Here is a 115343-nt window from a genome sequence, read left to right on the forward strand (position 1 = left end):
TTTTTTCTCGTTGATTTCTCGGGCAGGCAGTGGTAATACGCTGTCTGCCTGTAGAGAGGAAGCGTGCAGACTGTTAAGAGAGATTGACGAGAAGGTTATCAGGATGTATATAATAAAAGGTGAGCAACGAAGCCACATAATAGAGAGTAGATAACAACTATTTTTAATCAAATCAAAAAAGCAATGAGAAAGAAACAAGAAAAGAAGGATTATTCTGCACCAAGTTGCACGATAATCCAAGTGAGCGAAACCACTTATTTGATGGACACTTCTTTCCCCAGTCAGCACAACCCAGCTCAATCAGGCGGAAGTTTTGGTGATGCCAAGCAGGCTCCAAGCTGGATGACTGAAAGTGAAGAAGCAACAGAGCATTCTTCATGGGAAAACTAACAAAGAGAGTTATTAACCAAGTAAAGAAAACAAAATCACAAAAAGAAGAAACAGACAATGAAAAAGAAATTATTCAAGACCCGCCTGCTTTCATTCGCAGCTTTCTGCGGGCTCACATTAGCGTTTGCATCCTGTGCCAATGAAGATGTAGCGCAGAACCCAAACAACACAGATAACGACAAGAACCTGACAACCTTTTCAGCAGGTGACCCCACCACCCGCACCTCAATGGAGAGCGATGGTAAGTTCTTTTGGGAAGCAGGTGATAAGATTTATGTAAAGGACGATAACAACACCTGGCATGCAAGTAGCAATTCGCCAACAGGCAAGACAGATAACTTTAAGTTTAAAGTGCCTGGCACTTATACCGCCCACACGTCATACGAGGTTTACTATCCAGGGCAAGGCGGTAGCAACGACCAGGCAAAGATTTCTGCTAGCCAGAGTCAAGCAGAGCCAAACACAACCACTCACTTCGGTGCAGCAGGCGATTGCGGTATGGCAACGGCAACTAAAGTGCCAGGTAAACAGCAGTTTGCTTTCACCTTAGACCACAAGGCTGCTTACCTTCTCTTCTTGCCACGCACCAGTAACACTATCTTACATGACTGCTACTTGACAAAGGTAGAGGTAAATTCTGATGATGATATTACCAGTACATATACCCTCAATCCAACAACAGGCGAACTCACAGGTACAGGTTCAGGCAAGCAGATTGTGCTTGAAACAAAAGGTAGTGGTACTTATGCTAATGGTTTCCCTTTGACTAATAGCACAGCAAGCGCAGCTACCAATGGTGCTTATATGGTGATAAAGCCAGGAACTCACACACTTAAGATACGTTATTGGGTGAAGGACGTTGCAACAGGGGTTGAGGGTACAATAACTAAGATATTGGCATCAGCAACCTACGACCAAAATAAATATTACAACATCACCGCTAACCTTAACGTGCGTGATTACGACGGCAATCATTATTATCAGTGGGACGCACAAGAGCAATACTGGAAGGGGTACGAATGGTACAATGGTGGCAGCCAGCCAACACTTGACGCAGGCTATTCACCGAATTACGCTCAAAACAGCACGGATTTACGTTACTACAACGAAATTTTTCCTGGTAATGGCATAAGCAATCCAGCTACCCACACTTCATTTAACAACATTCCTAACGCCAACGAAATGTCTTGGTATGTAGTGTACGGTAATCCCCGTTGGGACGGTGACGAGCTATGGACTACTATGGGGCATTTATATAAAGGAGGAATGTGGTTTAAGAAGAAGTCTGTATTACAAGCAGAGAATCATTACGATACTGAGAAATTCGCCCATGGTTCACTCGACTTACGTACAAAGCCTAGTCAAGCCATCAACTACAATCTTAGCATCAAGATTTTAGGTGCCCCTTCTGCAGCCGATGCAAATAATTATTTCTACCTGCCAGCTCTCGGTTTCTACAGATTAGGTTCTCAGTCTTACGTTGGCAACGAAGGCTACTATTGGACATCTAGTGCTAATCCTAGTTGGTGGCAAAGAGAGAATGCGTATTACCTGTACTTCACAAATGATGGTGTCAGCGTTGGCTCCAACAGGCGTGACTATGGGTACAGGGCGCAACCTTTCTCGGATTTCGGAGATAATTAATGCGAAAAAACATGACAAAAGAGGGCAAAAACAACTCCTTTGTAAGTGGTTGATAATCAAGTGATTATAAATAGGGTACCAAAGTATGATACTTAGGGGGGCTAAGTATGATACTCAGGTACCCTAAGTATGATACTTAGGTACCCTCAGTCCCACACCGAGGGGGACTCGAATAAGAAAATAATTTACATATTATATTTACCAACTTTAAAGCATTAATATTATGGCATTTTTTAAGAAAGTAAAGAAAAAGCTAACAGGACTATGGTATCCAGAAGCAATAACCGTAGGGAAACCCGTAACAACCGATCAGGTGGCGGACCGCTTGGCATTGATTTCGACGGTGAGTCGTGGTGACACGTACGCTGTGCTGAAAGATTTAGGCGGCGTAATGGCATCTTTTATGGCAGAAGGTCGCACAGTGAAACTGGAGGGTGTGGGTACGTTCTACTACACGATCAACGCCGACAAAGGTATCGCGAAGCCTGAAGAGGTGACAGCAAAGCAAATTAAGAATGTCCGTGTCCGTTTCATTCCCGAGACTTCGCGCACACAGAACAACAAGGTTGCTACTCGCTCGCTGGTTTCTGATTCTATTCACTGGGAGGAGTGGAAAGAGGAGAAAAAGAGCCCTGCCCCCAAGCCGAAAGAAAAGGAGAATAAAGAAGAGGGTGGACCAGTGGCAGGATAACAACAACAACTGGCCTCTCCCCCGACCCCTCCCCCATAGGGAGGGGAGTGAAATGCGCAGTTTGCTAGAGGAGGATGGAAGCTAGATGGTGTTAGTTGGTGATGAAAGAGAGGGGAGCTGGTAGCGGGAGCTATATGCAAGTAGAGGGTGTATCAAAATGCAAATTAATAACTTGACAACTTTCAATCTATAAGTAGGATTCTTTTAAAGGCAAAGAAAAGACCATTTCTTTACTCAAAATCGAGTATAGAAATGGTCATTTTTTATTGGATTGTTTCAAACTGTAAGATCATCAAAATGATATTTGCATTTTGAAACACCCTCTGTTTGTATGGTGGGTTAAATCTTTACTTCGTAATCGAGAGTAGCTGTCCTTCTGATACTCGTGTCAATCTGCCTATGCGGTTCTGACGGCACAACTGTTCGATACTGATGCCATGTTGTTTGGCTATCGTTTCTAAGGTTTCACCATTAGCAACCTTGTGATAGAAAATCTTTCCATTATCAGCACTTGCCTCATTACGTGGAGTATGACTTGAAAAATCAGTGTTGTAGTTTCTTTCCTGACGTGAACTATGACTTTGGTTGCCTTTGCCCTGAATGTTCTCACGAGAGTAACCAAGGCTTGAAGAAGTACCACGAGCAGCTGTTGCACGCTCAGACTCTTGCGCGACAGTGTTGCGATGGAATACATAGTAGTCGCCAGTAACATCTTGGTTAGCAAAGTCGAAGAAGAGTGCTGGATTCAAAGCTACACCTGCCAAACGAGTTTCGAAGTGAAGGTGAGAACCTGTAGAACGACCAGTATTACCACCTAATCCGATAGGCTGACCAGCACGAACAGTCTGGTTTGGACTTACTATTTGCTTTGAAAGGTGACCATAAATGGTCTCAAGACCGTTATTATGACGGATAACAATATACTTACCATATCCGTTTCCATCGTATTTTACTACACGAACCTTACCAGAGAAGGCTGCACGAATAGTATCGCCAATATACACTTTGATGTCCAATCCTTGGTGACGACGACCCCAACGGCGTCCGAAGTTACTTGTAATCACACGGCTTGGTGTTGGCATATGGAAGCCACGAAGATCAATCTTGTATACATCCGGAAGGTTACCTCCACGGTGTGCATAATTGTTATTCCAATCATTATAGAGTTCAGATGAAGGCTCTTCGATATCCTCAGCTTCGCGAAGACGATTAATAACCATTGTGTCTAATGCTTTAGCACGACGGTCGATTGGTGCTTGACGGGCAAGCAGGTCCTGAGCATTTGCTGAATGGGCTGTCAAGGTTAAGAGAGATGTTAGTGCAAAAGTTCTAACTATTTTCTTAAAAGTCATAATCAAGTTATTTTATTTCTAAACTCGGATGCCTTACGGCACGGGACAGATTTTCATATCCCTTTCTAACGGTTAAATCGTTGATGAACTTCTGAAAGTACGTAAATTTTTACCGAAAGACTTCGCAAAGATAACGAAAAAATCTCGAATAAATTACACCTTCGTTATTTTTTTAGCCTGTTTAACAAAGGAATAATACGTATTTTCGCCTCCACATGATTTATGTCAAGTCGCTAAAACAGGGCGTTTGAGGCTAATTTTGTGGTGTTGTTTTCTATGAAATAGCAGCCCAGTTTATATTAGTCTTTCTTAACGCTTTAAGTCTCTCCCAGAGCATGTTATATTCTATTTTTTGACATGTTGGATCGTCGTCGATAATCTTTTGTGCCTCTTCTCGTGCCATTTGAACAATCTGTCCATCACGTGCTATATCGGCAATTTTAAGATCGAAGGCTATACCACTTTGCTGTGTACCTTCCAGATCACCAGGTCCACGCAACTTAAGGTCGGCTTCTGCAATTTCAAAACCATCATTTGTATCGCACATAATATCAATACGTTTTCTGGTTTCCTTGGTTAGTTTGTGGTTAGTAACAAGGATACAATAACTCTGTTCAGCACCACGACCAACACGACCACGCAGCTGATGGAGTTGAGAAAGCCCAAAACGCTGGGCATCGAGAATAACCATTACGCTGGCATTTGGTACGTTGACCCCTACCTCTATCACTGTTGTGGCAACGAATATCTGTGTTTGTCCACTGACAAACTTCTGCATCTCGGCTTCTTTCTCCTTATCCTTCATCTTTCCATGAATCTTACTTAGCTGGAATTCAGGAAAGATATCTTGCATAGCCTCAAAGCCATCCTCAAGGTTTTTGAGGTCCATACGCTCGCTTTCCTTGATGAGTGGATAGACGATATACACTTGGCGCCCTAAGTTGATCTGCTGTCTTATACCACTATAAAGGCTCGCCATCTGGTCATCATACTTATGAATCGTCTGTATTGGCTTACGTCCTGGTGGCAACTCGTCGATGATAGAGACATCAAGGTCGCCATAGATGGTCATCGCAAGCGTACGTGGTATAGGCGTAGCTGTCATCACCAATACGTGTGGGGGATTCTCACTCTTACTCCATAGCTTAGCGCGTTGCTCCACACCGAAGCGGTGTTGCTCGTCGACAACAGCCATACCGAGGTGCTGGAACTGCACTTTATCCTCTATAATGGCGTGCGTTCCTACAACAATATTAATAGAACCGTCGATGAGTCCATCTAATACTTCTTGTCGTTTCTTGCCCTTCACGATACCCGTCAACAGTTCTACACGCAAGTTCATTCCCTTGAGAAATTCCTTAATCGTCTGGAGATGTTGTTCTGCAAGTATCTCCGTAGGTGCCATCATACAAGCCTGATAGCCGTTGTCGATAGCAATAAGCATAGACATCAGCGCTACAAGGGTCTTTCCTGAGCCTACATCGCCCTGTAACAAACGGTTCATCTGTCGTCCGCTTGCCATGTCTGCACGTATCTCATGCATCACTCTTTTCTGCGCTCCAGTAAGTTCAAAAGGCAGGTTATGGGAGTAGAACCAATTAAACTGTGCTCCAATCCTATTGAATATATAGCCTCGGTATTTGCGACGATGGTCGCTGGCATAGCGAAGAATGTTAAGTTGTACGTAGAAGAGTTCTTCAAACTTCAGACGTACACGGGCGCGCTGAGTGTCATCAACCGACTTTGGATAATGAATCTTGCGCATAGCAGCATCCCGTGAGATGAGATGCAAATGGGTTGTAATGAAGGGTGGGAGTGTCTCTTCTAAAGGTTCAGTAAGCTTACTAATCAACATCTTTGTCAGTTTCTCCACAGCACGTGAAGTGATACCAGCCTTCTTCATCTTCTCTGTTGTGACATAGAAGGGTTGCATACCCATGTCATTGAGCTGCAACTGAGAAGCATCATCAATGTCAGGATGCGTAAACTGAAACCTACCATTAAAGAAGGTAGGCTTGCCAAAGATAATATATTCCTTGTTTACTTGATAGTTCTGATAGATATACTTCGTACCATTAAACCATACGATATCACAGATACCATGTCCATCGGTGAAGTGTGCAACGATACGTTTCTTACGTTTTCCCATCTCAGTTTCCTCAAAACTGAGGATTCTTCCTTTGATTTGCACAAACGGCATATCTTGTGAAAGCTCTGAAATAAGATATAACTTTGTACGGTCAACATATTTGTAAGGGAAGTATTCCAGTAGGTCACGATAAGTATGGATTCCAAGTTCTTTGCCCAGAATCTCCTTACGATGTGGCCCCACACCTGGTAAATACATTATGTCTTGCGATAGTATATCCATTAGTTTAACTCATAATACATAACTCCATACTCGTAATTGGGTTTACTTCCTTAACCCACCATTATTCGAAAGGCGTTCTCATCTCTACGTTAGAATTATGATTATTGATTGTTATTGACCTTTACTACTCTATAAACACTTAACTGATAAGCCCTTAATTCGGCTATTCATCAACTCTCACAACCCTCTTTAAGGATACTATCATGTGTAAATAAAGCCATTATTTAGTATTCTTTCTCACGTTGAAGTCCACTTACTCTGAATTATTTTCATGAAAATAATTATTTATTATCATGAAGAAAAATATTTATTTTCGTGAAGAAAAATATTTATTATCATGAAAATAATTCGGTAAAAGTACGCTTCTTTTAGAAAGAACGAGGATAAACAGCAGGGTAGACATACCTTATAACCTACTTGAACACCATATTTTGACGCTCTGTATTAATAAACGTAGGGACGCACAGCACATGCGTCCGAAACGAAATGTTCATGGTTGACGCACGAGCTATGCGCCCCTACAGATTGTCAATGATAATTCTATGATATAACTACAGCTACCCTACTCTTCTAAGAGAATTTTAGTTTACTCCAAATAGGTATAACCGTAGAGTCCGCTGCGGTAGTTACTGAGGAACTCTTTACCCTCCTCAAGTGAAATCTTACCCTGCTTTACGCTCTTTGTCACCCATATTTCGAGTTGACGAACAAGCTTCTTTGGATTGTACTGAACATACTCCAATACCTCTTCTACCGTCTCACCATCAAAGATCTGATTGATATGATAGCTGCCATCCTTTACTGAAACATGTACGGCATTGGTATCACCAAAGAGGTTGTGCATATCACCTAAAATCTCTTGATAAGCTCCAACGAGGAAGACTCCGAGGTAATAAGGCTCATTCTTCTTCAATGCGTGGATAGGAAGAACGTGACTACTGCGCCCCATTGCAACGAAGTTTGAAATCTTACCGTCGCTATCACAGGTGATATCCTGCAATGTAGCGTTACGTGATGGACGCTCATTGAGTCGTTGGATTGGCATTACAGGGAAGAGTTGATCAATCGCCCAACTGTCTGGAAGAGACTGGAAGAGAGAGAAGTTACAGAAATATTTATCTGCAAGAAGCTTATCCATATTGCGCAACTCATCAGGCACATGCTTCATATTCTTTGCCAAATTGTTGATTTCATGACATACACTCCAATACATTGCCTCAATTTCAGCACGTGTCTTTAGGTCTACTAAGCCATGAGAGAACAACTCTAACGCCTCCTCACGAATCTGTTCAGCATCGTGCCAGTCCTCTAACATGTTACGAGAATCAAGGTTGTCCCAGATATCGTAGAGGTCTTTTACCAACTGATGGTCGGTATCCTTTGCCTCAAAATCCTCTGACATCTCAGGCAGAGAGGCAGTTTCAAGCACATCAATCACGAGGACAGAGTGATGAGCTGAAAGACTTCTACCGCTCTCAGTAATGATGTTTGGATGTGGAATATCGTTCTTATTGGCTGCATCAACAAAGGTATAGACGCAGTCGTTGACGTACTCTTGGATGCTATAGTTGACAGAACTCTCGCTACTTGCAGAGCGAGTGCCATCGTAGTCGACACCTAAACCACCGCCACAGTCAACGAAATCAACGTTATAACCCATCTTTCTGAGGTTCACATAATACTGTGCAGCCTCGTTGAGAGCTGTCTGAATACGACGAATCTTCGTAATCTGTGAACCGATATGGAAGTGGATAAGATGCAAACAATCGTGCAATCCCTTGTTATCAAGCGTCTCTAAAGCCTGCAAGAGTTCAGAAGAAGTAAGACCAAACTTAGAAGCGTCGCCACCACTATCAGCCCACTTACCAGAACCACTTGAAGCAAGTTTGATGCGAATACCAAGGTTTGGCTTTACATTCAACTTCTTCGCAGCACGTGCAATAAGGTCGATTTCATTGAGTTTCTCCACTACAATGAAGATACGCTTACCCATCTTCTGTGCTAACAGAGCCAGTTCAATATAGCTCTGATCCTTATATCCGTTACAAATAATGAGCGAATCGCTCTGACACTGTACGGCAATCACAGCGTGCAACTCAGGCTTTGAGCCTGCTTCCAAGCCCAAGTTGAACTTACGTCCATGGGAGATAATCTCCTCAACTACCGGCTGCATCTGGTTTACCTTAATAGGATAGATGATGAAGTTCTCTGCTTTGAAGTCATATTCCTTCCTTGCTTTCTCAAAGCAAGAGGATGTTTTCTCGATACGGTTATCGAGAATATCCGGGAAACGGAGCAACACTGGAGGTGTCACATCACGCAGGGCGAGTTCGTCCATAACGTCACGTAAGTCAACTTGTGTATTGTCCTTACAAGGTGTTACATACACATCACCCGATTCGTTAATACCAAAGTAAGATGTACCCCACCCTGAGATGTTGTACAACTCTTGAGAATCTTCAATCGTCCACTTTTTCATTTCTATTCTTCTGTCCCTATATATAATCTTGAATTAATCAATTATTTGCTTTGAGCATTTGGTTTCTAACTATCTATTAATAGCTATTTTATTTCTGTATGTTAGTCTTATTCAACTTTAACAGCTCGCAAAGTTGATTAACCGAAATCTGTATCTTGTCGTAACTATCCATAAGACTCACGTCAAGAACGTGCTTTGCCTTTGTGTAAAAAGATTCGCGATGCTTCAATTGTTCGCGAATAAACAGGTTTACTTCATCAGCTGTCTTATTGAGTAAGAGGGGTCGTACCGACTTCCCCATCAGCAGATGCTTGTACAGAACATCAGTCTCTGCTTTCAAATAAACCGTCTCAGCCTGTCCATTCATATACTCCATATTATCAAAGAAACATGGAGTTCCACCCCCACAAGAGATAATGACATTCTCAAATTCAGCCACTTCGTGAAGCATTGACTGCTCTATCATACGGAAGCCTTCCTCTCCCCTTTCATCGAAGATTTGCTTCACCGTCTTACGCATTCGGCTCTCTATGTACCAATCTAAGTCGTAGAACGGAATGTTCAACTCCTTTGACAAGGCTCTGCCTACGGTTGTCTTGCCCGCACCCATATAACCAATGAGAATAATGCGAAGCGGTTTATATTCTTCTGTATGCTCTGTCATACTCACGATATATTTATCATCCACCCAATAGTCTGTTATCATCAGACTACGTGGTGGATGTCTTCCTTTCCCTTATAGGTGAGTCTATATTCACTTACTTCTTACGCTTTGGTTCCGGAGCATTCTTTACAATGTCCATACACTGCTCATAAGTAAGCTCAGCAGCCTTATCATGAAGGTTTTTTGGCATACGGTAATTCTTACCATCATAAGCGATATAAGGACCATAACGACCATTCATCACCTCCATCTTAGCATCTTCCTCGAAGGTCTTTAAGTGACGCTGTGCATCCTGCAGACGCTTCTTTTGAATAAGATTGATAGCCGCATCAAGACTGATCGTGAGTGGATCTTCCTCCTTTGGCAGTGATGTGTACTTCTTATCATGAAGCACATAAGGACCAAATCGACCTGCGCCAATTACGACATCTGTACCCTCAAACTGTCCAAGGTTACGTGGTAACTTAAACAATTCCAAAGCCTCATCAAGGGTAATGGCTTCCATACTCTTATCAGATGGGAGCTGTGAGAAGCGTGGTTTGTCCTCATCGTCAGCACTACCAATCTGTACCACAGGACCGAAACGACCAATCTTTACGAACACAGGTTTGCCTGTTGCAGGGTCAAGACCAAGTTCGCGTTCACCAGCCTTATGCTCAGAACGGGCATTCATCACCTTCTCCACCTCTGGTTCAAAGCCTTGATAGAAGGTCTTCATCTCCTTATTCCACTCTGCTTTTCCCTCTGCAATCTTATCAAACTCCTGTTCAACCTTAGCGGTGAAGTTGTAGTCCATGATGTCAGGGAAGTTATTCATAAGGAAGTCATTTACTACGATACCGATGTCGGTTGGGATAAGTTTACCCTTATCAGCACCTGCCATCTCCTTCTTTGTCTTAGAGCTAATCTTCAAACCAAGCAATGAGTCAACTGCATACTTACGTTCTTCACCCTTGCGATCTCCCTTCTGCACGTATTCACGCTGCTGAATCGTTGAGATTGTTGGGGCGTAAGTTGAAGGGCGACCAATACCGAGTTCTTCGAGTTTACGCACAAGACTTGCTTCCGTATAGCGGTTTGGCCCCTGTGAATAACGCTCTGTTGACACGATTTCACGACGTTCCAACTCTTCGCCTTCATGCATTACTGGGAGTGCATGTGAGAACTCCTCACTGTTTTCGTCATCGTCAGTTGACTCGTGATATACCTTCAAGAAACCTTCGAAAGCCACTACCTCACCATTCGCAATAAACTGTAAATCGCTGGTATTCTTGGCTTCTTCTGACTCAAGTGATATATTCACTGTGGTCTTTTCTATCTTAGCATCCGCCATCTGTGATGCAATCGTACGTTTCCAAATAAGGTCATACAGACGCTTTTCCTGGCTTGTTCCTTCGATAGAAACATTATCGATATAAGTTGGACGGATAGCCTCGTGCGCTTCTTGAGCACCCTTACTATGCGTCTGATACTTTCTTACTTTACCATAATCTTCGCCATAGAGTCGCTCTATCTCTGTCTTACAACCCTCAACCGCCAATGCTGAAAGATTCACACTATCAGTACGCATGTAAGTAATACGACCTGCCTCGTATAATCTTTGGGCAACCATCATCGTCTGACTTACCGTAAATCCGAGTTTTCTTGCAGCTTCCTGCTGGAGGGTTGAGGTGGTAAATGGAGGAGCTGGCGTACGCTTCAAAGGCTTCTTAGCAATCGATGAAACCTTGAATTTTGAAGTCTTACACAGTTCAAGGAACGCTAATGCTTCCTCATGTGTCTTAAAACGCTTGCTCAACTCTGCCTTCACTTCATTCTTTGAACCGTCCTCACTGGTCACAGCAAAGACTGCATTCAAGCGGTAGTAAGGCTCTGAATTGAAGTTTTGTATCTCACGTTCACGCTCAACAATCAATCTAACGGCTACGCTCTGCACACGTCCTGCACTCAAAGCAGGCTTTACTTTGCGCCACAACACTGGTGAAAGACGGAAGCCAACCAAGCGGTCGAGTACACGACGAGCCTGCTGTGCGTTCACAAGATTCATATCCAAACGACGTGGTGACTCGATAGCTTTCAATATAGCTGGCTTGGTAATCTCATGGAAAACAATACGATTCGTTTTATCCTCATCCAATCCCAAAACCTCGCAAAGGTGCCAGCTGATAGCCTCTCCCTCACGGTCCTCATCGGAAGCTAACCAAACCTTATCGGCAGCTTTTGCACTCTTCTTCAGTTCACTGACTACTTTCTTCTTCTCATCAGGGATTTCGTAGTCAGGATTTAACGTGTCAAGGTCAATGCTAAGTTCCTTTTTCTTCAAGTCACGGATATGTCCATAAGATGACATCACCTTATAATCCTTACCGAGAAACTTCTCTATGGTCTTAGCCTTTGCCGGGCTCTCTACTATTACCAAGTTTTCTTGCATAATCAATCTTGTACATTTTTTCAAGGACGCAAAAGTACTTAAACTTTTTGCTTACACCTTATATAATAGGCAAAATTTCTACTTTTTTAAGTTTTTCGACTCCATTTGCAGGAAATCATATAGTGCCTGACGGATAGAACGGAGCCCAAACTGCTCTGTGTGAACCTCTGACAAAGGGAGCCACATTGCCTCTTCTACATCGTCAGCAGCCTTTAATACAGTCTCATCCTCCACCTTACAAACAAAAAAGGCGTCAAGTGTAGGAACATCAAAATCGCTGTAACGATACTTATTCGGAAGTGAACAGAAGTAACGTTTTTCCTTGACAGTCAGGTTGGTTTCCTCTTTCACCTCACGTATCAGTGCCTCGCCTATCGTCTCTCCAATATCACAAAAACCTCCAGGAAGGTCCAATGTTCCACGTCCGGGCTCAAATTTCCTACGTGTAACAAGCAGTTCTCCTTGCTCATTCAGAATAAATGCTGCTACTGCAGAACTTGGATTTAAGAAATACTCAAAGCCACAGCTCTCGCAGCGTTTGCTTTTTTCATTCTGTTCAACAAAGTGTTTACTTCCACATACGGGGCAATACCGAAATTTATCTAATACGTGCATCTTGAGATTGTATATTGTTCTTGAACATTGATGTAACCATTTAAAAAGCTAACTAAAAGGCAGTTGTTAACGGTCATACGAAATTATTAAAATTCGTTTATACTCTATACCTTTTATTATTTCTGCTTGCAAATATACTAAAAACTCTAAACATCTACTATTGAAATCGTATCTTTTTGTTAACTTTGCAACTACATGTTCAAAATCACACGATTTATTCCTCTTCTTATTACAGTAACGTGTTGTTTTCTGTAAATCAATTATCTACCCAAATATCGTAGAAAAAGAGAGGGGATAAACGAACAAAACAAATAAACTGAGAATAGAATGAATTTAAAAAAACTTTTCCTCGTAATGGGGTTGGCCACTGCCACTATGACAATGTCGGCTCAAAGTGTCTTCGACGTTAAACTTTATAATGGACGTCCACCTTACGATAACGGTGATCCAAACGACTCTGCCAAGGTTCGCGTATTCCTTCCTATGGAGAAACAAGCTACTGGCCGTGCCGTAGTTATCTGTCCAGGTGGTGCATACGAGACGCTTTCTATGGAGAAAGAGGGCTACGACTGGGGCGAATTCTTCCAGAATCAAGGTATTGCAGCAATCGTTTTGAAGTATCGCATGCCACATGGTCAGCCAGAAGTTCCTGTGTCTGACGCTGAACAGGCTATGAAACTTGTACGCTTGAATGCAACAAGTTGGAAGATTAACCGTAATGATGTTGGTATCATGGGATTCTCTGCTGGTGGCCACCTCGCTGCAACTATCGCAACAAGAAGTCAGGGTGAGGCAAAGCCTAACTTCCAAATTCTCTTCTATCCAGTTATCTCAATGATGGAAGGTTACGGACACGACAGAAGTCGTCAGAACTTCCTTGGTAAAAATCCAAGCAAGCGTGACGAGAAGAAATACAGTGCTGACATGAACGTAAGCCGTGTTACTCCACGCACTTTCATAGCACTCAGCGACGACGACGATACTGTTCCACCAGCTAATGGTGTAAACTTCTACACCGAGTTGTACCGCAATGACGTTCGTGGTTCTCTCCACGTTTATCCTGGTGGCGGCCATGGTTGGGGCAGCAAGATTGGCTTCCGCTACCATGAGGAAATGATGATGGACTTGAAGGCATGGTTGAAGAGCTTCTAAAGCTGCTCTAACCTTATCCTTCACAAAGGTAAAATCTATTTAACTCATTGGTCTCTGAACTATTTACCTACTATATAACAAAGGGATGCACAGGCTGTGCATCCTTTTTCTTTGCCATTAATTTCTCCTCTGAAGGTGATAGATACTCAATGTGCTAACGCTCCGCACATATGGTGCTAAGCCTCCGCACCATTGGTGCTAATGCTCCGCACATCAGGTGCTAAGCATTCGCACTATTGGTCTTAGCCCTCCGCACCATTGGTGCGGAGCATTCCTCCCCCCCTAATTCACGGCTAAAAAGAAGGCTTCCACAGGCTACATACACCTTAATTCCTATGACACAGCAATAAAGGCGTTTGCATTTTCTCCTCCAATAGCTACAAATCAAAAAGAGAGTCAAGTCAATCTTTCCCTAAAATCATACTAAGGAAAGAATTGACTTGACCCTCTTAACGTCTTTATATGCTAAGACTCTAAAACGGCAAGAGTCTACAGCGCATTAATACTCATCTATTTTCAGTTCTTTACGATAATCATTCAAACGCTTCATCAGCTGCTTTGTTACCTTCTCCGTACCCTTCTTTCCGTAGATATTATTCAACTCGTCAGGGTCATTCTGCAGGTCGTAAAGCTCGTAATAGCTTACATCAGCATCGTCGTTGAAGTAGTGTGTTGCATTCAAATACTTCAGACAGTTATACTCACTCGTACCCGGTATCTTCTGATACTTATTCTCCTCCACGGCACGCATACCACCTTTACCATAGAAATAGATAAGTTTGTAGCGATCATTACGTACACCATCGTGCTTACGAACAAGGTGATAAGTAGGATAATCGTAGTAGTGATAATATAAATCCTTACGCCAGTTCTTTGGCTTATTACCAGCAAGCAGCGGCTGCAGTGGCTTACCTGTCATCTCCTTTGGCTGTTGTACACCGGCATAAGCAAGGAAAGTTGGTGCAAAGTCGATGTTCTGTACCATATCAGTGTTCTCTACTCCTTCTTTGATATGACCTGGGTAGCTGATGATAAGTGGGGTGTGTAAAGACTCCTCATACATAAATCGCTTGTCAAACCATCCATGTTCGCCCATATAGAAACCTTGATCTGAGGTATAGATAACCACAGTATTCTTATCCAAATCATGTGCCTTAAGATAATCTAACAGCTGACCGACACTCTCGTCTACCGAAGCAATAACAGACATATAATCACGAATATAATTCTGATACTTCCACACTGCGAGGTCTTTTCCTGAGAGTTTCGCCTCGATGAAACGGCGGTTTCTTGGCATATAATACTTATCCCATGCCATTCTTTGTGCTGCTGTCATACGACCAAGTTCGCCCATCAAACCTGCATAAGAAGCCATACTCTCCACGTCTGATGTATCGAGAAGCTCTGGAATCTTGAAGTCTAAGATTAACTCCATATCTTTCTCAATATTCATCTTCTGTGTTTTAGCTGCCGAACCACGGTTTTCATAGTTATCCCAGAAGGTTTTTGGCAATGGGAAGTCTATCCCATCATACATTCCGATATGCTTTGGTTCAGCAAACCAGCTGCGATGTGGTGCCTTATGATGCACATACAAGCAGAAAGGCTTGTCCTTCTGTCGATGGTCAAGGAATTCTATCGCATGCTTAGTAGTCAGTGTTGTAGCATAACCCATCTCCTGTTTATACTTGCCATAGTTGCCTGTTGTGCAGAAATTTGGATTATAGTACTTTCCCTGACCATCAAGGATATAATAGTAATCGAAGCCCTTTGGGCGACACATCATGTGCCATTTACCTACGATACCTGTCTCGTAACCTGCCTTCTGCATCAGCTCTGGGACAAAAGTCTTTGTTGTATCGATACCCTCAGCCAACTGTCTTTGACCATTCTGGTGGCTGTAGAGTCCTGTCATCAAGCAAGCACGACTTGGCGTTGACAATGAGTTCTCCACGAAACAGTTGCGAAAGAGCATTCCTCGTTGTGCCAAACGATCGATGTTTGGTGTAGGAGCTAACTTCGAGATAGGACTACCATATGCACTAATTGCCTGCATAGCGTGGTCGTCACACATAATGTAAAGGATGTTAGGACGTGCCGCATCCTGCGCAAGCATCTTACCGTGGACACACGACAGTGCCGCCAACGGCAAGATTGCCTTTGTAATGTTTTGATTCATATAGAATAGTTTTTAGTTGTTTAAGCCTTATTTTCCCCTTTCCATCGGCATTGTAATCGGGAATAACGGATTGTCAACATGCTCTTGATAGATAATCTTTACCATCTGATCAACAAGCTCTGGATGTTCCTGTGCTACGTCCTTATCTTCGTGAAGGTCTGTTGCAAGGTTGTAAAGATGTGGTACACCACGGATAACAATGAGTTTCCAATCTCCCATACGAACACCTATCTGATTGGTCTCAGCAAACTCCCAATAAAGGTGTGGGTGGCGTTTTTGTGCCTTTTCATCGCTCATCAAGGTTGGGAAAATAGAGATTCCATCGAAATAATCGATAGTTTTTTTCTTATTAATATAGCGTTTGGGGAAGTTGCGTACACCTGCCACATCACAGAAAGTTGGCATCAAGTCGTAGAAAGCAAACGGCAAGTCGTTGGTCACTCCTTCCTTAACACGTCCCTTCCAGCGGGCAATAAACGGAATACGAATTCCTCCCTCGTAACACTGGCGTTTAAGTCCTCGCAACTTACCATCACGATTGAAGAAGGTTGGGTCGGCTCCACCCTCCTCATGAGGGCCGTTGTCACTGGTAAAGATGACGAGTGTGTTTTCAGCAAGTCCTTGCTCATCTAAGGTACGAAGGATCTCTCCTACATACGCATCAAGGCGAGTTATCATCGCAGCAAACTGTGCATGGGTATGCTCTACGGCATTATAACGTGAACCTTCCTGCCCTCCCCAAGTCTTATCTTCAAAGAACTTCTTTTTATAGAAAGCCACGAGTGAGTCGTTGGGTTGTGTTAGCTCTGCATGAGGAAGCGTATAAGTGAAGATACCAAAGAATGGTTTTTCCTTGTTCTGATGCTTCAACCAATTCAAAGCGTGCTGATGTATGAGGTCGGCTGAGTAGTCTTTACGTTGTGCATACTGCTCACCAAACATCGGATAATCGATATTATTCTGCATCACAACACGCTTTACCGCACTGTCTCCACGCTCTCTGCTATATTCATTGAGGAAGTTTGGGTAATAAAGATGTGCTTGGAACTGACAGATATAACCATAAAACTCATCCACCCCACGCTTATCTGGAGTTGACTTAGAGCCTTCATAACCACCAGCCCACTTACCGAACATACCCGTGCGGTAGCCATTGTCTTTCATAATTTCAGGTAGGATGACATGCTCTGGGTCGTAAGGATGCTGACCAACAACACTGAAATCGCGGTTTTTTCCATAATAGATAGGCTTACTTGGTGCCCAATATTCCTTGTTTCCTCTTACTTCCGTATGTCCAGAATGTTGTCCTGTCATAAAGCAGGCACGCGATGGAGCACTCACTGGTGCACCCGCATAGGCTTGTGTAAAACGCATACCTTCCTTTGCCATACGGTCAATATTCGGTGTAAGAATATACTGCTGACCATAGCAACCAAGGTCGCCATAGCCCATATCATCACACATAATATAAATGATGTTTGGGCGTTGCTGGTGTTTCTGCGCCATTACGTTAACTTGTCCACAAGCCAATGCAGCTATGGGCAGAAGTGTCTTTGTTAGGTTCGGATTCATAATGATGTTATACTTAGGTATTTTTATTTCTTAAAATTGGTCTTAGGTCTTATGAAACTCCATTGAGCATACAAACTTACATAAAAAAAACGAAATGACAAACACTAAGTTAGTAAATCAACTAAGACTGCTACAAACACACCCTTTAATAGCTCTTACTTTCTCTTTATTTTACTTTTAACGACAGATTAAGCCCTCAATTAAACGATTCTATAAGCCTTTGTGAACCTTGGTTAATGATGAATTATAGTAAAATTCATGCCCCTTTGCGAATTACTTTCAAAAAGAAAAATAATTATTTACTTGAAAAGAAAGAGTTATCTTCATGAAAAAAGGGTTCTTCCGTTAAACATGTAGATTGGTAATAGAATAAAATTAATCCACAGGCATGGTATGATTTGCTCTAATTAAATGATTTTATGGAGAGGGATAAACTACATGATAAATGTAATTAGGTGCAACGTCTATCTGACTTCTACAAGCAACTTATTCCCTTATTAGTTGATGTTTGTAAACTATTTTCACACAACTCAATACTAACACATGCTCTTTTGGCTTCCAAAAGACGCCCAATTGACTTGCAAAAGGTGCCCTTCAAGACCCTTACTAACGCCCTTTTGAAGTCCAATTAAGCACCTTTTGCGTTACCGTTTTATAACTAACTGATATCCTGTTGATTACGAACCTACCTTTTTCATATGCTTTCAACCTTATTTATGGGTGTTTTATCGCAAATTATGTAATGATTTTTCAAAACACTATCATTGAGTTTTCGAGTATTAAAAAGAACAAGGTTTTTAGGGCGGAGGATTATAAAAACAAAGCAATGGAAGTAACAGAGGCACCGTCGGTGCATAGAGCCACGGAACTTGTTTGCCAATTCTATTAGCAATTTATATACAAAGCGTTTACCCCAAAATAGTTATCAAGAATCACTACGCTATACCTCCGTCGCTCTTTGTGCCGTCAGCACCTCCGTGACATTGCATTACCTCCGTCCCCTCCGTGACTCAGTGTGCCCATTATATAAGACTTTTAGTTTATCAATCCATATTCGGAAGAACCTTAAGAACTCCAAGACAAGCACACAAAAAAGCCCGAATTAATCGAGAAAAGTTATCCTTCACTCAATCAATCCGGACCATGTAGTTTATCTAAATACCAATTATCCTTCACCTATTAAGATACGTACGATAAACAACTATTATCCCACACAGAAGCAATCTGACGTATTAGGGAAAGGAATAAATTACTTAATTCTATCCAATAGTTCCTTAGGGAGTTTTGGCATAGCACCATTCTGCGTGCAGACATACGCACTAACATCCACTGCTAACTTATGAGCATCTGGAAGAGGCATACCTGCAAGGATGGCTGAAGTGAAAGCACCCGTAAAGGAATCACCTGCACCTACGGTATCAGCAACCTCAACCGATGGTGTTTCTTGGAACGACTTGAGGTTTGGTGCAAAGACATACGAACCGTTGACACCACAAGTCAGCACAAGCATATCAAGATTGTACTTTCCTAAAAGCAACCAACACTTATTCTCTATATCAAGACCTGGATAACCGAAAAGACGACCGATAGTAACAAGTTCCTCATCATTAATCTTGAGGATATTGGCATGCTGGAGCGAAGTGGTGATAACCTCCTTTGTATAGAAGTTCTGACGAAGATTGATATCAAATATCTTGAGACAATCCTTTGGCGTTGTTTCGAGGAATTTCTGTATTGTCTGGCGGCTTACACTACTACGCTGTGCGAGTGAACCAAAGCATACTGCACGACAGTTCTTGGCTGCTTCTTCAATCTCAGGAGTAAACGGTATGTTATCCCATGCTACTCCCTCTTTGATGTCATAGGTAGGTATACCTTCACTGTCGAGTTCAACCTGCACCGTTCCTGTCTGATAATCCACCTCCGGCATCAAGTATTTTACGCCTTTTTTTTCGAATTCATCGAGTGTTTCCTTACCCAAGGCATCATTTCCGACAGCACTAATAGCCAACGAATCATGCCCAAACTGTCCTGTATGATAAGCAAAGTTTGCAGGTGCGCCACCGAGTTTTCTTCCCTCAGGAAGACAATCCCACAATGCCTCTCCGAGGCCAACGATTAACTGTTTCATATCTGTATTATTTATTATTCATCTTTGGAATATAAGAAAAGAGGTAGAGTACGCCCACTGCCATTACGACAACAGCACCCACCTGACCGAATCCATCGCTGGCAAATCCCATCAACAGTGGGAAGATTGTACCACCGAAAAGTCCCATAATCATCAGTCCGCTCACCTCGTTCTGCTTGTCAGGAACACTCTGTAAAGCACGTGCAAAGACCATTGAGAAAACGTTGCTGTTACCATAACCTACAAGAGCAATCGCTACAAAAAGTACGGTCTTTGACGTTCCTACAGCCATTCCACACATTGAAAGCGCCATCATCGTAACCGAAATAATAAAGAATAGCTTGTTATTCATTACACGAAGGAAGAAAGAGCCAGTCAGACATCCGATGGTACGGAAGATAAAGTAGAGAGAAGTTGCAAAGGCTGCATCGTTCAATGACATACCTAAACGCTCCATCAGAATCTTTGGCGCCGTGGTATTTGTACCAACATCAATACCAACGTGACACATAATACCCAGGAAACTAAGCAACACAATAGGTTTACCCAATAGGCTGAAACATTCTGCAAAAGAGCTCGCTTTACCTTCGATAGGTTCTTCTTCGATAGGCGTTGAGAAGAGTAACAGCGTGGCAATTGTACCAACTATCAGATAAATTGGGAAGAGAACGCGCCATCCAAGACCAAAGGCTGGAATGCTTGCCTGCGCTCCCCATATAGCAAGATAAGGTGCCATAAAGGATGCTATAGCCTTAACAAACTGTCCGAAAGTAAGTGTTGAGGCTAAATTTCCACCTTTCATCACCGTTGAAACCAGTGGATTCAACGATGTTTGCATCAATGCATTGCCTATTCCAAGCAATGAAAACGATACGAGCATTAAGCCGTATGACTCGCCGAAAACCGGCAAGAGAAGAGAGAATAAGGTAACGACAAGACTGATAAGCACTGTCTTTTTGCGTCCAATCTTATTCATCAACATACCAGTCGGTACGGAAAAGATAAGGAACCAAAAGAAAACAAGGGATGGAAAAACATTGGCTGTAGAATCCGACAGCTGCAAGTCGTTCTTTACGTAGTTGGAGGCAATACCTACCAAGTCAACGAAACCCATCGCAAAAAAACAAAGCATTACGGGCAAGAGAGCGAGTTTATTGGTTTTCGACATAATCTTTAAATTTTTAGTTTTGTATAGTTCTATTGTTCTTAATTATACTTGCAAAGTTACTTTTTTACGAAGAAAGAAGCTTTAAAATTTCGTTCATTGATATCAACAAAAATATCTATAATAAGATTATTTGTAGATAATGGACAGAAATATCATTCTTTCTTTTCTTTATTTATTAGTCCTTCAACGCATAAACCTTCACTTTGCAACCTTTAGTAAGTATTTTATCGTAAGGCTTTGATGGAAAAACGAGGTTGGTCATTGCCACTTTACCTTCAGTATCAAAAGCCTCAACGCAGCAGCGATCAATGAATATTTGCATTGATTTTATAATCCCATTGGTTGGTGCGACCGTCTTAGCCTTAAAATCACTATGGAACTCTGTAACACCACTCTCAGTACGATCCATACTAAAGGTACCATTCTTTCCATCATAAATCATAGTAACTCGTTCACCCTTGTCATTACTTAACACAATAGAAGCATTACTCTTAATATTGGTTACTTCTATGTAAGCAGCTGATTGGAGACGACCAGATGGCTTCTTCTCGAAAGCAGCAAATACTTCAGGTGATGGTTTTACACTGACATAATCTTCCCCATTGTAACGATAAAACCCTAAGTCGCGTGGTAAGCCATTGGCAGAACGGAACTGCTGGGTGGGTACTTGATTAGCATACTGCCAGTTACTCATCCATGGAAGAACGACGATTCTACCATCAGGAGCATTGCTAAACGATACGGTTGCATAGTGATCTTTTCCATAATCCATCCACTTTGTCATCTCAGGTTTTGACTCACAAGTAAATTTATGACCATCAAATGAACCAACAAAGTATTGAGTTGCGCTACCTCCAAAGGGACCTCCAGGATTAATGTTACAGATAAGTACCCACTTATCACCCATCTTTAACAAGTCAGGACACTCCCAAACACCTCCATGATTACCATATCCCTCTCCAAAAGAACTTTCATACTTCCAGTCTTTCAAGTTCTTTGAGCTATATATATTCATCTGCTGTCCTGCTGCAAGAATAAGATTCCATTGCTTCACTTCTTCATTCCAAAAGACATTAGGATCACGGAAGTCAGGTACATCACTTGTAAGAATTGGGTTGTTTACATACTTCTTAAAAGTCTCACCATTATCCGTACTATATGCAATACTTTGTGTTTGCGCAGCTCCTGCAGAAGTGTAAAAAGCAACAACAGCATCCTTTCCAAACCCTGCGGTATTTTCTTTATCAACGACACTACTACCACTGAAAATAGTTCCAAGTGCATCTGGTTGTATCACTTCTCCATGATTTTTCCAGTGTATGAGGTCTGTAGAGGTACTATGCGCCCACGTCATATTCTCCCACTGCGAACCATAAGGGTTATACTGATAGTATAAATGCCATACACCATCTTTGTAGAACATACCATTAGGATCGTTCATCCAGCCATAAATTGGAGTATGGTGATAGATAGAACGGAACTTTTCACGATTCTTGGAATCAAACACATTTGTTGCTTTTATATCTTTCCAACAAACGAAATTATTAATTAAACCGATACTACGCTTATCTCCTGAGAACTGGATATCAAGTAATACATCACCACCATATTCACTGACATCAAGTGGCACATTATAATCAGTCTTGTTAATAGCAAGTTTACAATTGAATTCTTTTACAACTTGATTATCTTTGATAACGCGAATATGTGCATAACCTTCTTCCTCCTCTACAGGAAGAAGAATATACTTATCTGCAGTTTTCACACGCTTCATAGCATGATTTGAACTTAAGAATGTTTGCGCATGCATAAATGTTGTAGTTATAAAAAGGCAAATAGCCAATAATTTAATCTTTCTATTCATTATAGGTTGATTCATTATATTTTTAGTTTCAGATAGACAAAGATAGACATTTTATTGATAAGTTAGAAAGAGTAGTCGCCCATTCAATGATATTATTTGCGATAATAGGCAATTTCTCACAGAATGAACGACTATATCTTTTATTCTATCTTTAGTGAAGAAAGGGTTTAAATTCTTAATACTGACTTACAGTGAGATTACTGATGGTGATATTACCTCCATAATTATTGATACTCCAACAGTTCTTCTGTACTTCGTAAATACGGTTAGTATAGCAACATACATCATTAATATACATTACGGCTATACTATTGTCCGTATAGATAGTGACATGATAGACATTGTCGGTTGGTCGAGCGAAGTTGTAGCCATCAATACCATTTATGAAACCACGACCCGCAGAACCTTCTTCTTCAAAGTTTATCTTACGTGTCTGTTCATTTTCAGGATTTACCACCAAAGAATAATACTTCTCAGAATCTGTGCCACGTACGAATGAAACACCAAACTTATCCCAGTTATTAGAAGTTGTTATCGTGAAGGAAATTTTATTGTGATAGCCAAGACGATTGAAAAGTAGGTAAGAATCACCAGAAAGCTTATAGCCATCAGTTACATTCTCAACACCATTATCACTCTTTGCCATAACCTTTACTTCTTGTTTTTTGCCGTATTTATCGCTAATCCCTTTTACTTCTCCTAAGGTAAGACTACCATCAGCGTGTTGTATGAGACGGTGAACAACAAGGTTGCCAGCCCACTCAGGTTCATTAGGAGCAGCACCAACAGCAGTGTTATCCTTACCTGGACGTGTTGGACACCAGCCCCAGATATAGCGATTCTGACCATCACTTGCTGTTTTACCCGCATAGAAACCACGACTATCTAAGAATCCTTCATGTGCATCAGGCCATAAACCAGCATCATTCTGTGTACAAGCCTTCAATTCACTAAGAGTCTTACCTTTGAAATACTGCACACGACGGATAGCAGCATGCTTTTCACTATAAACAAGATACCACCAGTCTCCCATTTTAAACACATCTGGACACTCATAGAATCGATCCCACATCATGGTCATGAACGTTCCAGCATGACTCCATGTCTTGAGATCATCGGATGTAAACTCTGCCAGATAACCTTTACTTCCCTTCAAAGTTGAAACAAGCATGTGCCATTTATTATCATCACCTTTGAAGACAAAGGGATCACGGAAATCATCTTTACTATATCCGTAATCATCACCTTTCAAGCGGAAAACACGATTCTTAGTCCATGTTTTGAAATCGGATGATGTTGCCATCATCACCATCTCACCATTATTAGTAGAATTTGTTTGATATCTATGACCTGTATAGAAGGTATAATATAATCCATCAGCATCATTATAAACCGTTGAACCAGTACCCAGTGCCGCATCCTGCTCATTGATACCACCACAATGAATCAGTTCTCCAAGTGATTGATAATTGGCTCCATCAGTTGTTTCAACAGCCCAAATAGGATGGTAAGTACCAGCTTGATTAGGACGAAAATCCTGTAGATACATCACCTTAAAGTTCTTTGTTTTAGGATCAAAGAAAGGCATTAAGTCTCCAACGTAACCAACAGCTGGCTTATAGAAAGTGGTTTGTGCCATTTCATCGGTGGACTTGAAATAGGTTGTTGTATTCCAATCTTTTTCCTCAATCATGGTCTTTTCGTCGCTACAGCCCACTAATGAGGCTGATAATGTTGCGACGAGAGCGAGAGAAAATATCATAGTTCTCATATCAGTTATACTTTATTTAATGATTCATTAGATAGTTGAATGCGTTCTGTGTCATTTTAGCAATGTTATTGTGGTAGTAAGCAGGAACGTCATCAATACTGTACCAATCATAACATCCTGAGCCGATACACAGAATCTTACCTTTCGTTCCTGTTGCAGGGAACTCCCATGCAACGACAGCACCATCACCACCATAAGCCAGATCATGTGCACCTGTTTCTGTACGCCACTTATTTAAGTTATCATATCCACCCCAATCAGTGCCTATATGCCATTGAGCAGTTGAATTGGTAATACGATAATTTGCATCACAAGTATAAACAGAATTAGGTTCACCACTCTTCATTATGAGATTCTGGAAAAGAGGATGACTTGTATGTCCCTGAATAAAGAAGTTCCAAGGGTTACTTACCTTCTCGGCATCAGCCTCATTCTGTCCCCAACAGTTATTTGGAACTGCATTGTTTGCTACAGCACCAATCTCAGCTGGCATGTTTGTAGCATATCGTGTGAAGAGGAAAGAACCACCATTATTATAATAGTCTCTTAGCGCAACAGCTGCATTGACAGCTTCTGGTGCATTTCTTTCAAATGCTTCTTTTCCATCAACACCTCCATCCTTATGATAATGCCACCAAATAACTTTACACTCACTAAGATCGACTGTACCATTCTTAATATCAGTAAATGAAACATATAATGAGTTCGGGATATTCTGAAGCATCCACTTACAAGCAGCTAATTCCTCTGAATTAAGCTCGTTCATCGTAGCTGGTAGACTAACAAAGACTGCAGTAGGCTTACCGATAGCTGTTACTTTTACAGTGTAGCTCGCAGAAGCTGTATTATTGGTAACTGTAAATATAACAGGATTAGAAAAATCCGTTGCAACACCATTAGATGGACAAACTGTCGCATTTGTACTCAACCCAATTGTAGGAGTTAAAGAATGGAGGTCCAGCGTATTAGGGACATAGACAGAGATTGTCTTATTTCCCTCATCAATAACGCCATTATATATTCCATTAATCTTGAAAGAAGTGATTTTTGCCTCATCTCTCAATACATTCATAGTCCAGTCAAGGAAGACATCACCATTCTTAATACTGAGCACCTGAGCTGTAAGCATATTAAGTTTATCTCCCTCTTTGATATTACTGATGGCACCAGCACTTAGCTTAAGTGTGCTAACAGTCATGTTTGTGACATCGTAAGTTTCAGGGACACGCACAGTGATTGTACGTGAAGCCTGATCTACGACACCTTTATAATTATCCAATACGATAGAATCGACTGAACATAATCCGTTTAATTGCAGATCAGAAATATTATTCTCGTCGCTGCAGCTACCTAATGCAAAGAAAGCAATAAGTGCAATGAATATTGTTGTTATATTTGTTTTCATACTTTACCACTGACCAATATTTTGTTTATAATGTCCGTTTGAAGCAGCTATTTGTGCATATGGAATAGGCAAGTACTCATTCTTATTTTTAGTGAAGTGAGCACTACTATAGATAGAACAGTCATTAGCTTCTTCTGCATAATACTTGTTGAGTATGCGTTCTGCCTCTCCCCATCTTACAAGGTCAAAGAATCTTTCAGATTCCATACCCATCTCTATACGACGCTCCATTTTAACAATATCAAGCGCCTCTACCTGACTGTAGGTTCCAGTATATGGCATAACATTCATTCTCACACCATAATCACTCTGATAATTGCTGATAGCACCTGTGCTTTGTTTAGCACGATTACGGATTTGATTGATGATATTGATTGCCTGGTTAATACGTCCATCATTTAACTGTACCAAAGCCTCAGCACGTTCAAGTAGGACATCTGCATAACGGAAGACAATACGATTCTCTGATGTACCCCACCATGCACCTTTCTTCAGATAAGGACTTTCTGGGTCTACATTCTGCTTTAAAGTTACATAATAGCCATACAATCCATTACTTCTACTCCATGTAGCAGTCTTATCCATCATGAACTTAGAGTTAAATTCATAAGGCAAACCAGGAATACCAATGGTAAGGAATAGACGTGGGTCTGCATAATCTGTTGCTTTATTATAGTCTTGATTGTTAAATGTACCTATATATGGATGGCCATTAGCATCTGTACGATACACATTAACAAGATTTTGACTTGGCTTATAAAAATCACATCCTCCATCAGTTACACCAGGAATATTCGGAACAATTAGTCCATAACTCCAGTTAAGATTACCATTCTTAGTTCCATCATTAATAGAATATTGCATTGCCCAAAGACTTTCCTTTCCATTCTCGAACTGTGGTTCTGGTCTAAAGTTATTATGGAAATCACTCTCTAACCCATAGCCGCCAGCTGTATAAATTGCAGGATCACTAAACTGAATAGCTTTCAAAAGATCGTCTTTTGATATACTTGTAACTTCATTCGTGTTCTCATTATCTTGATGATAAGCCTTATACATATATACCTTCGTAAGGAAAGCTGCAGCTGATGCTTTTGTTGGACGTCCCTTGTCTGCTTGATGAACAGGAAGTTTATTGTAGGATTCCATCAAGTCATCAATAATAACTTGCCAACCTTGATCATTCGTATATTCACGATTAGAAAGCATGTTATATTGCTCAGTCTTAAGGTTAGGGTCTACAACAAAAGGTATATTCTTATACAAACGCTTTAACAAAAAGTGTCCATATGCACGCAAGAACTTCATCTCAGCCAAACGTTCATCCTTTCGAGGGTAGACAGTACTATTGACTTGTTCAAGAAGAGCTATTGCCGTGTTGGCACGTGATATACAATTGTATAATCTTTGCCACATATCGCTAATATTCCAGTTTGTGGTCAAGACTCCTTGTTCTATTTCAAGTTGATGGAACACATCTCCATCACTTGTTCCGTTACCGCCTTTATAGGCATCATCACTGCGGACATCATAATTCCACATTGAAAACGAAGAATTGATATCTTCTGCTGAAATAAATATGGCATAAGCTGATGTTACGAGTTCATCAACATGATTAGCCTCCTTTACTTGCTCATCACTTAGTGTTGCCTGTGGAGTATGTCCATCCAAGAAGTCTGAACAACTTGTCATACTAAGGGTAGCGAGCACAAGTGCTGAATATATTACTTTTTTCATATTATATTGTCAGATGATAATTGTTAGAATGTAACGTTTATACCGAATGTGATATTGAGTGGAATTGGGTAACCATAGTTTGGATTCTCTGGATCAACACCCGTAAAACTCTTACTATGTATACTTAATAAGTTCTGCGCACTGAGGTAGAAACGTAAACGCTGCATTGCAAGACGATTAGTCATACTCTTTGGCAGATTATATCCTAACTGAATAGTACGTAGCTTTAAGTATGAACCATTCTCCACCCAATAAGTAGAAACACGCTTCTCATTATTATTATCGGAGAGTGAGAGAGCAGGAATATTACTATCAGGATTGGTAGTACTCCACGCATTTAACAAACGTTGTCCCTTGTTTAGGAAACCAATATTCAAACCAGCCCAAATATCTGTCTGCTTCTTTAAGTCAGAGATAATATCTACACCTTGTACGCCTTGCCAGAACATTGTGAAATCAAAGTTTTTGTATTCAAGATACACATTAAGTCCATATGAGAAGTCTGGTGTTGGGTCATAAATCCAGTCTTGGTCTGCTTCTGTAATAATGTTATTGCCATCCAAGTCCTTCCAACGCATACGTCCAAGGGTTGCACCATCCTGTTTTGCATGATTATCAATTTCCTCTTGACTCTTGAAGATTCCATCTGCAACATATCCAACTTGTGCACCCATAGGATGACCAATAACACTCTTCACACCATTACCACCAAAGGTTCCATTGGCAGCAACTGTTGCTGGCAAAGCTGTAATCTTATTACGATAAGTACTAAAGTTACCTGCTATGTCATAATGAAAACCACCATTGGTTGTCTTGCGATAACCCAAGTTGACTTCAACACCACGATTCTCCATAGCACCAGCATTAATCCACTGTGTGCTACCTTCTCCCATAGCTGCGATACCAGCCATCTGCACAAGGATATCCTTTGTCTTTTTATAATACCAATCAAAACTTCCATAGAGTGAAGAATTGAGCATAGAGAAGTCCAAACCAAGGTTAGTTTGATAGGTTGTCTCCCATTTGATGTCATTGTTACCGAGTTGGTCACGTTTAAATCCACTTGGCAATTGACGACCACCATTAGTTCCAGCTATATCATATGATGTACCATAACTCTGACCACCATTTTCATTTACGCCATAGTTACTAACATATATAGTGTAACGCGCAATATTAGAAATCTCTTGGTTACCTGTTGCTCCCCACGATGCTCGAAGCTTTAAATCATTCAACCATTGTGAACTCTTTAAGAACTTCTCCTGATTAACACGCCAACCCAAAGAAACTGAAGGAAATGTTGCATAACGATTGTTCTTACCAAATCGAGATGAACCATCATAACGAAGGGTAAATGAGGCTAAATACTTGTCTGCATAATTATAATTCAGTTTACCAAAATAAGATACTAACGAGTATCCACCGCCACCACCATAGGCTTGTGCAGTGCCTGTACCTGCATTAGGCCACATGTATGTAGGGTTAAGAATCAGGAAATCTTCTTTATATCCAGAGAAATAGTTGTCATCTTCACGGTTCAACTCAATACCAGCCATAGCGTCTACACGGTGTAAACCAACTTGTAGATTGTAAGTTGCAACAGCATTCCACATCCACTTTGTCCAGTGCTCCTGTTTTGCCTCAACAGCATTCTTAGAATTGGCAACATTTCCTTCTGTGATTGGATAAGTAAAAAATCTCTGCTGTTTCTGAGCATAATCCAAACCAAAAGTTGAACGGAGATTGAATCCTTTAAAAAGGTGAAGGTTAATGTAAGCGTCACCAAAAGTACGCCAATAAATATAACGATTATCGCTGTTACGATACAAACGAGCAACAGGATTCTCACGGTCAGGATAACCACCAACAGGACCTGCATAAGTTCCGTTCTCTGTGTAAACAGGAAGTGAAGGATTAAACTGAAGCACATTCTCAAGGAATCCACCAGGTGCTTGAACCTCTGACGTACGGCTTAACGTAAAGTGTTCTCCAACGGTTAAAACATCTTTTATCAACTTATATTCAGTATTCATACGAGCTGAATAGCGATCAAAATCTGATGTTTTAATGATACCTAAGTTCTTATAATAACCTAAAGAAAAATAAGAAGAATGACGATCAGAACCACTACTAACTGCTACATTATAGTTCTGAACAACACCTGTACGTGTCGTCTTATCAAACCAGTCTGTATCAGCAGCTGGTGTAGTACCTGCGCCATCAAGATATTTACGCATACTAATGTTATTCAACACTGGATTACCCTGTGCGTTGTACCCCCAGTCATAACGATAACCTAAACCGTTAGTATTGGGATCCATACCATCGTTAACATAAGCTTGCCACATTACTTGTCCGTATTGCTTCGCATTAAGTACATTCATCTTGTGAGCATACATTGATGCCGCAATAGAAGCATCAATATCTACATTTACTCTTCCTTCTTTACCCTTCTTTGTGGTAATGATGATGACACCATTAGCAGCACGGCTACCATAGATAGAAGCAGAGGAAGCATCTTTCAAAACTTGGATACTCTCAATATCACTACCGTTTAACTCATGCATACCAGCCTTTGTCGGTACACCATCAATGATATAAAGAGGGTCATTGTTGTTCAGAGTTCCAATACCACGAATACGTACTGTGGCTGATCCAGAGGGTGAACCATCTGCAGAGATATTCATACCAGGAACCCTACCTTGTAGCGCCTTCATTGGATTGTTCTCATTCTGCTTGGCTAATTCATCTACGCTTACAACCGAAACAGCTCCTGTAAGATCTGCTTTGCGTTGGGTTGTATAACCTGTAACAACGACTTCGTTTAGTTCACTCGCATTTGTTTGTAGCTGTACCTTTATTCCGACACCAGCCTTTACTTCTACACTTTTATAGCCTACATAGGAGACTACAAGTGTAGCACTTTGTGGAGCCTTAAAGGTGAAATTACCATCAATATCGGTGACAGTACCATTTGATGTACCTTTCTGTACCACCGATGCACCGATAACAGGTTCTCCCTGTTCGTCAATCACTTTACCGCTAACATCTAATGTTTGCGCCATAGCTCCAGCACAACACATCAGAAGTAACAGACTCGTGATTACTCGCAATAATTGTTTCATGACTTTTAATAGTTAGTAATACTAAATAATATTATTGGTTTTGTGGTGCAAAGATAAATAATGATGGTTTCCTTTCTTAATAATAATCGTTCTCTGAATGTAATAAATGTTACATGAAAAAGATATTAATAAAAAATGAACGATTTTTCTATTATCATAAATTAGACAAATCGTTCACTTTCTTAAGTGTTCAACACTTTACGTTACAGGAGGATTAGACACCCACCGGCATCGACATTACTTATTTTGAAAAAATTAGATAATCCCATTATCACTTCTTAGGATTCTCCCCAAACTCGTCTTTATAGCACTTTGAGAAATAACTGGGCGTAGAGAAGCCTACAGCATAAGCTACTTCTGACACCGTGCGCTCAGTAGTTTGAAGGAGATGGCGAGCACGAGTGAGACGAGCTTTACGTAATATTTCTACAGGAGAATATCCCGTAAGAGCTTTTACTTTCCGATAGAGCTGTACACGAGAAAGCCCGATTTCATCGCCAATCTGCTCTACACTTAAGTCACTATTTGCAAGGTTTCCTTGTATAATCTTTCGTAATTGCTTGAGAAAAGACTTATCGATTTCGTTCGACAAATTACCGATTTCATCGTCCTCAACACCTCTTGACCATGTTTGATTCAACTTTTTCCTACTTTCTATAAGATTATCAATACGCGAAAGAAGTAAACGAAGCGAGAATGGTTTCGAAATATAGGCATCCGCACCATGCTCATAACCCTCCACACGCTGCTCATCTAAGCTACGTGCTGTTAGTAAAATGACAGGTATATGACTGATGGCTTTGTCTGTTTTCAGCTGTTGACAAAACTCTAATCCATCCATCAAAGGCATCATAATATCCGACAACACTATATCTGGGACTATTTTCCTTGCAAGCTCCAAACCAACTTTTCCATCAGAAGCTTCACTCACATTATACTTTTCAGATAGTACTGACCTTAAATAAGTGCGAATATCAATATTATCATCAATGATTAAAACCTCTGGTTTGTCAATTTGATGAGGCTGTATAAGTTCATCTATATGACGAGCTTGATTCGGAACTTCTTGTGCGGATGATGGCTCAACCAATTGTTCTATTTTCTCTGTAGACTGATTAGTTACCTCTCCTTTCTGTCTAACAGGAATATTAATAGTAAAGGTACTTCCTTTTCCCTCTACACTTGTAGCACTTATTTCTCCGTGATGCAATTCTGTGAAAGCTTTCACAATAGCCAACCCAATACCCGTACCACGTCCTGCATTCTTTGCTTGATAGAAACGATCAAAAATATAAGGAAGCGCATCACTTGAAATACCACAACCATTATCTGCCACACTAATTATAACACGTCCACCCTCCTCTTTAGCCGTCAGAGAGATTTCTCCACTTTCAGACGTATATTTTAGGGCATTACTAAGAAGATTATAACAGATTCGCTCTATCTTATCTTGATCCGCTCTAACCATGATTGTATCAGGGGCATCCATACTAATGCCAATATGCTTCTTTTGTGCAGAGACACTGAAAAGCTTAATCCATTGTTTCATACTTTCCGCAAGATTAAAGTCGGAGAGGCGTAGTTCCATCTTACCATTCTGCACCTTACGGAAATCAAGAATCTCACTGACTAATTGTGTCAGGACAAGCACATTACGTTGTACTATCTGTAGCATACTTCGTTGTTGTGAATTAAGGTTATCATCATGGATGATATAGTTCACAGGATCAGCTATCAACGTAAGTGGTGTACGCAATTCATGACTTATATTTGTAAAAAACTGAAGTTTTGCTTTGTTGGCTTCTTCTTCTATTCTTCGCTTCATAAGGATGGTTCGATAGATATAAACCATAATACCAATCAGCAAGAGAAGGATTATACTAAAAAGCACAATATACATCTTTTGATGATTATATTGCACCAAATAAGTATCCACTTTCCCATGAAGTGCATTGAGACGAGCTGTTTGCTTATTCACCTCTTCATTTTGCATAAGTAGAACATTAGCGTTTGCCTTTGTTACCAATGCACCTTTTAGATAGTTGTCACGCTTATAAGGCTTCTTCTCAAGGATATTCAACGCAAGTTGCATAACTAAATCACCTCGAGTTGGATAGATATAAGAAGCTTCCAAATTTCCATCACGAACGTTCTCCATACCACCTCCGGGTACAGGAAGAGCATCTATTCCAACAATTTTTACTCCCTTTACATGGTGCTCCCTTATAGATTGCAAAGCACCTAAGGCCATGCGGTCATTCTGTGCAAAAACGTACTGAAAAGACTCTTTCGATTGTGCAAGCATACTATCCATTGCAGCAACACCACTTTCTTTTATCCAGTCTCCATACCCTCGAGCCACTACCTTTATATCAGGATAATTCTTCAGTGCATCCCTAAAGCCACGGTTTCGTTCGATAGCAGGAGACGATGCTTGCAATCCACAAATCTCTGCTATATTCCCTTTACCCGCTAACTGCTGCCCGATGAAATGACCTATCTCGTACCCAGCTTCATAGTTATCGGCTCCTATAAAAGCTGTATACTTCTTCGAATCAGTCTTACGATCAAAAAGGATTACGGGGATACCAGCATCATATGCCTTGTCAATGACCGATGAAATGGTATGAATCTGATTGGGTGATACAATAAGAAGATTGACTCTTTCCTTTATAAACTGGTCAATCTGTTGTTTCTGTAACCTATCATTATCATTAGCTGAAGCAAATTTCAGTATTACATTATCATGCTGATAGGTACTCATCACAAGTTCGTTGTTGAGCTTATCACGCCAAATATCTTCAGAACACTGAGATACTCCTATAACATATTTTTTTACATTGTTATCCGAACAGGCTGAAAATACCCATATAAGAAAAACGACATATAGCCATTGTTTCATCTGCATAATTATCAAGTAGATTATATATAATACAGGTTTACCGCAACAAAGTTACATTCTTTCGTCTGTATTTGCAAGTTTCGAAGTAAGTAATTCTGTATCTACTAAGCAAGCATAGACTATATTTTCAACCTTTCCTTCTTATCCGTTCTTAATAAAAACATATATCTACTGCCCTTACCTAAACCCCAAATCGATCATTAGACCAAAATATGTTTTGATTCTGACTACCGATTAGAGTTAAAATGCTATTTGTTAACGCTTCAATATTCCTAACTCGCACACCTTTATGTTTTTAAAGGAGGCTCTATTGCCGTCAGAATAGAACTTTATAGAGGTGTATGGTTCGGTTGGGAAGACAAGGTTGGTCATTGAGATACGACCGCCATCGACGAAGATTTCGATAGAACACTTGTCAACAAAGATGTTCAAGTGGTAGGTGTTGGAGTCGCAAAGGCTCAATGGTGCCCATGTACCGAGTGCAAAGTCGTTCTGATAATTAATGGAGTTCTGCTTCCGCTTCGCACCTAAAGCCTTCTGTTCCTCACGGTCGTCATAGTCGGTTTCAATCTTATGAGGTTCTGACTTCTCACCAAACTTAACCTTTCCGCTCTCCGTACGATCCATAACCAGTCGCCCTGCCTTGATATCAAAGTAGATATCTACCTTCTCACCCTTATCATTATAAAGTACTATTCCCGTCTTAGAAGCCTTGTTTGGCGTTACATCCATCTCTACCTCAAAGGCATTCTCCTTACTTGCAGAGACGTTCTTTGCCTCCCGCTCGTTAGCAACCAATAGGTCGGGCAGACGCTTATAGGTTCTTCTTAGGTAGGCTACCTCTGGTGCAATATTAGAAGACATATAGACTTGTCCATCTTTACCTGTGAAGAGTTTTAACTCACGTGGAAGCGTATTGGCACCACGATATTGACGGATAGGCGTAACGTTAGCATACTGCCAGTTGCTCATCCATGCTATTCCCAACACACGGTCTTTAACGCCTGATAAGGTAACTGTGGCATAATGGTCCTTACCATAGTCGAGGAACTTAGCTACAGAAGGGTCGCTATCGCAGGTAAAGTTCGTCCCATCGAAGTCACCTACAAAGTACTCCGTAGCACTACCACCAAAGAGACAGCCCGGATTAATGTTCACTATCATCACCCATTTCTTCTTATTTGGATTGCCATCAACAGGGAGTTCGAAGAAGTCGGGACATTCAAACTGATTGGGTTGTGAACCATAACCCTTACCGAAAGCACTGACGTAGGTCCAATCTTTGAAGTTAGGCGATGAATAGAAACGCATTTCTTTGTCGGCAGAAACGATCATATACCACTTCTGCAATGGCTCATACCAGAAGACCTTTGGGTCGCGGAAGTCTTTCACACCATCGAAAGGCTTCAAAACAGGGTTCTTCTCATACTTATGAAAGGTATAACCGCCATCGGTGCTATAAGCCATACATTGTGTCTGCGCATTCTCCTTGCTATCGGAGGTATAAAGGGAGATAATCGCATTCTTCCCATAACCAGCCGTACCGTCCTTATCTATTACCGTACTACCCGAGAAGATATGTCCCATAGGGTCGCGCTGAAGCGTCGGTTCAACCTCTTTCCAATGGATAAGGTCACGACTGACAGCATGTCCCCAGTGCATATTTCCCCACATGGAGCCGTAAGGGTTATATTGATAACAGAGGTGGTAGACCCCATCTTTATAGAACATTCCAACAGGGTCGTTCATCCATCCGTAAGAAGGGGTATGATGATAAGAAGGGCGATAGTAGTCGGTATTGGTCACATCCCACACGTTTGAAAGCTTCAGTTGTCCTTTTTGAAGTGCCAGTGCATCTGCCTTTAGGTTTACGATCTTGACAATAGAAGTCTTACCCTTATTGAGTTTAAATGGTACATAATAGTCGGTCTTCCCTTGTGCTAATCTTACATCCATCCACGTATCAGTCTTCTTACCATTGTCGAGTATCACCTGCGCTTCGTCTTTCCCCTCTTCAATCGGAAGGAGAAGATACTTTGGCGACTTTGCTATCTTCACAATCGTTGTGTCACCCTCACGTGTGATGTTCATTGTCTGTGCCGTAGCCGATACGGAAAGAGCTATTAAGGCTGCATAAAGGAAAAGATTTCTTTTGTACATAGTTATTTTTAGTTATGGTGTTCCCATTAGGATGCTGCGTAATGGTTGCGCCTAAGTTACAGCAACAAAGATACATCCTTTCTTTTGTATTTGCAAGTAATCAAGGCGTTATTATACGAATGAAAAGTAACGATAGATAGTCTTGAAACGTCTTTACCTCTGTCCAATCCTTAGACTAACGATTTACCTTGCCTCCTTACAAAACTGTCTGACATTACTTGTGGTAGAACAACTCACTTCTAACTTCAATTTGATTCCTCCTTGGTCTATATATAACAATGTGTTTAACCCTCCGCACCATCCGTGCTAAGCGTCCGCACCACTCGTGCGGAGCATCAACACGATATGTGCGGAGTATCAACACACCGACTAAAAACTCACATAAAAAATATGAGAGTGTATCAAAATAGACACATCCTCTCTTTTAAATTCCTAAAACTTAATCTGTCTACAAAAGTGTCAACAGTTTTTATCAAAATTGTCGACTGTTTTTCAAAAATGGTTGACCCTTTCATCAAAAAGGGTTGACCTTTCCGTCAAAAAAGGTTGACCTTTCCGTCAAAAAGAGTTAACCTTCTTGTCAACAAAGAGGATATGTCTATTTTGACACACGCCCATACTTGATTATATAAATGACTCTAATCTTTTTCTTATTAAGTTAGCGCATGAAACACACTTTCTCCACAAGCAAACAGGTACTTTCATAATAAGACCTTTAGAATATCGAGGAGCAGTAACACCAATTATACTTGTATCCTCTGTGTGCTTTACAGATGCATTACGAAGAATTTAATAAAAGAATCTTCTCATACCTGCAGAAAGATCAGGCATACCAAAACCTACTATAACCTCATGATTGTTCACCTTAGCAACATGCCCTTCTGAGAAAGGTTTGATTTTTTCTTGATTTTGACTCTTGAAGTATTCACCACCAAGGATACCACATACATAAATAGTGAAAGGAGGTGTATAGGAATTAAGACTGTAGCAATATAAAGGAGTAAAGGAACGAAAGGAAAAAGACTAATGTCTTTACTCCATTTCACTCCTTTAACTCCACAAAAACTTTACTCTGGATAGAACTTCACGCAAACTGGGTGACTAAGGACAATATCCTGATGAGTATTCTTAAGCAAGCCCGTATCCTTATCACGTGAGTAAACCTGTATTGAGTTATCATCACGACAAGCAACGAGGAGGAAGTTGCCATTTGGTGTGATAGCAAAGTTACGTGGATGTTTACCAGTAAGCTGCGCACCCACACGAGTCAAGGTACCCTTATTGCCTACACGGAAGATAGTGATACCATCACCCTTCAGACGTGTGCTTGCATAAACAAACATTCCATCAGGACTGACATGGATATCAGCACCACCACGTGCGTTAGCATTATCAGCAGCGATAGACTGAAGTTCCTTTAACTTACCGTCACTATAACTATAAACAATCACCTTACCAGACAACTCATTCATAAGATAAGCATATCTACCATTAGGAGAGAAAACAAGATGACGTGGACCAGAGCCTGGTTTTACATGAGCAGCAATATCATGATCCTCTAACTTCTTATCACGCTTGTTATAAGAGAAACAAAGAATACGGTCGCCACTGAAGTCGGTTGTAAGGATATAACCATCGGGTGCAAAGATAGCACAATGTGCATGAGGTGTGTTCTGACGTGAACGGTTAGGACCACCCTTCACACTACCTAACTGCAACAAAGACTTATCGAGTGTTCCATTCTTAAGAATTGGGAAGACAGAGATAGTACCCCCAGAGTAATTAGCAGTAAGTGCAATCTTGCCATCTGTAGACACATAACAAGGATCGCCACCATGCGTTAGCTGTGAGTTTTTAAAAGCGAAAGTACCGTTTACAGGGTCGTAACCAATACTATTAAGAACAGCTGTCGCATTATTCTTCTCGCTAACAGCATAGATATTACGACCATCCTTGCTGAAAGTAAAATAAGAAGGATTGTCAACCTTTAACGAAGTGATACCCGATGCCTTACCAGTAGACTGGTCGAAAGAGAAAGAATATAACCCCTGACTACCAGCATCAGTATAGGTTCCGACAACCATCTTGATATTACTGTCGGCAAAACCGAACAGAGGACTAACTGCCAAAGCCATACCGAATAAAATAGATTTAAAATTCATCTTTGTTTAATCTGTTATATTTGTCTATGTTTTATGTTTCACCTATTTATAATATAATAAGCCACGGACTTATTCCCTTCTTTTCAGACATAAGAAGTAGCTTTATAGCGCTGCAAAAATAAATAAAACTATGATAAACCTCTATCTTTTTTACCATTTTTGACTTCCCCGCTTTGTTTTTAAGTTTTTAAAAACATTCGCAGAGAGATAAGACCAATATTTTGACTGTTTAGTACAGGCAGAAGTTCAAACATTTAGAACGACAAATATTATAAGGTAAGATGCAAGAACAACATTAAACAAAACCTTGGAGAAACACAATAACAGGCTCAAGCGAGCAAGTTTTTTAGTTAAATAATCATAAACTACATATAATCCTACTATCCAAAACAATTATATAAGATTGAAAATAAGTACCTTTGCAGTCCGATTATTAAGGGGGATTTTCTTAGAACCCCATACGATACGTGTTAATAGTGTTGTCTTTGGCCGGGCAGCATGGTTAGGAAAAGCACAGTCGTAGAAATAGAAAACGTTTTTTAGTAGTAAAATTATTAATTTTTTAGAATGGACACTTTAAGTTACAAGACTATTTCCGTAAATAAGGAAACAGCTAAAAAAGAGTGGGTCGTTATTGACGCGAGCGATCAGGTTGTAGGTCGTCTTTGCTCTAAAGTAGCTAAGCTTCTTCGCGGAAAGTACAAGCCAACTTTCACCCCACACGTAGATTGTGGTGACAACGTAATCATTATCAATGCAGCTAAGGTTGTATTCTCTGGTAAGAAGGAGACTGATAAGGTTTACACACGTTATACTGGTTACCCTGGTGGTCAGCGTTTCAACACACCTGCACAGCTTCGTACTCGTAAGAACGGTATTGACAAGATGATTCGTCATGCTGTTAAGGGTATGTTACCAAAGGGTCCTTTAGGTCGTCATCTGTTGGATAACCTCTATGTTATCGAAGGTACAGAGCTCAACGGTCTCGAGGCACAGAAGCCAAAGGCAATTGATATTAACCAGTATAAATAATAAGGAGAAAGATGGAAGTAATTAATGCAATTGGTCGCCGTAAGAGCGCTGTAGCGCGTGTTTACCTCTCAGAGGGCACCGGTAAGATCACAATCAACAAGAAAGATTTAACTGAATTCTTCCCATCAGCTATCCTGCAGTACGTGGTTAAGCAGCCACTGCAGTTGCTCGGTGTAGAAGGTCAGTATGACATTAAGGCCAACCTCGATGGTGGTGGCTTTACTGGTCAGAGCCAGGCACTGCGTCTTGCTATCGCTCGTGCATTGGTTAAGGTTAACGCTGAAGATAAGAAAGCACTTAAGGACCAGGGATTCCTGACACGCGACAGCCGTACTGTTGAGCGTAAGAAGCCAGGTCAGCCAAAGGCTCGTGCTCACTTCCAGTTCAGTAAGCGTTAATATTTTCCTTTGGAACATTGAACATTGAACTTGGAACATTGAACTTTATGATATGTTTTGTTCGGTAAAAGAATAAAACAAAGCAAAAAGGTAAAAGTTCAAACCTCAAAGTTCAAAGATAAAAGTTCAAAGTTCAAAGGAGATGGTTTAGTATCTAAACTGACGCGATTCCTTATCGGGGGACTACCCGTCAGTTGATTCTAACAAAGCGTGGTGAAGCTCATTCGCCAAGAAAGAATTTAAAAGAAAGTAAACAAGTAAAAACAAACAAAATGTCAAGAACAAATTTTGACCAGTTATTGGAGGCAGGATGTCACTTTGGCCACCTCCGTCGCAAGTGGAACCCAGCTATGGCTCCTTACATCTTCATGGAGCGCAATGGTATCCACATCATCGATCTTCACAAGACTGTAGCTAAGATTGACGAGGCTGCAGAAGCACTCAAGGGTATTGCCAAGAGTGGTAAGAAGATTCTGTTCGTCGCTACTAAAAAACAAGCTAAGGAAGTTGTAGCTGAGAAGGCTGCAGCTGTTAACATGCCATACGTAAACGAGCGTTGGGCTGGCGGTATGCTGACCAACTTCCCAACTATCCGTAAGGCTGTGAAGAAAATGACGAACATCGACAAGTTGATGAACGACGGAACATTCTCTAACCTCTCTAAGCGTGAGCTTTTGCAGATTTCACGTCAGCGCGCTAAGCTCGAGAAGAACCTCGGTTCTATCTCTGACTTGACTCGTTTGCCATCTGCACTCTTCGTTGTAGACGTAATGAAGGAGCACATCGCTGTTAAGGAGGCTAACCGTCTCGGTATTCCTGTATTCGGTATCGTTGATACCAACTCTGATCCAAAGAACATCGACTATATCATTCCTGCTAATGATGATGCTAAGGATTCAGTAGAGGCAATCCTCGCTGCTTGCTGCGGTGCTATCGCAGAGGGTCTTGAGGAGCGTAAGGCTGAGAAGGCTGACGAGAAGGCTGCTGCAGAGCAGGCTGAAGAGGCTGCTGAGGCAAAGCCAAAGCGTGCTGCTCGTAAGACAGAAGAGGCTCCAAAGGCAGAGAACGAGGCACCAGTTGCTGAGTAATTAAAAGAAACATAGTGGGCGCTGGTGAGTGCTAATGAGCTTCTATATTATTTATAATACTTGAAGTTTATTATCCCTCATCAACGCCCACAATATTTAATAATATTAGAAAGGAAAACAAAAAAATGGCTGTATCTATTGAAGATATCAAGAAGCTCCGCGCTATGACTGGCGCAGGTCTGGCTGACGTAAAGAAGGCACTCACAGAGGCTGAAGGCGATTATGAAAAGGCAAAGGAATTGATTCGTGAGCGTGGTTTGGCTATCGCTGCTAAGCGTTCTGACCGTGAGACATCAAACGGTTGTGTACTCGTTAAGCAGGTAGACGGCTTTGCTGCTATGGTTGCTATCAAGTGTGAGACAGACTTCGTTGCTAACGGTCAGGACTTCATCGCCCTCGTTCAGGAGATTCTGGACGCTGCTGTTGCTAACAAGTGTAAGAGTCTTGATGAAATTAAGGCACTTAAGCTCGCTAATGGCGAGGATGCTGCTACTGCTGTTCAGCACCGTTCAGGTGTTACTGGTGAGAAGATGGAGCTCGACGGCTACAACTTCCTTGAGGGTGAGAACATCTCTGTTTATGACCACATGAACAAGCACACTCTCGCAACTATCGTTCAGCTCAATGAGAACAATGAGGATGCTGGTCACAAGGTAGCTATGCAGGTTGCAGCTATGAAGCCTGTAGCTCTTGACGAGGCATCTATTCCACAGTCTGTTAAGGACGAGGAGTCCAAGGTTGCTGTTGAGAAGACTAAGGAAGAGCAGATTGAGAAGGCTGTTGTTGCTGCTATCAAGAAGGCAGGTATCAACGCTAACCTCGTTGACAGTGAAGACCATATCGAGTCTAACATCAAGAAGGGTTGGTTGACACGTGAGGAGGCTGACAAGGCTATCGAGATTCGCAACACTGTTGCTGCTGAGAAGGCTGCAAACCTCAACGAGGATATGATTCAGAACATCGCTAAGGGTCGTCTGAACAAGTTCTTCAAGGAGAACTGTCTCGTTGATCAAGAGTTCCAGTTTGGTGATGGTGACAAGCAGAGCGTTAACGAGTGGCTTAAGGCTCAGAGCAAGGATCTTAAGATTGTTGCTTACAAGCGCTTCACTCTCTCTGCAGAGTAATCACAGAGCTTCATTAGAAGAAAGATATGGGAGTTGCAGGATAGCCATTAGGCTCCTGCAACTCTCTTTTATTAGAAGTTTGGGCTTATTAGGCTAATGGGACTAATAAGGCTAATAATTTCCTAAAACTACCAACAATGAAAATCTTTGCAGTCGGCATGAATTATGCCGAACATAATAAATCGCTAAACGAAACGTTATCTAAAAAGGAAGGACCAATAATCTTCACTAAGGCAGATTCTGCCCTACTGAAAGATAAAAAGCCTTTCTTCATTCCCGATGATTTGGGAACGATTGAATATGAAACGGAACTCGTGGTACGCATCTGCCGATTGGGAAAGACGATCTCTGAGCGTTTCGCCCATAGATACTACGATGCTGTGACAGTTGGTATTGACTTCACAGCGCGCGAATTACAACAAAAGCTAAGAGCACAAGGACTACCATGGGACCTCTGTAAAGGATTTGATGGTTCGGCAGCTTTAGGCGAATGGGTATCAAAGGATAAATTCCTTGATATACAACGACTCCGCTTCCACCTTGATATCAACGGACAGACGGTTCAGGAAGGATGTACAACTGATATGCTATACAAAGTAGATGAAATCATCAGTTACATTAGTCGCTACTTCACCCTCAAGACTGGCGACATCATCTATACAGGCTGTCCATCAGGTTGTGGACCTGTACATATCAATGACCATCTGGAAGGATTCATTGAAGAGAGAAAGGTTCTCGACTTTAATTGCAAATAAGCTAAGGAGAGTAAACGAAAGATTTCTAAACGTTTATGACATAGATATCTATACTCTCCAATTAAGGAACTCAAATAATCAACCATACAGAGGGAATAACTGACAAAAAGACTAAAGGAGGAATACATCAATAAAATGACGAAAGGAATCAATAAGCTGTTAATGAAACGTTCAGCAATACTCTGCTTCATACTTCTGTTGGGTTGTATAAAACTATCAGCTCAACAGCAAAGATTTTTCAATCTAACTGTTCAAGATGTGACAATAGACTCGCTATTGCCACATTTCCACTATGCTATTCCTGTTGGGGAACAGTATGCTGATTCTACCTACGATTTGGAGATACGCTACCCAGAGTTCATTGATATGAGCAAGGCTGACATTGAACGTTATAATACACTGACAAGTATTGTCCCACCAACATTACCAGAGATACATCAGCAGATGACAGTGGAACGCAAGTGTGGTGTATTAGAGATATCTCTAACACCAATCGTTCAGCGCAATGGAAAGAAGCAGTTCCTCGTCAGTTTCATGATAGCCCTTACGTCTCGTCCTAAGAAGACAACGACAAAAAAGAATAAAGGTATTGAAACCCGTGCAGGAGCTGTATCAGCATCTGCTGCTGCAAATCGATATGCAGAACATTCCGTTCTTGCCAGCGGAAAGTGGGCAAAAATACGTGTTCCTGCTAATGGTGTCTATCAGTTAACCAATGATCTAATCCGTCGTGCGGGCTTCTCTAACATTGACAAAGTCAAAATCTATGGCTATGGTGGAAACTTGCAGAAGGAGGTTCTTACAGCCGATGACATCACTTCATTTGATGATTTAAAAGAGGTGCCAACCTATAATAGTAATGGTAGACGACTCTTCTATGCTCGCGGTCCTGTTAGTTGGGAAAGCAACACATCGATAAAGAGAATCCGCAACCCTTATTCTAACTATGGTTATTACTTCCTGACAGAAGACAACAACAGTGCTCCTGAAACTGTTTCAGATAGCACAACCTTCCTCAATAGCTTCTATCCATCAACTGATGACTATCACAGTCTGCATGAAGTGGATAATTTCAGTTGGTATCATGGAGGACGAAACCTCTTTGAAGAAACTCCATTAAAACTGAACGAAGGTAAAGTATTCACCTTGACAAACAAAGCACGTGCTACAAGTGCAAAACTAACGGTAGCCGTAACAACAGGTACCTATGCTTCGATTGTTAAGGTAGAAGCAAATGGTCAGCGTCTTGGCGACATTAGAATCACACCTCAAGAATCTTTCGATAAAGGCTATGAAGAGGTTAGAACTTATACGCTCAACACCCTCCATGCTGTTGACAGCATCAAACTGACGACTATATCAGGTGGTCCAGCACGCCTTGACTACCTCATTATGACCTACCCAACCTCTGCTCCAGCACCTTCTTTGAAGGCATCTTTCCCTGCTCCTGAATATGTTTACAACATAACCAACCAAGACCATCATGCTGACGAACCAGTCAACATGGTGATTATCATCCCTACAAGTCAGAAGTTATTAGCCCAGGCAGAACGCTTAGCCGACTTCCATCGTACACACGATAATATTTCTGTACGTATTGTTCCAGCAGACGAACTCTATAATGAATTCTCCAGTGGGACACCTGATGCAATGGCTTACCGCCGTTATATGAAGATGCTTTACGACCGTGCTACCAGTAACAATCTTCCACAGTCGCTCCTACTCTTTGGCGACTGCGTATGGGATAACCGTATGGTGACCAGTGCTTGTCGTAACCTTAATCCTGATGACTATCTTCTTGCCTACGAGAGTGAAAACTCATTCAGCGAGACCGACTGCTATGTCAATGATGGTTGGTTTACGTTGATGGATGATGGAGAAGGTGGAGACTTGTTAAGACGTGACAAAGAAGACCTTGGAGTTGGGCGCTTTCCTGTGACAGAGATATCAGATGCAAAGGTATTAGTTGATAAGACAATCGGCTATGCTGAGAACAAGAATGGCGGAAGTTGGGAGAATGTTATCATGTTCATGGGTGATGATGGAAACAATAATCTCCACATGCACGATGTCAATGAGACCGTAGAAACCATTATGTCGACCTATCCTGACTATCAAGTAAAGAAGGTGATGTGGGATGCTTACACTCGTGTATCGTCAGCAACCGGTAACACCTACCCTGAGGTAAGTGCTCTTATCAAGCAGCAACAGGCACAAGGTGCACTTATCATGGACTATGCTGGTCACGGAAAGGAAGACCAAATCTCTCATGAAGCAGTACTCCGCCTCAACGACTTTGCCAACTTTACCAACACTAATCTACCGCTTTGGATTACTGCCAGTTGTGATATCATGCCATATGACGGTACTATTCCAACTATCGGTGAAGCAGCCATGTTAAACAAGAAGGGTGGCTCTGTTGCTTTCTGGGGTACCACTCGTACGGTATATGCTTACTATAACAAGGCAATCAATACCGCCTTCCTTAAGCATGTGCTTAGCTTTACAAATGGTAAACCAACCACCTTGGGCGAAGCACAGCGTTTGGCTAAATGTGAGTTGATTAATTCTAACAGCGACCTCACACCAAATAAACTGCAATATGCTTTATTAGGCGACCCAGCACTCGCATTGAACCTCCCTACATTAGAGGTAAAAGTGGAGGCTATCAATGGACAAACGCCAAGTACAACAGGTTCTGTTGTACTCAAAGGTGGCTCCGTTGTAACCGTCAAAGGTTACATAGCAAAGAATGGTAGTAAGCAAGGTGACTTCAAGGGACTACTCACTGCTACCGTACGTGACACAAAAGAACTTATTACATGTAAGAAGCAAGAAGACACGTCCGCAAGTGCGTTCCAATATTACGATCGACAGAAAGTGCTCTACAATGGTACAGACAGTATCAAGAATGGTGAGTTTACATTCACCTTCGCCGTACCACGTGACATCAACTATGCAGCAGGAACAGGCTTGATGAATCTATCTGCCATTAACGACAGCCACACCCTCATGGCACAAGGACATGAAGAGGGCTTCACGATTGATGGTTCAGAGATTGTATACAACGACTCTATTGGTCCATCAATCTATGCTTATCTCAATTCTTCTTCATTTGTCAATGGTGGTGAGGTCAATAGTACTCCTTACTTCTTTGCACAGATAACGGATAAAGATGGTATCAACGCTTCTGGTAATGGTATCGGACATAACATGCAGCTGACCATCGACGGCAAGTTGACGCAGACCTATATTCTGAATGATAACTTCCGATATGACTTCGGTAGCTATACATCAGGAACAACAGGCTTTAGTCTGCCAGAGCTTTCTGAGGGACCACACACTCTGCAGTTCCGTGCGTGGGACATACAGAACAACCCTTCAACCGTTACATTACAGTTCAAGGTTGTAAAAGGACTGGCACCAGAAATCTATAGTGTCAATGCCTCTAAGAATCCTGCCACGACAGAGACGACATTCATTGTTACGCACAACTATATTGGTTCAGATGTCGATGTTGACATAGAAGTATTCGATATGAGCGGCCGCCTCCTATGGCACCGCAGTGAGACTGGTGTTGCATCGGGCAATGCCATTACAGCCAACTGGGACCTTACCGTTGAGAATGGGGCAAAACTCCAAACAGGTGTTTACCTCTATCGAGTACGCCTCAGTAGCAATGGTGCTACAAAGGTGTCGAAAGCTAAGAAACTAATTATATTAGACAATAAATAACAGAAGAAGAACGTTTCAATCCATATAGAAACAATTAACAAGCAATCCAATTCAAATAGAATGATTAATAAGCTTCGTATAGCCATCCTCTCACTGACGGTATTTGCCTCATCTACCGTTTTCGCTCAGGATAAGAAAGACATTTTTAATCCAGTCAACACATCTGTTACCTCACAGACTATTGCTCCTGATGCACGTGCTGCAGGTATGGGTGATGTTGGTGCTGCTACCGACCCAGATGTGAATTCACAGTATTGGAACCCAGCAAAATATCCTTTTAATATTTCTCGTGCTGGTGTTTCCCTAAACTACACTCCTTGGCTTCGCCAGTTGGTGAGTGATATCGACTTGGCTTATCTTGCTGGTTACTATCGTATCGGTGATTACAGTGCAGTCTCAGCTTCTATGCGCTACTTCTCTTTGGGTGAAGTACAGATGACTGACGGATCTAACATGACCATTAACCCTTATGAGATGTCAATGGACGTAGCCTACTCTCTGATGTTGAGTGAGCATTTCTCATTAGGTGCAGCTGTACGTTGGATATACTCAGACCTTACCTATAATTATACAGATGATACCGCACCAGGTTCTGCCTTTGCAGCCGACTTGTCTTGCTATTATCAGAACTATATCAATATCGGTGAGCGTGAGTGCCAGTTGGGTTTAGGTATGAATATCTCTAACATTGGTTCAAAGATTACCTTCGGTGGTGATAATCGCTCTGAATTCATCCCAACCAACCTTCGTTTAGGTGCTTCTTTGATGATTCCTATCGATGAATTCAACCGTTTTACAATTGCTGCTGACGCGAATAAGTTGTTAGTTCCTACCTATCCAAAGCGCAAAGCTGATGAAACACAAGTAGACTATGATAACCGTCTTCAGAAGGAATACTATGACGTATCTTCTATCTCTGGTATCTTCAAGAGTTTCGGTGATGCACCTAATGGTGCTTCTGAAGAGTTACAGGAGATTCAGTGGAGCTTAGGTGCAGAATATACTTATAATGATAAGTTCTCACTCCGTGCTGGTTACCACCACGAAAGCGAGAACAAAGGTAACCGCAAGTACTTCACTGTCGGTGCAGGCTTCAAGATGAATGTCTTCTCACTGGATGCCGGATATGTTATTGCAACAGCTAAGAACAACCCACTTGATCAGACCCTCCGTTTCTCTTTATCATTTGACATGGATGGTATAAAAGATTTGTTTAAGAGGAGGTAAAGACCTCCCCCAGCCCCTCCAAAGGAGGGGAGAACCTTATGGGAAACTATTAGAACAGACTTAGTTATCCGCTTCTTATCTTATTCATTAATTATTTAGCATTAACTCTCAACTAACCTTCTGCTTATCTTTTAGTAAAGATATTCCCCTCATTTGCAGGGTATTAAGAAGGTTCTCCTTATATAAGAATATGACCAATTCTACCCTATCCATCCCATCTTTCCGTGTCGGAATGGGATACGACGTACACAAACTCGTTGAAGGACGCGACCTATATTTAGGTGGTATCAAAATTGAGCATACCCTCGGACTCCTTGGACATAGTGATGCTGACGTACTCATTCATGCTATCTGCGATGCCCTACTCGGTGCTGCTAATATGCGTGATATCGGTTATCATTTCCCCGACACCTCTGCTGATACGCTCGATATGGACTCAAAGGTCATTCTTCGCAAGACCATTGACCTCTTAGCAACAAAGGGTTATCGAGTAGGAAACATCGATGCTACGGTATGTGCCGAGCGTCCAAAGATAAACCCACATATCCCTGCTATGTGCAAATGTCTGTCTAATATCATCGGTTGTGACATCGATGCCATATCTATCAAGGCTACCACTTCCGAACGCATGGGCTTCGTTGGCCGTGAAGATGGTATGGCTGCATACGCAGTTTGTATGATCGTGAAGGCATGAGATAATTGAAGCATAGTATTTTAGCATTATCCTCATCCTATAGGAAAAGACATAAACACCTAATCATACTATCATCTCTCATTGATAATAAAGACTAAAGGCTGAAATCCTTCATTGGGTTTCAGCCTTTTTTTTAAAAAACCCAAATCAATCAAGATAGAGCTTTTTACTTCTAATTATAACGGCTTTTTTTTATTATAACACCCTTTTCTATTATGATGCGGGTGCCCAGCACATATGGTGCGGATGGTAAACACCAATGGTGCGAACGCCTCGCACCAGACGAAACGTTAATATGATAGAGGCAATTCATACTTAGATCTAAGAGCATTATATACACAAGTTCGGAATAAGAAAAAGCTTGTAAAAGTGTAGAGACAACCATTGACCAAGCGTACTGGGGATACTAACAGCTTTAGAGGTTTGTGTATGACGTGTAAAAACATGAAATAAAAGTTGCTGTCACTCCTGTCACTCCAATAACTCTTGCATATGATTACTTAACAAGAGGTTACGAGAAGTGTTAAAAGTGACAGCAAACTAAATAAAAAAGAAATTAGGTTATTGAGATAGAGATTCTATATCAATAACCTAATTTCTTTATGCCAAAGTATTCTCAGCTTAGCTCATAGAAGATTCATGTCTGATTCTTATAACAAACGCTCAATCTCCTGCTCAAGATTCTTAATCTGTGATGGGTTCTTCACAATATTGTTACCACGATCAATGAGATAAATGATAGGAAAGGCTTGTGCAGGAGCTGTATAAGCTTGACTGATACCAGTGTCATCATAGACATTAATCCATGGCAGATTAGCCACCTGCTCTTTCCAGAAATGAGCATTATCGTCTAATGAAACCATATAGATTTCTAAGCCACGGTCATGGTACTTATTGTAAAGTTCGCGCAGTTGCATAATGTATTCTGTAGAACCCTTTGCTGCAAAGACATGGAAGTCGAGCAGAACAACCTTACCTTTCAAATCAGTAAGATGGCGTTCTACACCACGGTTGTCACGTAATGGAAGGTCGACAACACCTAATTCCTTAGCTTCTATCTCCACTGGCTTATTCTGTGCCTTCACAATGCGTTCATCCTTCATACCCTTAATCGTGATGTTATGGAGATTTTGCGTACGCTCTGAACCGGGGTAATAAGTATCCCAACTGGTTGCAACAGCACCAAACACCTTATTGTCAGCTACGTCTCTTGATGGGTCAAATATCAAATGTGCTTGATTACCTATTACAATATACTGGAACAAAGCAAAATAGCTATAGGCACGCATTGGCTCCTTGAAAATATAGTTGCGTGATACATCCTGTTTATAGTCGTTCATCAATACTGTGATAATTGAATCAGCAAGGTCAGGACGTTCTGCAAGAATAGACTGGCAACGTGCTTGTAAGTCAATTTGCTTCAGTGCCAATTCCTTGATTTTCTCATTCTCATAGGAACCCTTCACACTATAATCGGTAGCCATCTGCGGATAAGTAGCCTTAACATTGACTGTCTCTGTAGAATCAATACCAATATTGATAATCTGTCCAGCAATGCGAAGTCGATAGAACTCTGGATTATCCACCTTATCACCAGAGAACGAAAAATCGCCCTTTTCATCGAGTTTAACAGAGTCAACAGTAGAAAATCCATTGAGTCCGTTATGCTCAAAATAGAGCAAAGAGTCCTTGGCATTTGCAATAGAACCTGTCACATGGAACTTTTCTCCCGTACAACTCGCCAGTGCAGCGAGTCCAACAATCGCAAAGCCTGCCGCCAAAATGTTTCCGATTTTATGCTTCATTGTTTAATAGATATTACGTTTTTATCTTATCTTCCTTGCAAAGGTAACGTAAAATGATAAAACTGCAAAGCAAATATCGTCAAATATTATCAAATTCACTATACTTAAACAAAACTCCCTCCAGCCACTAAAAAGAGATAACATTGATTACTTATAGCCATATCTTAAACCCAAATCTACTTTTTAAAGAAACACTGAGATATATGTGCATAGAGGGCTTAACATACTATTATTTCTTCTCTTTTGATAAAAATTTGTCGATTTCATCGAGATTAATCAAATAAGAGTAACACTTATGAACCAAGTCCTTTATAAATAATTGGATACAAAAAGGACTTGTATCAACTAATAACATTGATACAAGCCCATTATATTTTTGTATTCATCTACCCTCTTTCACGATATTATCAACATTTGGAAATTACAATGTAACAGCCTATTTGATGTATAATATCAGGGTTTCAGAATACTTTTCTAACGTAGCAAGATAATCCATAGCTCCATGTTATAGATACCTTGCTCGTAGTTTTGTTATCTACTAATTTATTTTACCAGAACCTTCTTACCATTAATAATGTAGATTCCTGGATTTAATTTCCCTTTATCGTTCGCATCTCTTATCTTCATTCCATTGATAGAATAGACAGTACCATCATTTTGATTCGCGGAGTCTATCTTGTCTATAGCAATACTTGTAACAGTGTTATTTGAAGTATGACTCGTACCTATAATGTTAACACTACGCAAGTAGTATCCCTGTCCAGTTACCACCAAGCCATTCTGTTTTAACTCTTCGATAACCTTAGGCTCGAGGTCAAGACTATAGGTCTTTTCATCTTTTCCACTATCCAAGTTGATAATACTACCATACTGTACGCTAAATGAGAACTTAGGTCTTTTTGAATCAGTAGAATTCTTTTTATTCTGGCGTAAGAAAATATTTCCTCCAGGATTAACATCTCTCACCACGAACTCAGGTTTCTGACCTTCCGCTAAATTTGCAAACAACTCTGCAGGGATAATTGTTTCGCCCCACTGGATTTCTTTGAAGCCATTCCAAATAGCATCCTTCTTGTCTGAATGACAAACGGTGTATAAACGGATGTTCTCACCTTGCAGTACACAGCCTTCACTCTTTAGTAACTTACTAAGTGCTTCTGTCACAACGAAAGTTACCTGTGCGTCATTCTTAGCAAGCTCTGGCTTAAGCGTTGTGATAGCTTTTCCACTTTTATTAAAGATATCAAGACTTGCTTTTTGATTAGGGTCGCAGACCTCAAGGTCCATTACTAACTGATCACCAGGCTTTATGTTAGTAAACTTCTCTTTTGCAAGGTTAAGACTTATCTTCTGATTCTGTCTATATTCTGGTAAGTTTCCAATCCATAGTAATTCATTTGCTCGTTTAAAAACGCGCAACCAGTCAATTTCTGTAACGAACTCCTTAGGGACCTTATTAATATCACCTCCATACTTCGGGTTTAATTCTGGGTAGAGAGTACCACCAAATCCTGTATATGGATACATACTTGGTAGTATTTCTGTATTAGCTTCCCACGCCTTACCACCTACTTGTCCTGTGATAGCAACGTCCCAAACACGGTCCTCTCCATACTTTGAAAGGTTTTGTGCTAAGAGTGCATTATAACGATATGGATACTTCGAATTGTTTGATTTATATCGATTATCCTTTGTACGGAAAACGGATTTAACTCTTCCATCTAAGAGGAAAGTTACAGCTAAGTGCATTGGATCACCTGGCTCTGGGTCAATCTGTGCACCATAGACATGGAAGTCTTTTCCTGGATCGAAGTCAATTTCCCTTACACGATCTCCATAGTCATTATGGTTATAAGTATTATTGGGGTATCCGTTTTTCCAACCGGCATTGTAGTCCATGCCATGGGTAGTTTGATGCAGATAAAAGCCTTTCTCTTTCATTGCATCTTTTCTGTCTTCATTAACAAAGAACTCTTGTAAATCTATCTCAAATGTACTTGCTCCATTACAGTGACGAAGCCATAGTGCCATGCAAGTTCCGAACTCATATGGAATCTTAGCCTTCACCTCTATACGTGAGTAAAGAGGGTAGTAAGTTCCATGTTCTAAACCTTTACCACTCTCCAAGTCCGCTCCGTTAGCATTACGACTGGAGAGTGCACCAGACCACCAACCGTATTTACCAAAGTCATGTTTAGGCTTAAAAGGTGGTTGCACCTTTACGCTGTAATCGGTCCCAGCTGGGTCTTTTTTAGCGTCAGGACGACGTCCTGTTAAAAGAGGTTCACGTGAAGCAGTAATATATGCCACACCATTCTTTACCTTAACCATATCGGCACGATAATACTGAACACCTCCCTGCCCTTCTGTATTACCGTAATCATCAAACTTGTAATTATACTTTGGATCACCATAGACGCCCCATTTAGATTCGTCAATCTTGTTTCCATTAAACTCATCGCCACCATAGTAATTCCAACCAGCCATGGACGGTACGGCGTTCTGTGTTACTTGTGCAGATAGGTTAGAGAAGCCTAAACACAATGCACAAAGTATTAGTCCTGTTGTTTTCATGTTGATTTTGTTTAAAAGTAGCCTTATGCCACTCATGTTATTTAATTAGATAAAGGTAGCTTGATATTAAACAGGGATACTAAAACATCTTGTAAAGCTATCCTGTTATAATGCTTGAATCTGATCATTAGCTAACCTTCGGCTGCAAAATTACACTATTCACCGCATATTTACATGCTTTGTGGCTCAGATAGAGTGCAAAATAACAGTAAGGTGTTGTAAACGTATTCATTTTTTGTTGAAGAATATAATATGAACACGCCTATTGTTTATTTATGTTTCGTTTTTATCTCAATGCGTCTCAACGAAATAATCCTTTGAAAAATAGTCACGTTTTAAAGACAAATCTCTAAATTTGCTTCATGAATTGCAAACTTAGAGATCGGGTTAAAAGTCGTCTATATTCTTAATCTCTATATAATCGTGGAGTCTACCACGCATCATACCTTTTTCTTGTTGGTCATTTAGCAGGGCTATAAGACTATCCCAAAAACCCTTCACGTTGACTAAGGTAACCTTCTTATGATGATAACCAATAGAAGCAGAGGCTGCAACAGTGAAAATTTCATCAATTGTTCCGATACCACCTGGTAAAGCATAGAACTCATCAGAGCGTTCCATGATGATGGCCTTGCGATCAGTAAGATCCTCACAAGGAATCTCTACATCTACATAGTCGCTAACTCTACGTCCTTCCTCTAAGATACGAGGGATAACTCCGATAGTACGTCCACCAGCTTCATGTACAGCTTTACCAATACACTCCATCAATCCACTGTTAGCTCCACCATAAACGAGCGTATGCCCGTTCTCTCCGATCCATCGTCCCAACTCTTCCGCAGCACGGAAGTAGTCGGGAGCAATGTTATTATTTGCAGAACAAAATACTGCTATATTCATTTTATTCCTATTTTTTATTTGTGTACAAAGATACAAAAAATAATTGAGTACATTACATCTTATAGTTCTTCGATGCATTTTCTCATTATTATGAAAGAATCTTCTGTAATGTGCGAAGTACTTTTAAGCAGGTATATGCTGCTTAGATACATTTGGTGTGAAAGCTTCATATAATTGAAAGGAAAATGAGGTAAGGTTAAAGAAAATAGTAAGGGAAGAATTAAATAAGTATTGGTTGTTGAAGAATAGCTTTTATTTTGCATTCATTACTGTCACGTTCTCATTATATATAAACTCTTAGTAATCAATAAGTTAATTTAAATATACAAAGTGTCAGCAACTATAATTAAAACAAAATTAGGGCTTTTGAAAGATCTATTTATAGGCTCTTCCGTTAAATGCGTAGATGCTTTTCGTACTGCTTTAACGGAAGGACCGAAGTTATTCATTAAACAATACCATAACTAAGACTGTCAACTATCTATCCTATTATTAGCCTCTTTCATTGAAAACCTTTACACTTTAAGGCTTCGAATATCTACATACAAGGGTTTGAAATATCATTACATATTTTCAAATAAGACATCTATAAATAACGGTAAAAACACAGATAAGGAGTATATTTGTAACCACATGAAAGTCAATTAGTTATAAAATAGCAAAGTAAACGGTGCTTTATTGGATTTCAAAAGGGCGTTAGTAAGCGTCTTAAAGGGCATCTTTTGCAAGCCAATTAGGCGTCTTTTAGAAGCCAAAAGAGCATGTATTGGTTTTGAGTTGCATAAAAATAGTTTACAAATATCAATTGGTAAGAGAATCTGCTGTTTGTAGAAGACAAAAAGACATAATAATGGATAGACATTTTTTTTTTTGCCTTTTCTACATTATATCTTGTAGTTTATTCCTTTTATATACCTAATGGGATATATCTATCCATTTAACGGAAGAGCCTATTTATAACCTTTTCTGAGGTTTATTGTCGTCCTCCTGTTAAGAAGTAGAGTGAGATAGGAGATATACGTCTAAGTAATATGAAAGATAGAAGGCAAACAGTTGTGAGGATAACAGGGGAAAGGAAATAAACAATCAGTACACTTGTAGCTCCAGTGATAGGTAACCATTCCAATTTGAGAGACCACAAAATAATACCTTGAGGAAGTGTGTGTGCTGCATAGATAAAGAACGATGAATCCGTTAATATATTAGGAATCAATTTAGGGGTAAGCCCTTGTTGCTGTCTACGCTCAATGCTGTATGTGGTCAGAGAGATTATAGTAACGATTAAGGCAGCATACATGAGGTTAGCAAGTTGTGCCCAGTAGAAGAGACAGGCACCGATGATTCCATATATTCCGTAGGGCTTAAACAGCTTTGTTACATCCCATTTTAGAATGGTAAAGGTTGCTCCAAGACTAAAAAATAATAGCCCCTGCGCCCATCCTTCCCATTGATTAGGAAAATAATGAATAGCGTATAGAAATATTATAAGCACATATAATGCTAATCTTTTGTGCCATCGAGAAAGGAAATGGATGGTTGTATAAATGAACGGAGAGACAAGTGACAATACCATAAGGTTGCGAATGAACCATAAAGGAATGTCTATTGGGGTAGTAAGACCACCTTTCTGTCCAATCAGACTTGTGTCCCAGAAAATTAAAAGATAATCTTTAATGGTGAAATTAGATAGCGGCTTATCAATAATAGCAGTCCATCCTGGGCGTAAAGAACTACCAATGGCGATGATTAGGAGGAACAATAAGTTCCATAATATATAAGGTATGAGCAACGATTGCAGCCTATGACGGATCTTATTGATATATACCTTACGTGTAAACTGTTTACAATGAAAGAACAACAAGCCGCTAATGAAAAAGAAAAACGGGTTCGCTAATGGAGCAAGCGAACCCGATATAAAGTCGATGAATGTTCCTAATGACAGGGTGATATTACCTATTGGGAGCGAAAAAGATGCTTTTAAAGCATTGTCCCAAGCAAATGATACACCTTTGAAGTTAGAATGAACGAACAATACTAATACGATTAGTGGAAATCGTAAAGCAGTAATAACCTGTGACAGTGTGCTATCTTTGTTCGTTCTAATCATCTTAGACCCTTTTATTCAGCTAATAATTTAGCTGCCATCTCACGGCCTAAGCGATTGCACTCTTCCTTAATCTCTGGTGTGAGTGCTTGCTTCATCTCTACTGGCTCACCCACTTTTTCGAAGTGGAGGTGATTCTCATTCCATTCTCCAATGGCAGCAACAGCCTTTGAAGCCCAAGAGTAAGAACCAAACCAACCAATAAGATGGTTCTTGATATCGCGATTAGCAACCTCCTGCAAGAGTACATCCATCTCGTGATAGAGTCCTGCATTATAGGTAGGAGCACCAACAATCAAGCCACGGAAGCGGAAGATGTCTTGGAGAATATAGCTGTGGTGTGTCTTAGAAACATTGTACAAACGAATATTCTTCACACCAGCAAGCGATGCTGAACGTGCAATCTGTTCTGCCATACGCTCTGTATTGCCATACATTGTACCATAGCAAATCACCAAACCAGGTTCTGTTTCGTACTTAGACATACGGTCATACAGTCCGATAACCTTGTCAACATACTTGTGCCATACTGGTCCGTGAGTAGAGCAGATATAATCAATATGAATACCCGCAAGCTTCTTCAATGCGTTCTGAACAGGTGTTCCGTACTTTCCAACGATGTTAGAATAGTAGCGAACCATCTCTAACCAACACCAATCAGTATCAATCTCTTGATCGATGAGACCGCCATTTAATGCACCAAAACAGCCAAATGCATCACCTGTAAAGAGGTGGCTGACCTCACCTTTGCAGAGTGTCATCATTGTCTCAGGCCAGTGAACCATTGGAGTCATAAAGAACTGTAAGGTATGATTACCTAAGCTCAACTCCTCACCATTCTTAACCTCTAACGTATTATCCTTGACACCATAGAATCCTGACATCATATCAAAGGTTTTCTTATTACCGATAACTTGGATGTTAGGATAATATTTACGCAGCAAACCTATTGAACCAGAGTGGTCAGGCTCCATGTGGTTAATGACTAAGTAATCAATCTGTCGGTCGCCCAACACCTCACGAAGTCTCTCTATAAACTGTGTAAAGAAGTCTACTTCTACTGTATCAATAAGGCAAACCTTCTCATCATCAATGAGGTAAGAGTTATAGGTCACACCATAAGGCAGTGGCCATAATCCTTCAAAAAGGTTCTTATTACGATCGTTAACTCCTACGTAATAAACTTTATTGGCAATTTCTATCATTTTATTTTTGAATTTATGTAGTTTCTTTTGTTAACTTATTGGGCTTATTAGACCAATTGGGTTTATTGAGCTAATAAGGCTAATTATAAAGCCCCCTCCTTCATCTTCTCACCAAACTCCTTACTTACATAGTTGAAGATGTCCTTGCAGCAGTCTGCAGAGAACGCCAAAGCGAAGTTGATAAGTTTGTCCCATTGCTCTTCCGTCAGTCCTCTTTCGAGGTCGGCACGAGTGATACCATGCTTCAACATACCGAAGATGAAGCCAGCATTAAAGTTGTCACCGGCTCCGATTGTACTAACAACATTCGTGTCGAGAACAGGATAGGACTTTTTCAGTTCCTTACCACTGCGCACTTCAACAGGCTGACTTCCCTGTGTATAGATAAACTGCTTGCAATAAAAAGAAATCTCCGCATTATAGACCTTATCAGCATCTTCTTTTTTATAAATCGTTGCGAAGTCCTCCAAACTACCACGTACGATATCCGCATAATCAAGATTTTCTATCAAATTAGGGGTAATCTTAATAACATCATCCTTATGTGCAGGACGGAAGTTAACATCGTAGTAGATGATTGCACCACGTGAACGTGCATAATCAAGTAGTCCTACCACCTGTGGACGAATCACCGGATTCACCGCATAAAAGGAACTAAAAAGCACGATATCATCGGGTTGTATATCAGGGAATGTGAAATCTAATTGAACGTGTGGTTGGTCTTTGTAGAAGATATACTCAGCATCATTCTTTTCATTGAGGAAAGCGAGTGATACAGGTGACTTAGAATCAGGGAAGGTTGAAATGTTATCAGCATTCACACCATTGTCCTTCAAGAAGTCGATAATATATTTTCCAACATGGTCATTACCCGCCTCAGAGATAAACGATGTGTTGACTCCGCAGCGTCCTAACGACGTAATGGCGTTAAAGGTAGAACCACCCGGAACTGCCTCAACTGGTTTATTATCCTTAAAGATGATGTCTAAGACGGTTTCACCGATACCTATAACTTTCCGCATTTTATTGTGAATTATGTTGTTTCTCGCTTTAGTTGTGCAAATATACTGAAATTTAAGCGGAACACAAAATGAATCGAGTTCTTTTTTCTTTGTCTATTAAAGTCTATTAGTTTTCATTCTTTTTTCTTAATTTTGCACCCTATGACAAGATATCAGACTGCAGTCTTAGAGAATGGACTGCGCATCATTACCCTTTCAACAACCTCACCAGTGGTCTATTGTGGGTATCAACTCAACGTCGGGACAGCTAACGAACTACCTGACGAGGAGGGTATTGCTCATTTCTGCGAGCATGTTACCTTCAAAGGTACTACTCGCCGAACAGCAATTGATGTTATTCAATGTCTTGAGCAAGTAGGAGGCGATCTCAATGCCTTTACCACCAAGACCGATACGGTTTATTATTCAGCTATTCTGAAGGACCATCTTCCCCGAGCGATAGACCTACTGACAGATATTGTTTTTCACAGTACCTATCCACAAAAAGAGATTAACAAGGAGGTAGAAGTTATCTGCGATGAAATCGAGTCTTATAACGATAGCCCAGCAGAGTTGATATATGATGAGTTTGAAAATATCATCTTCCGTGGACATCCTTTAGGACATAGTATCCTTGGTACGGCAGAGCATGTCAGGAAGTTTACTACCGAGGATGCACTTCGTTTCACTCAGAAGCACTACCAACCGATGAATTCGGTGTTTTTTGCCTATGGAGATGTGGATTTTGACAATCTACTCAGCCTTTTTGAGAAGGAAAATCACTCGAAGGTAAGAATAAAGGGTGAAACAGAAAAGCCAATAGACACTCCACTTCCTGTGCTGAGTGAATACCAGCCACAGACAGTTAAGATAGATAAGCATACTCACCAAGCCCACGTGATGATTGGTAATCGTGCCTATAGCATACATGATAAAAGACGTATGGCACTTTATCTGCTTAATAACATCTTAGGTGGACCTGGTATGAGTGCTCGGTTGAATCTTGCACTTCGTGAACGTCGTGGACTCGTTTATACGGTAGAAAGCTCTATGGTGAGCTATTCTTTAACAGGTATTTGGAGCATTTACTTTGGCTGCGACGCAGATGATGTGGACGAATGTATACGCCTTGTACGTGCAGAACTTGACCATTTCATCGACATTCCATTGACAGATGACGAGTTGTCTATAGCTAAACAGCAGATTAAAGGACAGATTGGCATAGCTTGTGACAACCGAGAGAACCTTGCTTTAGACTTCGGTAAAGGTTTTCTCCACTATGGTTGGAAGAAAGATATATCAGCACTTTATCGCAATATTGACGCTATCACTGCTGAAGAGGTGCAAGCTGTTGCACGCGAACTCTTCCCAGAAGAACGACTTACAAAACTGATTTATATATAAACAGTATAACTTTTCCTATTATAAAGAATACCTCTGGCACGATTTTCTCTGTAAGAAAGAAAAGGAAATAGACATATAAAAGAAAACAAACGTAAATAAAAGCAGGATAATGAAAGCAAACATTGAACGCACTGACAAAAAGAGAATCGTTATTGTTGGTGGTGGATTAGGAGGTTTGGAATTAGCCTTCAAATTAGTAGACGATGATTATCAAGTAGTATTAATAGATAAGAATAACTATCACCAGTTCCCTCCATTGATTTATCAAGTGGCTTCGGGTGGTCTTGAACCAAGTAGTATCTCTTTTCCTTTCCGTCGACTTTTTCAAGGTAAAAAGGACTTTTTCTTCCGTATGGCAAAGGTAGAGTCGGTGAATACGGATAAAAAAACAATCAAAACGACTGTCGGTGAGATAGATTACGACTATCTTGTACTGGCGTTTGGAGCAAAGACAAACTTCTTTGGTAATAAGGATATCGAAGCAACGACCCTCCCGATGAAATCGGTTAGTGAGGCTATGAGACTTCGTAACACTATTCTCCGTAATCTTGAACTTGCTTTAACAGAGGAAGATCCAGCACGCAAACAAGCTTTAATGAATATTGTCGTTGTTGGTGGTGGTGCTTCCGGTGTGGAGATTGCAGGTGCTGTAGCAGAAATGAAGAAGAACATCATTGCTCGTGATTATCCCGACCTTGACTCTTCTCAGATGCATATCTACCTTGTTAATGCAGGCGATCGCCTGCTTTCGGCTATGGACCCAGTATCATCCAAGCGAGCAGAACGTGATTTAAAGGAGTTGCATGTTCATATCCGTCAGCCTCAGTTTGCTACAGAATACAAAGATGGTATTCTGAAAACCAGCGCTGGCTTAGAGATTCCTACACAGACCGTTATCTGGGTGAGTGGAATCTGTGCAAACACCGTAGAGGGTTTTCCTGCAGAGAGTATTGGTCATGCTGGTAGATTCTTAACCGATCGTTTTTGTCGTGTGAAGGGTGTAAAAGATGTCTATGCTATTGGTGATGTGAGTCTTGTTGAGGGTGATGAGGAATATCCACTCGGTCATCCACAGTTAGCGCAGGTTGCTATGCAGCAGGCAAAGACAGTGGCAAAGAACTTTAAAGCAATGTCGAAAGGGAAAGAACTAAAGCCTTTCAAATACAAAAATCTCGGTGTAATGGCAACTATTGGTCGTAACCACGCCGTAGCCGAAATCTCTGGAAAGAAGTTTGGAGGTTTCCCAGCTTGGGCGTTGTGGCTCGTTGTTCACCTTCGCTCTATCCTTGGCTTAAAGAATAAGACGTTTATTCTGCTCAACTGGGTATGGAACTATATTAATTACAAGCAAAGCCTCCGTTTGATTTTGAAGGCAAAATAAACATTCAGTTCCCTACTCTTGAGAACTAAATGTATTCCTTTCCCCTATTGGTTCGTAGCTATTCAACCAATAGGGGAAGTTCTTTTTCTACATAAAATAGACTATTATTATATTGTTTATAAGTTATTATAGTTACAATTCTTTATTAACCCCTCTTCAGTTCACCCTCTTTCTTAACCTAATATACCACTCCTCCTCTATTTCTTGTCGTGAAGATAATCTGAAGCAAAGACTTTAAAACAGAAGAAACTGATTCAAAGTGATGATTAGATGATGTTAAAATACAATAGAAGCGCTCAATGGAAAGAACACTAAACATTAAACAAAAACATAGCTAAGACTATCAGTCGTCTATCCTTTTATTATCTTCTCACATAGAATACCTTTTCTTTTTAATACTTCAAAAGTACAAAAAAGACCATGAAAATTCATTACATAATTTCGAATAAAACATCTGAAAACAAAGACAAAAACCCATGTAAAAAGCAGGTTTGTAACCAACAGGAAATCAATTTGTTATGAAGTAGCAAAGTAAAAGGTGCTTAATTGGACTTCAAAAGGGCGTTACTTAGACCTTAAAAGGGCACCTTTTGCAAGTCAATTGGGCGTCTTTTAGAAGCCAAAAGAGCATGTATTGGCTTTGCACTATACGAAAATAGTTTACAAACGCATCTTAATCAGGGAAGAAGTTGTTTATAGAAGACGAATAGACATCGTATCTATTTCCCCTTTCTCCATTTCATCTTGCAGTTTATCCGCCTTTGTAAGAGCATCTTATATGGGGAGATTAATACTATACAAGTGTATAAGACTTTATTCTATTCTCATTATATGACCTTAATAGAAGGACTTCAAGAAGATTTAACATCTGATAATTAGCAGACCTAAAATAAATTCGTTTTTATTTGGGTGTTACATATATAATAGGTAAATTTGCACGGATTAATTTTTTCGGGACGCGTGAGAAGGTAAACGTCAAGGCATTCGAGCCTATAAAGAGTTACCACTTTTGGTTCCCAAAGATGTTGGTCAAAACAATAAGTATTTTAAAATTTTAGATGAACGTAATTACGAAAACAGTTCAATTGCCAGATGGAAGAACCATCTCAATTGAAACCGGAAAGGTTGCAAAGCAGGCCGATGGCGCAGCAGTTCTCCGCATGGGTAACACAGTACTTCTCGCCACTGTTTGTGCAGCTAAAGAGGCAGTTCCGGGAACAGACTTCATGCCTTTGCAAGTTGATTATCGCGAGCAGTATGCTGCCGCAGGTCGTTACCCAGGTGGTTTCACCAAGCGCGAAGGCAAAGCCAATGACGACGAAATCCTAACATCACGCCTTGTGGACCGTGTTCTTCGTCCACTTTTCCCATCAGATTATCACTGTGAAGTTTATGTACAGGTAATGTTGCTGTCAGCTGACGGCGTTGATCAGCCTGATGCACTTGCAGGTTTGGCAGCTTCTGCAGCTCTCGCAGCTTCAGATATTCCAATTGAGCATACTACTTCAGAGGTTCGTGTTGCACGTGTTAACGGCGAGTACGTTATCAATCCAACTTTCGAGCAGATGAAGGAAGCTGATATGGACCTCATGGTTGGTGCTACCAAGGACAATATCATGATGGTAGAGGGTGAGATGGACGAGGTTTCTGAGCAGGATCTTATCGGTGCTTTGAAGGCTGCACACGAGGCAATCAAGCCTATGTGTGAAATGCAGGAAGAGCTTTCAAAGGCTTGCGGTACAGATGTTAAGCGTGCATACGAAGATGAAGTCAATGATGAGGAGTTGCGTGAAGAGCTCCGCAAGGCTACATACGACGCTTGCTACGCTCAGGCTCAGAGCGGTGACGATGATAAGAAGCACCGTGAGGAGACTTATGACAAGATTAAGTCTGATTTCACTGAGGCTTATGACGCAGCTCACACAGACCTTTCAGAAGACGACCTCGAAGAAAAACACACTCTTATTGACCGTTACTTTGCTGATGTTCAGCGTGACTCAATGCGCCGTAGCGTACTTGATACGGGCAAGCGTATGGACGGTCGTGCAACAGATGAGATTCGTCCTATCTGGTGCGAGATTGATACGCTACCAATGCCACACGGAAGTTCTCTCTTCCAGCGTGGTGAAACAATGTCTCTCTCTACTTGTACTCTCGGTACAAAGATGGACGAGAAGATGGTTGATAATGTATTGGAGAAGAGCTACCAGCGCTTCCTCCTTCACTATAACTTCCCTCCATTCTGTACAGGTGAGGCTAAGGCTCAGCGTGGTGTAGGCCGTCGCGAGATTGGTCATGGTCATCTTGCATGGCGTGGTTTGAAGGGTCAGATTCCTGCTGACTTCCCTTACACTGTTCGTTTGGTAAGTCAGATTCTCGAATCTAATGGTTCTTCTTCTATGGCAACCGTATGTGCAGGTACACTTGCATTGATGGATGCAGGTGTTCCAATGAAGAAACCAGTGTCAGGTATCGCTATGGGTCTTATCAAGAACCCAGGAGAAGATAAGTATGCAGTACTGAGTGACATCCTCGGTGATGAGGACCACTTGGGCGATATGGACTTCAAGACAACCGGTACAAAGGATGGTTTGACTGCAACTCAGATGGATATCAAGTGTGATGGTTTGTCATTCGAAATCCTTGAGAAGGCACTTATGCAGGCAAAGGCTGCTCGTGAGCACATCCTCAACATCATGACTGAGACTATTGCAGAGCCACGTGCTGAGATGAAACCACAGGTTCCACGTATTGTTCAGTTGGAGATTCCTAAGGAGTTCATCGGTGCTGTTATCGGTCCTGGTGGTAAGATTATCCAGCAGATGCAGGAGGAAACAGGTGCTACTATCACTATCGAGGAGACTGATGGTGTTGGTAAAGTACAGGTTTCTGCCCCTAACAAGGATTCAATCGATGCTGCCCTTGGTAAGATTAAGGCTATCGTTGCAGTTCCTGAGATTGGTGAGGTTTACGAGGGTACAGTACGTTCAATTATGCCATACGGCTGCTTCGTAGAGATTCTACCGGGTAAGGACGGCTTGCTCCACATCTCAGAAATCGACTGGAAGCGCCTTGAGACTGTTGAAGAGGCAGGTATCAAGGAAGGCGATAAGATAAAGGTTAAACTCCTCGAGATCGACCCGAAGACAGGTAAATACAAACTTTCACGCCGCGTTTTGCTTGAGAAGCCAGAGGGTTATGTTGAGCCACAGCGTCGTCCACGTGGTGATCGTCGTCCACGTCGTGACGGTGAGCGTCGCTTTGATGAGCGTCGTCCACGTCGTGAGAACAATAATTTTGAGAACAATGATTAATTGTTTGTTATAATACTATAATCAATCCCCCAGAAGCAGTCTATAAGCTTACTGGGGGATTTATTTCTCTATCTACAAAGCCAAGTAGAGTCTAAACCTAATTCTATTGGATGTATTCATCAATGAGATGACTTAAACGTGAGTATAGAAAGTGCTTATATTGATTTAAGCATCCAGCTAATAATCAACTATATGATTATCATTTAGTTATTAAACCAATAAATTTACCGATTGGACAAGGTATACATGTAGTACCCATGAAAATAAAATAAAACTTGCACGATAAAGATAAATAAAGGTTAAAACATTCTTGTTTTTAATTCTAAATACAATATCTTTGCACCGCGAGAGATAAAATAGAGTTTACAATATAAAACTAAAATGATTATGAAAAAGATTATGTTTTTGGTAGCTGCTTGTGCAGCTATGGTAGCTTGTAACAATGGCAAGACTACTGCAAACAACGAGGGTGCAGATTCTGCAGTTCAGGATTCAGCTGCTGCTGGCGACTCTGCTGTTTACGAGGGTTTGACACCTGCAGCTGATGTTGCTGGTATCAAGTATCGTGTTGCTTTGGCAAAGGATTCATCAAATGGTTTCAGCGTATCTGAGTCTTACATGAAGTCTGATTCTGAGGTTGATACTGTTTACAACTATACAGGTAACTATCAGGTTGTAGAGAAGGACGTTAAGGGTAAGAAGAATACTTACTACCAGTTCGAGTTGGGTAAGGACAACAAGACCAACTTCCTCGTAGTAAACGATTCTACACTTCGTCTTGTTAACTCTGACTTCGAGGAGCCAGCAGTAAATACAAAGGATATGAACTACGACTTGAAGTTGAAGTAAGAAGAATCTGTAAACAAAACATTAATATAAAAGGGCTTGCCAAGGGATTATACCTTGTGCAAGCCCTTTTTCTGTAGGGTAGGGATGAATCGTCTTTATCATGTAATGAATGCTTCTCTTCGATTGTATGGCTCTTTTCTAATGGTATGTAGTGTTTATTATAAGAATAGATAGGAGTGTGTTTAGGCTTTCGCACTATAGGTGTTCATGCTCCGCACGATGTGTGCTAAGCCTCCGCACCATTGGTGCGGAGCGTTAACACGAATGGTGACGATGAGAATATTGATGCTTTCTCGTCGTATATTTCCATAGAAAACACTAATGATTGGTCAGTGAGTGATGCTTATCAAGACTGCATAAAACGCTTTATATGACTGCTGAAACTCCTTATAGAAACAAAAATAGGGACATGCCTGTGCCCCTATTTGATATTGCAATGTAGCAAGAATGACTCTTATCTTCTTGCCATGAAGTAGCTTGTACCAGCCTGCATCTGGCGAACCTCGTATACACCATTTGCATCAAGTGTAACGTCTGCAGTCAAACCATTGTTGAGGAATGCCTTTACAGAACCATCACCATTGAAGTGAATAATCTTCTGCTCCTTACCCTCAGCATTCATATACCATGTGTTCTCCTGCTTGTTATAAGTGAAGTAAAATACGCTACCATCTGGCTTTGTAATCTGGTAACCATTCTCGAGATACTTTACAGCATAAATCAAACCATCGTCACCCTTGATGTTGCGTGTTTTACCAACGCGGTTAGCAACAGGATTATCACCTGTCCAGAATTCAATACTGTTGAGTACGAGTGCATCAGCAGCACTACAGAATGCGTAGGCAGGAGAAATTACGAGGAAGATAATCTCATTGAGGAACTTAGATTTTGTAGCGTGCTTGTTCCACTTTGCGAGTTTGTTGAACAAAGCAAATGAACCTACACATGAACTCATGAGTGTTGCGCCAAGCAAGAGGGCAACCATAGACTTGATTCCTTTTGTTTTCATAACTTTTAAATTAGTTTATTTGGTGAATATTAATCTATTATTACTAAGCGGTTTAATTTATGTCTACAAAAATAACACTCTTATTTTTATTAAGAAATAATTTTATTTTATGATATTGAATGTTTGGTGTTTTTAACTTGATAAGTTAATGTTTTTGACATAACAAACGCTTTTGTTAACGCTTTTTTTAACCTGAATCGGTTATTAGGGTCTAAACATATTTTGTTTTATTATCGATTAGATTGGCTGTCTTTTGGGCGTAGGCGTAGCGGGCTATGTCAAGTTGGAAAGACAGACAAGATGCCAATAAGAAAATAAAAGATGTTAGGACACAAAATGCCATAGTTATGAAAACTATTCATATTGTGGTCTAATAACCTATTCGGGTTTAGATTGTGTGGAGGTTGATTTACCAATTACTCGACAGAGTTTCATCACTTCTTCCTCGAAAGTTTCTTTGTTAATGGCTTTCCCCTTTAAGACAGAACGATAGTTATAGATGGTCTGTGGAGAGTAGAACAGCAGGTCAGCTATCTCGGCACTTTCCTTTACGCCTAATCGGATAAGTGCCATAATGCGCTGTTCTGTAGTGAGTTCATCGGTACTTTTGTTCTGAATCTGCCCTTCTGGTAAGAGTAGGCTGTTTAACTCCTCAGTAAAGTCTGGATAGAGATCGAGGAACGCTTTATCAAAGCGAGAGAGGAATGTAGCAGCGTCTTCTTCAGATAATCGTTCTGATGAAAGCTGACTAAGCAATTCAGTGGTTTGATTGGCTTTAATCTTTCTTTTAACCAATGTCTGTTGTTTCTTGAGTCGGGCAATATACTTTGCACAAAGGTCGATATACAATTTTGCTAATCTCTCGCGTTTACGGTTGGTATCAACAAGTAACGCATTGAGGTCGTGTAGTTGAGTATTCAACCCTTTTTGCTGGGTATTCAGTTCAGAGAGTTGGTTGTTATTCTTTTGCAATTCCTGTTGCTGAAGACTAAGGCGTTTGGTTTGTTTAACGATATAAAAGACTGCAGAAAGCAGGAAGAGTAGAAGTAGCGAGATAACGGTGATGGCTGTCATCTGCACTTTGTTGCGCTGGTTAAGCGTCTGCTGATAGCTACTTACAATCACTGGTAGCTTGCTTGATATCTCAATAATGCGGAGTCTGTTATTATAGAAATGAGCATCCTCGAGTGCTGTCTGAATATATTGTTGTGCAAGGTCAAGCTCATCTTTGTTGTGTTCAAAGATGTACATTGCAAGGTTTTGGAGGGCAAAGTTCTCCATCGTACAGTTCTCTATATCTGCAATACTCGACAATAAAAGGAACTCTTCTTGCTTTTCTGTATTTCCCTCGTTGCCATAACCACCAGAGAGCGCAAAGCACGACATGGCATAGAATCGGGATTTTTGGGGTAACTGCTTTATGGCTTTAAGGTAATGAGCACGTGCTGCTTGTGGATTATTCAATACAAAAACAGCGTATTCACCGAGGTAATACTCGTAAGTTTTATCGGTTTCATCGCAAAAAGGCATAGCCTTCTTAAGATAATCTTTTGCCTTTAATCGGTGTGTTGGCGTATAGGTCTTATCGTTACAGAAGTCTGCCCAATAGGTGTGAATACGGAAGAGTGAGAAGTAATAATCAAAGTGTTGTGCCTTGCCAAGAACCGTTGTGTCCACCTGTTCTATTTCATGAATAGCCTCATTATATAAGCCACCAATGGATAATAGCTCTGCCTTACTGATGGTATTACTATTGTAATAGTAGGTGTTCTGCGTCTCTTTTGCAAGTTTGATACCTTTGTTTAGGTATGTCATTGCAGAGTCAAATTGGAAGACATAGTATTCTTCAAATAGCTGTTCGTAGGTCTGTAGACGTTTAAGCGTATTCTCACTGGTTGTGAGATTCTGCTTTAGTCGGTTGATATCTTTATTCTTATTGTCGATAAGTGCATTGCGTTGCTCCAACAAATTGTCTAACTTTTGTCGTAGCTGTTGTGTCTTACTACCAGCAGATAATGTCGTTGGCAGTAGCAAGAAGAGTATATATAATAAGCTTCTTTTCATCGTTTAATTGCTAATGAGTACAAAGATAATACTTTACTTGAAAATAGAGGACATCTACTTCAATAAATTATTATTATCATTTAAAGGGTTGATAATAAGTTGTTTGTAATTAATAACAACATAGCTTCATCTACTTGAGTACTACTATCGGTAGTTACTTCAATTCTTTTTACTATCTTTGCATAAAATCAAATAATTGCTCTTACAATCTTTAAATAGAAGTTATAATCATTTTTATACTTTAACAAAACAATGAAGAAAACCAATATTGCCCTTATTGGGCTACTAATGGGGTGGGCAAGCATTGCGAATGCGCAGACTGTAAAGTCTCCTAACGGTAATGTTGCAGTTACTTTCTCATTAACAGGGAATGGAGTGCCTACTTATGAGATGACTTATAAGGGTAAGGCTGTTGTAAAGCCTTCGCACTTAGGTTTGGAATTAGCTAAGAACAAACATGCCAGCAAGGGCATGAATGAAACCAGTCTTATGGATGGTTTCGAGAAGACAGCTACTAAGACTACAACTTTCGATGAGATTTGGAAGCCTGTTTGGGGTGAGACTGCTACCATTCGTAACCACTACAATGAGTTGGAAGTAGATCTCAATCAGCCAAGCAGCAAGCGTAACATTGTTATCCGTTTCCGTGTTTATGACGATGGAATGGGCCTTCGTTACGAATTCCCACAACAGCCAGAACTGAACTACTTTATTATAAAGGATGAGCATACACAGTTTGCTATGGCTGGCGATCATACAGCTTGGTGGCTTCCTGGAGACTATGATACACAGGAGCAGGAGACACAGGAATCAAAACTTTCTGAAATCCGTAAGCGTTTCCACGATGCTGTAAACTGGGACAACTCATCTGTTTCTGTATTCTCAGAAACGGGTGTTCAGACCTCTTTACAGATGAAGTCTAATGATGGCTTGTATATTAATATTCATGAAGCGGCATGTGCAAGCTATGCTACAATGCACTTGAATCTGGACGACAAAACAATGACTTTCGAGTCATGGCTTACTCCTGACGCTACTGGTTTGAAGGGATTCATGCAGACTCCTTGCGAAACTCCTTGGCGTACGGTGATGGTTAGCGATGATGCACGTGATATGCTTGCTAATAACCTTATCCTCAATCTTAACGAACCTTGTAAGATTGAAGACACGTCATGGATTCATCCGACAAAGTACTGTGGTGTTTGGTGGGAGATGATTGCTGGTGCTAAGTCTTGGGCTTATACGGATGAGTTCAGTTCTGTTAAGCTTGATGAGACAGATTATGCACATGCAAAACCAAACGGACGTCACGCAGCCAACACTGCTAACGTGAAGAAATACATCGACTTTGCTGCTGCAAACGGCTTAGACCAGGTGTTGGTTGAGGGTTGGAATATTGGTTGGGAAGACTGGTTTGGTCACTGGAAAGACTATGTATTCGATTTCGTTACTCCTTATCCAGACTTTGATTTGAAAGGCTTGAATGAGTATGCACACTCTAAGGGTGTTAAGTTGATGATGCATCATGAGACTTCTTCAAGTACACAGAACTATGAGCGTCACATGGAAGATGCCTTTAATTTGATGAATAAGTATGGTTATGACGCTGTGAAGACTGGTTATGTGGGTGACATTATCCCACGTGGTGACCACCACTATTCACAGTCAATGAACAACCATTATCTCCATGTTATAAAGGAAGCTGCTAAGCATCATATTATGGTGAATGGACATGAAGCAACTCGTCCTACGGGTCTTTGTCGTACATGGCCTAACCTTGTTGGTAACGAGTCAGCACGTGGAACAGAGTATGAAGCATTCGGTGGTAGTGATCCTAACCACACTGTTATCCTTCCATTTACTCGTCTTCAGGGCGGACCAATGGATTATACCCCTGGTATTCTTGAGACTCAGCTCTCAACATGGTGTGATAATAAGAGCTATGTACACACAACTCTCGTGGGTCAGCTTGCACTTTATTTAACGATGTATAGTCCACTTCAGATGGCTGCTGACCTTCCTGAGAACTATCAGAAGTATAACGATGCTTTCCAATTCATTAAGGATGTAGCTTGTGATTGGGACGACAGCAAATACCTTGAGGCGGAACCAGCACGCTACGTGACTGTTGCGCGTAAGGCAAAGGGTACTAATAACTGGTTTGTTGGTGGAAAGACTGGTCTTGCACCACACCTTAGTGTTCTCAAACTCGACTTCCTTGATAAGGGTCGTAAGTATGAGGCTACCATCTACGCAGATGCTAAGGACGCTGATTACGAGAAGAATCCAAAGGCTTACACCATTACTAAGCGTACTGTTAAGAAGGGTGATGTTCTCAAGCTTCAGCAGGTTCGTGGAGGTGGTTTTGCCATCAGCTTGAAAGCACTTTAAGCCATTAATTTTTTTCGGTATTAACCGATGGCAATATAATATAAGATAGAAGTGCCGCAGAGAAGCGTGATTGCTCAGAAAATCAAAGGGTTATATCCTTTGAAAGATGGCTACGTTTCTCTGCGGACATTCTATCTCTTACACGAAGCGTCTAACTTACTTACATTACTACATACTGAAACCATTAATTGTAACGTTACATAAGAGATGATATCATGTCCCAAAATAAGAATGAAGCAAATGAAGAAAATTGCAATCATCTGTGTAATATTATGTACGCCATTACTTATTAATGCACAGACCCAAATACCAACACTTGACGATCTCGACCATGAGATAGCCATGTCATCCCAGTATGACAAACAATATGAAGATGTTATACGTAATGTAAAGAAGCAACTTCATGCTGCAAAGAGCTTGGAGACTCGTTGCGAATTGTCTGACAAGCTATTCAATCTTTATACATCTTATTCTGTAGACTCTGCTATAGTCTACGCTATGGAAAAGCAGAAAATAGCAAAGGCAATGGGCAATCAGAGTAAGGTAAATGATGCAAAACTTAATCTTGCCTACCTCTTGATAAGGGGTGGAGAACTCAAGGATGCAAGCGATATTATTAATTCCATTCCTCGAAGTGGGATAAGCCAAGACTTGTCTTTCTATTATTTCTCAACGCGAAAGACCCTCTATCGTACGCTTGCTGATGCTGCTTTAATCCCTTCGCAGAGGAAGATGTACAAGCAGATGGAGAAACTTTGTAACGATTCTGTCGTTGATAATAACCAATCTCCTGACATTTGGTCACGTGCAGAACAGCTTGTTAATCGCCAACAGTATGAACAAGCGAAGAAAATTCTCCTTGATGCCTATCGCCACTTGAAACCTGGTGACCGTCAAACAGCATTTGTGTCAATCTCGCTTGCTGATATTTATGGTAGGGAGAAGAATGTGGAAGCTCAAAAGCAATACCTCATTGCAGCTGCTATCTCTGATATACGCAACTCAGTAAAGGAATATCTTGCCCTACAGCAATTGGCTACGATCCTTTTTGAAGAAGGTGATACAAAACGTGCTTATGCCTATATGGACCACGCTATGAACGACGCTGTGTTCTGTAATGCACGTCAGCGTACAATTGCTATGGCTGACGTTTGGCCAGCAATAGAAAAGTCACATGAGCGTGAAACAAAGAGTCGTACACTCAAACTTACAGCCGCTCTTGTGCTGATAAGCCTCATGTCTATCTTCTTGTTGGTTATGATTATCTATACGCGTCGTCGTGTTGTAGAATTGCGTGCTATTCGTGCGCGTCTTTCTAACACAAATGAATTGCTGAAAGAATCAAATAATATTAAGGATGAGTATTATTGCTGTCCGGTAAAAATAAACTGAAAGTTCTGTATCTCTTTATTCATCGGTGTTGCAGCCGTTTTACTTATCTAGGGGCTTGGTTCTTAGTTTTAAACTGTAAGCATTATAAAATGCGCTTATTTTGACAAGGAAAGCCCTATAATAACCAAATAAATTAATGAAATCATAAGTTTAAGCCTATTTTATCTAACACAGATAACTCCAAAAAAGTTTTATCGGACACCAATAGATGAGTATATCACTCGCTTCCTTAGCGAGTGTTCTGCTTACATCGACAAACTCGACAGCTATCGTAAACAGATTTATCGTCTTGTTACAGCCAATAAGCGCACAGAACTGCTGAACACATTGAAGTCACAGGAGATAATCGACCGTGAGTTAGATTCCTTCTATTCAAGTTTTGATGAGACCTTCCTCGGTCTTTTCCCAAACTTTGTGGAAGATTTCAACGCATTGCTCAAACCAGAGGAGAGGATTATTCCTAAACAAGCAGGACATCTCTCTACTGATCTTCGCATCTTTGCACTCATTCGCCTTGGCGTAAGTGAGAATGAGCTTATATGTTCTTTCCTTTGCTGCTCAAAAGCAACGGTCTATGCTTACCGTTCTCGTGTACGTCTGAAGTCTATTGATCCTGATAAATTCGATGAAATGGTACAAAAACTATAAGTTGAGACCATTTCCTCTTCCCTAATTTATAAATCGAAGAACTGTCATTGTGCGACATTCCAGCATCTTGTTTGTTGGTCTGTCGCACGTTTCTTAAAAATTGCTTAACTTGCTTTTCTTTTCCTTTTAATCCCCTTTTATCATTTTTGGAGGTCATTTTCCGTTCAATGTGTAGATTGTACTTCGTATAGTCTTAACGGAAGAAATGAAGTTACTCATTAAACAAACAACATTGCTAAGACACTCAGCTATCTATTCTATGATTATCTTCTGCCATAGAAAACTCCTTCAGTTTAATACTGCAAAATCACAGACAAAGCGCAGAAAAATCATTACAAAACCTCAAGCAAAACAACTATAAATAACGACAAAAACACGAATAAAAGACAAGCTTATAACCAACAGGAAATCAATTGGTTATAAAACAGCAAAATAAAAGGTGCTTAATTGGACTTCAAAAGGGCGTTAGTAAGGGTCCTAAAGGGCACCTTTTACAAGTCTATTAAGCGTCTTTAAGAAGCCAAAAGAGCATGTATTGGTTTTGAACCACATGAAAATTATTTACACACAGCTATAAAGTGAGAATAAGAAATTTGAAGATTACGAATAGCGATAATATCGATTTGCATATTATCTTATAGTTTATTCCCCGTGTAAGACCGACTAATTGCATACATCCACACCATACAAGCGTGTAAACTTTGACTCTATTTCCAATCCATGTATCTAACAGAAGCCGCCTCTTTACATATAGAATAAAAGAAGAAAGGCTTCGCATCACTGCGAAGCCTTTCGTTTAACATCAAACTTACTCACGTAAGTTTTGTGTCCTTGTACTAACTCAAATAATTAACTTTAATAACGACTATTTTTCTATTTGACATTGCAAAGTTACAAAAAAAAACACATAAAAAAAATGTAATTCACGAATATTCGATGACACTTTTAGACTTTATAACAGTACAAGTGTTTTCATAGTATTTTTTTAATAGGTTATGATAAAATACTTAAATCTATCAACTTTTTTTTAGATTTCTCATCGCTTCCTCTGTACTCTATCCGCTCTTTTTCTTCCATTCCATTGATTTATAAAGGGTTTTATTTGCTCATCTCAACTTCTTAACGTACCTTTGCAGCCAATTAAAGGTAACATACCACCTGAGAGTCTGCGTACTGACTGGTTGAAGCCCGTCGCAGGCAAGTGTCTTTTTAGTGGGTTCGTTTGGTGGTTAGCTTACCTTTTATATAGGATAATAAATAATAAACAAACGAATTTGAAGACATTTGAAGAGTTAGGTGTGAGCGAAGAGATTCGTCGCGCCATTAGTGAGCTTGGATTTGAAAATCCAATGCCTGTACAGGAAGAAGTAATCCCTTATTTACTTGGTAATCGTAACGACGTCATCGCACTGGCACAGACTGGTACGGGTAAGACGGCTGCATTCGGTTTGCCTTTGCTGCAACGTATTGATACAAGCAGCAAGGAGACGCAGGCTATCGTACTTAGTCCTACGCGTGAACTTTGTTTGCAGATTGCTGATGACTTGAAGGAATTCAGTAAGTATATCCCTCATCTACATATCGCAGCGGTTTATGGCGGTGCGTCTATTGACACACAGATTCGCCAGTTGCGTCATGGTGTACAGATTATCGTAGCTACACCAGGTCGTCTGATTGACCTTATGCACCGTGGTAAGGCTCGTCTTGACAAGGTTAGAAACGTTGTTTTGGACGAGGCTGACGAGATGCTGAACATGGGTTTCCAAGAGAGTATCACTGAGATATTGACGGGTGTACCTGAAGACCGTAACACATTGTTGTTCTCTGCTACGATGAGTCGTGAGGTAGAGCGTGTTGCAAAGGGTTATCTGCACGACTATAAAGAGATTGTTGTGGGTAGCCGTAACGAGGGTGCTGAGAGTGTAAACCATATTTATTATATGGTGAATGCACGCGACAAGTACCTTGCCTTGAAGCGATTGGTTGACTTCTATCCAAAGATTTATGCAATTGTGTTCTGCCGTACAAAGGCTGAGACGCAGGAGATTGCCGATAAGTTGATTAAGGACGGATATAATGCTGAGGCATTGCATGGCGACCTCTCACAGCAGCAGCGTGACCTCACGATGCAGAAGTTCCGCTCACATCTCACACAGATTCTCGTCGCTACAGACGTTGCAGCACGTGGATTGGATGTGAACGACTTGACACACGTTATCAACTATGGCTTGCCTGATGATATCGAGAACTATACCCACCGCTCTGGCCGTACAGGTCGTGCAGGAAAGAAGGGTACTTCTATCTCAATTATTCACTCACGTGAGAAGTATAAGGTACGTAATATTGAGCGCGAAATCAGTAAGGAATTTGTTGACGGAACACTGCCTTCACCAGAGGAAATCTGTAAGAAGCAGCTGTTTAAGACAATGGATGACATCCTGAAGACAGACGTTGATGAGGACCAGATTGCACCTTATATGAAGGATATCAACCGCCAATTCGAGTATATCGATAAGGAGGTTGTCATCAAGAAGATTGTTTCTGCAACCTTCGGTCGCTTCCTTGACTATTATAAGAATGCTCAGGAGATTGAGAAGCCATCGTCACGTAGTGCACGTGAAGATAGCCGTGGCGCAAGAGGTGAAGGCAGAGGAAGTCGCAGCCGTGGTCCACGTAAGGCGGAGAGTGGTTATAAGCGACTCTTTATCAACTTAGGTAAGGCAGATGGTTTCTATCCGGGTGAGGTGATGCAGTTTGTCAATAAGAACGTGCATGGCAAGCAGGCTGTAGGACATATCGACCTCCTTGCTAAGCAGAGCTACATCGAAGTACCAGAGCAGGACGCCCAGAAGGTGATGCAATCGCTGGACGGTGCAACCTATAAAGGACGTAAGGTGCGTTGTAACGATGCAGAAGAAGGTGGTCACGGTCGCTCATCTAATGGTCGTTCATCTGGTGGCAATGGTCGCTCTGCAAGCGGTCGTGGTGGTTACGGCAGCCGTGGCGAAGGTCGTCAGGACACTCGTGAGCGCAAGGGCCGTGGTCGTCGCCAGTATGATGACAATCCTTTCGGAGGACAGCATAAGTTCAAGAAAGATGATTGGAAGGAACTAATGAAGGGTGGTCCTGCTAAGTTGAAGGGCGAAGAGCCTGACTTTTCTGAGGAAGGTTGGGCAAGACGTAGACCAAAGAAGTAAAAGACCCCACCCCGACCCTCCCCAAAGGGGAGGGAGACTTAGCGTATAACATTGGAGAGGCTTTCGATAAATTGGCTATACATCAATCATATATTGTATAGCGCATTGCTATCTTCATGAGTGGTGTTAAGCCTCCGCACCATTGGTGCAGAGCATCAGCACGAGTAGTGCGGAGCCTCAACACGATGGCTAAAAAGGGGAGAAAACGACTATTGTTAGCATTATATTACACCTTTTCCAGTAATAACTATGTACAAAATCATAGCCAGTTTATACCGTTTTAATATGAGAGGGGCTAACAGAAGCATTCCTTATTTTGCTACCTTGACAAACCTTCTCGCACTGTTTACACTTTGTTTCTTTATAATAATTGGTTTATTAAATATGCAGAGTGTATTAAATTTTTGGCATACAGGCTCAAAATCAGGGGATTACCTAATAGGTGCGATTGTTGCTATTCCTTTATACCTCTTAATGTTTCTGCTATTTCCCGAACGAAAGATGAAAGAACAAGAGGCATTACTGACAAAGAAAGAATATAAACTGGGACTATTCTGTTATGTTTTGTTGCTAATAATATTAATGATTATCCTTTTCTCTATTATCTAAAAAGATATTAGATGCTTGTTGTAAAAGTCAATAAATACACTTATAGATACACCTTCACAAAATAAAAGAGGTACGTTCATTCTTGAACATACCTCTTTTAATATATTAAGAGTAACCCTTACTGTGGGTTAATTTCCTTCAAAAGGCGGTCAGCGTGACCCCACTTATCCATCAAGTAGAGGACGAAGCGGATGTCAACACCAATACAACGTGCGAGCTTACGATCGAAGTTGATGTCGCTTGAAAGGCTATCCCAGTTGCCGTCGAAAGCAAGACCAATCAGGCGACCCTTACCATCGAACATTGGAGAACCTGAGTTACCACCAGTGATATCATTGTTAGTAAGGAAGCAAAGCTGCATCTTACCAGTTCTCTTATCAGTATAACGACCGAAGTCCTTAGCACTCATAAGGTCCATCATGATAGGCTCAACCTTGTAGTCCTCAAGTTTCTTGCCCTTCTTCATCTTCTCAACAATACTCTCAGCTGTGGTGTAGTAGTTGCTATCGAAGCCACCAATCATATAGCCACCCACCTGTCCATAAGACATACGCATGGTGAAGTTGGCATCACTATAATGTGGCATATCCATCTCCATCTGTACCTTTGCCTCGCAGAGTTTCTTCTCTTCCTGCTCGATAGCAGCAAGTTTTTCTGCATAGCTGGTCATAACTTCCTGATAAACCATTACGAGCTGTATACCAAGTTGGATACCCGGGTCCTCAAAAGTCTTCTCATTATTAAAGAACTTGTAGTCCTTAGTGAGCAGATTACTCTTTGAATAGAGCCAGTCAGTGTACTTCTTATAGTTGTTACCGAACTTTGTCTTGATGAGTTTGAACTCCTCTGGCAGATATTGAGCAGGTACGTGTGCGGCATAATTCTTCAACATAGCGGCTGTCATCTCCTTATCAAGCGCAATATTCCAGTCGCTACTATTGTCCTTAAACTGCATATATTGCTTTGCTGAATCATCCTTATCTCCCTGTGGTTCGATTGCACCACGAGTGATATCAATAGCTCTCTGAACAAACTCTGACACCTTCCAGAATGACTCGTTCCAGTAAGCCTGAGCCAAAGCAACGTCATTGCTCTCTTTATAAAGGTTGGCCAACTTAGCAAAGTCAACATTTACAGTTGGGTCCTTCACTGTCTTCTCATCCAACCATCTTTGTATCTTAGCCTCATATTCAGCCTTCTGACGAATCAAACCGATGGAATCGATACATTTATTCATACCAATAGAGTTCTTCCAGTAGTTAGCTGATGTAACATACTTGTTCTCATATTGGAGGCGAGTCTTGCCGTTCTTGTCCATATACTTCTTCATAAGAGCGAGCTTGATGTCGCGAGCCTGCACACGTACAGTGTTCTCTATATCTCTACGCTGCTGTATACCGTATGACGACAAGTAACGACTTGTAGAACCCGGATAGCCAATTGTCATCGCAAAATCCTTATCCTTATAACCCTCAAGACTTACAGGAGCCCAGTTTTCTGGCTGATAAGGCACATTATCCTTTGAATAAGCAGCTGGTCCGTTGGTCTTAGGATCGGCATAAATACGGAACACAGAGAAGTCACTTGTCTGTCGTGGCCACATCCAGTTGTCTGTTTCACCACCAAACTTACCCATACTCTTTGGAACAGTAAATACCAAACGAACATCTTGGAAGTCCTGATATGTAGTGGCATAATACTTATTTCCCTCATAGAAAGCATCTACACTGATATGCAAAGTCTTATCAATTGTCTTGATAGAGTCGGTCAAATGATTTGTAAGAGAATCGATAATCGCCTCTGTCTGTTCAGCATTCTTACCTGCAATAAGCTTATTAACACGAGGAGTAATATCCTCCTGCTTCTTCATGAAGGAAACAAAAAGGTCTTTGCTTGGGAGTTCTTCTGCATAGCTTTTTGCATAGAAACCATCCTTCATATAGTCATGTTCAACGGTTGAAAGGGCATTAATTGCACCGAATCCACAGTGGTGGTTGGTGAAAACAAGACCTTTCGGTGACACAACAACACCTGAGCAGAAGCCAGAAAAGTTGATAACAGAATTGCTAATAGCGTTAGGTGCACCGTAAAGCATGTTACGTGGCAACTGGAATCCTTCGGCTACCATTTGTTCATAGACGGCATCTGGCAAGTTGTAGAGCGTCCACATACCCTCGTCAGCATGCATGGATGTACTACCCAATGCAAGAAGTCCGGCAATAAGTAAAGTCGATTTCTTCATAATGATATTATTGATTAAATGATACTTGTTTATTTCTTTGCAAACCGACTGCGTAATTTTTGCAGCGGAAAGTCATGATAAAGCACGTGAGCTATAAAGAGAATAATCACCAATGTATTGATTCCCAAGGCTGCAGGAACGGGCAGATTAGCGTTAGTATAGGTGATAATGGCAAAGAAGAGACCACCTATCAGCAGATAGACAAAGATACTCTTCAATGGATAGTCTATCGGGTACTTACGCTGACCAACAATATATGACAGCACCATTGCCGTAGCATTGCCCAAGAAACCTGCCCAAGCACAAGCGATATAACCATATCTTGGTACGAAAATCACGTTGATTCCGATGATTACAGCACATCCAATGCCTGAGAAGTAGGCGCCCCAAATCGTTTTATCAATGAGTTTATACCAGAAACTAAGGTTGAAGTAAACACCTGTCATGATACCTCCTGCCATCACGATAGGTACCACCTTCAAGCCTACCCAGTAGTCACGACCGATGATATGGCGCAGAATATCCATATACCCCATTACCACCAAGAAGGCAAGGAGCGTAAAGATAATAAAAAACTTCATAGCTCTCGCATAGGTTTCCTTATTGTCTTTGTCGCGTGCCTTACCAAAGACGAATGGCTCATAGGCATAGCGAAAAGCCTGCGTAATCATCGACATAATCATTGCAATCTTACTTGCAGCACCAAAGATACCCAATTGTGTATGCGCATCATTGTCCTTGTAGACGTATGGGAAGATGATATAACCTGCCGTCTGATTAAGAATACCAGCTATACCAAGGAAAAGTATTGGCCAAGTATAGGACAACATCTTCTTTGCCAAAGGCATATCAAGCAACTTACCGCCTGCGAAGAAGCCATCTTTTAGCTCTTTCCAGAAACAGAAGGTGATAGTCGTTGTACATACAAGGTTGATATAGAAGGCATAACCCACCTCATGTCCGTCAAGGATAAGATAGTAAACAAGATTCAAAATGATGTTCAAAGCAATGAATAACAGTTTGAAAGTAGCGAACTTAATCGGACGTTTCTTGTATCTTAGATAGGCAAAAGGAATAGCCTGAAAGGCATCAATTGCTACCGTGACAGCCATAACCCACACATATGAAGGATGTTCCGAGTAACCCATAAAGTCGCAGATAGGCTGTAGGAAGACGAAGACCATTGCTATGAATAGCAGTGAAGAAAGCCCTACCAAAGACAAAGTAGTAGAGTAAACTTTCTTCGGATCTTGGTCAGTCTTATTGGCATAACGGAAGAAAGTCGTCTCCATTCCATAAGTCAAAACGACCAACAGCAACGCAGTATAGGCATAGATGTTTGTGATAACACCATAGCCACCGCTCGCCGCACTAATTTTCGCTGTATAGAGGGGTACAAGAAGGTAGTTTAAGAACCTTCCGATGATACTGCTCATTCCGTAGATAGCAGTGTCTTTTGCAAGTGATTTTAAATTTGCCATTGTTGTATTGTAGTTTAGCTTATTTGCCTTATTAGGCTAATAAGGCTTATAGGGCTAATAGCCCAATAGCTTAATAGATTCAATGATCTCCTAAAAGAATATATAGCAGATTGCGATTGCGGCAATTACACCAACCAAATCGGCTAATAGTCCACAAGCTAATGCATGACGTGTATACCTTATGCCGATGCTTCCGAAGTAAACCGCCAGGATATAGAAAGTAGTATCTGTTGAACCTTGGAAGATACAACTCAATCTGCCAACGAATGAGTCAACACCAAAAGTTTTCATTGATTCCAACATAAGACCACGTGCGCCACTACCAGAAAGCGGCTTCATAAAAGCAGTTGGGAGTGCATCTACGAATCTTGTGTCAAGTCCGCACTGCTCCACACACCACTTAATTCCCTGTATCAAAAGGTCCATTGCACCCGAAGCACGGAACACTCCAACAGCCACAAGGATAGCTACCAAATAAGGAATGATACGTACTGCGGTTTGGAATCCATCCTTCGCTCCTTCGATGAAAGCGTCATAAACGTTCACTTTCCGTAACAACGCCACAACGATGAAAAGCATGATTATCGACATGACAATCAAGTTAGAGGCAACAGATGACACCGTATTCGTCATCTGCTTATCCATCTGTCCGAATCCCCAAATTAACAATCCAACAAAGCCTATAATACCAACAAGCCCCAAAAACAATGTCGGGTGGAAAATATTGATACGCTGCCAAGTTGCCGTAATGAGGATACCAGCAATCGTAGCTACCGTTGTTGCCAACAGAATTGGGATAAACACATCCATAGGTTGTGCTGCACCGTTCATGCTTCGATAGCCAAGAATAGTCGTAGGGATGAGCGTCAGACCCGAAGTATTCAATACTAAGAACATTATCATCGGGTTAGTTGCCGTGTCTTTCTTTGTGTTCAGCTCTTGCATCTGCGCCATCGCCTTCAGTCCTGTAGGCGTAGCTGCATTGTCAAGTCCTAACATGTTCGAAGCTATATTCATAAAGATAGAACCCATAACAGGGTGATTCTTAGGAATATCAGGGAAGAGTTTTGAGAAGAAAGGGCTAAGCATACGTGCAAGAACATTGACAACACCAGCCTTTTCGCCAATCTTCATGATTCCTAACCACAGTGTCAAGACTCCTGTCAAGCCTATTGATGTTTCAAAGGCATTCTTAGATGAATCAAAGGTAGAGTTCATCATCTTCTCGAATATCGTTGTATCACCCATCAACAGAGAGATAATTCCGAAGACAAATGCTATTATGAAGAAACCTATCCAAATATAGTTCAGTGCCATTTATCGCTTTAAAACTGTTTTAATATGTCTGTTATGAATCAGAAGTGGGGACAGAAAGCCCCACAATGGCACCATTCTTTCCCAATGCAAAGATAAACATTTCTGTGTGAACCTACAGCATAATAAACTAAAAAGATGTTGTTAGCCTCCGTGTTTCTAACTGTTTTGCCGATAACAAGCTGTAGATTATTTTCGAAAGCGCTACCAAAACAACATTTATTAAGCCCTGTCTTTAGATGTTTTATCGATGATTAAACCGATTTGCATGTACAGTTTAGTCTTTTTAACATACGTAATTGTGTTTATGTTGTACGAAGTCTTTATCTTTGCAAACGTCTTTTTGGGATAGAATTTTATCTATTTCCGATTACTTTTATTACATAATTAGTCACTTTGCGAATAAAGATAGTAACAGCAAGACTATATGGGTATATTCGATTTCTTTAACAAGAATAAGCGTAAGGCGCAGCAAAATGAACAATGTCTCTTAGATGAAGAAGGGACAGGGGAGGCTGACCTATGGTCGAAGGCTTATGTGGCAGAGCCACAATGTTATGAAAAAGAGGGAAAAGAAAAGCTTTTGAATTTTGTTATAACAGAGGGAGTGAATACCATTCTACCAATGTATCCCAATGAGTTATATAAAAGCGAAGAAGAAAACTTCTCTGACATTCGTCTTACATTTGTAAGTACGACAAAGAAAGGTGAGGTGGTTGACTTACCTTTCTTTCATTGTGTACCCGCTTTATCCAACTACGCTGTGGAGTATAGAGAGCCTAACGTCCTGATTAGAGGACTGAATGCTGCGGAAATGGGCTTACTTATCTCTGGCGTAAAACAGTCGTTAAAACGTATCTAAACGTCTGGAATAGGATTCACAATATCAATCCAAATAAATTCCGGTTATGGTTGCAAGAGTTTCTTCCCATAATCGGATTCATCTTTTCACGACCGCTTTTTGTAAACTATTTTCGCACACTTCAATTCCTATACATGCTCTTTTGGCTTCTTAAAGACGCCCAATTGGCTTGCAAAAGGTGCCCTTTAGCAACGTTACTAACGCCCTTTTGAAGTCCAATTATTATCTTTAGGCCAAATCAAAAGATTGAGTCTAAAGAGCCGTTGTACTAAACCAAACAGAAGAGTGGTATGATACTTATCCCGAGTTCAGGTTAATACAAAAAGAGGATGTGCCTTCATTATTGACACACCCTCGCCTATGCTCTTTTCTGTAATCTGACACTTCTTCTTTACAAGAGATGATCGAAGAGAGCTTATTCAGGGACTGGACCGACACTTTCCTCTTTCTTTTTCTTCTCTTTCTTTTCCTCCTTCTCTTTCTCATCCTTCCACTCCTCCCAGTAGATAGTTTCAGACACCAGCGAACGAGTGGCAACCTTATTGCTTTGTGTGCGTGAGGTTTCAGGAATGAAGCGGACACGGATGCCTTTTATCTGCTTTGCCGTCACTTCTTCTGGCTTCGCAATTCCCTTGTCGGCATTGATAGTGTAGTAAAACGTGCCGACACCCTCCAACTTCACCGTGCGACCCTCTGCCATAAAGGACGCCAGCACACCGCCTAAATCTTTCAGTACAGCATACGTGTCACCACGACTCACCGTTGAAATCAATGCCAATCGGTCAGCCACTTGGTCTGTCGTTACGGGCTTCCCTACGGTTATCGCTTCTGGATACCATAGTCCTGTTAGCTTTTTCTTTACTTTCTTAAAAAATGCCATAATATTAATGTTTTAAAGTTGGTAAATATAATATGTAAATTATTTTCTTATTCGAGCCACCCTCGGTATGGGACTGAGGGTACCTAAGTATCATACTTAGGGTACCTGAGTATGATACTTAGACCCCCTAAGTATCATACTTTGGCACCCTGTTTATAAACCCTTGATTATCAGTCACTTACAAAGAGCCTATTTTTATTCTCTTTTGTCATGTTTTTTCGCATTAATTCTTGCCTTTTAGAGGACGATACCAGTAAAGGGGCAATCGCAAGAACTACTCGACTGCAGGCTCGACCCTGAACCCGCGGTCGCGGAGGCTGTACTCCACGTTGACTCTACCACTGTTGAAGTACAGCATGTACGCTTGCCGGCTCTCCCACGGGTGAGCACTTGACGACCAATAGTAGCCGTTGTCGCCAACGCGTTGCAGCTGCCCATTGACGTAGTAACCCAAGGCGGGCAGGTAGAAGTAATTGGTTGCGTCAGCGGCGGAAGGGACACCAGAATTGATACTAATGTTGTTGTTGACGTACTCCTTGTATGTTGTACGTAGGTCGGTTGAACCATCAGCGGGTTTCTCGGTGTCATAATGATTCTCTGCTTGTAATACAGACTTCTTCTTAAACCACATGCCGCCTTTATATAAGTGACCCATAGTAGTCCATAGTTCATCTGCATCCCAACGTGGATCGCCAAACATTACATACCAAGACAGCTCGTTGGCGTTTGGAAGGTCTTTGCAAGATGTGTGAGTAGCGGGGTTGCTTACGCCGTAACCTGGGTAACTTTCGTTGTAGTAACGAGGGTCAGTATTGCTCTTAGCAAAGACGTTGTTGTTATAGGCCGAGTTCAACACTGGCTGGTCTTTATTGGCTGACCACCATTCGTGCCCCTTCCAGTATTGATCCTGTGCATCCCACATGTAGTAATGGTCGCCGTCGTAATTCTTTATTTGCAAATCAGCTTCCATGTTGACATATTCATTCTTTGCAAAGGTATGAGAAGGAATAATCTTGGTAATTGTTCCCTCTATTTGTGTCGCAACATCCTTTACCCAGTAACGAATTCTTAATGTGTGTGTACCGGGCTTGATAACCATATAAGCACCATTGGTTGTTAAGCTGGCAGAAGTGTTTGTCAAAGGGAAACCATTTTGGTATGTACTTCCTGAGTTTCCTTTTGTTATAAGCTCTATCTTTTTACCAGAACCTGTACCTGTCAATGCACCAGTGCCAGTTGCTGCCGTTGGATCAAGGGTATAGGTAGATGTGATGTCGTTATCTGATGTTACCTCTATCTTCGTGAGATAGCAATACTTTAGTACATCATCGCTTGTGTAAGGCTTAAAGACGAGGTAAGCAGCCTTGTGGTCGAGTGCAAACTCAAACTCGTGGCTTGTAGCGTTGCGTGTTGCCTTGGCTATACCGCAATCGCCTGATGTGCCAAAGTGAGCGGTGGTGTTGGGCTCTGTTTGCGTTTGATTCGCAGAGATGGTTACTTGATCTTGATTACCATTCTTGCCAGGGTAATAAACCTCGTATGAAGACTTAGCAGTGTACTTACCAGGCATTAAGAATTTGAAAGATGCTGTCTTGCCTGTTGGCGAGTTGCTACTTTGCTTCCAATTACCGCTATCATCCTTTACCCAAATCTTATCGCCTGCTTCCCAATAGAATTTACCATCTGCCTCCATGGTTGTGCGTGTTGCAGGTTCGCCTGTGCTGAATGCAGTTAAACCTTTGTCGTCAGTTGTAGTTTTGCCGTTCTGTGCTAAATCATCATTTGCACAAGAGGCAAAAGCTAGTGTTAAACCACACACGACAGCCAAAGACGCTAGTCGTGTGATGAATGAATGTCGTTTCATTGTCTTCTTCATTTTTACTTAGTTCTCTTTGTTAATAACTTTCTGTTAGTCTTCCCAAGCGGAAAATTCTCCTTCGTTTTTATCGCCTACTTCCTGCCATGCTGGTGCTTGCTTAGCACTACTAATGGTTCCTCCAGGAGTTGCTGGATTATGCTGACCATTAAACGGAGACCCTACCATTAAATTTGTGGTTTCATTTACTTGAATTATCATGCAACGTGGTGCAGAATAATCCTTCTTTTCTTGTTTCTTTCTCATTGCTTTTTTGATTTGATTAAAAATAGTTGTTATCTACTCTCTATTATGTGGCTTTATTGCTCACCTTTTATTATATACATCCTGATAAACTCGTTATTTATTCTTCTTAATCACTTGCTTCCCCTCTCTACAGGCAGACAGCGTATTACCACTGCCTGCCCGAGAAATCAACGAGAGAAAACAAACTATTACTAGAGAATTACAAGTACTTGTTATGGTAAAATCAGTGCTTAAAATGTCCTTATTTTGCCTTTTAGATAGTTCGCAAATGGGCACAAAAAAGCGAACAAAGGAAACTTCGTAAAGTCCTTTGTTTACAACGGTTACGCCACGCTTCGCGCGCGCGTAGGATGGAAGAAAAAATGTATGATTAAACGCTAGGTGCGCCTGTGTGTGTGTGTGTGTGTGTGTGTGTGTGTGTTAGCAAAATATCTGAGACTACCAAATATAAAGCACTAAAAAAGGCAAAGAATTCAAAGTTTCTTTGCTTTGCTGAATTGGTCTGATATGTCATTGCTAATTTATTCACGACCGCAAAGGTAAGACATCTTTTTAGAATTAGCAAGGAAATCTTAAAGAAATTCACGATACCAAATAAGAGAAGGACCAGCTACTTAAAGGATACTATTCCGTCAGGAAAATATACTATTGAGATTGCTATTGCAAAGACTAAGCATTTCGGATTACGTATAGCAGGCATGAAGTTACGCTTATCCAATCAAGAAGCTATACGATATAAACTCGTTGAGGATTATATGCCTTATGCAGAAGAGCCTGAGAATAATCTGAGAGGATTTGAAGTAGAGGCAGGTTTAGCTACATTTTGCGATGCTAATGCTGTTTCAGCTTATGAGATTTTCAGTGATAAATGGTATGGAAATGACATAGAGAAGAATATATATGATGAATACTTTTCTACCTTATTCACTGAAAGTTATAAAAAATACCCTTCACTTCAAAGAAAAGATGGAGATTTCATTCGATGGTCTGTCCCCAACTCAAAGGAAGAAATAGTTATGGTTGCTTCAGGCTTAGGAAATGATTGGTACAATGCCTTTTGGGGCTATGACACACTCGGAGCAAGATGTGAATTAGTTACAATATTCAGGGTCTTCCGGAATTTGGAGTGATATCGTTAATATCTGATTCTCAATACCTTTTTTGGATTTCTATTCTTTTACATCCCTTTATTTACCGAATAGTAAAGAATGTAAAGTGCTAAAATAAAGACTACAAAATCTATACTTAGCTAATATGGGACATCCACACTACAAAGAGCTTATATTTAAGAGTTTACAATACTTATTTATCATCAAGAAACCTGAAAAACATAAAACCATCACTCCAAATTCCGGAAGAACCAATATTTATATCTCCAGAGTTGTTCTGATAGTATTATCCTGTTCTGTTTATCATGTGTTAAAGGTAACTTCTCCTCTTTTATCATAAGAAAAACGCCTTTTTAGGCTAAGTAACTTACATCTAATACCCTTTATCATCCACAAAGGTAATTACTTGCCCCTCTCTCCTCTTAGAGAGAGGGGTAAGGTAAGGTTTTATATTTTACAGCGTATACAACACCTGTATGACGGTCTGACCAACTGCTTGCAACGTATTCTTGTCGATATGTTCCATAGTGTCATTGACTGTATGCCATGTTGGACCGAAAGAGCTTTGCTGACAATCAGGATAGTAAGGAATGATATCAATAGTAGGAATACCTGCAAACTGGTTCACTGGAACATGATCGTCGGTAACCATGCCACCAACAGCATCAGGGAAGTAAGAGCCGAAACCAGCTCCCTTTGCAGCCTCCCACACACGGTTTACGACATCAGAAGCAAACTGAACAGACATTCCTTCACGATAGAACTGGGCACCTTCGCCCCCTACCATATCGAGAAGAATACCGAACTCAGGCTTAACAGGCGTTGGGAAGTTCTTTGCGTAGTATTGTGCACCTAATGCCCAAGAGTCACCATCGTCTTGATATCGAGTCTCCCAACGTGGTATTCCCCAGTCTTCAGCATCAAAGCATACGAAGTCAACACCTACTTTTAACTTCTTATCAGCCTGCAACTGACGTGCTAACTCAAGCATTACAGCCACTCCACTGGCACCATCATTCGCAGCCATAACAGGCTTCTTGTGGTTAGTAGAGTCTGGATCATTGTCTGCCCAAGGACGACTATCCCAGTGCGCACAGATTAAGATACGCTTCTTTGCTTCTGGATTAAAACGTGCAATGATATTAGTTGACTTCAAGACCGTACCGTCATAGGCTTTTAGATTGGCTTTCTGCTCCTGCACTTCACAGCCATACTCCTTGAATTTCTCTACTATCCACTTGCCACACTTATCATGTGCTGCAGAGTTCATCACACGTGGTCCGAAGTCACACTGTGCTGCTGTAAAGGCATATGCAGAGTCGGCATTAAACGTAGGACCGACTGGTTTTGCGGTAGCCACAGTGTCAGTAGCATTATCAGTGTTGCTTGCTTTCCCCTTACATCCATAGGCTACGGTTGCGAGGGACACTGCCAAGAGGCAGCCGAAAAAGATTTTTATATTCGTTTTCATTATTGATTGTTTTCTTATTCTCTCCCACTCTATCCCAAAGAGAGGGTGGAGAACCTTCTTTCTACTTATTTTCTAACGCTCTGTACCTGCGCCATTACACGCAGCCAGTTGCCTCCCCATATCTTTTCAATATCTCTTTCGCTATACTTACGACGCAAAAGATGAAGGGTGAAGTTGATCATTTCGCTCGCATCAGCCATACCTCGTACGGTGCCGTCACCATCAAAGTCGGTTCCAATACCAACATGGTCGATGCCCATAATGCTGATAGCATGCTCAAGATGGGCTATCGCATCCATCACTGTTGCCTCACTACCCTTCTTCAAGAAGCCTTGGTACATTGTGATATGAGCCACACCGCCCTTCTTTGCCAACGCTCGCATCTGGTCGTCGGTAAGGTTGCGAGGAACGTCACAGAGTGCTTTGCTATTAGAATGACTACATACGATTGGCATCGTACTAATCTCCAACGCATCGTAAAAACTCTTCTCTCCGCCGTGGCTTAAGTCGACCATAATACCGTTACGATTCATCTCCTTGATGACCTCTTCACCAAACTTACTTACTCCTCCATGGGTGTTGCAACCTCGTGCAGAGTCGCAGATGTCGTTATCACCATTGTGACAAAGGGTTATATAGGTCACACCACGCTGTGCAAAGTGCTTTACATTCTCAAGCTTATGCTCCAAAGCAAGACCGTTCTCAATAGCAAACATAATGCTCTTACGTCCCTTGCGCTTATCCTCGTAAAGGTCGGAAGGTGTACGAGCAATACAGATATAGCGTTGGTTTTGCTTAACAATTTCCTCTATTTTGTCGAAGATAAGGTTGGCATAGACAGCTGGTGAGAGCTGATTCAATGTCTCAATGAGATGAGGATTAAAGCGTTTCAAACCTTCAACATCAATCTTTGACGAAAAAGACTCGCCTATCTTCGGTTGTGGAAGGTAAGCAGCCATCGTCACAGCATCCTGTCTTCCTTCCGTCATCTTATGGAGATCGTAGAGAATACGTGAGTCACGTTGATCGAAGTTGACACCTTGTGGGAAGAACATAGGCGTATCGCAATGTGTATCAAGCGTCAAGATGCGCTGATGAAGTTGCTTAGCAAGGTAGAAGTTATTAGACTGTCCGACCAGCCACTGGAAGAGTTTACCTCCCTCTTCACCCATCCATTCGGGATGCCATTGCACTCCCATGATAGGCTTGAACTCGCTACTCTCAATGGCTTCTATCACTCCATCGGGCGAAAGTGCTGTCACACGGAAGTGCTTTCCAGCATCTTTCACTGCCTGATGGTGGAAACTATTGACCATAAGACGCTCTTCCTTATAGAGCGCATAGAGGACAGATGACTTGTTAAGGGTCACGCTATGCGTAGCTTCACAGCGTTCAGCGTCCTGTGAATGCTTTAATGTAGCAGCACGATAGGTTATTACCGTTTTGTCTTTGCTCAGTTTCTTTTCAACCGTTTCCTCCTCTCTTATATATTCATCATAGATATCTTGCTGTATCTTTCCACCTAAAGCGACAGCAAGGGCTTGCGCTCCACGGCAGATACCAAGGATAGGCAACTGACGATTAAACGCCAAACGGATAAGCATCAGTTCGGGTAAATCACGCTCAGCATTGATATTATGAAGTTTAGGAGAAGGCTCCTCGCCAAGCCACAGAGGATTGATATCAGCACCACCTGTAAGGAGAAGACCGTCAAGATGGTCAAGGGTGTTAATAAGCACATCCTTATCAGCCACAGGAGGAATAAGCATTGGGACTCCGCCCGCAGCTACCACCTGCTTATAATAGACATTCCTTAACGCTGCATCACCATTCATATAATTGGTAGTGATACCAATTATAGGCTTACGCTTTGCTTCAGGGAAAGTTGAATACACCTTATCGAGATGTGACTGAAGATCGTATTGCATTCTTATTCTTTTTTAAAAGATTGGTTTGTCGTTGACTTCTTTAGAGCAATTCTTCTGCTATAGGTATCTCACGTTTGATACTTTGCTCAAGAGAAATAAGTGTTTCGGTTGATACGACACCTGAGATACCTTGCAACTGATTGTTAAGAAGGTCCATCAACTGCTCGTTGTCTTTTGCATAAAGCTTCACAAGCATTGTATAAGGACCCGTTGTAAAATGACATTCAACCACCTCTGGAATAGCACTGATACGTTCAACAACCTTCTTATACATAGAGCCACGCTCGAGGTTTAGTCCCACATAGGTGCAGGTTGTATAGCCTAAACTCTTAGGATTAACGTCGAAACCACTACCTGTTATGACTCCATTCTCTATGAGATGTTGTACGCGCTGGTGAATAGCAGCACGTGAAACGCCACACTGGGCAGCAACATCTTTAAAAGGCATACGAGCATTCTGCGAGAGGATACCCAATATTTTCTTGTCCAAACGATCTACTTTTTCCATGTTCTACGGTTGATATTATTTCTTAATTCTATGTTTCTAAAGCTTTAATTGATGACGAGCAAAAGTAGGGAATAATTATGGAACAGACAACAAAATGACATAAAAAATGCGCCACTTAGGCGCATTTTGTTTTTATTTTAAGCAAGAGAACAGTATTTCACTGCTTTTATCTTACTTTTTTACATTCTTCTTTGCCTTCTGAGCAGGAATCTTTTTAGCAGGTACGAGCTTTGCAGCATCAATCGTCTTTGACTCCTTTTCAGGTGCTGCCTCAATGCCTTTCAACTCAAGGGTGAAGATAAGTGTTGAGAAAGGAGCGATATCACGACCTGCACCACGCTCACCATAGGCAAGGTTTTGTGGGATAACAATCTCCCACTTTGAGCCTACAGGCATCATCTGCAACGCCTCAGTCCAACCCTTGATGAGTCCACCAACATTGAAGGTATCGAACTCTACGCCATGACGTGAAGTTGCATCGAATACCTTTCCATCAATGGTCTTGCCCTCATAGATAACCTGGACACGGTCAGCTGCTGTTGGTATAGGTCCATCACCCTTCTTAATGATACGATACTGAAGACCGTCAGCCATTGTTACAACACCCTCCTTCTTCTTGTTCTCTTCCAAGTAAGCCTCATTCTTTGCTTTTATCTCAGCATCTTTCTGTGCTTTCAACTCTACTTCTTTCTTCTCGAAGATTTGCTCAGCAGTAGCCTGCTTGAGGACAGTAGAATCCTTTGCCAAAGCTGCAATAAAGCCCTTATAAAGCAAATCTGGGTTAATTGGAGCCGATGTGCCTTCGAACTTAGATGCAATATTAGGCAACATGGTCTTGTCTACCTGTGAACTGATGAGCAATCCGGCTACATAAGCAGCAAAAGCAGAGTCTTTGCGATTAGCAATACCTTGACGCAAGCCACGCAGGAAGTCTGGCATCTGTGCTGGAGTAACACCAAACTGATTTGCAAGATAGTCGTCCAAGCCACGCGTCATAGACATACCTGCAGCATAGCTCAATGTATCAGAAGGTGAAGTCAGTACTACTGCGCCTTCTTTACATTCTACAGAACACTTCGCATTCTGCTTTCCTTTCTTCTTACTCTGTGCACTTGCAGTATTGAAGACTGAACCTGCTGCAACGAGCAGAGCCAGCATTATAAGTTTCTTCATTGTTTTGTCGTTTTTAAAGAAAAGGTTTTTCTATATTAAAAAGGATGTAGATTCGATGATTACTAAGCTTCAAGAAGTATATTACTAATCTTTAAGAAGTATGTATGTGTCTTCCTTTCCTATAAGACAAGAGTATCATTACTGAATTATTCTCATGAAAATAAAGAATTACTTTCATGAGAATAAATATTTATTTTCACGACAATAAAGATTTTCTTTCATGAAAATAATTCGTCATCATCGTGAAAATGGATTACAGCTGATGCTCTTCCATATAAGAAAGGAAGACTCATCGAACCATTATCAAGCTTTAGTTGATTACATACCTGGCTTACCCTGTGGCATACCTGACATACCCTGAGGCATACCTGGCTGACCTTCTGGAGCCTTCTCAATACCGAGTAACTCAACAGTAAAGATAAGTGTTGAGAATGGCTTGAGGTCTGGACTTGGCTGTTCAGCACCGTAACCAGCTGTATAAGGAATAGTAATCTCCCACTTAGCGCCAACAGGCATCTTAGTCAAAGCCTCTGTAAAACCTGGGATAACACCACCTACAGGCATTGTTGCACCATCACGCTGGTCGAAAACCTTACCATCAATAGTCTTACCAACATAGTTAATCTTAACAACATCAGAAGCCTTTGGTGTAGCACCAGAGCCTGCCTTGAGTTCCTTAACCTGTACACCCTGACCGATAGTCTTCACACCTTCCTTCTTAGCATTGGCAGCCATGTAAGCGTCACTCTTCTTCTTATTAGCACCATAAGTCTTCTCAGCGGCCTTCATCTGAATAGCCTTTGAAGTCTTCTGCTCAACTTCACGAGCCTGCTCTACAGTCATCTTCTGACCATGACCCTTTGCACTTGCTGCGAAACCAGCGAGGAAGTTAGCCAAAGAAACAGACTTTGTAGAGTCCTCACCAAAGATCTGGCGGTTGATCTGATTCTTGATAATCATGTTCATCTGCATACCTACGCCGATACCAGCATTGTAAGCAGCACGCTTCTTATCATCAGCATTCTGCGCACCATCGTTCATACCCTTGATAAACTCATCGATGTAAGCTGTATCAATCTGCATCTGCTGGAGATACTGCTTAACACTCTGACCCTGATCAATACCAAAAGCATAGCTCAAAGAGTCAACATCAGACTTCAAATCCTCCTTTGGAGCTGAATTACCACAAGCTGTGAAGCCTGCAGCTGCGATAGCCATAGCGGCTAAAAAATAAATTTTCTTCATTATTTTAATTGTTTAGTTTCTTAAGCAATATTATTAGCGTAGGCGATAGAGGACGTATATTGCAGTCTATTATCGCCTATACACCTTTCTTACTTTACCTCAATCAACTCTACGTCGAAGACAAGAGCAGCAAATGGAGGTATCTGTGCACCAGCACCACGCTCACCATATGCAAGGTTATAAGGGATGAAGAAGCGATACTTAGCACCTTCCTGCATAAGCTGCACACCCTCTGTCCAACCTGCGATAACCTGATTCAAGCCGAAAGTAGCTGGCTGATTGCGCTTATAAGAACTGTCAAAAACAGTACCATCAATCAGTGTTCCCTCATAATGACATACTACCTGATCTGTAGCTGAAGGCTTCTTACCGTCGCCCTCTTTCAATACCTGATACTGTAAACCTGAAGGTAAGGTTACAACACCATCCTTCTTACCGTTCTCAGCAAGGAAAGCCTCACCAGCAGCCTTTGCTACCTTACCAGCCTCAGCGGCTGCAGCCTGCTGCTTAGCCTCCTGCTCTTGGAAGAAGTTTTGTACGAGAGTCTGTGCTTCTGCATTGTCCACTTTCAGTTCTGAACCTGAAATAACATCCTTGATAGCCTGTGCGAAGTCGTCAATATTCAGTTCCTTTGCGCCCATTCCTGCGAGCTGTGAACCGATACCGATTCCCAGTGCATAGCTTAATTTGTCCATTATCGTTCTTAATATTATTAATAATTAATGTGCAAAGATACTATTTTTAAGGTATAGTTTTGCATTAATCGGATTAAAATTACTAAATTTGTCAAAGAGAATGGAGGATTACTGCGCAAGTTAAAGGTATCGACAAAAAACAAGAAGTAGATTATAAGAACTTCTTTTGTCCGAAACTCTATTTGCAAGTGTTTTAGAATTAATGCCTACAACTTTGTCCACCTCCTTCAAGCCTCAACTCATAAAAGACAGACATATGAAGAAAATCGTATTCTTAACAGGTGCTGGAATGTCCGTAGAAAGTGGCTTCAAGACCTTTCGCGGCAATGATGGATTATGGGAGGATTACCCTGTTGAACAGGTAGCTACGCACGAAGGCTGGGTAGCCAACCCCACACTCGTCAACAACTTCTACAACAATCTACGCAAAAAGCTCTATGCTGCCAAGCCTAACGAGGGTCATCGCCTTATCAAGGAACTTGAGAAAGACTATGATGTGACGGTGATTACGCAGAATGTTGACGACCTTCACGAGAAAGCTGGCTCTTTAAAGGTTATCCATCTACATGGAGAACTGACAAAGGTATGCTCAAGCAAGGCTCCTTACGACAGCCGTTACATAAAGAAACTACCTGAAGATAACTGCGAAGTAGCCCCTGGAGCATTGGCTGAAGATGGTAGTCTATTGCGTCCTTTCATTGTCTTTTTCGGTGAATCAGTCCCAATGATTGAACCCGCTGCAGAGGTTGTGGCACAGGCAGACATCCTTATTATCATCGGAACATCGCTGGTTGTTTACCCTGCTGCAGGTCTTGTGCAATACACCCGACCTGGAACTCCTATCTATCTGATTGACCCTGACGATACGCCTGCACATGCTTCTGGACGATTAACACATATCAAAAAGGGTGCAAGCGAAGGTATGAAAGAGTTGATTAAGCTATTGTAAGAAGTTGATTATAGCATCATAAGGAACTGATTACATCACATTCCCACACAGGAACAAATTCCTATTCATAATAAAAAGAGAACATATAAACTACCAAAATTCCATTCCCTATATTTTCATAGGGACAAAAACAAAAGCATATATCAATAAAGAAACAAATGAAGAAACTATTTTCACTCCTCTTCTTAGCCCTCATGACACTACCAATCATGGCTCAGAAGAATGTTTACAAGTTTAGTGTAAAGGACGGAAACGAGCATACCGTCAAATTGAAGGACTATAAGGGTAAGGTTCTGCTCATCGTTAACACAGCGACAAAATGTGGATTTACACCACAGTATGAGGCATTACAAAAGCTCTATGAAACCTATAAGAACCAAGGACTTGTCATCCTTGACTTCCCTTGTAATCAGTTTGGCGCACAGGCTCCGGGCTCTTTCCATGATATTCACGCTTTCTGTACAGGCAACTACGGAACAACTTTCCCACAGTTTGCAAAGATTAATGTCAATGGTCGTAACGAATCTCCGCTTTACACTTACCTAAAGGCTCAACAGCCATTCAAGGGCTTTGACATGAATAACAACATCGGTAAGTTCCTCGATGAGAAGTTCCGTGCAGAGAATCCGGACTACGCCAAAGACCCAAGTATCAAATGGAACTTCACAAAGTTCCTCATTGACAGACAGGGACACGTCATTGACCGCTTTGAGCCAACAGCTGATATGAAAGACGTTGAGGCTGGTATCAAGGCGGCATTAAAGATGAAGTAAAAGCTAAGAGAGCAATTAGCCTTATTGGGCTAATGAGCCTTATAAGGCTAATAAGCCCAATCCCCACAAACCAAAGCCGGCTAACACACAACCACGTGTCAGCCGGCTTTGTTCGTTTTATTGCTTAGGCAGATTAGTAGCCTTCGGCTTATTCTTATTAGATGACTTCTTCTTCACCTTAAACTTATCGAATCCCTTACCAAAGACCCCCATTACCTGACTCTGAGTTACGAAGGCATCTGGGTCGATATCATCAATCATACGATAAACATATGACGCTTCACGCTGGCGAGTTACTACGATAACAATCTTTATATCGCTACCCGTATAATAGCCCTTAGCATCGATTATCGTACTGGTACGATGGGGTTGGTCTTGCGATATCATATCACAAATCTCCTTATAACGCTCCGAAATGATAAGGAACTGCACCGAACGACGACTGGAGTTGATAACTTGATCAAGTACAAAAGAGGTGATAATCAAGTTTACATAACCATAGATAACCTGCTCCCAACTACGGAGAACAAGGTAACTTCCCGTTACGATGGTCATATCCACTAATAAGATAACACGTCCAAGAGAAATATCACGATATTTGTTGACTATCGCTGCGACGATATCCGAGCCACCAGAGCTACCATTATAGGAGAGTCCAAAAGCTAAACCAACACCACAAAACGACGCACCAATAATAGCTGCCATAAAAGGTTGCCCATGTAAGAGTCCCGGATGGGGAAAGACAGTACCCATAACCTTTGTGATAACTGTCAGCATCACAACGCCATAGATAGTGCGGATACAGAACTTTAAGCCTAAAACCTTCAGTGCAATGGCTAATAGAATTGCGTTTAGGACGAAATAAGTGTTAGCAACAGGGATTCCTTGACCCCAATTCAAAATGGAAGCAAGACCTGCTACGCCACCATTACCGATGTGATTAGGTAGTAGAAAAACCATCCAGCCGATAGCATAGGACAGCATACCTACGGCTATCATTACATAGTCTAAGATTTCCCGATAAAGGACTTTCTTATTAATCTTGTTAATCATACATTTAAGGATATGAGTGAAATGACGCTACAAATTTAGATAAAATTTCCGAAACAAAGCACTTGCACAGAAAAAATAGAGTACCTTTGCAGAAAATAATATATACCTTGAGGGTGTAGAAGAAGAGTCGTATACGGCAATTCATAGGGAAGCACAACACATATATCCATAAAAGACTGTATTTGACGGATATATTAACCATGTGCAAAGATATTATCTACACACTCTTCCACTTGCATCTTTTTGCAGAAAATTAGCAATATGCCAGAAGATTTTGACATACATGAAGAAAGGCTGAACTCGGTTGAGAAGGATTTCGAAAATGCTCTGCGCCCTCTGAAATTTAATGATTTCAGCGGACAGTCGAAGGTGGTCGAAAACCTCAGCGTCTTTGTTGAAGCCGCTAAGTTCCGTGGCGAACCGCTCGACCACACCCTCTTGCACGGTCCTCCGGGATTGGGTAAGACGACGTTGAGCAATATTATCGCTAACGAATTGGGCGTCGGTTTCAAGATTACCTCTGGTCCGGTACTCGACAAGCCGGGCGACCTTGCGGGTATTCTCACCTCTTTAGAGCCTAACGACGTCTTGTTTATTGACGAGATACACCGCCTTTCTCCTGTCGTAGAGGAGTATCTTTACTCTGCGATGGAGGACTATCGTATTGACATTATGATTGATAAGGGACCGTCTGCACGTTCTATCCAGATTGATCTCAACCCATTCACACTCGTTGGTGCAACGACACGAAGCGGACTGCTCACAGCTCCTCTCCGCGCTCGCTTTGGTATTAATCTCCATTTGGAGTATTATGATCCAGAGACTTTAAAGCGCATTATCAAGCGTTCGGCTGCCCTATTAAAAGTGCCTATCGTGGACGAAGCTGCGGATGAGATTGCGCGTCGCTCACGTGGTACGCCACGTATCTGTAACGCCCTACTCCGCCGTGTACGCGACTTCGCACAGGTGAAGGGTAATGGTACTATCACACCCGAAATCGCTACGATGTCACTACAGTCGTTGAACATTGACAAATATGGTTTGGACGAGATAGATAACAAGATTCTACTCACCATTATCGATAAGTTCCGTGGCGGTCCTGTAGGTGTCTCAACCATTGCCACTGCTATCGGTGAGGATTCTGGTACAGTAGAAGAGGTTTACGAACCTTTCCTTATTATGGAAGGTTTCATCAAACGAACCCCTCGTGGACGTGTGGCAACACAGCTTGCCTACGACCATCTCGGACGAAACTCATATCAAGATAATCCTCTACAACCGGGATTATTCGATTAAAAGAGACTCCATTGCAAACGTTCACTATGAACAATGCAATGGAGTTTTTCTTTTAATCGTTCCCACAAGCGCTGATATTTGTAAACTATTTTCGTATGGTTCAAAACCAACACATGCTCTTTTAGCTTCTAAAAGACGCCTTATTGACTTGCAAAAGACGCCCTTTAAGACCCTTACTAACGCCCTTCTGAAGTCCAATTAAGCACCTTTTCTTACGCAGTTTTATAACCAACTGATTCCCTGACTGTTACAAACTCGCTTTTAAAACGTGTTTTTATCATTATTTGTAGAAGTTTTACTCGGATTTATGTAATAAATTTTCAAACCTTTATCTACAGATTTTCGAAGTATTAAATGAAAAAGTTTTCTTTGTCAGAGGATGATAATAAATTGCTAACACCTATCAAATCTCGAAATTTAAGAGGCTAATTATTCTTTTACAACTACATCTTTTTGAAGTGTCCTACTAATTTCCTAACTTTGTCGCCATGATTATTCAAATGCATAAACCAAAGGCAAGGATGGAAGAACTGGACTTTCTCAAGTTCGTCTTCATCACGTTGATGATTGCCTTCCACCTTACCTATATCGGCGACACCTACCCTGTTGCTAAACAGTTGGTCTATACTTTCCACATGCCGGGCTTCCTGTTAGTGTCGGGTTATCTGTTTAATGTGAATAAGTCGTGGGCTGCTTTGGGGAAAACAATGCTTTGGATTTTCATCCCTTACGCAGTGATGGAAAGCGGATATACCGTAATGGCTTCGCTACTCCCTATCCGTGAACACATTGATCATCTAACCGCAGGAGTACTGATTGACCATATCTTCCTTCATCCGATGGGCCCTTATTGGTACTTACATACCTTGATGATTTGCGGTATCTTCTATTATATCGCATTCAGAAAACCTGAAGGACGTTTTTCATCGGTATTGAAACAAGAGAAACCACTGCTGCCTATCAAAATGATGAGTTTGGAAAATCAAGTGCTATTAGGTAGATTTACACTTCTTGCTCTGTTCCTTTGGTTAATCTCTTACGGCTGCGAATTACTCTCAATAGCCAATGCAGCCTACTTCCTTGTAGGTGCTATCATACGTCAAGCAGTGGGCAATTTCCGTCTGGCTTTCCCTGCACGTTGGTGGACAATAGGACTTTTAGTAGTATGGTGCATCGACCCAACCCATTACGATAAAGCATCTTTTGCAGGTGCATGTTTGGTGTTTTTAGTTATCGGTTCGCTGTTGTGGATTTATCAATTAGGAATTCCTCAACCTCTGCGCGACCTCTTTCTCTTTATCGGGCGTAACACTTTACCCCTCTTACTCTTCTCCCCTATCTTCACGATTCTTGCCAAATTCTATCAGCCGTTGCTGCTTCGTGTGGAGCCGACGGGAATGTTCTTCCTTGTGGTCAGTGTGGTATTTGCCATTGCAGGCTCGTTTGGCATAACATGGTTGATGGATGTCACGGGCATCTCAAAGCTATTCTTTGGAAAGAAAGGGCTGATATAAAGAGGGAATTAAATTGTTATTGTTTATTAGGCTAATTGGCCCTATTAGCCTAATTAGCCCAATAAGGCTAATAAGGCTAATAAGTTTTCCCTAAATTCTTTCCTGCTTTAGTGGTTTTCCATCAAGCGTATAAGCTGTGAAGACACCATGCTCATAGGTCATAAAGGTAGCCACATTCCCACCTTTGGGGAAAGTGATAGAGCCGAGATTGCAAACAAGCGTACCCTCCTGCTGGGTGAGTTCCCAAAGATGTGTATGCCCATAGACAATCGCATCGAAATGACCTTTTGGCATTGTGGATTTGTTATAGATATGTCCATGTGTTAGGAAAATCTTTCGTCCCTCATCAACTAACATCAAATAGTCGGACATCATTGGGAAATCAAGTAGCATCTGATCAACTTCTGCATCACAGTTTCCACGTACTGCCACGATGTTATTTGCACGTTTATTTAGTGCTTCCACTATCCCCTTAGCATCTATTCCCTCTGGGATAGAGTTACGTGGACCATAATTAAGTATGTCTCCAAGTATGCAAAGCATGTCACAATGCTCGCGATCATAGAATTGTAGCACCTTCTCCAGTGCTGGCAGACATCCGTGGATATCTGATACCAATAGATATTTCATATCACCTTGATTGTTTGTTTCTATGGCAAAGGTAATGTTATTTTCTCATATAACCTTTAATTTAACCCAAATCGCTCATTAGAGCCTCAACATATTTTGTTTTATTATCGAACAGATTAGCCTAAAAAAGAAAATATATTTCAATGGAAACAAACTCCTATTAACCATGTAAAAAGATGACATCCGCTCTTAATAGTTTCCTTGTAAGAATAACACTTACAAGCCTAAAAGACATCAAATGTTATTTTTCTTAATTATTTCCACGATTTTATTTGATTGTTTGAAACTTTTAGTTATATTTGCGACATAATTATCTATTACATACAACCTTACTTGAAAATAACATAAAGACCTGCCTTATGAATACGAAAAGACTCTTATTTTCTACCTTATTTATGCTGTCGGCAATCGTCAGCTTTGCCCAACAAGTATTCACTGCTTCGGGTGTTGTTGTCGACGAAACAGGTGAAACGATTATCGGTGCAACGGTTCAGGTAGTCGGTGACAGCAAACTGATTACAGCAACAGACATGGACGGTAAGTTTACACTCGCCAATATTAAGCCTGGTGCTAAGTTGGAAGTATCTTATGTCGGTATGAAAACCTTCACTGGTCCTGCCAAACCGACAATGAAGATTACGATGATTAACGACAACTCTGCGTTGGACGAGGTGGTTGTAACTGCCTTCGGTGAACAAAAGCGTTCGGCTTTTACAGGCTCTGCTGCCATTGTTGACTCTAAAAAGATTGAACATAAGCAGGTCAATAACGTAATGAGTAGTTTGAAAGGTGAGGCTGCTGGTGTTCAGATTATAGACAACAGCGGAGAACCTGGTTCAACCCCTTCTATCCGTGTACGTGGTTTTAGTAGTATTAGCGCAGGACAAAGCCCTCTGATTATAGTAGATGGTGCGCCTTACGATGGCGGTTGGAACAATCTTAATCCTGCCGATGTGGCATCTGTAACCGTATTGAAAGATGCGTCTTCTACCGCACTCTATGGAGCACGAGGAGCCAATGGTGTTATCATGGTGACAACAAAACATGCACAAGTTGGTAATGCGCATATTTCTGTTGATATGAGATGGGGTACGAATAGTCGTATTAAACGCTACTATGAAACTATCGATGATCCTGTTAAATACTATGAGGTTTACTATAATGCATTGTATAATTATCAACTGAAAGGACTCGGATTGACCCCTGCTCAAGCTACTATTGAGGCTAACAAACAACTCGTTGCACCTGGTGCAGCGGGTGGATTGGGATATCCAATATTTACTGTTCCAAACGGAGAACAGCTCATTGGGGAAGATGGTCGTATGAATCCACATGCCACTTTAGGACGTGTTATTGAGCATAATGGTAAACGTTATACTATCTTACCAGACGATTGGAAAAGTCTTGCCTTTCGTAACGGATTACGCAAAGAGTATGATGTAAACCTGACTGGAGGTAGCGATAAGATGCAATACTACCTTTCTTTGGGTTACTTAAACAATGAAGGTGTGGCATATCATTCGGACTTTGAACGTATTACCGTTCGTGCCAAAGCGGACTATGAAGCACGCAAATGGTTGAAAGTGGGTACGAACATGAACTTCTCTCGGGCTAAATACCATGTTATACCATCGGATGATAATGGTCTTTTCTATCAGTTAAATAATGTCGCACCTATCTATCCTGCCTTCATTCGTGATGAGCAAGGGAACATCATGACAGATGAGAATGGACAGATGTATGACTATGGTAATGGTGCAGTTATTGGACTAAGACGTCCTACGTTACCTAACATCAACCCATTACAAGAGAATGCATTGAATACGAATAGTTCGAAAGTTAATATGTATTCGCTCTATGGCTATGCGAATATCATGCCTCTTGAGGGATTAAAGATTACCCTTAATGGTACGGTGACCGTTAACAACTCACGTGCAACTGAGACGAAACAACCTTTCTATGGATACAGTCATACGGCTTATCCAACGGGTGTTGTGACCAGAACAAGTGATCAAACCTTCTCTTATAACTTCCAACAACTCGTGAATTACAATCATGACTTTGATCATCATCACATGGAATTGCTCCTTGGTCATGAGTTCTATCGCTACAACTACGAAAGCTTGTGGGGTACAAAACTTGGTATGGCATCCTACTTTACCAACCAAACGCTTGCTGGAGCAATAAAGATGGATAATACTGGAGAGTCTGGTAATAGCAAATATGAGTCTGAAGGCTTCTTCTTCCGTGGGCAATACGACTACGATCAGAAGTACTTTGGAAGTCTTTCTTTCCGTCGTGACGCCTCCAGTCGCTTTGATCCTCATCATCGTTGGGGTAACTTCTACTCCTTTGGTGGTGCTTGGACTATTACGAAAGAGCCTTTCATGAAGCCTTTCAAATGGTTGAATATGTTGAAACTAAAGGCTTCTTTCGGTCAGCAAGGTAATGATAATATTGGTGATTTCCACTATCTTGATACGTATAGTATCGTAAACACGAACAATAAGGTTGGATTAGTTCTCTCTGAAAAGGGTAACCCTAATATTACTTGGGAGACCAATAACAACTTCAATGCAGGCTTCGATTTTGAATTGTTCAATAGCCGTTTGCGTGGTAGTATTGAGTATTTCTATAAGAAAACAACTGATATGCTCTGCTTTGTCTTTGCTCCTTACTCTGCTGGTTACAAAGGAACGTATGACAATATTGGTGATATGACGAACAAAGGTGTGGAGGTTGACCTCGCTGCTACCGTCTTAAAGACTAAAAATATCTCATGGGATGTCAACGTGAATGCAACTACTTACAAGAATGAAATCATCAAACTCGCTGACGTCCTCAAAGCTGATCTCGTTGTAGATGGGCACCCTGGCTATAGTAGTGGCGAACGAATCTATGCCGAGGGACTTCCTATTTACGAGTGGTATATGCCTCGTTATGCTGGTGTCTCTAATGAAGGAAAGGCTATGTGGTACTACACGGATACTGATGGAACACTTAAGAAGACAGATGTCTATGGTAATGCGAGTTATTACTCATGTGGAAGTCCACACCCAGACCTCTATGGTGGCTTTGGAACGACGCTGAATGCGTATGGTTTCGACTTCTCAATCTCCTTCGCTTATTCATTAGGAGGACTCTCATACGACTATGGTTATGCAGGTTATATGGGTCCACCAAGTGGCACCTTAGGAGGAACAACTATCCATAAAGACGTTCTCAACGCATGGTCAGTAGACAATCCAAACAGTAATATCCCACGTTGGCAATACGACGACCCAAGCGTTAGTTCTCTCTGCGACCGTTTCCTCATCAGCGGTAGCTATCTAAGCTTACAGAATATCAACCTTGGCTACACCCTACCTAAGCTATGGGTAAGCAAGATTGGATTGGAGAATGTACGCATATATGTGGCTGCTGACAACGTATACTTTTGGAGTAAGCGTAAGGGATTCGACCCACGTGGTTCCTTCTCAGGAGGTAGTAGTACATCCATCTATAGCCCAACGAGAACCATCTCTGGTGGTATTAAACTAACATTCTAACCATCTTCTTACATTAATAGTACGTCATTATGAAACGCTTAATATCAAATTATTGGTGTCCGATAAAACTTTTTTGGAGTTATCTGTGTTAGATAAAATAGGCTTAAACTTATGATTTCATTAATTTATTTGGTTATTATAGGGCTTTCCTTGTCAAAATAAGCGCATTTTATAATGCTTACAGTTTAAAACTAAGAACCAAGCCCCTAGATAAGTAAAACGGCTGCAACACCGATGAATAAAGAGATACAGAACTTTCAGTTTATTTTTACCGGACAGCAATAATATCAAATCACATCATAACGTTGGCTATCGTTGCTATTACCTTTGGCTTTACTTCTTGTATCGATAGCATTGAACCGTCGGAAGTATTAACTTCTGACCAAGTAAGAAAGATGCCTTCTTCACAAGAAGGACTCATCAATGGTATCCTTTCTTATATGATAACCTTTGACTCTTGGGGCTCTGGTGACCCTCTCAACGACTGGGGTTATCCTTGTCAGATGCAATATAGGGAAGTATTAGGAAGTGATTTCCCTGTTTATAGTAGTAACTATAGCTATTGGACAACAGTGGAAAGCGGTGTCAACACTCGCTTCAAGGCTTATTACACCTATCGTTTCTACTACGATTTCATTGCTACCTGTAACAACGTAACAAGTGTAGTAGATCCTGCCACAGCCTCACCAACCTCTAAAAACTACTTAGGTATAGCTCTGGCTTATCGTGCAATGGCTTATCTTGACATAGCTCGTCAGTTCGAATTCAAGAAGACTGGCATTACAAGTTTGGATGATAAGGCGACAAAAAATGGGATATGGGGGCTCACAGTTCCTATCGTTACCGAAAAGACAACGAAAGAAATGCAACGTCACAATCCACGTGCTCCGTTCTATAAGATGTATCGCTTCATCCTTACTGACCTCAACCATGCCGAGGAGTATCTGGCTAATTATACACGTCCCGACAAGAACTTGCCTAACCTTAGTGTAGTCTATGGACTCAAGGCACGCCTTTGGATGGAAATGGCAAGTCGTTTTGATCAAAGCAGCGCAGACCTTAATGCAGCCATAGCAGCAGAAGATTCTGCAAGCATTGAGTATGATAAGTTAGGTATAACCACAGCTCGTGAGTGCTATGAGAAGGCACGCACCTATGCTCGTAAGGCTGCCAGCGGCTACAGTCCTGTTACCGAAGCACAGTGGCATAGCACACAAGACGGCTTTAACAAGGAAAACCAAGCATGGATATGGAAGTTAGGCTATACCACACGTGAGCAAATCAGCTATCTCTACTATACCTTCACCAGCACCATGTCATCAGAGACTACTTGGGGACTTGCTGGCGCATACGGTGCTACTCGTATGATTGGTAGTGCGCTCTATGATAAGATGCCGGAAGGTGACTGGCGCCATTATTCATGGATTGATCCGACCGCTGCAGGTACACATGAGGGTTACGAGAAATATAATTCTATCACCATTGGTACTAAGAAGGAGAGACTCTCCCTCTTAGATGAGGAGGCTTGGAAACAACTACCAGCCTATGCTAACATCAAGTTCCGTCCTGCCAAGGGTAATATCACTGATACCTACGAGGGACAATTCATCAGTCTTCCTTTGATGCGCATGGAGGAAATGGTATTTATCGACATTGAAGCTACAGCCCACCTTGATGGTGTTGCAGCAGGTGTTACGGCACTGAAAGACTTTATGAACACCTATCGTTACACCGACAACTCCTATCAGGCAAATAATGTCACCACAATGGAGGACTTCATAAAAGAACTGATGGTACAGAAACGCATAGAGTTCTGGGGCGAGGGAATCACTTACTTCGACTATAAACGACTTGCGCTTCAGATTCGCAGAAAGGACAACACCAATTATGAACCATCTGCACGAATCAATTCTAAGGAAGGTTATGTATGCCCATGGATGAACTTCTTCATCCTTGAATACGAGACACACAACAATGTGGCATGTAAACCAAACCCTGATACATCCGGAAGTTTGACGGTCACAAATCAGTAATAACTGAGGTTGAAAAGGAAAATTATTAAATAAAAAGCAGACGCTAAAAGATGAACCTATTGTTTCGGCTTTGGCGTCTGCTTTCTTTAATTTTGGAAAGATGGAGATAAGAGACATCTTTATGTTGCGCAAGCAGGGACGTACGGAGGAGGCATACGCTGCCATTCTACCGATGTATGCTGTGCACAAGGGACACTACACTACCATAGCTATGTTCTGGGTAGGTGTAGACATGATGAAGCTTCGCTATCAACAACGCCAGTTAGAAGAGGCATATAAGATATTCAAGAGTTTGCTAAGACTCTATCCGACGATGGACGACAAGGACCTTAAGGGACAGAGCGCCTTAATGCGTGCCTCATTATTGGTATTCGACCATCATCCAGGATTCTCTATGCTCGACTTTATCTCACAATGGGGTATCACCCGACTGACAGATGAAGACTGGACAATGGAGCAAGGCAATGGACACCCTATTCCCTCAATAGGAATGCGTATCGTTGGAAAAGTCTTTAAGGAAGTGGAAAGTAAGCCTACGGTTGACATGGCTTTAAAGGCTGCACCGATATTAGCTGAAGCCCTGAAGCATAGTCCTTACAATATGCACAACCAACGTTACAAAGCGATGGTCTATCGAATTATGGGCAAAAAAGATAAGGCAATCAATATTTATACCCATCTTATCAAGAACCACCGACAATCCTATCTCTTTCATGAACTATCAGAACTCATTGATGACGAGCGTTACAAGATTGCACTTCTCTGTAAAGCTATCTCCGCACAACGAGAGGAAAAGTTCCGCCAACGTATGCGTTTCACCCTCGCAGGCTTACTCTTTAGAAAGGATAAAAGCCGTGCCCGCTACGAATTAGATAAATGTATTGCCATGCGTAAGCAGTTAGGCTATTCCATTACATGGGAGATGCAGAACCTTGCAGCAAGCTTAGAAGAGATTAAACCTGTATCAGAAGCCGATGAAAAGAGCTTTTATAGAGAACAAGAAGTGGTATTAAAAGAACTTGTTAGGTAGGTTTTCTGCATATCTAACTATTTTTCTTTATCTTTGTAGCACATTTTATTGAATAATTAAATATCTACCTTATGAAACATTTATTTCTATCAGCTTTAATACTCTTGGGACTCTCATCATGCCAAATTGCAGGCTTAACCTCTGGCTATTCCCATCTATCAGATGCACAAAAGGAGAGAGTTATAACGCTTGAAGAAAACATTGATGACATTCATGACTTCTCAAAAGTATACAAAGTCAGCCTTAATCAGGTAAAACAATATATCGAAACGCACGATAAAGTATTGCTATATAATTATACTCCTTTCTGTCATTCTACCTATTGTGTGTCGCCTGCAGCCTTAGTATCTCAATGCAAAGACAAGGGAATTAACGTCCTTGTCATATCGAATATATATGATGACATATTCAAACAAAAGCATACTACGTTCCCTATGCTAATGATTGATACAAAGCAGTTCCCGACTAAATGGAGGGCAAAATACCTTGATCTTTTCTATTCACCCTTGACCGGACATACAGACAAGGAACTGAACTACGCAAATTTCCATTACTTTGAGAAAGGGAAGTATGTCAAGAGTTACAAGAACTCAAATGATATTTGATGTTCCTATCATGGTAGAATAAAACCTCCGTAATCTCTGGCTCCGTGTGGAATTCACACAAAAAGGCAAAGAAATATATTGACAAAACATTCAAAAAAAAGGTAGGAAAATGGCTTAAAAGCAAGTCATTTAAACCCTTTTGCAAGTCGTTTATTATCAAATAGTTGCAAAGGTGGATTTTAAAAGGTGCTTAATAAGGGTTCAAAAGGGCGTTAGTTAGACCTCTAAAGGGCATCTTTTGCAAGCCAAAAGGGCGTTATTTGCAAGCCATTTAGTGGTCTTTTAAAATTCGATATGTGAAAAATTAGGACAAACAGAACGATACAAAACTCTACAAGATAAAGCAACGAAAAGGGGGATTCTCCACATCTAATTCAATTCTTTTCCATCATGAAAAACGTCAAAGCATATCTATAAGGAGAAAAGGGAGAATAGAACACAGTGGTTTTAAGTTGTAGAGAACATCTTATCAGTGGGATATTAGACTACTTCCACAGCCACCATAAAAAGAAAGATGCCATATCCAACGTGTGGATACAGCATCTTCATTATAGTTAGTATGCGAAAAGCAGCTTTTTACTGCTAATCAACACGAACATAAAAAGCTTTTTTACTTTACTCTTTCCTCTGGTGCAAGCATGTGCTCTGGTGACAAGATAGCATCAAGTTTCTCCTTAGAGAGCAACTTATGTTCAAGTACAAGGTCATAAACAGAGCCACCTGTTGCAAGAGCTTCCTTAGCAATCTTCGTACTATTCTTATATCCGATGTATGGGTTGAGTGCTGTTACGATACCGATAGAGTGTTTCACCATCTCAAGACAGCGGTCCTTATTCACCGTAATACCGTCAATACACTTCTCACGCAGCGTGTCCATAGCATTTGGCAACCAAGTAAGGTCCTCAATAAGACACTCTGTAATGATTGGCTCCATTACGTTTAGCTGTAACTGTCCAGCCTCAGCAGCAATCATAACAGTTGTATCATTACCGATAACCTTGAAACAAGTCTGGTTCGTTACCTCTGGGATAACAGGGTTCACCTTACCAGGCATGATACTTGAACCTGGTGCCATCGGTGGAAGATTGATTTCATTCAAACCGCAACGAGGACCAGAAGCCAACAGACGAAGGTCGTTACAAATCTTAGAAAGTTTAACAGCTAAGCGCTTCAAAGCACTTGAATAGCTTACATAAGCACCTGTATCAGGTGTAGCCTCAACAAGGTCGGCACCTGCAATAAACTCCATACCAGTCAATTCGCTTAACTTTTCAGCACAAATCTTTGGGAAGCCAGGAGCAGCGTTCAGACCTGTTCCGATAGCAGTACCACCCATATTGATTTCGTGAAGGAGTGCAGCATTACGATTAAGGTTGGCAATCTCTTCTTCCAATGTATTGGCAAAGGCATTAAACTCCTGACCACTTGTCATAGGGACAGCATCTTGAAGCTGTGTACGACCCATCTTTATAACGTGCTTAAACTCCTCACCCTTTCTACGGAAAGCAGCAATGAGTTCGCTCAAAGAAGCCACAAGTTTCTTATTCAGTAGGATAAGTGTCAGACGAATGGTAGTTGGATAAACATCATTCGTTGACTGACCGCAGTTAGCATGATCGTTAGGAGAACAGTACTGGAACTCACCTTTCTTGTGACCCATAATCTCACAAGCACGGTTGGCAATCACCTCATTGGCATTCATGTTCACAGATGTGCCCGCACCTCCTTGTACCATATCGGTCACAAAGTTCTCGTGCATCTTCCCATCAATAAGCTCACGGCATGCTTGTGCCATCGCATCAGCCACTTCATCACTGATTTCACCGAGCTGACGGTTGGTTTCTACAGCAGCCAATTTGACGTAAGCAATCGCAACAACATAGTCTGGATAATCACACATACGCTTGCGTGAAATGTGATAGTTGTTGATGGCACGCTGTGTCTGCACACCATAATAAGCCTCTTCTGGAACTTGAAGCTCACCTAAGAGGTCGCTTTCTACACGAAATTTCTTTTCTTCCATGATTCTATTTTGATAAAGTTAGCGTTGATCTCTTTCACTAACGAGAAGAGAATAATTTATTTTCTTTATTTATTTGGATGTTTCAAAACACTGATTCAAGAGATTTCTACGATAACTATTTGGCTTTTCTAACCAACTTATAGCGCGTAATACTTACTTCTTTTCGCGAAGAGTTCCAACCCCTCCTACACCTCTCAGCATCTTTCCTATCCTTTTCTTTTCCTACTTTTAATAAGCTTTGATTCTGTACTTAAAGCCCAACTCGATGCGATTGGTATTATACTTATCCAAGCCAACACCCTCCTTATAAGTAACTTTCTTACCTACATAGGCTAAGAAGATACGCAGATCTTGCCCCTTAATAGGATAATACTCCACACTGCCTACATAGCCATAGCTCTTACGGAAGTCCTTAAAACGGTCAATCTTTGTGACACTTGCCGTCTCATACATACCCTTCAACATCAGATTCCAACGTGTAACAAACTGCCAATTGAGCTTTGTTATAAATGAATTATAGTGTATATCACTCATCCACACATCATTTCCACTACTTGGGAAAAAGCCCCTCAACTCGTCTGATGCTAAGCCTAAGCGGTCGATGCCATCGTTCTGCGACATATAATCGAAGTACCATTGCAGTCGTTCTAAGTTCAGTTTCTGCCCAAGAATGAGCATACGACTATGCTTATGCCGTGCTTCAGACTCTATTCCCCACGACCATCGGGTGAGGATTTTATCGTTTAAGAAACTACCATTCCAAGCCAAACTATAACCAAGTGGAATGCGCGACTTCTCTAACCTCCTACTATGTGCACCATCACCTTCGATTGATATGGAATTATCACCATACACATCAGCAAACTTATCATTATGCGCATTCGTCACACCGACAACAAACTCTTGAGTCGGAATAGGTTTATAAGCTACTACAGCGCCCCCTAAATAGCACTCCATACCGCCTGTTATGTCAGAGAACTCATAGATATAGACAGGATTTTCATCCACTTCAAAACCGCCAAAAGGCTGAAAGATCTTACCTGCTTCAACCGAAAGCTTATCAGAGAACTTATAACCCATCATCATAACATCAGTTGATCGGGCAAAGTTATCTTCACTACTTGCCACGTTCGACTTGTTCAAACGATAGCAAAAACGGTAGTAGAGCTTATCTGTTAGATTACCCTTGACTTCAAGACGAAGGTGTTTATTCTTAAAGCCTGCACTCCATTCATGTCCTTCATCCGATACAGCCTGTACACTGGCAGCATAGTTGATATAGACATTAAACATATCGTTGCTTTTCTTTAAGTGTGCCACCTCTTCAGCAAGTGACTTAAACTGACTGTCGTCTGCCCCGTACCCATGGTTGTCTTGCGCCTGTGCACCCAAAGAAAGTGCAAATAGGTAGCTACATAGTAGTGTCTTCTTTATCATGATATATGTTTTATTTTGTTCTTTTTTAAGGATAAACTCTGACGATAAAATAAACTGACACAGAATGTAGTCACACTCCAGAAACTTCACGTTACAGGTTAAACCGAAGTAAGCCAGCTACAACGAGCGTAATAAACCGCTTCCGAAAGTGTTATGTTCTGCGCTATGGTTTGTTTCACAAAAGTAGAAAAAATATTGATAGCTTTTACAAATACCCTACATAAATATAAGGCGTTTAACTTTCTTTAGCGTCATAAAGCAAGCTAAAGAAAGGGGTATATGAAATCAAGATGATATAAAGCTGACATATTGATATATAAAAGAACAGGATAAGTCCTATAAATACGACAAAAAGTATAGTTTTCTATCCTATCTCATAACCCAAAGATAGTCTTGGAGTAGTTGCCGGTATCGGGACTAAAATCAATATATAAAGACAATTAATGAAGGCAAATGACAAATTATTATTAAATTCCTAACACACTTCAGAAATAATCGCTACTTTTGCAGAAAATAAACTGTACCCAACAGAAAGTTGGCTGATGATTCAGTTATGAGTAAACGATTGCTTTTCACACTTGGAACGCTACTATTGCTTTCTACAGCTGCAACAGCGCAAGACCATATCAACCCCGAGGATCGTGTGGTAGATAGGGACTCTCCGACGTTTGTGCCTATGGTTCACATTGGTAAGGCAAAGGTAGGTGCCGACAGCATTCAATATGTCAGAACGAGCAAGGTTTACGTCTTTCCACCGCTTGAATTCAAGAATAAATCGCAGGAAACAGCCTACTATCGATTGGTTTATAACATCAAAAAGGTACTACCAATCGCCAAGGAGTGTCACCAGATTATTCTGGAGACAGGTGCTTATCTTGAGACAATTCCTACTAAGAAAGAGCGTGACGAACACATGAAGAAGGTGGAGAAAGAGATTTGGAACACCTATAAGCCACGTATGAAGAAACTGACATTCACCCAAGGTAAGTTACTTATCAAGCTGATCGACCGAGAGTGTAATTCGACTTCCTACGAACTTGTACAGGCTTTCCTCGGTCCTGTGCGAGCAGGTTTCTATCAAGCCTTTGCCTGGGCTTTCGGTAGTAGTTTGAAGAAACGCTATGAGCCAAATGGAGCTGACAGACTTGTAGAGCGCATTGTCTTGCAGGTTGAGGCTGGACAGTTATAATCCAATCTCCCCTCTATTTTATTTTAAGTAGGTACAAAATAAAACGCTGAAAAGGCTAAAAACAAAAGGCGTAGAGCTGTTCTAAGACAACAACTCTACGCCTTTATCGAATTATTTTCATGAAAATAAATATTTTTCTTCATGAAAATAAATATTTCTTTTCACGTAAATAATTTCTTTTTTTCATGGAAATAATTCGCAAAACATACCTTTTAAAGAATTGAGAAGAGAGATAAAAAGGGATTATTACAGCCTAAGAAACACTGCATTTACGGCCTCTTATAAGTATAGCACACTCTCATTACCCTCGTTGAACAGCAAATCAAGAATACTAAGGTTAGGTAGGAAACCAAACTTCTGTTGATAGACTTGATAATAACGACGAGGAAAAAAGTCGGTATCAACGCCCGGTCGTTTCGGACGAATTATCTCTCTGAAATCAACGGTTCCATCGGGAATATCCATCAGATAGGTATCTGTGCGACGCATACAAGGCATAATGTCGATGAGTTCGCACATTTTCAGCGTTATCTCCCAGTTGAAATCATAGAGAAACGTCCATTTTCGCTCGAAGAATGGACGTATATCGTCTTCATAATATTCAAAGAACGGACTCTCACCATAAGACGACAGCAGTGCATTCCAGTGCTGGTGACGCCAGTTATCGTGGTCGCTGATACGCACATCCTTCATCGGACACTTCAGACTCTCAAACTTCTCGACAGGAATAGAGAGGGTTTGTGGACCATTCGCAGAAGCGATTACACAACGATTACGATAGGTCTGCTTAACAAAGTTATCGTGTTGCTCTATCAAACAGCTGTCATAGCGATTCAGTTTCTGATACCATTGAATGGGCGCAAAGTAAGCAGAGGAGAGCAAGACTTCCCCAAGCCCCTCCGAAGGAGGGGGTGTTAAGTTACCGATGTTACTATTATCAAGATATGCCATAAACTTTGTTGATGACGATAAATATACGATTATAAGATAATAAAAAGGAGAGGATGTGGAATACTTACCAGAGATTGGTAATGCGCACATCCCCTCCTTCAGAAAAATGAGATTTTTTCTCCCCTACCTCTCCCTACTTTACTAATCTCACATCCCCTCCTTCGGAGGGGCTTGGGGAGGTCCTTTGGGGAACCTACTTTATATTGTCCACCCAGTTAAACAGTCTGTGCCAGCGGATTCCACCAAAGCCCTTACGGTCTGGATCACTTGACCACCAGATGAAGATTGGCTTACCAACAACATGATCCTCTGGTACAAAGCCCCAAAAACGACTATCAGCAGAGTTATGACGGTTATCACCCATCATCCAGTAATAGTCCATCTTAAAGGTGTAACTATTAGCAGGCTTACCGTTGATATATATCTTTCCGTTCTTAACCTGTAGGTCGTTGTTCTCATAAACCTTGATACAACGCTCATAAACTGGGAGGTTCTCTAATGTCAACTTAATCGACTTGCCCTTTGCTGGAATCCAAATAGGACCATAGTTATCGCGTGTCCAGCCAGTAAAGCCATTGAGCGGATAGATAAGCCCAGAGTAGAGGTCCTTATCAGTTACAAGACGGATAGACTGTACAATACCCTGACGCTTCAGCTCAGCAACGGCTCGTTTAGTCAATGGCATATAACCATCATAAGACAGAATATCCTTATTAAGCACGTTACCGTGGCTCAAGTCATATCCTTTCAGACGACTGAGCGTCTGTACATCTTCATCACTGATTTCTAAATCCTTACGAAGTTCGTCGTAACGTTCTCCTATGAAATCAGAAACAGAACCATTTTTAAACTTAACAAAATAGGTATATTCAACTTTCTCTGGCTCTTTATTTGCCTTTCCATCGACATAAACAATCTTGTTCTTAATCTGCAAGGTCTGTCCTGGAAGACCTACACAACGCTTCACATAGTTCTCACGACGGTCAGTAGGACGCCAATCCAACGCTCCGTAGGTGCCTACATTTCTCACAATATAAGCCCTACCCGTAGCATATGCCTTATCAAAGAATGCACGCTGTTGGAGTGTGTTCATCGCCGACAGATTGATATTAGGATTCTGTTGTGCGAGGAAGTTTGTACCCAATGTATAGACATCATAGTAGTAGTCATTGCCCTGATAAGCAGGCTCACTCATGATAGTATCACCTGCTGGGAAGTTGAAAACAACGATATCATTGAGCTGCACCTTACCCAAACCCTTCACACGACGATAGTCCCAATGTGGCCAAGAGATATAGCTCTTAGTATTGATAATTGGCAAGGTGTGCTGTGTCAGCGGCATTGTCAATGGTGTCTCAGGAATACGAGGTCCATAACTTACCTTCGAAACAAAGAGGTAATCGCCCGTAAGGAGTGACTTCTCAAGGGAAGAAGAAGGGATAACGTAGTTCTGGAAGAAGAACAGATTGATGAAATAGACTGCTACCAATGCAAACACCAGTGCGTCTACCCATCCCATAATGAAGCGAATAGGACCTTCAGAATCCTTCCACCACTGCCAGCGAATCTTCTTTGTGATATACACATCAAAGATAATTGGAACGACTAATAATCCCCACCAACTCTTTACCCAGAACAGGAAAAGGAGGTAGAGAACAAGAACACAAATAAACTTTGCCCATTGCTTCTTAGGATTCAGGGCTGCTTTCTCTTTGTCTATCATACTATATATTGAGGTGATAAATGTTGAATAATGAGTTATGTCGGTATGTTTGTTATTAAATATCAGTTGGTGAAAGGGTGTTACGAAGAATGGTCTCCTCTATTGTGCGTTACTTTCAGCTTTGTTATAAAGTATTATTAGTAACCATCAACACCCAACACCTACCACTTAACACCCAACATTAAAACTTAAATAAATCGCTTGTAGTAAGCAAGCCGGTATGCTCTTTGGTATATTCAGCTGCTAAGACGGCACCCAAGGCAAAGCCTTTACGGCTGTGGGCATCGTGAGTAATGGTAATCTTATCAGCCTCAGAGTCATAACTGATGCTGTGAATACCAGGCACTTCATCACGTCGAATAGAGGCAATAGGAAGTTCGTTAGGAGCAACCTCATTACTACCTGACTCCGTACCATCGGCTGCATGCTGGAAGCCTTTAACCCACTTATCTTTGCGATCGAGGTCGTTGATAATCTCTTCTGCAAGGGTAATGGCTGTTCCTGAAGGTGCATCGAGTTTGTGAATATGATGCACCTCCTCCATCTCAACGTTATACTGTGGGAAACCATTCATTATCTTGGCTAAATAACGGTTGACAGCTGAGAAAATAGCAACGCCAATAGAGAAGTTACTTGCCCAAAACAAAGTCTGCCCACCTTCTGTACACATACGCTCAACCTCTGCCTTATGGTCCTGCATCCAACCCGTAGAGCCACTAACAACCTTCACATTGTGTGCAAAGGCACGCTGATAATTGGCAAAGGCAGCCGTAGGATTCGTAAATTCAATAGCTACATCAGCCGACGCAAATGCGGGAGAATCGAAGTCCTCTATATTGTCAACATCAATAATACTTACGATTTCATGGCCACGCTCAAGGGCTATCTGTTCTATCATATGCCCCATCTTGCCATAGCCTATCAATGCTATTTTCATAATTAATCTGAATTAAAACATTGCAAAGGTAGCTGATTTGCGGCATAATACAAAATAAGTTCACGTATTTTTAAACCCAATTCAGTCATTAGAGCCTCAACATATTTTGTTTTATTATCGAGCAGATTGTTTGGCTTTGGAACGCAGGCGTAGCGGGCTACGTCAAGTTACAAAGACTAACAAGATACCGATAAGAAAATAAAAGATGTTAGGAAACAATACCATACTATCGTAAGAATGTACATCTTGTGGTCTAATGACCGATTTGGGTTAACAAGGTATTGACAAGTCAAGGGATGACCTTTCCATATAGAATAATTGGTAAGATTGAACCGTTCTTCTCATTTTCTATTGACGTATTGACGTCCCGCACATCTGGTGCGGAGGCTTAGCACCAATGGTGCGGAGTACTAACACCACTGGTGCGAAGTACAAAGAAGAGAGAAACTATGGTGCGAAATAATAAGAAAAATACACAGATAATCCTATTGGTTTTATCATTTTCTTTGTATATTTGCGTACTGTTACAAACCAAGAATCTTATATGGAACAACTCATCCACTACGTATGGAAACACAAGCTGTTTCCGTTGACAGGGCTTAAAACCACTGACGGACAAGAGGTGGAGGTCATTGACACTGGACTACATAATCACAACGCTGGACCAGACTTCTTCAATGCAAAGGTGAAGATAGGCGGTACGCTGTGGGTGGGGAATGTGGAGATACACGACCGTGCCTCCGATTGGTTTCTACAC

At 41.2% G+C, this 115343-nt stretch carries 78 protein-coding genes (1 of these 78 running past the window's edge); 33 read left to right on the forward strand and 45 right to left on the reverse strand.

Translation table 11 applies throughout. The features are described 5' to 3' along the window. The first annotated feature begins 183 nt into the window (after window positions 1–183). From J4861_RS11030 to J4861_RS11040, 3 genes are all read left to right on the forward strand, one after another. Window positions 184–390 carry a hypothetical protein gene (locus J4861_RS11030; protein ID WP_346267017.1) on the forward strand — a complete coding sequence of 69 codons (207 nt, stop codon included), beginning with the start codon at window positions 184–186 and terminating at the stop codon, window positions 388–390. Between the two features lie 57 nt (window positions 391–447). Beyond that, on the forward strand, window positions 448–2034 hold the full coding sequence (locus J4861_RS11035) for a hypothetical protein (RefSeq protein WP_211816867.1): 1587 nt from the start codon (window positions 448–450) through the stop codon (window positions 2032–2034). A gap of 223 nt (window positions 2035–2257) precedes the next feature. Continuing rightward, window positions 2258–2725 (forward strand): HU family DNA-binding protein, encoded by a 468-nt coding sequence (locus J4861_RS11040; RefSeq protein ID WP_211816868.1) that lies wholly within the window; start codon window positions 2258–2260, stop codon window positions 2723–2725. 347 nt (window positions 2726–3072) lie between these two features. Here J4861_RS11040 and J4861_RS11045 read toward each other — a convergent pair whose 3' ends face one another. From J4861_RS11045 to J4861_RS11070, 6 genes are all read right to left on the reverse strand, one after another. Next, the gene (locus J4861_RS11045; RefSeq protein WP_211816869.1) at window positions 3073–4077 is read right to left on the reverse strand and encodes a peptidoglycan DD-metalloendopeptidase family protein; all 1005 of its coding nucleotides are present in this window, start codon (window positions 4075–4077) and stop codon (window positions 3073–3075) included. 274 nt (window positions 4078–4351) lie between these two features. After that, the gene (gene recG / locus J4861_RS11050) at window positions 4352–6448 is read right to left on the reverse strand and encodes an ATP-dependent DNA helicase RecG (RefSeq protein WP_211816870.1); all 2097 of its coding nucleotides are present in this window, start codon (window positions 6446–6448) and stop codon (window positions 4352–4354) included. A 586-nt stretch (window positions 6449–7034) separates the two neighbouring features. Continuing rightward, window positions 7035–8927, reverse strand: coding sequence for a biosynthetic arginine decarboxylase (gene speA, locus J4861_RS11055; RefSeq protein ID WP_211816871.1), 1893 nt, complete (start codon window positions 8925–8927; stop codon window positions 7035–7037). Window positions 8928–9015: 88 nt separating this feature from the next. Continuing rightward, window positions 9016–9591, reverse strand: a complete 576-nt coding sequence (locus J4861_RS11060) for a shikimate kinase (RefSeq protein WP_211817789.1) — start codon at window positions 9589–9591, stop codon at window positions 9016–9018. Window positions 9592–9685: 94 nt separating this feature from the next. Then, the gene (gene topA / locus J4861_RS11065) at window positions 9686–12022 is read right to left on the reverse strand and encodes a type I DNA topoisomerase (RefSeq protein WP_211816872.1); all 2337 of its coding nucleotides are present in this window, start codon (window positions 12020–12022) and stop codon (window positions 9686–9688) included. Between the two features lie 78 nt (window positions 12023–12100). After that, complete coding sequence (locus tag J4861_RS11070; protein WP_211816873.1) at window positions 12101–12637, reverse strand: NUDIX domain-containing protein; 537 nt, start codon at window positions 12635–12637, stop codon at window positions 12101–12103. Window positions 12638–12964: 327 nt separating this feature from the next. Between J4861_RS11070 and J4861_RS11075 the strand changes: the two genes are divergently transcribed. Next, window positions 12965–13789, forward strand: coding sequence for an alpha/beta hydrolase (locus J4861_RS11075; protein ID WP_211816874.1), 825 nt, complete (start codon window positions 12965–12967; stop codon window positions 13787–13789). A gap of 499 nt (window positions 13790–14288) precedes the next feature. Here J4861_RS11075 and J4861_RS11080 read toward each other — a convergent pair whose 3' ends face one another. From J4861_RS11080 to J4861_RS11135, 12 genes are all read right to left on the reverse strand, one after another. Continuing rightward, complete coding sequence (locus tag J4861_RS11080; RefSeq protein ID WP_211816875.1) at window positions 14289–15968, reverse strand: sulfatase family protein; 1680 nt, start codon at window positions 15966–15968, stop codon at window positions 14289–14291. A gap of 27 nt (window positions 15969–15995) precedes the next feature. Beyond that, entirely contained in the window at window positions 15996–17540 is a 1545-nt protein-coding gene (locus J4861_RS11085; protein ID WP_211816876.1) for an arylsulfatase, read from the reverse strand. A gap of 1249 nt (window positions 17541–18789) precedes the next feature. Then, entirely contained in the window at window positions 18790–19671 is an 882-nt protein-coding gene (locus tag J4861_RS11090; RefSeq protein ID WP_211816877.1) for a carbohydrate kinase family protein, read from the reverse strand. A 7-nt stretch (window positions 19672–19678) separates the two neighbouring features. Beyond that, complete coding sequence (locus J4861_RS11095; RefSeq protein WP_211816878.1) at window positions 19679–20839, reverse strand: MFS transporter; 1161 nt, start codon at window positions 20837–20839, stop codon at window positions 19679–19681. Window positions 20840–21014: 175 nt separating this feature from the next. Further along, window positions 21015–22703: a glycoside hydrolase family 32 protein gene (locus tag J4861_RS11100; RefSeq protein ID WP_211816879.1), complete on the reverse strand. Its 1689-nt coding sequence runs from the start codon at window positions 22701–22703 to the stop codon at window positions 21015–21017. A gap of 175 nt (window positions 22704–22878) precedes the next feature. Beyond that, on the reverse strand, window positions 22879–24474 hold the full coding sequence (locus J4861_RS11105; RefSeq protein WP_211816880.1) for a glycoside hydrolase family 32 protein: 1596 nt from the start codon (window positions 24472–24474) through the stop codon (window positions 22879–22881). A 16-nt stretch (window positions 24475–24490) separates the two neighbouring features. After that, complete coding sequence (locus J4861_RS11110; RefSeq protein WP_211816881.1) at window positions 24491–25879, reverse strand: DUF4960 domain-containing protein; 1389 nt, start codon at window positions 25877–25879, stop codon at window positions 24491–24493. A 3-nt stretch (window positions 25880–25882) separates the two neighbouring features. Next, window positions 25883–27616, reverse strand: coding sequence for a RagB/SusD family nutrient uptake outer membrane protein (locus tag J4861_RS11115; RefSeq protein ID WP_211816882.1), 1734 nt, complete (start codon window positions 27614–27616; stop codon window positions 25883–25885). 23 nt (window positions 27617–27639) lie between these two features. Continuing rightward, the gene (locus J4861_RS11120; RefSeq protein WP_211816883.1) at window positions 27640–30741 is read right to left on the reverse strand and encodes a SusC/RagA family TonB-linked outer membrane protein; all 3102 of its coding nucleotides are present in this window, start codon (window positions 30739–30741) and stop codon (window positions 27640–27642) included. A gap of 271 nt (window positions 30742–31012) precedes the next feature. Further along, entirely contained in the window at window positions 31013–33649 is a 2637-nt protein-coding gene (locus J4861_RS11125; RefSeq protein ID WP_211816884.1) for a substrate-binding domain-containing protein, read from the reverse strand. A gap of 249 nt (window positions 33650–33898) precedes the next feature. Continuing rightward, complete coding sequence (locus tag J4861_RS11130; protein ID WP_211816885.1) at window positions 33899–35803, reverse strand: glycoside hydrolase family 32 protein; 1905 nt, start codon at window positions 35801–35803, stop codon at window positions 33899–33901. A gap of 1067 nt (window positions 35804–36870) precedes the next feature. After that, window positions 36871–37965: a lactonase family protein gene (locus J4861_RS11135; RefSeq protein WP_211816886.1), complete on the reverse strand. Its 1095-nt coding sequence runs from the start codon at window positions 37963–37965 to the stop codon at window positions 36871–36873. Window positions 37966–38532: 567 nt separating this feature from the next. Between J4861_RS11135 and rplM the strand changes: the two genes are divergently transcribed. The 8 genes from rplM to ispF all read left to right on the forward strand — a co-directional run bounded on the left by rplM (window position 38533) and on the right by ispF (window position 48018). Beyond that, complete coding sequence (rplM, locus tag J4861_RS11140; protein WP_004358787.1) at window positions 38533–38997, forward strand: 50S ribosomal protein L13; 465 nt, start codon at window positions 38533–38535, stop codon at window positions 38995–38997. Window positions 38998–39008: 11 nt separating this feature from the next. Beyond that, on the forward strand, window positions 39009–39395 hold the full coding sequence (gene rpsI, locus J4861_RS11145; protein WP_004358788.1) for a 30S ribosomal protein S9: 387 nt from the start codon (window positions 39009–39011) through the stop codon (window positions 39393–39395). Between the two features lie 272 nt (window positions 39396–39667). After that, window positions 39668–40483, forward strand: a complete 816-nt coding sequence (rpsB, locus tag J4861_RS11150) for a 30S ribosomal protein S2 (protein WP_211816887.1) — start codon at window positions 39668–39670, stop codon at window positions 40481–40483. A 125-nt stretch (window positions 40484–40608) separates the two neighbouring features. Continuing rightward, window positions 40609–41607 (forward strand): translation elongation factor Ts, encoded by a 999-nt coding sequence (tsf, locus tag J4861_RS11155; RefSeq protein ID WP_211816888.1) that lies wholly within the window; start codon window positions 40609–40611, stop codon window positions 41605–41607. A 137-nt stretch (window positions 41608–41744) separates the two neighbouring features. Next, a complete protein-coding gene (locus J4861_RS11160) occupies window positions 41745–42362 on the forward strand; it encodes a fumarylacetoacetate hydrolase family protein (protein ID WP_211816889.1) in 618 nt (205 codons plus the stop codon). Between the two features lie 135 nt (window positions 42363–42497). After that, a complete protein-coding gene (gene porU, locus J4861_RS11165; RefSeq protein ID WP_211816890.1) occupies window positions 42498–46097 on the forward strand; it encodes a type IX secretion system sortase PorU in 3600 nt (1199 codons plus the stop codon). 60 nt (window positions 46098–46157) lie between these two features. Further along, entirely contained in the window at window positions 46158–47324 is a 1167-nt protein-coding gene (gene porV / locus J4861_RS11170) for a type IX secretion system outer membrane channel protein PorV (protein ID WP_004358793.1), read from the forward strand. Between the two features lie 190 nt (window positions 47325–47514). After that, the gene (ispF, locus tag J4861_RS11175; protein ID WP_211816891.1) at window positions 47515–48018 is read left to right on the forward strand and encodes a 2-C-methyl-D-erythritol 2,4-cyclodiphosphate synthase; all 504 of its coding nucleotides are present in this window, start codon (window positions 47515–47517) and stop codon (window positions 48016–48018) included. A 650-nt stretch (window positions 48019–48668) separates the two neighbouring features. On the opposite strand, the gene J4861_RS11180 is transcribed toward ispF, so the two are convergent. The 6 genes from J4861_RS11180 to J4861_RS11205 all read right to left on the reverse strand — a co-directional run bounded on the left by J4861_RS11180 (window position 48669) and on the right by J4861_RS11205 (window position 57628). Further along, window positions 48669–49823, reverse strand: coding sequence for a TlpA disulfide reductase family protein (locus tag J4861_RS11180; protein ID WP_211816892.1), 1155 nt, complete (start codon window positions 49821–49823; stop codon window positions 48669–48671). A gap of 543 nt (window positions 49824–50366) precedes the next feature. Beyond that, window positions 50367–52397 carry a glycoside hydrolase family 16 protein gene (locus J4861_RS11185; protein WP_211816893.1) on the reverse strand — a complete coding sequence of 677 codons (2031 nt, stop codon included), beginning with the start codon at window positions 52395–52397 and terminating at the stop codon, window positions 50367–50369. Window positions 52398–52784: 387 nt separating this feature from the next. Next, window positions 52785–53297: an LOG family protein gene (locus tag J4861_RS11190; RefSeq protein WP_204867581.1), complete on the reverse strand. Its 513-nt coding sequence runs from the start codon at window positions 53295–53297 to the stop codon at window positions 52785–52787. 973 nt (window positions 53298–54270) lie between these two features. Further along, window positions 54271–55404 (reverse strand): acyltransferase family protein, encoded by a 1134-nt coding sequence (locus J4861_RS11195; protein WP_211816894.1) that lies wholly within the window; start codon window positions 55402–55404, stop codon window positions 54271–54273. Window positions 55405–55415: 11 nt separating this feature from the next. Beyond that, window positions 55416–56606 carry an FprA family A-type flavoprotein gene (locus tag J4861_RS11200; protein ID WP_211816895.1) on the reverse strand — a complete coding sequence of 397 codons (1191 nt, stop codon included), beginning with the start codon at window positions 56604–56606 and terminating at the stop codon, window positions 55416–55418. An 83-nt stretch (window positions 56607–56689) separates the two neighbouring features. Then, window positions 56690–57628 (reverse strand): carbohydrate kinase family protein, encoded by a 939-nt coding sequence (locus J4861_RS11205; protein ID WP_211816896.1) that lies wholly within the window; start codon window positions 57626–57628, stop codon window positions 56690–56692. Between the two features lie 141 nt (window positions 57629–57769). Here J4861_RS11205 and J4861_RS11210 point away from each other — a divergent pair, with 141 nt between their 5' ends. The 4 genes from J4861_RS11210 to J4861_RS11225 all read left to right on the forward strand — a co-directional run bounded on the left by J4861_RS11210 (window position 57770) and on the right by J4861_RS11225 (window position 64555). Next, a complete protein-coding gene (locus tag J4861_RS11210; RefSeq protein WP_211816897.1) occupies window positions 57770–59011 on the forward strand; it encodes a M16 family metallopeptidase in 1242 nt (413 codons plus the stop codon). Between the two features lie 109 nt (window positions 59012–59120). Beyond that, window positions 59121–60392: an NAD(P)/FAD-dependent oxidoreductase gene (locus tag J4861_RS11215; RefSeq protein ID WP_211816898.1), complete on the forward strand. Its 1272-nt coding sequence runs from the start codon at window positions 59121–59123 to the stop codon at window positions 60390–60392. A 1058-nt stretch (window positions 60393–61450) separates the two neighbouring features. Next, a complete protein-coding gene (gene pnp, locus J4861_RS11220; protein WP_211816899.1) occupies window positions 61451–63706 on the forward strand; it encodes a polyribonucleotide nucleotidyltransferase in 2256 nt (751 codons plus the stop codon). Window positions 63707–64093: 387 nt separating this feature from the next. Continuing rightward, window positions 64094–64555: a copper resistance protein NlpE N-terminal domain-containing protein gene (locus tag J4861_RS11225; RefSeq protein ID WP_211816900.1), complete on the forward strand. Its 462-nt coding sequence runs from the start codon at window positions 64094–64096 to the stop codon at window positions 64553–64555. Between the two features lie 454 nt (window positions 64556–65009). Here J4861_RS11225 and J4861_RS11230 read toward each other — a convergent pair whose 3' ends face one another. Together J4861_RS11230 and J4861_RS11235 are read right to left on the reverse strand one after the other, a co-directional pair. Further along, the gene (locus tag J4861_RS11230) at window positions 65010–65564 is read right to left on the reverse strand and encodes a DUF3332 domain-containing protein (protein ID WP_211816901.1); all 555 of its coding nucleotides are present in this window, start codon (window positions 65562–65564) and stop codon (window positions 65010–65012) included. A gap of 378 nt (window positions 65565–65942) precedes the next feature. After that, the gene (locus tag J4861_RS11235; RefSeq protein ID WP_211816902.1) at window positions 65943–67628 is read right to left on the reverse strand and encodes a DUF6377 domain-containing protein; all 1686 of its coding nucleotides are present in this window, start codon (window positions 67626–67628) and stop codon (window positions 65943–65945) included. A gap of 252 nt (window positions 67629–67880) precedes the next feature. On the opposite strand from J4861_RS11235, the gene J4861_RS11240 reads away from it, so the two are divergent. The 5 genes from J4861_RS11240 to J4861_RS11260 all read left to right on the forward strand — a co-directional run bounded on the left by J4861_RS11240 (window position 67881) and on the right by J4861_RS11260 (window position 75865). Beyond that, window positions 67881–70019: a glycoside hydrolase family 97 protein gene (locus J4861_RS11240; RefSeq protein WP_211816903.1), complete on the forward strand. Its 2139-nt coding sequence runs from the start codon at window positions 67881–67883 to the stop codon at window positions 70017–70019. Between the two features lie 240 nt (window positions 70020–70259). Next, complete coding sequence (locus J4861_RS11245) at window positions 70260–71411, forward strand: DUF6377 domain-containing protein (protein ID WP_249110843.1); 1152 nt, start codon at window positions 70260–70262, stop codon at window positions 71409–71411. Between the two features lie 216 nt (window positions 71412–71627). Then, complete coding sequence (locus tag J4861_RS11250) at window positions 71628–72059, forward strand: DUF6377 domain-containing protein (protein WP_282958357.1); 432 nt, start codon at window positions 71628–71630, stop codon at window positions 72057–72059. 1274 nt (window positions 72060–73333) lie between these two features. Beyond that, complete coding sequence (locus J4861_RS11255; protein WP_211816904.1) at window positions 73334–75256, forward strand: DEAD/DEAH box helicase; 1923 nt, start codon at window positions 73334–73336, stop codon at window positions 75254–75256. A gap of 249 nt (window positions 75257–75505) precedes the next feature. After that, entirely contained in the window at window positions 75506–75865 is a 360-nt protein-coding gene (locus J4861_RS11260; RefSeq protein WP_211816905.1) for a hypothetical protein, read from the forward strand. Between the two features lie 118 nt (window positions 75866–75983). Here the strand turns inward: J4861_RS11260 and J4861_RS11265 are convergent, their stop codons facing one another. The 3 genes from J4861_RS11265 to J4861_RS11275 all read right to left on the reverse strand — a co-directional run bounded on the left by J4861_RS11265 (window position 75984) and on the right by J4861_RS11275 (window position 80905). Continuing rightward, window positions 75984–78107, reverse strand: a complete 2124-nt coding sequence (locus tag J4861_RS11265; protein ID WP_211816906.1) for a S46 family peptidase — start codon at window positions 78105–78107, stop codon at window positions 75984–75986. 29 nt (window positions 78108–78136) lie between these two features. Next, complete coding sequence (locus J4861_RS11270) at window positions 78137–79588, reverse strand: oligosaccharide flippase family protein (RefSeq protein WP_211816907.1); 1452 nt, start codon at window positions 79586–79588, stop codon at window positions 78137–78139. A 90-nt stretch (window positions 79589–79678) separates the two neighbouring features. Further along, on the reverse strand, window positions 79679–80905 hold the full coding sequence (locus tag J4861_RS11275) for a nucleoside recognition domain-containing protein (RefSeq protein WP_211816908.1): 1227 nt from the start codon (window positions 80903–80905) through the stop codon (window positions 79679–79681). Between the two features lie 424 nt (window positions 80906–81329). Here J4861_RS11275 and J4861_RS11280 point away from each other — a divergent pair, with 424 nt between their 5' ends. Then, the gene (locus J4861_RS11280) at window positions 81330–81764 is read left to right on the forward strand and encodes a DUF4299 family protein (protein WP_211805209.1); all 435 of its coding nucleotides are present in this window, start codon (window positions 81330–81332) and stop codon (window positions 81762–81764) included. Between the two features lie 415 nt (window positions 81765–82179). Here J4861_RS11280 and J4861_RS11285 read toward each other — a convergent pair whose 3' ends face one another. The 3 genes from J4861_RS11285 to J4861_RS11295 all read right to left on the reverse strand — a co-directional run bounded on the left by J4861_RS11285 (window position 82180) and on the right by J4861_RS11295 (window position 84766). After that, window positions 82180–82644 (reverse strand): HU family DNA-binding protein, encoded by a 465-nt coding sequence (locus J4861_RS11285; RefSeq protein WP_211816909.1) that lies wholly within the window; start codon window positions 82642–82644, stop codon window positions 82180–82182. 274 nt (window positions 82645–82918) lie between these two features. After that, window positions 82919–84520, reverse strand: coding sequence for a fimbrillin family protein (locus tag J4861_RS11290; RefSeq protein WP_211816910.1), 1602 nt, complete (start codon window positions 84518–84520; stop codon window positions 82919–82921). 33 nt (window positions 84521–84553) lie between these two features. Beyond that, a complete protein-coding gene (locus J4861_RS11295; RefSeq protein ID WP_211816911.1) occupies window positions 84554–84766 on the reverse strand; it encodes a hypothetical protein in 213 nt (70 codons plus the stop codon). Window positions 84767–85353: 587 nt separating this feature from the next. On the opposite strand from J4861_RS11295, the gene J4861_RS11300 reads away from it, so the two are divergent. Next, window positions 85354–85896 (forward strand): DUF4241 domain-containing protein, encoded by a 543-nt coding sequence (locus tag J4861_RS11300; protein WP_282958358.1) that lies wholly within the window; start codon window positions 85354–85356, stop codon window positions 85894–85896. 433 nt (window positions 85897–86329) lie between these two features. On the opposite strand, the gene J4861_RS11305 is transcribed toward J4861_RS11300, so the two are convergent. The 6 genes from J4861_RS11305 to bamJ (J4861_RS11330) form a co-directional block, all read right to left on the reverse strand. Beyond that, on the reverse strand, window positions 86330–87346 hold the full coding sequence (locus J4861_RS11305; protein WP_211816912.1) for a M28 family peptidase: 1017 nt from the start codon (window positions 87344–87346) through the stop codon (window positions 86330–86332). Between the two features lie 65 nt (window positions 87347–87411). Then, window positions 87412–89274 carry a gamma-glutamyl-gamma-aminobutyrate hydrolase family protein gene (locus J4861_RS11310; protein ID WP_211816913.1) on the reverse strand — a complete coding sequence of 621 codons (1863 nt, stop codon included), beginning with the start codon at window positions 89272–89274 and terminating at the stop codon, window positions 87412–87414. 40 nt (window positions 89275–89314) lie between these two features. Then, window positions 89315–89782 carry an Lrp/AsnC family transcriptional regulator gene (locus tag J4861_RS11315; RefSeq protein WP_013264439.1) on the reverse strand — a complete coding sequence of 156 codons (468 nt, stop codon included), beginning with the start codon at window positions 89780–89782 and terminating at the stop codon, window positions 89315–89317. A gap of 171 nt (window positions 89783–89953) precedes the next feature. Beyond that, on the reverse strand, window positions 89954–90955 hold the full coding sequence (bamJ, locus tag J4861_RS11320; protein ID WP_211816914.1) for a BamJ family beta-barrel-assembly machinery protein: 1002 nt from the start codon (window positions 90953–90955) through the stop codon (window positions 89954–89956). Between the two features lie 318 nt (window positions 90956–91273). Next, on the reverse strand, window positions 91274–92200 hold the full coding sequence (locus J4861_RS11325; protein ID WP_211805205.1) for an FKBP-type peptidyl-prolyl cis-trans isomerase: 927 nt from the start codon (window positions 92198–92200) through the stop codon (window positions 91274–91276). Window positions 92201–92289: 89 nt separating this feature from the next. Next, window positions 92290–92895, reverse strand: a complete 606-nt coding sequence (gene bamJ / locus J4861_RS11330) for a BamJ family beta-barrel-assembly machinery protein (RefSeq protein ID WP_211816915.1) — start codon at window positions 92893–92895, stop codon at window positions 92290–92292. Between the two features lie 256 nt (window positions 92896–93151). Between bamJ (J4861_RS11330) and J4861_RS11335 the strand changes: the two genes are divergently transcribed. Both J4861_RS11335 and J4861_RS11340 read left to right on the forward strand, forming a co-directional pair. Continuing rightward, on the forward strand, window positions 93152–93844 hold the full coding sequence (locus tag J4861_RS11335) for an SIR2 family NAD-dependent protein deacylase (RefSeq protein WP_211816916.1): 693 nt from the start codon (window positions 93152–93154) through the stop codon (window positions 93842–93844). A gap of 158 nt (window positions 93845–94002) precedes the next feature. After that, the gene (locus J4861_RS11340) at window positions 94003–94617 is read left to right on the forward strand and encodes a glutathione peroxidase (protein ID WP_282958350.1); all 615 of its coding nucleotides are present in this window, start codon (window positions 94003–94005) and stop codon (window positions 94615–94617) included. Between the two features lie 117 nt (window positions 94618–94734). Here the strand turns inward: J4861_RS11340 and J4861_RS11345 are convergent, their stop codons facing one another. Further along, window positions 94735–95670 carry a YitT family protein gene (locus tag J4861_RS11345; RefSeq protein WP_211793607.1) on the reverse strand — a complete coding sequence of 312 codons (936 nt, stop codon included), beginning with the start codon at window positions 95668–95670 and terminating at the stop codon, window positions 94735–94737. Window positions 95671–95931: 261 nt separating this feature from the next. Between J4861_RS11345 and ruvB the strand changes: the two genes are divergently transcribed. Together ruvB and J4861_RS11355 are read left to right on the forward strand one after the other, a co-directional pair. Next, on the forward strand, window positions 95932–96966 hold the full coding sequence (ruvB, locus tag J4861_RS11350) for a Holliday junction branch migration DNA helicase RuvB (RefSeq protein WP_036863142.1): 1035 nt from the start codon (window positions 95932–95934) through the stop codon (window positions 96964–96966). A 521-nt stretch (window positions 96967–97487) separates the two neighbouring features. Further along, window positions 97488–98480, forward strand: coding sequence for an acyltransferase family protein (locus J4861_RS11355; protein WP_249110846.1), 993 nt, complete (start codon window positions 97488–97490; stop codon window positions 98478–98480). A gap of 90 nt (window positions 98481–98570) precedes the next feature. Here J4861_RS11355 and yfcE read toward each other — a convergent pair whose 3' ends face one another. Further along, the gene (yfcE, locus tag J4861_RS11360; RefSeq protein WP_211816918.1) at window positions 98571–99110 is read right to left on the reverse strand and encodes a phosphodiesterase; all 540 of its coding nucleotides are present in this window, start codon (window positions 99108–99110) and stop codon (window positions 98571–98573) included. Window positions 99111–99469: 359 nt separating this feature from the next. Here yfcE and J4861_RS11365 point away from each other — a divergent pair, with 359 nt between their 5' ends. From J4861_RS11365 to J4861_RS11380, 4 genes are all read left to right on the forward strand, one after another. Next, window positions 99470–102658 (forward strand): SusC/RagA family TonB-linked outer membrane protein, encoded by a 3189-nt coding sequence (locus tag J4861_RS11365; RefSeq protein WP_211816919.1) that lies wholly within the window; start codon window positions 99470–99472, stop codon window positions 102656–102658. Between the two features lie 395 nt (window positions 102659–103053). Next, entirely contained in the window at window positions 103054–104691 is a 1638-nt protein-coding gene (locus J4861_RS11370) for a RagB/SusD family nutrient uptake outer membrane protein (RefSeq protein ID WP_249110936.1), read from the forward strand. 100 nt (window positions 104692–104791) lie between these two features. After that, complete coding sequence (locus J4861_RS11375; RefSeq protein WP_211816921.1) at window positions 104792–105721, forward strand: DUF7017 domain-containing protein; 930 nt, start codon at window positions 104792–104794, stop codon at window positions 105719–105721. A gap of 71 nt (window positions 105722–105792) precedes the next feature. Further along, a complete protein-coding gene (locus J4861_RS11380; RefSeq protein ID WP_211793614.1) occupies window positions 105793–106326 on the forward strand; it encodes a hypothetical protein in 534 nt (177 codons plus the stop codon). Window positions 106327–106936: 610 nt separating this feature from the next. Here J4861_RS11380 and aspA read toward each other — a convergent pair. Continuing rightward, entirely contained in the window at window positions 106937–108349 is a 1413-nt protein-coding gene (gene aspA, locus J4861_RS11385; protein WP_211816922.1) for an aspartate ammonia-lyase, read from the reverse strand. Window positions 108350–108577: 228 nt separating this feature from the next. Further along, complete coding sequence (locus tag J4861_RS11390) at window positions 108578–109783, reverse strand: porin (protein ID WP_428842176.1); 1206 nt, start codon at window positions 109781–109783, stop codon at window positions 108578–108580. A gap of 556 nt (window positions 109784–110339) precedes the next feature. Between J4861_RS11390 and J4861_RS11395 the strand changes: the two genes are divergently transcribed. Next, window positions 110340–110975, forward strand: coding sequence for a DUF4294 domain-containing protein (locus tag J4861_RS11395; RefSeq protein ID WP_211816924.1), 636 nt, complete (start codon window positions 110340–110342; stop codon window positions 110973–110975). A 279-nt stretch (window positions 110976–111254) separates the two neighbouring features. Here the strand turns inward: J4861_RS11395 and J4861_RS11400 are convergent, their stop codons facing one another. From J4861_RS11400 to dapB, 3 genes are all read right to left on the reverse strand, one after another. Next, on the reverse strand, window positions 111255–111926 hold the full coding sequence (locus J4861_RS11400) for a WbqC family protein (RefSeq protein WP_211816925.1): 672 nt from the start codon (window positions 111924–111926) through the stop codon (window positions 111255–111257). 193 nt (window positions 111927–112119) lie between these two features. Then, window positions 112120–113649, reverse strand: a complete 1530-nt coding sequence (locus J4861_RS11405) for a S26 family signal peptidase (protein WP_211816926.1) — start codon at window positions 113647–113649, stop codon at window positions 112120–112122. Window positions 113650–113830: 181 nt separating this feature from the next. Continuing rightward, the gene (gene dapB, locus J4861_RS11410) at window positions 113831–114586 is read right to left on the reverse strand and encodes a 4-hydroxy-tetrahydrodipicolinate reductase (RefSeq protein ID WP_211816927.1); all 756 of its coding nucleotides are present in this window, start codon (window positions 114584–114586) and stop codon (window positions 113831–113833) included. 544 nt (window positions 114587–115130) lie between these two features. On the opposite strand from dapB, the gene J4861_RS11415 reads away from it, so the two are divergent. Further along, a protein-coding gene (locus tag J4861_RS11415; protein WP_211816928.1) for a DUF2851 family protein crosses the window boundary here: on the forward strand, window positions 115131–115343 show its 5' portion. It continues 1098 nt past the right edge of the window; the window shows 213 of its 1311 coding nt (coding positions 1–213); it begins with the start codon at window positions 115131–115133; its stop codon lies off the right edge, out of view.

Source organism: Prevotella melaninogenica, assembly GCF_018127925.1.
GTDB lineage: Bacteria > Bacteroidota > Bacteroidia > Bacteroidales > Bacteroidaceae > Prevotella > Prevotella melaninogenica_C.

Excerpts from the sequence above, each read along its gene's own strand:
- J4861_RS11030 (WP_346267017.1), top strand. The coding sequence starts at position 184 with ATGAGAAAGAAACAAGAAAAGAAGGATTATTCTGCACCAAGTTGCACG.
- J4861_RS11035 (WP_211816867.1), top strand. The coding sequence starts at position 448 with ATGAAAAAGAAATTATTCAAGACCCGCCTGCTTTCATTCGCAGCTTTC.
- J4861_RS11040 (WP_211816868.1), top strand. The coding sequence starts at position 2,258 with ATGGCATTTTTTAAGAAAGTAAAGAAAAAGCTAACAGGACTATGGTAT.
- J4861_RS11045 (WP_211816869.1), bottom strand. The coding sequence starts at position 4,077 with ATGACTTTTAAGAAAATAGTTAGAACTTTTGCACTAACATCTCTCTTA.
- recG (WP_211816870.1), bottom strand. The coding sequence starts at position 6,448 with ATGGATATACTATCGCAAGACATAATGTATTTACCAGGTGTGGGGCCA.
- speA (WP_211816871.1), bottom strand. The coding sequence starts at position 8,927 with ATGAAAAAGTGGACGATTGAAGATTCTCAAGAGTTGTACAACATCTCA.
- J4861_RS11060 (WP_211817789.1), bottom strand. The coding sequence starts at position 9,591 with ATGACAGAGCATACAGAAGAATATAAACCGCTTCGCATTATTCTCATT.
- topA (WP_211816872.1), bottom strand. The coding sequence starts at position 12,022 with ATGCAAGAAAACTTGGTAATAGTAGAGAGCCCGGCAAAGGCTAAGACC.
- J4861_RS11070 (WP_211816873.1), bottom strand. The coding sequence starts at position 12,637 with ATGCACGTATTAGATAAATTTCGGTATTGCCCCGTATGTGGAAGTAAA.
- J4861_RS11075 (WP_211816874.1), top strand. The coding sequence starts at position 12,965 with ATGAATTTAAAAAAACTTTTCCTCGTAATGGGGTTGGCCACTGCCACT.
- J4861_RS11080 (WP_211816875.1), bottom strand. The coding sequence starts at position 15,968 with ATGAATCAAAACATTACAAAGGCAATCTTGCCGTTGGCGGCACTGTCG.
- J4861_RS11085 (WP_211816876.1), bottom strand. The coding sequence starts at position 17,540 with ATGAATCCGAACCTAACAAAGACACTTCTGCCCATAGCTGCATTGGCT.
- J4861_RS11090 (WP_211816877.1), bottom strand. The coding sequence starts at position 19,671 with ATGAAACAGTTAATCGTTGGCCTCGGAGAGGCATTGTGGGATTGTCTT.
- J4861_RS11095 (WP_211816878.1), bottom strand. The coding sequence starts at position 20,839 with ATGTCGAAAACCAATAAACTCGCTCTCTTGCCCGTAATGCTTTGTTTT.
- J4861_RS11100 (WP_211816879.1), bottom strand. The coding sequence starts at position 22,703 with ATGAATAGAAAGATTAAATTATTGGCTATTTGCCTTTTTATAACTACA.
- J4861_RS11105 (WP_211816880.1), bottom strand. The coding sequence starts at position 24,474 with ATGAGAACTATGATATTTTCTCTCGCTCTCGTCGCAACATTATCAGCC.
- J4861_RS11110 (WP_211816881.1), bottom strand. The coding sequence starts at position 25,879 with ATGAAAACAAATATAACAACAATATTCATTGCACTTATTGCTTTCTTT.
- J4861_RS11115 (WP_211816882.1), bottom strand. The coding sequence starts at position 27,616 with ATGAAAAAAGTAATATATTCAGCACTTGTGCTCGCTACCCTTAGTATG.
- J4861_RS11120 (WP_211816883.1), bottom strand. The coding sequence starts at position 30,741 with ATGAAACAATTATTGCGAGTAATCACGAGTCTGTTACTTCTGATGTGT.
- J4861_RS11125 (WP_211816884.1), bottom strand. The coding sequence starts at position 33,649 with ATGCAGATGAAACAATGGCTATATGTCGTTTTTCTTATATGGGTATTT.
- J4861_RS11130 (WP_211816885.1), bottom strand. The coding sequence starts at position 35,803 with ATGTACAAAAGAAATCTTTTCCTTTATGCAGCCTTAATAGCTCTTTCC.
- J4861_RS11135 (WP_211816886.1), bottom strand. The coding sequence starts at position 37,965 with ATGAATTTTAAATCTATTTTATTCGGTATGGCTTTGGCAGTTAGTCCT.
- rplM (WP_004358787.1), top strand. The coding sequence starts at position 38,533 with ATGGACACTTTAAGTTACAAGACTATTTCCGTAAATAAGGAAACAGCT.
- rpsI (WP_004358788.1), top strand. The coding sequence starts at position 39,009 with ATGGAAGTAATTAATGCAATTGGTCGCCGTAAGAGCGCTGTAGCGCGT.
- rpsB (WP_211816887.1), top strand. The coding sequence starts at position 39,668 with ATGTCAAGAACAAATTTTGACCAGTTATTGGAGGCAGGATGTCACTTT.
- tsf (WP_211816888.1), top strand. The coding sequence starts at position 40,609 with ATGGCTGTATCTATTGAAGATATCAAGAAGCTCCGCGCTATGACTGGC.
- J4861_RS11160 (WP_211816889.1), top strand. The coding sequence starts at position 41,745 with ATGAAAATCTTTGCAGTCGGCATGAATTATGCCGAACATAATAAATCG.
- porU (WP_211816890.1), top strand. The coding sequence starts at position 42,498 with ATGACGAAAGGAATCAATAAGCTGTTAATGAAACGTTCAGCAATACTC.
- porV (WP_004358793.1), top strand. The coding sequence starts at position 46,158 with ATGATTAATAAGCTTCGTATAGCCATCCTCTCACTGACGGTATTTGCC.
- ispF (WP_211816891.1), top strand. The coding sequence starts at position 47,515 with ATGACCAATTCTACCCTATCCATCCCATCTTTCCGTGTCGGAATGGGA.
- J4861_RS11180 (WP_211816892.1), bottom strand. The coding sequence starts at position 49,823 with ATGAAGCATAAAATCGGAAACATTTTGGCGGCAGGCTTTGCGATTGTT.
- J4861_RS11185 (WP_211816893.1), bottom strand. The coding sequence starts at position 52,397 with ATGAAAACAACAGGACTAATACTTTGTGCATTGTGTTTAGGCTTCTCT.
- J4861_RS11190 (WP_204867581.1), bottom strand. The coding sequence starts at position 53,297 with ATGAATATAGCAGTATTTTGTTCTGCAAATAATAACATTGCTCCCGAC.
- J4861_RS11195 (WP_211816894.1), bottom strand. The coding sequence starts at position 55,404 with ATGATTAGAACGAACAAAGATAGCACACTGTCACAGGTTATTACTGCT.
- J4861_RS11200 (WP_211816895.1), bottom strand. The coding sequence starts at position 56,606 with ATGATAGAAATTGCCAATAAAGTTTATTACGTAGGAGTTAACGATCGT.
- J4861_RS11205 (WP_211816896.1), bottom strand. The coding sequence starts at position 57,628 with ATGCGGAAAGTTATAGGTATCGGTGAAACCGTCTTAGACATCATCTTT.
- J4861_RS11210 (WP_211816897.1), top strand. The coding sequence starts at position 57,770 with ATGACAAGATATCAGACTGCAGTCTTAGAGAATGGACTGCGCATCATT.
- J4861_RS11215 (WP_211816898.1), top strand. The coding sequence starts at position 59,121 with ATGAAAGCAAACATTGAACGCACTGACAAAAAGAGAATCGTTATTGTT.
- pnp (WP_211816899.1), top strand. The coding sequence starts at position 61,451 with ATGAACGTAATTACGAAAACAGTTCAATTGCCAGATGGAAGAACCATC.
- J4861_RS11225 (WP_211816900.1), top strand. The coding sequence starts at position 64,094 with ATGAAAAAGATTATGTTTTTGGTAGCTGCTTGTGCAGCTATGGTAGCT.
- J4861_RS11230 (WP_211816901.1), bottom strand. The coding sequence starts at position 65,564 with ATGAAAACAAAAGGAATCAAGTCTATGGTTGCCCTCTTGCTTGGCGCA.
- J4861_RS11235 (WP_211816902.1), bottom strand. The coding sequence starts at position 67,628 with ATGAAAAGAAGCTTATTATATATACTCTTCTTGCTACTGCCAACGACA.
- J4861_RS11240 (WP_211816903.1), top strand. The coding sequence starts at position 67,881 with ATGAAGAAAACCAATATTGCCCTTATTGGGCTACTAATGGGGTGGGCA.
- J4861_RS11245 (WP_249110843.1), top strand. The coding sequence starts at position 70,260 with ATGAAGAAAATTGCAATCATCTGTGTAATATTATGTACGCCATTACTT.
- J4861_RS11260 (WP_211816905.1), top strand. The coding sequence starts at position 75,506 with ATGTACAAAATCATAGCCAGTTTATACCGTTTTAATATGAGAGGGGCT.
- J4861_RS11265 (WP_211816906.1), bottom strand. The coding sequence starts at position 78,107 with ATGAAGAAATCGACTTTACTTATTGCCGGACTTCTTGCATTGGGTAGT.
- J4861_RS11270 (WP_211816907.1), bottom strand. The coding sequence starts at position 79,588 with ATGGCAAATTTAAAATCACTTGCAAAAGACACTGCTATCTACGGAATG.
- J4861_RS11275 (WP_211816908.1), bottom strand. The coding sequence starts at position 80,905 with ATGGCACTGAACTATATTTGGATAGGTTTCTTCATAATAGCATTTGTC.
- J4861_RS11280 (WP_211805209.1), top strand. The coding sequence starts at position 81,330 with ATGGGTATATTCGATTTCTTTAACAAGAATAAGCGTAAGGCGCAGCAA.
- J4861_RS11285 (WP_211816909.1), bottom strand. The coding sequence starts at position 82,644 with ATGGCATTTTTTAAGAAAGTAAAGAAAAAGCTAACAGGACTATGGTAT.
- J4861_RS11290 (WP_211816910.1), bottom strand. The coding sequence starts at position 84,520 with ATGAAGAAGACAATGAAACGACATTCATTCATCACACGACTAGCGTCT.
- J4861_RS11295 (WP_211816911.1), bottom strand. The coding sequence starts at position 84,766 with ATGAGAAAGAAACAAGAAAAGAAGGATTATTCTGCACCACGTTGCATG.
- J4861_RS11305 (WP_211816912.1), bottom strand. The coding sequence starts at position 87,346 with ATGAAAACGAATATAAAAATCTTTTTCGGCTGCCTCTTGGCAGTGTCC.
- J4861_RS11310 (WP_211816913.1), bottom strand. The coding sequence starts at position 89,274 with ATGCAATACGATCTTCAGTCACATCTCGATAAGGTGTATTCAACTTTC.
- J4861_RS11315 (WP_013264439.1), bottom strand. The coding sequence starts at position 89,782 with ATGGAAAAAGTAGATCGTTTGGACAAGAAAATATTGGGTATCCTCTCG.
- bamJ (WP_211816914.1), bottom strand. The coding sequence starts at position 90,955 with ATGAAGAAACTTATAATGCTGGCTCTGCTCGTTGCAGCAGGTTCAGTC.
- J4861_RS11325 (WP_211805205.1), bottom strand. The coding sequence starts at position 92,200 with ATGAAGAAAATTTATTTTTTAGCCGCTATGGCTATCGCAGCTGCAGGC.
- bamJ (WP_211816915.1), bottom strand. The coding sequence starts at position 92,895 with ATGGACAAATTAAGCTATGCACTGGGAATCGGTATCGGTTCACAGCTC.
- J4861_RS11335 (WP_211816916.1), top strand. The coding sequence starts at position 93,152 with ATGAAGAAAATCGTATTCTTAACAGGTGCTGGAATGTCCGTAGAAAGT.
- J4861_RS11340 (WP_282958350.1), top strand. The coding sequence starts at position 94,003 with ATGAAGAAACTATTTTCACTCCTCTTCTTAGCCCTCATGACACTACCA.
- J4861_RS11345 (WP_211793607.1), bottom strand. The coding sequence starts at position 95,670 with ATGATTAACAAGATTAATAAGAAAGTCCTTTATCGGGAAATCTTAGAC.
- ruvB (WP_036863142.1), top strand. The coding sequence starts at position 95,932 with ATGCCAGAAGATTTTGACATACATGAAGAAAGGCTGAACTCGGTTGAG.
- J4861_RS11355 (WP_249110846.1), top strand. The coding sequence starts at position 97,488 with ATGGAAGAACTGGACTTTCTCAAGTTCGTCTTCATCACGTTGATGATT.
- yfcE (WP_211816918.1), bottom strand. The coding sequence starts at position 99,110 with ATGAAATATCTATTGGTATCAGATATCCACGGATGTCTGCCAGCACTG.
- J4861_RS11365 (WP_211816919.1), top strand. The coding sequence starts at position 99,470 with ATGAATACGAAAAGACTCTTATTTTCTACCTTATTTATGCTGTCGGCA.
- J4861_RS11370 (WP_249110936.1), top strand. The coding sequence starts at position 103,054 with ATGCCTTCTTCACAAGAAGGACTCATCAATGGTATCCTTTCTTATATG.
- J4861_RS11375 (WP_211816921.1), top strand. The coding sequence starts at position 104,792 with ATGGAGATAAGAGACATCTTTATGTTGCGCAAGCAGGGACGTACGGAG.
- J4861_RS11380 (WP_211793614.1), top strand. The coding sequence starts at position 105,793 with ATGAAACATTTATTTCTATCAGCTTTAATACTCTTGGGACTCTCATCA.
- aspA (WP_211816922.1), bottom strand. The coding sequence starts at position 108,349 with ATGGAAGAAAAGAAATTTCGTGTAGAAAGCGACCTCTTAGGTGAGCTT.
- J4861_RS11395 (WP_211816924.1), top strand. The coding sequence starts at position 110,340 with ATGAGTAAACGATTGCTTTTCACACTTGGAACGCTACTATTGCTTTCT.
- J4861_RS11400 (WP_211816925.1), bottom strand. The coding sequence starts at position 111,926 with ATGGCATATCTTGATAATAGTAACATCGGTAACTTAACACCCCCTCCT.
- J4861_RS11405 (WP_211816926.1), bottom strand. The coding sequence starts at position 113,649 with ATGATAGACAAAGAGAAAGCAGCCCTGAATCCTAAGAAGCAATGGGCA.
- dapB (WP_211816927.1), bottom strand. The coding sequence starts at position 114,586 with ATGAAAATAGCATTGATAGGCTATGGCAAGATGGGGCATATGATAGAA.